Raw genomic sequence first — 115,343 nt, forward strand, 5'->3', positions numbered from 1 at the left:
GGACCGATGGACACGACGACAACTTCGGAAGCCTTGCCAGCCTCTTTCAGGCGCAGCGCTTCCTCCACAGAGATTTCGTCGAACGGGTTCATCGACATCTTCACATTGGCCAGTTCCACGCCTGAACCATCCGGCTTGACGCGTATCTTGACGTTGTAGTCCACAACCCGCTTGACCGTGACCAGTACCTTCATCAGCAACACTCCTATGCGCGTGTGTAAGATGTTTTGACAGACGTATAAAATTCTGCCGCATAACGACCCTGTTCGCGGGGACCGAAAGACGATGCTTTCCGTCCACCAAATGGAACATGAAAATCGACCCCTGCTGTCGGCAGGTTGACCATGACCATGCCAGCCTCCGAACGCCGTTTGAAATCCGTCGCATATTTTAGGCTTGTGGTTGCAATGCCGGAAGACAAACCAAAACTGGTATCGTTCGCCACCGCCAGCGCTTCCTCATAATCCCTGACACGAATAACCGCTGCCACAGGGCCGAATATTTCTTCACGGGCTATGCGCATCTGGTTCGTCGCTTCGGTAAACAGTGCGGGCTGGAGGTAAAAGCCCGGCGTGTCCCGCTCGATACGGCCCCCACCGAAGGCCAGCCTCGCCCCGTCCGCTCTGCCAATGTCGATATAGTCAAGATCCTGCTGTAACTGTCCGGCATCTACCACTGGGCCGATCTGTGTACCGGCTTTCAACGCGTCGTCTACGACAAGGCTGTCCATGCGCTCAATCAAGGCCTGCACAAAGCGGTCATGTATGCCCTCGGTTACGATCAAACGGGAGGACGCTGTGCAACGCTGCCCGGTAGAAAAGAAAGAGGAGTTGACTGCGGCATCGACCGCGATGGCCAGATCGGCATCATCCAGTACAACGAAGGGATTTTTACCACCCATTTCAAGCTGAAATTTCCGATTGTGTTCTATCGATGAAAGAGCAACCCGCCTGCCTGTCGAGGTGGAGCCGGTGAAGGTCAGCGCGTTGATATCCACGCTGTCCAGCATGGTTTGCCCTACCACGCTGCCTTGTCCCATAACGAGATTGATGACGCCCGCTGGTGCTCCGGCGCGGTGAAGAATGTCGATCAGCGCCCAGGCGCATCCGGGCACAAGATCCGCTGGTTTGAACACCACCGTATTGCCATAGGCAAGTGCCGGAGCGATCTTCCAGGCAGGTATCGCCATCGGAAAATTCCACGGGGTGATGATACCGACAACACCGACCGAATCCCGCGTGATCTCAACCCCGACGCCGGGACGAACGGACGGAAGGGTTTCCCCCGAAAGTCGCAGGACCTCTCCGGCAAAAAAATCAAATATCTGGCCTGCGCGCATCACCTCGCCAATCGCTTCCGGCAGGGTTTTACCCTCTTCGAGTGCCAGAAGACGGCCAAGCTCGTCACGCCGGGCCATGAGTTCATCGCCTGTGGTCTTTAAAATGGCGTGACGCTCCAGCACGGGCGAGTGGGACCATTGAACAAACGCGGATTTCGCAGCGGCTACCGCGTCCCGCGTATCCTGAGCGGTCGCACGGGCATAGTCGCCAACCACATGGTTGGTATTGGAGGGATTGATGTTGGACGATGCTTCGCCTGCTGTCCATTCTCCGGAGATGAGGTTTTTGTGCAGCATGGAGGCTCCGTTCAATGCAATCCCAGATAGGCTTTGCGGACCTCTTAATTATCCAGAAGAGAGGCGCTTTCGCCGGACAAATGAATTCTGCCATTGACCATGACATAGGCGCGCTGCGACAGTTTCAGCGCGTGGTTGGCATTTTGCTCCACCAGAAAGATTGTTTTGCCAAGCGCGGCAATCTCGCCCAGCACCTCAAACACCCGTTTGACAACGAGAGGTGCAAGACCGAGCGAGGGTTCGTCGAACAGAATGAGTTCCGGGCGGGCCATCATTGCGCGGGCAATGGCCAGCATCTGCTGCTCTCCGCCCGACATGGTACCAGCCAGCTGGTTGCGTCGCTCTTTCAGACGTGGAAACAGGCCGAACATGGCAGTGCGGTCCTCATCGAAATGATCCATGCCGATGGGCGTCGTTCCCATGATCATGTTTTCCTCCACCGACATGTCCTGATAAATCTGCCGCCCTTCCGGCACCAGCGCGATGGAGCGTCGGGAGATGAGGTTGGTTGGTGTTGCCGAGATATCGTCGCCCCGGTGAAGGATTTTGCCGGACGACACACGCGGCGCGCCGAAAACGGATGAGAGCAGCGTCGTCTTGCCAGCACCATTGGCACCGATCAGGCTGACAATTTCACCCGGGTGGATGTGAAGACTGACATTTTTCAGCGCCTCCACTGGACCATAATAGGCGTGAACGCCATCGAATTGCAGAAGCGGAACGGTTTGGTCGGGCGGCTGGTTCATACGGTGACCTCTTCTTCGCTGACACCCAGATAGGCCGCGACGACAGCAGGGTCGTTGCCCACATGCTCCGGCGTGCCATCACTGATGACTTCGCCGTGATCCAGCACGACGATATGGTTGGAGATACGCATCACCAGCCCCATATCGTGCTCGATCACCAGCACACTTTGATCGTGGTCGGCGCACAACCTTTGAATGACATCCGACAGATCGTGTGTTTCAGACGGATTGAGCCCGGCGGCAGGTTCATCGAGGCAGATGAGGCGCGGGCCGGTGCACATGGCCCGTGCGATTTCCAGCCGACGCTGCCGGCCGTAGGGAAGTTCACCTGCAAGCCGGTTGGCATCACTCACCAGATTGACCTGCTCCAGCCAGTAGTAGGCCCTGTCCACTGCGTCTCGCTCGGTCTTGCGAAAGGCAGGCGTCCGAAAGACACCGCTGAGAAGCGAGTTCGTGGTCGCCAGATGCTGCGCCACCAGCAAATTTTCCACAACCGACATGTCCTTGAACAGCCGGATATTCTGGAACGTTCTGGCGATGCCCGCGCGCGTTACCAGATGGGAGCCGCCGGTGATCCGCCGTGTGACGAGGTTACCGATATCCTGCGGACCGCTCTCGGCATTCAGGACGATACGGCCTTCGCTTGCGCGGTAGAACCCGGTTATGCAGTTGAACATCGTGGTTTTTCCGGCACCGTTGGGGCCAATGAGGGCGGTAACGGCGCCATGCTCCACGTTGAAGGACACATTGCGATTGGCAACAACCCCACCAAACCGCATGGTGACGTTTTGAACTTCGAGAATGGGGACTCTCATTGGCGCACCTCCGCGCCAGCCGGAAGACCTCTGCCCGCCTCACCGGGAAAAAATGCAGGCCGCTTGATGCGCACCAGTCCGCGTGGCTTCCACATCATCATGACAACCATGAGGATCCCGAACACCAAAACCCGATACTCGGCGAAATCGCGCAACAGTTCCGGCAGAATTGTCAGCACCAAAGCCGCAAGGATGACGCCGACCGTAGAGCCAAGCCCGCCGAGCACCACGATGGCCAGAATGAGAGCGGATTCGAAAAACGTGAAGGAGGTTGGATTGACGAAGCCCTGATGCACGGCGAAAAACACGCCCGCAAGACCGCCCGTGGACGCGCCCAGCATGAACGCCGTCAGTTTCGTGAACACGTGATTGACACCGAGAGAGCGGCAGGCAACCTCGTCCTCGCGAAGCGCTTCCCACATCCGGCCAAGCGGCATGACCCGCAACCGTTCGACGGCATAGATGACGATGCAGACGACCAGGAACAGCACGATGTAAATGAACCAGAATTTGTAATCGGCCGAGTAGGATACGCCGAAATAGTCATGGATAGGCACGCCACCCTGTTTGGCTGTGCGGGTAAATTCCAGCCCGAACACCGTAGGAGGCGGTACGGACGCGCCATTGGGGCCTCCGGTAAATTCAAGCCAGTTATTAAGAACGAGCCGGATGATTTCTCCGAAACCGAGTGTGACGATGGCCAGATAATCGCCGTGCATTTTCAACACGGGAAAAGCCAGTATCATACCGCAAAGGCCTGCAAGGAAGGGCGCGATGACAAGCGCGCCCCAGAAACCAAGACCGATATACTGCGACCCCAAAGCCAGCAGATAGGCGCCGACCGCATAGAAAGCCACGAAACCCAGATCCAGCAAACCTGCAAGACCGACAACGATATTCAACCCCAAACCCAGCAGACAGTAGATCAGCGCTAGAATAGCGATGCCGAGAAAGTATTTATCGGCAAAAAACGGCAGGCTGAGCCCCGCAATGAACAAAAGCACCAGAATGAACAGTGGAGATTTTTCCTGCCCGGTCTTGACCGTGATTCCATTATGACCGGACGCAAGGCCTGCAGCCAGTTTTCGTCCGATGGCGCTGATCTGAAACAGCGATATCACCACACGTCCTGCGGTTACGACCGCCGCCAGCGACACAGCCTTGAGAAGTTCGTTTTTGAACGAGAAGCCGTCAAGGATCAGCCCGGAAATCGGACCGAACAGCACGAGGGAGACGGTAAAGGTGAGCAGCGCCTGTTTGGAAAGCATGGATAGGATATTTGATTTCATCGGCGTGAGCTCCATCAGACTTTCTGGATTTCCGGGCGGCCAAGAAGACCGTAAGGGCGAAAAAACAATAGGATGATGAGCAAAGCGAACGCGAAGACGTCCTTGTAGTCCGTGCTGACATATCCGGCAAACAACGCTTCGCTGAGACCGAGCAGAAGTCCGCCAAGTACCGCACCGGGCAGAGAGCCGATGCCACCCAGCACAGCGGCAGTGAAGGCCTTGATTCCCATGACAAAGCCTATGAAGAAATTGAACGACCCGTAATTGAACGTGACCAGCGTACCGCCCACCGCAGCCGTTGCTGCCCCGATAACGAAGACGGTAGAAATGATCCGGTCCGTATTGACCCCGAGAATTGCGGATATGCGAATATTTTGCTGGGTTGCCCGGCATTGCCGCCCGATGCGGGTATAGGTGATCACGTAGGTCAGGATGCCCATAGCAACCAGCGACGCACAGAGAATAACGGCCTGCATGTAGGTGATTTGAGCGAAGTGCACATCGTTGCCAAAGCGGAACGCACCGGAAATCAGCGTTGGCACGCCCTGATCGCGCGCGCCTTGCGCGATTTGCACATAACTCTGCAACATAAGGGAGATACCGATGGCTGAAATCAGCGGTGCAAGTTTGGTTGAGCCGCGAAGGGGGCGATAGGCCACCCGCTCAATCGCCCAACCGTACACCGCAGTCACGGCACAGGTGATGACGAGAACCGATACCAGCGCAAACGGCACCGACTGAATGCCGAAAAATCCCAGCACCGCCAATGTGATGGCAGCGATGTAAGCCGAGACCATATAAACGTCGCCATGGGCAAAGTTGATCATGCGGATCACGCCGTAAACCATGGTATAACCCACGGCGATCAAACCATAGATCGTCCCAAGCGTAATACCGTTGAACAGTTGTTGAATGAGAATGTAAACGTCCATCGCGAACCCCTAAAGATTGAACAGGCACGGGTTGCCCAACTGGACGCACGGGTCCGGCTGGGCAACGTGACGGGACGTTACTTGACGAGTACCGCTGTGCCTTTCTCATCAAAGGTGTAAAAAACGAACTGGAAGTCCTTAATGTCGCCCTTGGCATCCCACGTAAGCTTGCCAATGGCCGAGTCGACGACGTTGTTGCGCAGGAAATCCGCTTGCGACTTCAATTCACCGCTGGCTTTCAAAGCTGCAACGACAGCCTGCGCATTGGCGTAACCGTAGAGAACGTAATTGGCGGGGGTGACGTTGGCAGCCTTCAGTTTCTCCTGAACCGACTTGGTTGCCGGATCTTCGAGTGGATCGGGGGTTGCGGAATAGTACACATTCTTGAGGTTTGCAGGCCCGCCGGTGGCAGTGACCAGTTCTGCCTGGGCAAAGGAGTCACCACTGACAAACACCACATCAACGCCCTGCTCCTTAAGCTGGCGGATCAACGGCCCGCCTTCGGGAATAAGGCCCCCGAAGTAGACGGCGTTGGCGCCGGAACTTTTGATCTTCGTGACGAGTGCGTTGAAATCCCGTTCTCCGCGCGTCAGGCCTTCATACAGCACGGGCTTGATGCCGCGCTCGTCAAGCGTTCTCTTGACCGCATCGACAAGTCCCTGGCCATATGTGTCCTTGTCATGAACAAGCGCTATCTTGTCGCGCTTCAGCGTATCGAGGATGAACCCCCCGGCCACCACAGCCTGCTGGTCATCCCGCCCGCATCCGCGGAAAAGATTATCGAACCCACGCTCGGTCACCGTCGGATTGGTAGACGACGGCGTGATTTGAAGGATGCCAGCATCATTATAGATTTCCGAGGCCGGAATCGTGCTGGACGAGCAGAAATGGCCGATAACAGCGTTGACATTATCCTGATCCACAAACCGGTTGGCAACAGCAACGGCCTGCTTGGGCTCACAGGCATCATCACCCTTGACGAGTTCGATCTGCTTGCCGTTGACGCCGCCGGACGCGTTGACGTCGCTGACATAGGTCGAGACGCCGGCATAGACCTGCTCGCCGAATGTTGCGTTGGCGCCCGTATAAGGACCGGCGACGCCGATCTTGATGGTGTCAGCAGCAAAGACCTGCGTCAAAAACGCGGTGGACGCCAGCAGGCCGAGTGCGAAAACTTTAGAAAAAGACATCATGCTATGGATTCCCTCTGGTTGAAGTTTTGCTTTTTTGGACTTCGCCCGATGCAGGTTGGCCCTGCATTCGTTGTTTTGTGATTATCTATCTATCTGAAATAGCTGTATAAATAAGACTACTGAAAACCGGATTGTACGATTTCACAGTAAAATTCGATGCCATTTCAAGTTGACACTTATATGATAAGTGACATATACATTTCTCGTCAAGCAGAAATGTTGCGCTGCCGCAGGTCTTGGAGAAGAATGGCAGGATACAAGCCGTCACGGCTGCATCGGCGCTGAGGCTTTGCCTTGGGCAAAAAGAAACTGGGGAACACAATGGTGAACAGCACACCAAGAAACTGCCGCGTCGGCGTCGACATCGGCGGCACCTTTACCGATATCGCGCTCGATCTTGACGGCGAGCTTCATTCAACCAAGGTTTTGACCGACTATACGGCGCCCGAACGTGCGATCCTCAAGGGCGTTCAGGCGGTTGCCGACGCAGCGAAGATTGCGCTCTGCGACATCAATATCCTGATTCATGGAACGACGCTTGCCACGAACGCCCTGATTGAACGACGCGGCGCAAAAACAGCATTTGTGACCACACATGGTTTTCGCGATGTGCTGGAGATGCGGACGGAAAACCGCTTCGAGCAGTATGACCTCAACATTACCCTGCCGCCTGCGTTGATTGCCCGCGCGGACCGTTTTGTCGTGCGTGAGCGCATGAACGCACAAGGCAAGGTCTTGTTGGATCTCGACGCAGAGTCTGTTCGCGTGGTCGTCGATGCCATCGCCACCGGCGGATATGAAAGCGTTGCCATCGGTTTCATTCATGCTTACGCCAACGGCTCACATGAAGTTGCTGTGCGCGATGCTATTTTGCAGCATCTGCCCAATGTTTCCGTGTCCATTTCATCTGAAGTCTCGCCGCAAATGCGTGAATTTGAGCGCTTCAATACGGTGTGCGCCAATGCCTATGTAAAGCCCGCTATCAAATCCTACCTTGATCGGCTGGTCGTTTCGCTAAGGGATATCGGCGTCGGCTGCCCTGTTTATATGATCCATTCCGGCGGCGGAATCGTGTCGGTGGAAAGCGCGGCCGAGTTTCCGGTGCGCCTCGTGGAATCCGGTCCGGCAGGCGGAGCAATTTTCGCAGCCGATATCGCCCGACACCACAATCTGGATCGGGTTCTGTCCTTCGATATGGGCGGCACCACCGCCAAAATCTGCCTGATCGAAAATCAAGTGCCCAAAACGGCCAAAACATTTGAAGTCGCGCGGACCTACCGGTTTCGCAAGGGCTCCGGCATGCCGATCTCTATTCCGGTTGTGGAAATGGTGGAAATCGGCGCGGGTGGTGGCTCCATTGCCGGTGTCGATGGCATGCGCCAGATTCGCGTCGGTCCGCACTCGGCTGCGTCCGAACCGGGCCCCGCCTGTTATCAACGCGGCGGAACCGGCCCGACGGTTACCGATGCAGACCTGATACTCGGCAAACTCGATCCGGATCATTTTGCCGGAGGTGCCATTCCACTGTCAGTCGACGCCAGCCGGCAGGCGATGACCGATGTCATCGGCTCGGTCATCGCGCTTGATCCGCAGGCCAGCGCATTTGGCGTGTGCGAAATGGTGGACGAGAACATGGCCAATGCCGGTCGCGTCCACACGGTGGAGAACGGTAAGAATATTTCCGATTTCACCATGATTACATTTGGCGGGGCGGGTCCGCTTCATGCCGCTCGTTTGTGTGAAAAAATGGGTATTTTAACCTTTCTGGTGCCCGCTGGTGCCGGAGTGGGCTCGGCCATCGGCTTTTTAAGAGCGCCATTCGGTTATGAATCCGTGCGCAGTGCTGTGTTTAATCTAACAGCTTTCAACCATGGCGAGGCCAACCGTCTGCTGAACGCCATGAAGGCTGAAGCCCTTGGTTTCGTCGAGGGCGGCATGGACGCCGGTGCCCCGATTGTCGAGCGCACACTGTTCATGCGGTATGCCGGTCAGGGCTGGGATATCCCCGTTCCACTGCTGGAAGAGACATTTGACGCTGCCAGCACCGGGTCCATCCACGCCCGATTCACGCAGGCGTACGAACAGTTCTTCGGACGCGCCATCGATGGCCTTGATGTCGAAATCGTCAGCCTGTCGGTAAAGGTCAGCTCTCCCCTGCCAGCCGTTACCCCTGTTGCGGCGGTGGACGAAGCAGGTCAGGCGCAGCCGCAAACCACCCGTCCGCTGTTTGAGGCACGTCAGGGTGTCTATGTCGATGCGGGTATTTTTGAACGAGCGACGCTTAAACCGGGCGAAGTGGTTCCAGGTCCGGCCATCATCGTGGAACGCGAGACGTCCACCGTGGTGACTACCTCTTTCAAGGCCACCGTCCAGCGCGACGGCTGCCTTCTCGTCACCCGCCATTAAGGATAGACCCATGCATCAATCCATGATCGATATCCACATGCAGGTGATGTGGAACCGCTTGATTTCCGTGGTTGAGGAACAGGCGCAGACACTGATCCGCACTGCTTTCTCCACCTCCGTGCGTGAAGCGGGGGACCTGTCTGCGGGCGTGTTCGACCTGAAAGGCCGGATGCTGGCGCAGGCCGTGACCGGCACCCCCGGTCACGTCAACGCCATGGCTGAATCGGTAGCCCATTTCATTGCCGATATCGGACCCGACAATGTATTCGAAGGCGATGTCTACGTTACCAACGACCCTTGGAAGGGCACGGGCCACCTCCACGATATCACGGTTGTCACCCCGTCGTTTCATCAGGGTCAGCTTGTCGGCTATTTTGCATCCACCGCCCATGTCGTGGATATTGGCGGACGTGGTTTCGGACCGGATGCACGCGAGGTGTATGAAGAGGGGCTCTTCATCCCCATCATGAAATTTGCCGAGCGCGGCACCTTGAACTCGACACTCCTTCATATCCTGCGCAACAATGTGCGCGAAAGTGACAAGGTTGTCGGTGACTTTCATGCGCTGGCCGCCTGTAACGAGACCGGGCATCGTCGCCTGCTCGATATGCTCACGGAATTCAAGCTCGATGATCTTTCGACCATCGGTGAATTCATTCTGAAAAACAGCCGTGAGGCGACGCTGGAACGCTTGAGAGATCTGCCGCACGGATCGTGGCACTACAGCCTCGACCTTGATGGTTACGATGAGCCGGTCCATCTGGCTGCCGCACTGACAATAGGGCCCGAGGGTGTGCTCGTCGACTTCGATGGCACATCGGGCATGAGCAAGTTTGGCATCAATGTGCCGCTAGTCTATGCCAAAGCCTATGCATGCTATGGCATCAAATGCGTCGTTGCGCCGGATATTCCCAATAATTCTGCCTCTCTTGCTCCCTTCGATGTCGTTGCGCCAGAGGGTTGTATTCTTAATGCCCGGCGTCCTGCGCCAGTGGCAGTGCGCCATGTGTTGGGCCATTTCGTACCTGATCTGGTGCTCGGTGCGTTGCATCAGGCGTTGCCCGGACAGGTTCCCGCCGAGGGTGCAAGTGCGCTTTGGAACCTGCATATGAGCGTTCGCCCGGTGTCGGAGCAGACCGGAAACAAGGGTGCGGAAATCCTCATGTTCAATTCTGGTGGCTCCGGCGCGCGCGCCGCGCTGGACGGGTTGAATGCCACGGCGTTTCCCAGTGGTGTCCACACCATGCCGATCGAGGCCACTGAGAACGTTGGCCCCGTCATCATCTGGCGCAAGGAGTTGCGCGAGGGCTCCGGTGGGGCGGGAGCGCAACGCGGTGGCCTCGGCCAGATGATCGAGATTGAAGCAGCAGACGGATACAGCTTCCGCTTTTCAGCAATGTTCGATCGGCTGAGCCACCCCGCACGCGGGCGTAATGGCGGACTGGACGGCGCATCCGGCAAGGTTGAACTGGATGACGGCACTGTGCTGAAAGGCAAGGGCTTGCAATTCGTGCCGGTGGGACGCCGTCTCGTGCTGTCGCTTCCCGGTGGTGGAGGCTATGGTGATCCATCATCGCGCCCGGCCGAGGCGGTCAGTCATGACATCACGCACGGCTATATCACCGAGGAGCAGGCCGTCGTTTACGATGGTAACAGCGGAGCACGGGAATGAGCACGATAGCATTCGAGAACATCCGCACATCGGCCATCAAATCATCGCCGTCCATGGCGGTTTCCATGGCGGCAAAGGCGATGCGGGCTAAAGGCGAGCATGTCATAGACCTTTCACTCGGCGAGCCGGATTTCGACACACCCGACAATGTGGTGAGCGCGGCGGTGGAGGCCATGCGCAAAGGTGTAACCCGCTACACCGCACCCGATGGCCTGCCGGAGCTGCGTCAGGCGATCATCGCCAAGTTCCAGCGCGAAAATGGTCTGACCTACGCCCTGGACGAAATTTCCATTGGCAACGGCGCCAAGCAGATTTTGTTCAACGCGTTTCTCGGAACGCTGGAGGCGGGCGACGAGGTTATCGTGCCTGCGCCTTACTGGGTGTCCTACACCGATATAGTGCTCCTGCATGGCGGCAAGCCCCGCATCATTGCCTGTGGCGTTGAAGATGCGTTCAAAATGACGCCGGAGCGTCTGGAAGCCGCCATCACTGACCGAACGCGCTGGTTTCTGTTCAATTCCCCGTCCAACCCGACCGGTGCCATCTATTCGCGCGAAGAACTCAAGGCGCTGGGCGATGTGCTTCTGCGCCATCCGCATGTGGCGATCATGTCGGATGAAATTTACGAACACATCGTTTGTGGTGATGTGCCGTTTACATCCTTCGCCGCAGCCTGCCCGGATTTGAAGGACCGCACGTTGATCATCAACGGCGTATCGAAAGCCTATGCCATGACCGGCTGGCGGCTGGGTTATGCCGCAGGCCCACGGGATTTAACCAGGGTGCTGAACAAGCTCCAATCACAGAGCACCACGTGCCCCTCGTCCATCACGCAATACGCGGCGGTCGAGGCACTGAACGGACCGCAGGATTTCGTGCGCACCGTGGTTGAAGAATATCGGGCGCGTGGAACTCTGGTGGCGGACGGCTTCGGTGCTATCCCGGGACTGAATGTGCGCGCACCCGAAGGTGCATTCTATCTGTTTCCGAAATGCGAAGCCTATATTGGCAAAACGGCTCCCGATGGCACGACCATTTGCCGTGATACCGACCTTGCCTCCTATCTCTTGAAAGAAGGCAAGGTGGCGACGGTTCCCGGTGCGGCTTTCGGCGTTGAAGCCTACATTCGGCTGTCCTTTGCCACATCTCGTGAAAACCTCGCCATTGCCATAGACCGCACCGCTGCTGCGCTGGCCAAACTTCGCTGATTGAGAGGCACCGATCATGACCGATTACAACCGTACTTTACTGACCGGCGCTGCCGGTGCGCTCGGACATCAGTTACGCCAGTCGGGCACCGGACTGGGCAAAATTGTGCGTCTATCTGCACGCAGCGCCTGTACCAATCTGCAGGCCCACGAAGAGGACTTTCCAGCCGAACTCGCCGATTTCGACGCAGTATCGAAAGCTGTGGAAGGCTGTGATGCCATTGTCCACATGGGTGGGCAGGCCATTGAAGGCCCGTGGCAGACCATTCTGGACGCCAATATTGTCGGCAGTTACAATATTTACGAGGCAGCCCGCCAGCACGGCGTCAAGCGCATCGTCTATGCAAGCTCCGTGCATGCCATCGGCTTCTACGAGCGGACGGAAACCATTGACGGCAATGTTTCGACCCGTCCTGACAGTCTGTACGGCGTGTCCAAGACATTCGTGGAAAATCTGGCACGCTATTACTTCGACAAATTCGGCATCGAAACCGTCTGCCTGCGCATTGGCTCGTGCTTTCCCGAGCCAACCGACCGTCGCCATCTGATTACGTGGCTCTCCTACCGTGATTGCCGCCAATTGGTGGAAAAATGCCTGTCTGCCGAGCGCGTCGGCTTTATGGTCGCCTATGGCATGTCCAACAATAGCCGCGCCTTCTGGGACAACCGCACGGCTGCTTCCCTTGGATACAAGCCGCAGGACAGCGCCGATGACTACGCGCAGGCCGTCTTTGCAAAGACACGCCAAGGCGATCCGGAGGATTTTGCCGTGCGGTTCCAGGGCGGCAGTTTCACCGCCGCTGGTCATTTCGAAGATGAAAGCAAGTGAGGCGTCGTCATGCAGGCATCCAGACAGTCTTATGATGTCGTGATTGTGGGTGGCGCCGTTGTCGGCAGTTCCACCGCGTATTTCCTCGCGACAAACCCTGATTTTACAGGGTCTGTTCTCGTCATTGAGAAGGATTGGACCTATCAGCGTTCGGCAACGGCGTTGTCATCCAGCTCCATCCGCCACCAGTTTTCGAATGCCATCAATGTCAAGGTCTCGCAGTTCGGAACCGAGTTCATTCGCAACTTCCGGCAGAATGTCGCGGTGGATGATGATACGCCGGAGATCGGGTTCCACGAGGCTGGCTATCTGTTTCTGGCGGACGATGAGCGTGGTGAACAGGTCCTGCGGCGTAACCACGATACGCAGGTTGCGTGCGGCGCGGAGGTCTCCCTTCTTGAGCCCGATGATCTCGGCTCGCGGTTTCCCTGGCTCAATCTCGACGGGTTGACGCTTGCCAGCACCGGCGAGCGGGGCGAAGGCTGGTTCGACAGCGTTGGTTTGTTGCAGGGTTTTCGCAAAAAGGCTCGTTTTAGCGGTGTCGAGTACATCGAAGACGAAGTTGTAGCCATCAATCGGGAAGCTGACCGGATTGTGTCAGTCACCACGGCAAGCGGTCAGACGATAGCCTGTGGCGTCATGGTCAACGCGTCGGGCACCAATGGCAAGGTTATGGCGCATATGGCAGGCCTCGATATTCCCATGGAGCCGCGCCGACGCTCACTTTTCGTTGTCGATTGCCGCACGCCACTGGACGGCAAGGTTGGGCTGACTATTGATCCAACGGGCGTTTTCTTCCGCCCGGAGGGCAAGTTCTATTTGATGGGCACCTATCCCAAGCACGACCCAGAGGTCGATCCGAACGATTTTGACGTTATGCATGATGAGTTCGACGAGGAGATCTGGCCCGTTCTGGCCAATCGCGTTCCGGCGTTTGAAGCGATCAAGGTCGTCAACTCATGGGCCGGACATTACGACTATTGCACACTCGATCATAATGTTGTGCTGGGACCGCATACCGAGGTAACCAATTTCCTCTTCGCCAACGGCTTTTCCGGCCACGGCTTGCAGCAGTCTCCCGCCATGGGACGGGGCTTGTCAGAGCTGATCACCTATGGCGGGTTCAAAACGCTTGATCTGTCGCCATTCGGCTATGAACGCGTGGCGGCAAACCGACCATTCCTTGAAGAGGCCGTGATCTAGAGCACGTCCGGTGAGCGCGTGTTCACCGGGCGTGCTCCAACTCCTTGTTTTGTCGCATGGTCCGGACGTGAAAACCTCTTCGTTTTCCCCGAGGCATGCTCTAACCGAAAGGTCAAACCCATGAAGCATGAAACTGCCAAGCGCAGCGGCGGCCAGGTTCTGGTGGATGCCTTGCGCATACACGGTGTGGACCGTGCCTTTGGCGTGCCCGGTGAAAGCTATCTTGCTGTCTTGGACGCGCTGCATGACGCCAGCGACGATATTGAATTTGTTATCTGCCGTCAGGAAGGCGGCGCGGCTTACATGGCGGAAGCCTATGGAAAGCTGACGGGAAAGCCCGGGATTTGCTTTGTAACACGCGGCCCCGGCGCAACGAATGCGTCCGTGGGCGTGCACACCGCCTTTCAGGATTCAACGCCGATGATCCTGTTCATCGGCCAGGTGGCGCGCGATCAGATGGAGAGAGAAGCCTTTCAAGAGATCGACTACCGCCGCATGTTCGGCCAGATGGCGAAATGGGTGGTGGAAATCCAGGATGCTGCGCGTATTCCCGAGCTGATTAGTCAAGCCTTCCATCGTGCAGTGAACGGCCGTCCGGGCCCGGTCGTCGTGGCGCTACCCGAGGACATGCTGACGGATATGGTCAGTGTTGCCGATACCCCGGCCTACAAGCGCGTGGAAGCCTACGCCGGCACAGCCCAGCTGGAGGCGCTGCAACGCCTCCTGGGCAGCGCACGCAGACCGTTGATCGTCGCCGGCGGCGGCGGCTGGACGCAACAGGCGGTTACCGATCTAAGACGGTTTTCGGAAGCATACGACCTGCCGGTTGCGGCATCTTTCCGTTGCCAGGATATGTTCGACAACCATCATCCCAATTATGCCGGTGATCTGGGGTTGGCGACAGGGCCGAAACTCATTGAACACGTCAAGACGTGCGATCTGTTGATCTGCATCGGCGCGCGCCTGGGCGAGATGACCACCGGCGCTTACGCGCTGGTTGACATACCGGTTCCCCAGCAAACATTGGTACATATCCACCCCGGCGCGGACGAGTTGGGACGCGTCTACCACGCCACCTTGCCGATCAACGCCAGTGTCGTCGGTTTTCTGTCGCAAGCGGCAGAGCTGGCACCCACAACAACGCCGTTATGGCGGGACTGGACGCAAACCGCTCATGCCGATTATCTGGACAATCTGCGACACCCGCACATTCCCGGTCCCGTGCAGATGGGCGAGATCATGGAATGGCTGCGAAGCCACCTGAAACCGGACGCCATCCTGACCACCGGTGCAGGCAATTACTCCGCCTGGGCTCATCGTTTTTACCGCTATCGCACGTATCGAACGCAGCTTGGGCCGACCAATGGTTCCATGGGCTATGGTGTTCCAGCGGCGATTGCGGCAAAGATTACCGAGCCGACGCGTACGGTGGTGGCGTTTGCGGGAGACGGTTGTTTTCTGATGAACGGTCAGGAACTGGCAACAGCCATGCAATATCACGCTCATGTCATTTTTCTGGTGATCAACAATGGCATGTACGGAACCATTCGCATGCATCAGGAGCGCAACTATCCCGGTCGCGTATCAGGGACACGCCTGACGAATCCCGACTTTGCGGACCTGGCCCGCTCCTTCGGACTGCACGGCGAAACGGTGCAAAAGACGGAGGAGTTCTACAGCGCCTTTGAGCGCTGCGAGGCCGCAGGCAAGCCGTCGCTGATCGAAATTCGCATCGACCCCGAAGCGCTCACACCAAAAATGAGCCTGTCGCAAATCCGTCAGCATGCTGTAGCAGTGGGAAAATAAGGCGACAGTTCCGGCCAGAGCGCAGGAACGTTCAAGCTTCGACCGGATCAAGACCGGTCGACGTTTTCGGCTCCTATGATCCGCTTCAGAGCATAGTCCGACCGGAGTGAAACGAAGAGCGATAAGATTATGCTTTCGGAATAAAGTTTAGAGCGCTTGTATCTTACGAGAGAATTTCGCTGCTCATCGGTTCGTCCAGTAAAGCGCGATAGCGGTTGAGACTTTCTTCCAGATGAGCAGCCATGGCATTGCGCGCGCTTTTTGCGTCGCTCTGGGTTATCGCAGTCAGGATTGTTGCATGTTCCTTACTGATTTTCTTCAGGTAACTGCTGTAGGCTCGCGCTGACTGGCGATGCTTGAGAACCAGCTCAAAATTGATGCTGTCCATCACCGCTTCCAGAAAGTTTGGGAAATGCGGGTTGCGTGTAGCCCGTGCAATGGCCAGATGAAACTCGAAATCAGCGCGGGCCTCAACTTCGGCATCATCAGTGTCAAGCGCTTCCAGCGCATCATAGGCACGCGCAATGTCGGCCAATGCTTCCGGCGTTCGCCGTGTTGCCGCAAGGGCAACCGATTGCATCTCGACTCCCAGACGTAGCTCCAGAATTTGGAGAGCCGAGCGGATATCGTCGATGCGGCTGATTTCAAAGTTCAGCGCTTTCGTATCTTTCTCTGTCACGTAGACGCCGGCACCCTGTCGGGTCGTGACCCGACCGGCAACCTTGAGAGATGTCAAAGCTTCACGAATGACGGTGCGAGACACTCCGAATTCCTCGCATAGAACCGCACTGGATGGAATTTTTTCTCCGGGCGAATACAATCCGGTATCCATGCGTTCGCAAAGCTTGCCAACGACGATTTCAGCAAGATTGCCGCGTTGTGTAATGATCGACACGAAATCGGCTCCAGTTATCCTGATCAACCCGGTAATTAGCACATATCACATATCATTCCACACCCTGTGCTGCCGATTGACTGTTTTTGCCGCGATTTTGTTCAAAATCTGGACAGGATGATCAATGCGTTGGCGATCCATCTCCTTGACTTGCGCCCGGCACGAGTATCCGGTTGCCAGCAACACCAGTTCATCGTTGCCCTCGGCAATTTCACGGCGCCAACTCATATCGTACAGCTTTTCGGATATGGGCCGGTTGCGAACCTCGTGCCCAAAAGTTCCCGCCATGCCGCAGCAACCCACATCAATGGCTTGCAGCGTAACACCAAGGTGCTGAAAAACCGATTTCCATTGCGCCATGGCGGCCGGCGCGTTGGTGCGCTCGGTGCAGTGAGGCATCAGCCGATAACGGGTTGCAGTCGGATGTTGATCTACGGGCTGCAACCGGTTCAGGTTCGCTGCCAGCCATTCCTGCGGCAACAGCACCTTCGCCTGTATGGCGCGCCCGTTTAGCGTCTTGTATTCGCTGCGAAAGGTCAACGTCATGGACGGATCGATCCCCACCAACGGCACCCCCGTTTCAAACAGACGGTCGAAATAATCCGCAGTACGTTTGGCGATCCTGTTGAACCGGCCCAGATAGCCGTGGACGTGCAACGCTTTTCCATTGGTAACGGGTGCTGCAAGATAGGGCGAGAACCCCATCTTGCGGGCAAGCTCGATCGTCGCAATTGCTACCTGCGGAGTGAAATGCGCTGTGAATGTGTCTGCTACTATGATGACTGCATTTTGCCGCTCATGGGCGGACAGGCTTTCCATACGCTCTATGGTCGCGACCGTCACACCCAGTCTTGCAGCCTCCCTTTTCAAGGACACAGGCGGGATCTGCGGCAGAGCTGTAAGGCCGGCCAAGTGCAGCGCGGCTTTTCCGAAACCGGAGGTCGCCATGAGGTTGTAGAGCGGTCGCACTTTTGCCATCCATGGCAGGGTCGACTCGATAGCCGCGACGAGCGGATCTTTGAGCGGTCGCAGATACCGCCCGTGATAGACTTCAAGAAATTTGGAGCGAAACGCCGGAACGCTGACTTTCACCGGACACTGCCCTGCGCAGGCCTTGCAGGCCAGACATGTATCCATCGCCGCCCGCACCTCATGCGAAAAGTCCTTGCGGTTTCTGGGGTCCAAACTCTGGAAAGCCCGCATCGGCCATTGCAGAATGCGCGGGGCGCGGCGCAACCGTTCGGCCTCGCGTTGCGGATCGATGCCTTTCTCTGCCAGAAGTTTCAGCCATTCCCGCATCAAGGACGCACGCCCCTTAGGCGAGTATCGTCGATCCCCGGTGGCCTTGAACGAGGGGCACATCGGGCTGGTGAGATCAAAATCGAAGCAGGCACCATTGCCGTTGCAATAAGCTGCATTGTCGAACGCCGCTCGAATATCGTTGCCGATCACCCTGTCGGTCAAGCCACGTAACGGCACCTCATCTATTTTCAGCAAAGCCTGCGTCTTCGGCGTCGCGATCTTTCCCGGATTCAGCCGGTTTTCCGGATCGAATGCGGCTTTGATATCCTGTAGGCACGGATACAACTCACCAAAAAATTTCGGAACGTATTCAGACCGCACACCTTTTCCATGCTCGCCCCACAACACCCCGCCATAGCGACGGGTCAGGCCGACAACCGCATCGGTTATACTGCGAACGGCGGCCTTATGGTCGTCGCGGGTAAGATCCAGTGCCGGTCGCACATGCAGAACGCCCGCGTCCACATGTCCGAACATACCATAAGCGATGCCGGCGCCATCCAGCAAAGCACGAAACTCGCGGATATAAGCCGCCAGATTTTCGGGCGGAACTGCCGTATCCTCGACAAATGCAACGGGCCGGACCGGTCCATCGACGCTGCCAAGCAGTCCCACCGCCCGCTTACGCATGGCCCAGATTGCCTCGGCATCCGCGTGACCACGGGCGATCGTATATCCGGAATGGCGACCCTGCGTGCCTGTATCAAGGGCTTTGGCAACGCGGGCCAACTGTGCCTCCACCTCATCCTGCGTATCACCGATGACCTCAGCAATATTGATAGCATTCACAGTCTTTCCGGCGTCATCGGGAAAGTATTTCGCAATACCGGTCCAGATGATGTCGTTCTTGGCAAGGCTTAACACCCGTTCGTCAACTGTCTCCACGGATGCGACGTTCAGTGCTGCCAAGGAACGCGCATCTTCCAGCGCCGTGTTGAAATCAGCATAGCGAATGTTGATCAGAGCCGCATGCGCCGGGATCGGCACCAGATTCAGCTCTGCTTCGGCAATCATGGCAAGCGTACCTTCAGACCCGCACAGAATTGAATTGAGATCGAACTGTCCATCGGGCCGCCGGATATGCGCTAGATCGTACCCGGTCATGTAGCGGTTGAGGTTGGGGAAGACGGCTTTGATCCGGTCCTGCTCGGTGCGCGCAATCGTGTCCACCACGCGGTGAATGGCGCCGATGCGGTCCGTGCGGGCCATAAGATCGCCAAGGGTCGCATCGTCGACAGGACGCGACCACCAGTCCGTCCCATCGATCAGAACGATGCGCAGCCCAAGCACATGATTGCTGGTTTTTCCGTAGAGGCACGACCCTTGCCCGCAGGCATCCGTCGATATCATGCCGCCCAGCGTGGCACGGTTCGATGTGGAAAGTTCCGGCGCAAAGAACAGGCCGTAGGGCTTCAGTGCCTGGTTCAGCTGATCCTTGACGACACCTGCTTCGACCCGTGCGACGCGGCGCACCGGGTCTATGTGCAGAATGCGCGTCATATGGCGGGAACAGTCCGCCACGACACCGCAGGTCAGTGATTGCCCGTTGGTTCCCGTTCCCCCGCCTCTGGGTGTCAATGCCATGGAAGCATGGTGCGGTTCGGACATGACCCGCGTCAAGGCTTTCAGATCGTCAACTCCTTTGGGAAAAACGACGGCCACGGGCTCTACCTGATAGATGGAGTTATCGGTCGCATAGACCGTGCGTGTCGACGCGTTTATCTCCACCTCCCCGGCGAAGCCTTCATCAACCAGCGTTCGGGCAAAACCCTCCAAAAGCGGAAGGGGACGGGTCGCTGCACGCAGTCGTGGGATCATGTGAAAACCGTCAGAAAATGCTTGAGCCAAAGAAAAGTTTACATATAAGTGATAACATACAGATTTTCGTGACAACAGAAAAAACGTTGAGGGTGAACCATGAAGAATTAAACTGTCATCATTGTGGGGGGCGCCTCTGGCTTGGGGTTAACCACTGCCAAGCTGATGATGTCGCATGGCGCAAGCAGGATCGGGTTGATCGATCGCAATGAGGAGTTGCTCGCCGCAGCGTCGCGCACTCTCGCGGACCTTGGGGCCGAGGTTGCGGTAGCCGTGGCGGATATTTCCCGAGCGGAAACCGCCCATGGCGGCTTTCAACAGATTGCCGAAAAACTGGGCCGGATCCACGTTCTGGTCAACAGCGCAGCCATCTATCCGCGCCGTCCCATTCTGGAGATCACGGACGAGGACTGGGATCTGGAAAATGCTATCAACGTTAAAGGCACCTACCATATGATGGTAGCTGCCGTGAACCATATGCGGCACTATGTCGATCTTGCACGTAATGACAGGCCGAATGTGACGGGGCGTATTGTCAATGTGACGTCCGTCGACGCTTTCAAGGCACACCCGCAAAACGCGCATTACGCGGCGACGAAAGCAGCTGTCGTTAGCCTTACCAAATCCTTTGCTCAGGAAGTGGCCAAGGATCAGATTTTGGTCAATTCCGTTGCGCCCGCCGGTTTTGCAACCGATCGCGCCAAGGAACTGGGCTTTCTGCCGGAACTGGCGAAAGCCAGCGCGCTTGGTCGAGCTGCAGAACCAGTGGAAATGGCAGAATGGATCGTGATGATGGCATCGAGCCGCAACACCTATGCAACAGGTGAAAACGTCGTCGTCAGTGGAGGTTATATCTATGTTTGATACCTACCGCGTTGCTGTGGTTACCGGCGCGACGAGCGGCATCGGAAGGGCAACGGTTGAGGCATTGCGTGAGCGTGGGTTGACTGTATATGCCGTCGGCCGCAACGAAACTGTCCTGCACGAATTGCAGCAGGCAAGTGGCGCGATTTCCATTCGTGCCGATGTGCGTGATGTAGCCGCTATTGCCGGTGCACTTGAGGGTGTGGAGGTGGATGTCCTTGTCAACAACGCCGGAATCTTGTCGACGCGGGCGCCGTTTCAGGACATGGACCCCTCGGAAATCGATAGTATGATCGACATCAATCTGAAGGCGCCCATGCATTTGACCCGCGTGGTGGTGCCCGGCATGGTCGCGCGAAAGCGCGGCCATCTAATTTACATTGGCTCCAGCGGCGGGCAATCTGCCTACCCTAATATGGGTGCCTATGGCGCGTCTAAAGCAGGGCTCAGCTTGTTTTGCGATAACTTGAGATGCGACCTTTTGGGAACCTCAGTTCGGGTCAGCGAGATCGTTCCCGGCCGGGTCGAAACATCGCTTTACCGAACCTCTATACCGGGTGGGCAAGCCAAAGCTTTGTTATACGACGGCTACAGATCGATCCAACCGGAAAACATTGCGAAAATCATTACGGATGTCATCAGCTTACCGGGCTTTGTCGACGTCTCACGACTGGAAGTGTTCCCGACCGACCAGGCAGCCGGTGGTGGTACGATGGTAAAAGCTGACCAGAACTGACGTTCGGTCAAGTCAATCGGTCTTTGAGACGCGGGCATGTCTTGCAGTAGCCCAGGGATGGGATGAGATAACGGATGCAACAGACCCGTCGTTTCCTGACCCGCGCCCCATTCATTTCAGGGTAACGAACTGGCTCAAATAAACGGTTCGTCTCACCATTGGAAAGCTGGCGAGTTCCCAGGAACTTCCGTGCTTGCTCCACGCTGTTTTTTGCAGGGGCAGACGTCTCGCAAAAGCTGACAACGTTCTCGACGATATTGCCTGCATTGCTCCAGAGAACTTTGCGTGAAAGCCCTGAAACACGGGCGATAGCGTCAGTAACCGGGGCGATGTGGGCGTCGATCACACAGGAAAAGCGCTCTTCTGTGGTTTGAGAAGGGCTCGCATACCCGGAATGCGCCAGGCGAAAGGCTTCTGGACGACCAAGCTCGTCGAGTATGATACCGGTGTCATGGAGATCAAGCGGCAGCCGCCAGTCGAGCATCAGCGAGGCTGCGACCGAGGGAATGATCAGTTTTGAAAAATAGATTTTAGACCATTGCGAAGCAACCGCCCGTGGTTCCGGCTGTTGATAACAGGTGGAAAAGCGGTTGAGGATTGTAGACAGACGATCAGGTTGCGTTAAGTCGGAAACTGGCTCGAAACTGCGTGTATAGTCGTTGACGACGAGCGCGGCACCCATAGGGGCAAGATCCCCGTAGAATAATCCTGCCAGTTCCGGGATCATCGCCGCACCATGAGCAATCCGTAGAAGCCTGCACCAATGATCATCGATACAAGCCCGGCCGGCACCTCCCAGGGAAATGCAATGTTGCGTCCGATCCAGTCGGAAAGAATAAGGAGCGTTGCGCCTATCAACGCCGCTCCGGCCAACTGCGTAACCGGTTTTCGCAAGCCGAGCAGGCGGGCAAGGTGCGGTGCAATCAGCCCTGCAAAGCTTAAAGGCCCGACGATCATTGTTGCTGTCCCCGTCAGCCCGGCGGTCATAATCAGCATTGTCAAACGCGCCTTTGCGGGCGGCACCCCGACCGAAATGGCAGCCGAAGCGCCGAGCGGAACGATCGCCAGCCATCGACGCGTCGAAGGCAGGAGTGTCAGAAACACAAGAAGCGCCCCAATGGCGACGACAGCGTCTTTGTCTCGCACCGAATAGGTCGATCCAGACATCCAGCCCAGCACTCGCGTAACGCGGATGTCGCCGAACAGTACCGAGATCGAGATGACCGAGCCGGCCAATGCCGTAACGGCCACGCCATTCAGCAGCAGTTTTTCCGTCATGAAGGCCGAGCGCCTTGCCATTCGTATGGTGAAGGCAAGGAACAATAGACAGCCCAGCGTCGCGAGAAGCATGGTCTGGGTACGCCCGAGGGGCGGCAGCAGAAAGACGACGGGGATCATCAGCAACGCAGCGCCGGATGAAACGCCCAAAAGCTCTGGACTGGCAAGCGGGTTTCCGGTCATCCGCTGCATGAGGCAACCTGCCATCGCCAACATCGCGCCAGCGCTGGCGGCCGCAGCCGTGCGTGCGAGTCGCCATTGCAAAAGCTCTACCCAATTTGTGCCGGTTGCAATGTGCCAGCCGTCAGGAAGCCTGCCGATGCTGATGGCGGCCAGCGAAACGATGGCGAGTGCACATGTTACAGCCAGCAAACCGGTTCGAGGACTGCGCAACGGCACCAGAAGGTGCGGCTGCCGGTGTCCGGCTGGCGTGCTTCTCATCCGATTGAGCAGCCATATCAACATAGGTGCGCCGAGGATCGCGGTTACCGCGCCAGCCGGGATTTCTATGACCCGGCCGAATGCCTGCAGGGCCTGATCGGTGACCAGCAGCAGACCTGCCGAAATCAAGGGTGCCGACAGGAGGCGATCCTTGAACCGTCGCGCGCCACATGCCTGCGACAGTCCGGCGCCTGCCAGACCAACAAAGCCGACCACACCGAGCTCAGCTACGACGAACACGGCTGGAACCACCGCAACAAGCAGAGCGAACGCTCGCAGACGGGCAGGCGAAATCCCCAGCCCACGGGCAGAACCTTCCTCGAGCCCAAGCAGCGTCAAACCCCGGCACAGCCAGAAAGCCGATACCCAGGCAGCGATCAGACATGGCAGCAGCATAAGAGCGATGTGCCAATTGTCCTGCGCCAAAGATCCGGCCTGCCAGGCGAGAAGTTCGCCAAGCTCCTCGAAATGGGCCAGAATCAACATGGTCGTCAGCGCATCCAGGCACAGCGACAGCACCAGTCCGTTGAGGACGAGATACAACGGCGAGAAACTGCGGCGCGCCGACAGGGCAAGGACAAGCGCAATGGCCAATGCGCCACCGAGAAGGGCGGGCAATGTAAAGCCAAATACCAGCGATGCAGGTAGCCAAAGCATGGCAACTGCGACGCCCGCGCGTGCTCCAGAAAAAATGCCAAGCGTGCCGGGTTCGGCCAATGGGTTGCGCATCACCTGCTGCAGGATCGTGCTGCTGAGGCCCAGTATCGATCCGCTGAGGACTGCGACGACAAACCGCGGCATCAGGCTGAAATGAACGGCAACCTCATCGATATTCATCGCATCCGGATCTAACAAAACCTTCCAGTCCGTTGGGGACACGTTCGCAAATCGCAGATTGAGTACAAACAGCGCGCATCCCGCGGCGATGAGCAAAACTGCAAGCAGCAGAGCCCGGTTTCCGGCCGGGCCGCCAGGTCCTGCATCAGACATTCTTCACCCGCGCAAGACCGCTTGCCAGCTGCGTTGCCAATCGTTCGACCGAGCGCACTCCGCCATTGGGGTAGATGACCGGCATCCTGACGACCCGACCCTCACGCACGGCTGGGAAGGCATTCCAGAGCGGGCTGTCCGCCAGACGTTCCAGGGCGCGGTCGGTCTCTGTTCCACGATCGAAATGAATGATGATGGCATCGGGCACGTCCGCCAGACGTCTCAGCGATACCGAGGCCACACCCGATCCGTTAACACGACCGGTAAACGCGTTGCGCAGACCGAGACGCGCGAGGGTATTGCCGATCATGCCGTTGCCGCCAAACACTGCGGCGTTGCGGCCGTCGCGCGTGAACCGACATACATAGACAGGACGGCGCAGGCCGCTCAAAGTTTCACGGGCATTTGCAATTGCCTGCTCGCAGGCCGCTATCGCGGTTTCTGCATTTTTTTGCCTGCCTAGCAGATCTGCAAGCTGCCGCAGCAAGGACTGGACGAAGGCGACTGCGGGCATGTTTTTCGGAAAGACGGCGAGCGGCAGCACGTCGGTAATCCCATTCAAATTGTCGAGACCGCTGGTTTGCCAGTCGGCCATCAATAACAGGTCCGGCTTCAGGATTTGAAGATATTCGAGGCTGGGCTCATTCAATGGCCCGATATCGGCGACCTTGTCTGACAGCACCGGTTCGGCCACCAGCCGCCGGTACAGGGGTATGTTGGCAATGGCGACGGGTTGAATACCGAGAGTCAGGAGCAGTTCGGTCAATAGCAGATCCATGCTCACGATACGCTGCGGTGTCGCCGCCTGGGCAATACCGGGCCACGCAAGCAGAACGGGGGCGGCCAAAGCCGCCCCGATGAACTTTCGCCTGTCGAGAAGTTGCGTTCCTACCATGTGTAGGAGAGCGTCGCAGCCACGGTCAGCGGCTCGCCGTAACGGCATCCATCCGACGATACGCAGGTATAGAACTGCTTGTCGAACAGGTTGCGCGCATTCAGTTTGAGCGTTGCGCCATCAAGTTCGTTTTTGAACTTGCCCAGGTCGAAACTCGCCATCGCGTCGACGAGCACGTAGCCCGGAACGTTGCTGCTGTTGTCGGTCAGATTGGTTTCGCCGACATAGCGGACACCACCGCCGATCTTCACGCCTTCCAGGCCGACATCATCCAGAGCATAATCGGCCCACAGAGAAACATTGTGCCGAGGCACCAGAGAAACCTGCTCACCGATTTCCGCTGCCTTTGCGCTTTCGGTAATTTTTGCATCCGTGTAGGCATAAGCTGCGACCAGACCGAGATTGCCGAATTCGCCGCGTGCTTCAAGCTCGAGGCCGCGCGATTTCACTTTTCCCTGCTGATAGGAAAGTCCGGCAGAATCATACGTGACGACATTGGTCTGGGTCAGATCATAGACGGCAGCGCTGAACAGCATGTTGCTGCCGAGTGGCTGGTAGCGCAGACCCGCTTCGTACTGCACGCCCTCATTGGGTTTCAACGCGGCCTTCGTAACATAATCAACACCTGCCTGCGGCAGGAAAGACTGGCTGGCGCTGAGATATGGCGCAAATCCATTGTCGAACAGATAGACAAGGCCAACGCGTCCGGTCAACGCAGTATCCCTCTGTTGCGTCACGACACCGGTTTGATAACTTTTCGACGAGCTATCGGCCCAGTCGTGCCGACCGCCCAGAAGCATGACCCAGTGATCGTCGAACTTGATCTGATCCTGCAAGTAGATGCCATACTGATCTCCAAGTGCGTCAGCACCGCGATCCACATTGTAGTTTATGGCCGGCGACCCGGTATAAGTGCCGGTACCGAGGTTCAGCAGGCTCGGCGCCGTCCCGCGGAAACGATGGGAATCGTAAGAGCGGCGGTAGTAATCAAATCCGCCAAGGACGGTGTGTTCGGCACCCAGTGCATCAAAGGAATATTTGAGGGAACTGTCCGATGTGACACCATAAGAGGACTCGTTACGCGCGCTACCCAGACGAGCAAGCCTGCCGCCTGTGCTCGACAAAGGCGCGATGTTTCCCATCATGTAGTTCCATTCGAGGTCAGATCGGAAATACCGGTTGCTGTTTGAAAACTTCACGCCGTTGTCGAACTCGTGTTCGAAGATCGTCCCGATCGAGTACATATCGATATTGTATTTATCGAAACTGTCGATGCCGAGAAACGCATCCCTTGGGATATGTCCTGAAATCACATCCGGGTACAGGAGCGGCGTGGCAAACCGGGTATGGATATGCTGATAGCTGGACAATACGGTCAATGAGGTCGCTTCATCCGGCTTCCAGGTCAGGGCCGGTGCGATATATGTCTTGTTGTCAGGTGTGTTGTCGACCCAGTTGTCGGCATTGCGCAAAAGGCCAGTCAGGCGGTATGTCAGCACGCCGTCATCGGTCAAAGGTCCGCCGAAGTCACCGGAAATCTGCTTGCGGTTGTTGCTGCCATAGTCAACATTAAGTTCACGAAGCTCGGTATCGGTCGGGCGTTTCGAGACGCCGTTGACGACGCCACCCGGCGCCAGTTGCCCATAGAGCACGGAGGATGCGCCCCTGAGTACCTCTACCCGCTCCAGGCCATAGGGCTCCTGTCCACCATCATAGACATTGGACTGAAATTTCATGCCGTCGCGCAGCGTACCGGTATTGCCGTTAGCGACATTGAAGCCACGGATGGTGAAATCATCGACGATACGGCTGAAGGTGCCAGACTGCGTCGTCACTCCGGGTGTATAGCTGAGTGTGTCGGCGACCGAGGTCGCTTTTTGATTGCTGATCTGGTCTGCCGTAACAACTGTCACAGATTGCGGTGTTTCGATGAGTGGCGTGTCAGTTTTGGTGGCTGACGAGTTGCTGGAGGCGAGATAGCCCTCGACCGGGCCAAATGCGTTTTGTCCCTGAACGACAATGGGCGCCAGCACACTGGAACCGCCGGAAGATGCAGCCCCGGTTTCACCTGCTGTAGCGCTTGCTATGGTAACGGAGGTCGGACTGGTGAAATAATAAGAAAGGCCGGTGCCTTCAAGAATCTGTCTGATGGCGGCTTCCGTCGAGCGCGCCCCATTCGCGCCAGGTGACGTGCGTCCCCGCGTCACCCCGGCATCATAAAGAACCTGAACACCGCTCGTGATACCGAACCTGGACAGAGCAGTGTCAAGTGCACCGGCAGGCACGGAGAACTGTTGCACCTGCTGCTGAGACCGGCTTGGCCCTGCGGCCATCAACGATGTTGTGATGGTTAAGGCAACCGCCGTACTGACGCTTGAAAGGTGGAACCGCTGCTTATTCGCCGCACCGCTTGTCTGCTTGTTCATCATAGTCCCCAAATATGCTCCCCATGGCACGGTTTTGCCGATACCACTAAAGACAAGAACGAATTGCCGTGCCGAAGCCGAAATCGCTTTTGTGATTTTTTCGAGAAATTTTGCTGACCGGTGGAAATGGTCGTTGGCGCCAAAGCGTTTCCAGTGAAACAAGGGGCGACACGGTATACTTTAGATATATGAGGTAGAGCGCCGTTCTGATTTCAATGGAAACGCAAAATGACAATGCCTGCGGGCAAGCGCGTTGCCGACACGTTGAGTGTCGCCTCCAACTGATCTATGATCTCGTTGGGCCTGGACAGGTGAAAGACCCCGGAAACGCGTCGTTGTCCGAGCGTACTGCTGGCGATAACGACATTGCCACGACGATGGCGATTGATGTCCATCACGACACTGGCAAGGGGCTTGTTCCGAAACACCAGCAGCCCGCGTCTCCACGGGGCCATGTTCTGCGGCTCGTCCTGATCCATATCACCAAGGCCCGTTTCCAGATAGCGCACTGACTGACCAGCCTCCAGCAGCATCTTTCCACGGCATTCGACTTCGATCTGCCCCGACAGGCATTCGACAGACACCTCCTCGGAGCCATGTTCTACAGCAAAACTCGCAGCCTGTGCGGTCGTGATGCCGCTCCGGGCCGTGAGCCGAAACGGGCGCTGGGTATCGGCTTTCACATGAAAGACTGCGGCTCCATCACTGAGGGTCAATGCTCGCATATGCGAGGTGAAGTCCCATGACAGGATTGATCCGCCGTCCATGTCAACGGTCGACCCATCGGCGAGAACGACAGTCTTCTGTTCGCCGCGTGCGGTTGCAAAATCGGCTGCAAGTGCCGAGTAGGATGGCGTTATCCCAAGGAATGATCCCACGAACGCTGTTCCCACGGCGGACGCAGCGATGGCGCCTCCACCGATAAACACACGGCGGGACAGGCCGGTACGTTCTGGATTTTTTTGCGTAAGCGCCGGTCCCATCGTTTTCCAGAGCCGCGCTGCCTCGGCGAAGGCCTGCTCGTGGCCGGGGCTCATGCTACGCCATGCCCGCAGACGCTCCGCGTCATCCGTCGTGGCGTCGCCGGACGTCAGGATCGCAATCCATTCGGCCGCCTCCTGCGTGAGGTTTGAACCGCGTTTCACTTCGTCGTCCATTGGCATAGGTTAAAATCGATCAGGATATCAGTCTGCGACGTTGTTATGTCCTAGTGATAGAACGATTGGCAGTCGGCGTGCCGAAACCTACCGCAAGATTATTTTTCGGGAGTGTCATGTTCGTCGAGGCGTGCGAAGCAATACTCGATCGCTGCTCGAATTTCCAGTTCGATGGTTCGTGTCGACACGCCATGGACCGCTGCAATTTGCCGATGTGGCTTACCCTCGACGCGCACCGCAAAAAGGATTGCTCGCCGCCTTGCAGGCAGCTCGTCCATGATTTTGTACAATCTCGACAGTGTGTCGCGAGATATCAGGACCGCTTCGGGACCGGGCCGGTTATCCTCGACATTCATGATATCGTCGACCTCATGGGAATGAAGGCGGCGGCGCTGAGCTGATCGGCCATGGTCGATTGCAAGATTTCTGACCAGACGACGGAGGTAGGGGATGGGAGCCACAAGCGTCATCGCTTTGCTCTGGGAAAAGCGGATCCACGCTTCCTGCGCCAGATCCTCACCATCTTCAGCGGATCCGGCGCATCTGGACAAATAGCGGGATATTCCTGCGCGTTCACGCATGAAAATTGCTGCCATTTTGTTATCGTGGCTTGGCATTGGTCGCGGCCCCGGCCGATATGATCGCTATCCGGTGACTGGATCAGCATCCTGAGTTCGTTGAGACCTGCATAGCGACGAGCCGGGGAAGAATCAATAGTGGAGAGTTCCAATCATCTTATGGCGTCGCGGAATTCCCTTCCAGCTTGTGAAAGCAGACTGGGTACGAGCCACTACGTCAGCCGTTTTCAGCACGGCGTCTGCCGGGGCAACGTTGAAATTAAGGGGCTAAGATTGCTTCGCAAGCGCCGCTTCCTTTCCGAATTCACGTCAATCGCTTTCCCGTAGCTTTATCGAAGAGATGCAATTTGGACACATCAGGCGCTATCGCAATAGGATCACCGCTATGGATATCCACACGATCCCTGACGGTGACGATCAGTTGCTGTGGGCCGACCTTGGTTGTCACTTGAGTTTCAGCACCGGTCGGCTCAATCAGCACAACTTGCGTTGAGACGCTTCCCTGCCCGATTGTAATGTGTTCAGGTCGAATTCCATACACCACCTTCGCGCCATGGGTAACTGTTGCCTCAGGCGGCAACGGTAATTCGAAACCACCTTCGGCAATAAACGTCAGTGGTCCCGTTGTGCAAATTTCTCCCCGGATAAGATTCATACCCGGCGACCCAATGAAGCTCGCGACAAACAGGTTCGCAGGGCGGTCATAAAGATCGAGTGGAGCACCGATCTGTTCGACAAACCCATCCCGCATCACAACGATCTTATCGGCCATGGTCATGGCCTCGACCTGATCATGGGTTACGTAGATGGTCGTCGTTTTCAAACGCTGATGAAGCTGTTTGATTTCGGAGCGCATCTGCACGCGCAACTGTGCATCCAGATTGGACAGGGGCTCATCGAACAGAAAGACCTGCGGGTTTCTGACGATTGCACGTCCCATCGCGACACGCTGGCGCTGCCCGCCAGACAGGTTGCGGGGATAGCGTTGCAGCAGATGCTCCAGCCCCAGAATTTGGGCGGCTTCGCGTACACGGCGGGTGATCTCCTCCTTTGACGCTTTAGCCAGCTTGAGTGAAAACCCCATATTCGCTTCAACGGTCAGGTGCGGATAGAGCGCGTAGGACTGGAACACCATCGCAATGTCGCGCTCTTTTGGCGGAACGTTGTTCACGAGCCTGCTACCAATCGAAATTCCGCCTGCGGAAATATCTTCCAGACCAGCGATCATGCGCAAGAGCGTTGATTTACCACAGCCGGAGGGACCGACAAGGATGACAAATTCGCCGTCCTGTATGTCGATGTCAACGCCATGCAAAACTTCGAAGTTGCCATAGCTCTTGCGGGCATTGGTTACGCTGACTGATGCCATAATTGTCTCCGGCTGTAAAATAACGTTTGTTCTACGGGCTTGCCGTAGTGGTGCGATGACGGCGGACTTCGCTCCACCGTTACGAAGCACTGGCATCAGGCCAGCTTCACAACCTTCGTCAGATGGCGGGGCGTAACCGTATCGATGCCGCGCAACTGGGCGGCGCGCTCTCCCAGAAGCTGCAAAGCCGGCAGAACCACAAGACCCGCAAGCGAAAGATCAAATTCGGCGGAAACCTCCGCATCCCCCGGCCCACCGATCCCGATGACGACCGCGCCTTTTGCTTTCAACTCATCAACCAGCGTCGTTTCAGCGGGTTTTTGATCCGATGAATACAGCATGATCACAGCTGTCTGCTCATCCACGAGGCTGATTGGCCCGTGCCGATACTCCAGCGGATGGAACGCCTGAGTGATGATCTGACTCATTTCCATCAGTTTCAGCGCACCCTCCAATGCAATTCCGAACAACGGTCCACCGCCCAGAAAAACGAAGTGGGAGCGCTCGGCGATGATTTCGGGAAGCGCTGCATCAAGGGTTTCCATCATATGGCGCGCGGTGGCAATAGCCGACGCCGGAATGTCCCGGCCAATGGCCTGAAGGCCCAACAGCACAATCAGACTGGCCGAAACCGTCATGACAATGCCTTCATCCCTATGGGTTTCAGCGGTAATCAGCCGATCGCAATTCTTGGCAAGTGCACTCTCCGGCTCCACGGTTATGGCGGTCACGTGCGCCCCGGCGGCGCGGCTTGCCTTGGCGGCTGCAACGGTTTCGGAGGTTTCACCACTGCGTGACAGGGCAAACACATGGGCGGTTTTCCAATCCGGTGAGAAAGCCTGCGGCCGGTTCTGCCATTCGGCACCGGGCACAGCGATGGCCTTGCGTCCGGCCATGTTGGCATAGGCTGCAAGCGACAGGGCCAGATTGTAGGACGTACCGCACCCGACAAACACCAGCAGGGCTGCATCGTCTACAGCCGGATTGCTGCCGATGGCTTTTTCCCAATAGGGAAATTGCTCGAAAATAACCTTTTCGGTCGTATTCATGAAGTCTCCAATTATTTGACCGAACCAGCCAGCAGGCCGCTGACGAGATACCGGTTGAGGAAAATGACGACGAGTGCGGGGATAATGATCGCGATGGAACCGCTGGCGGTGATCAAGCCGTAATCGACGAAGTTTTTGGTTACGAATTCCGGGATAAGGACCGTCAGGGGCTTGGTTGCCTGCGGTGAAAAGATCAGCGGAACGAGATATTGGCCCCAGGCACCCAGAAAGGTCAGAATAGCTGCCGCCGTCAATCCGGGTCCGGCCAGTTGAAGCACGATGTTGAAGAAAATGTAAAGCCGACCTGCGCCGTCAAGTTGGGCGGCTTCTTCAAGTGCTATCGGCAAGGCTTCAAACACACTGCGCAGCAACCAAAGCGACAGCGGCAAAAACGCCGAAACGTAGATAAGCGCCACCCCGACATAGGTATCGACGAGGTGAAGGTTGATCATGATCTGATAGAGTGGGATCAGCACGGCATAAGCCGGAATAGCCAGTGTGGCGACAACCAGGACAAACAGCACTTTGCGACCGGGAAACTCAAGCCGGGTGAACGCGTAGGCTCCGAGCGCCGAAATGGCAACACACAGGAACGTGGCGGCGACCGACGTGACCACGCTGTTGACCAGCGCCGCGCGGAATTGTTTGAAAACCTCAACCCCGCCGATCCTTGCAATGTTGATGCCAAGCAGCCGTGCGTAGTGATCGAACGTCAGATGCTGGGGAAAGAAATGAATAGGGCGAACCGAGAAATCGTCGGTCGGTGTGAAGGAACTGGCAATCGTCCAGTAGATCGGCCCCAGAGACCATATCAACAGCACGGCAATGCCGACCCAAATCATAAGACGGTAAAGGTATGTGGGTTTCATCAGTCAAACCGTGTGTTGCGATAAACGCGCAGGACGTAAACCAGCGAGATCAACAGGGACACCAGCGTGATAACCACCGACAGTGCCATGCCATAGGAGAAGCGAAGGTTCTGGAAGGTTTCGAGGTAGATTTGCACCAGCACCGGACGTGTCTCCAGACTGGAGCCTGCCAAGACCCATGCTTCGTCAAACAGATTGAACGCGTTGACCGTCGCATTGGTCATGGCAACGGCGATGGCACTGCGCACCAGCGGAAGGGTGACAAGGCCGAACATTTGAATGCGGGTTGCACCGTCAATGCGGGCCGCTTCATAGAGATGCGCCGGTATGCTTTGCATGGCCGCCAGAACAATGACGATGGTCAAGGGCATCATGCGCCAGACATGCACAACCGTGACCGCGATAATGGCGCTCGTGCGATCATTGAACCAGACGTGGTTTTCAAACGGCAGGCCGAATGCAGACAGGATACCATTGAGAAGACCCGCGCCCGGCTGGTAGATCCACAACCAGATCACGGAGTTGACGACGCCGGGCAGCGCCCAGGGAAGGATGACCGCCGCCAGCACCCATTGCCGCCCCACCTTGATCTGGTTGATCAAGGCAGCAGCAAGAACGCCAAATACGGTTCCAAAGACAACAGCCAGAACCACATAGATCAGCGTGTTGATCCATGTTGTACCCAGTTGCGCATCGGACAGCATCCGGCTGTAGTTTTCCAGACCGACAAACGGCCTGCCCGCCTGCATGGGGTTAACCCTGTGCAAACTGTCCCACACGGTTCTACTCATCGGGTAGAAAACCAGTGCCGCCATCGTCAGGACAATCGGCGACACCAGAAGCGCACCAAGCACGGCATCGGGGCCGAAGCCCCTGCTCCCTCTGATTGCGGCAGCGTCGGGCGCTGACACCGTCATTGCGACTTGGCCTGTTCAGCGGCTGCGGCAATGGCTGCCATGGCCTCGTCCACAGTCAACTGGCCCTTGGCCGCGCTGTTGATCGCTGTGTTGACGCCACTGGAAAACTGCGGATACCAGGGCGGCGTACCCTGTGGAAAGAGCGCTTCAACCGTCTTGGATTGCGCAACCAGCGCATCGCCGCTGTTGAGCTTTCCGGTCTCGTTCAGCTCTGACAGTGCAGAGGTACGGGTCGGCAGAAAGCCGTTTACCGCGTTTTTCTTTTGATGGTCCTTGCTCGTAAACCATTTGACGAAGGCAATCGCCGCCTCCTGATTTTGCGAAACCTTGGGAATGGCCAGGGCTTCCGGCAGACCGAAGCTACGTGTTTCGCCACTGAGCGTCGGCACAAGAATCGCTTCCGCCTGCCCTGCGACCTTCGATTGTTTCGGGTCGTTCATCTGACCAAGACGGCCCGGCTCGCCGGAAATCATGATGCTGGTAATGCCTTGGGCAAACATGCTTTCGTTGATCTGGGTATCTTTCAGCCCGGTGGAGGCCGGATCGACCAAACCTTCCTTTAGCAGCATTAGTTCGAAAGCGAGCGCCTTGTAGCCAGCAGAATCCGGCGACGTGAACAGCGGGTTGAAATCCTTGTCGAACAGCTCTCCGCCAAAAGCCTTTGTCAGCAGGTACCAGCTTGTGGACGCGCCTTCCGTTGCCGACAGCGGCAGGCCAATCGGGTACTCGACGATTCCCTTTTGCTTGATTGTCTTGGCCGCCGTCACCAGCGCATCCAGTGTTTTTGGCGCTTCGGTAATGCCCGCATCAGCAAAATGCTTTTTGTTGATCAACATCACCCGGAAGTCGTTGGTGTAGGGAATTCCGAGCAGAGTTCCATCAACGGTAAAGATCTTGGCAACGGCAATGTCGCTGATCGTATCGGCGTCGATCACATCATTCAGCGGCAAAAACCAGCCGGCAGCGTTGAACTGGCCAGTCCATGACCAATCCAGTTCCGTCACATCGGCTGGCGCGGTGCCAGCCACGAGAGCGGTGACAAGCTTGGGGCGGATATCGTCCCAGGACAGCGTTTGCAAATCGACGTGAATGCCCGTTTCCGCCTCAAAATCTGCGGCAATATCAGACCCCTGTGGCGATGGCATCAGCACGGTAATCGACTGGCCAGCCAGCGGCTTGGATTCGTCGGCAAAAGCAGGCATGGCAATGGCCAAAGCTGCGGAAGCAAGTAGTGGCAAAATAAACTTATGCATGTTCCCGTCCTTGTTTGTTCTTGATGCGCAGTTTACTCGGTAACGCCAACCCCCTCGGCGGTGGACGCGATTTGCTCGAACCAGCTTTCATCCAGCAGCCAGCCGAGACGTTGGGCAGCCGCCATAAGCGCGCCGCCAATGGGTGGAAGTTTCGGTGCGACCGCAGCCGCGCCGATCTTGTGTTCCAGCGTTTTCAGCAGAATTTGGCTGGTAAATGTGCCGCCCGCATAGGTCCAGTCCACGGTCTGACCCAGCGCTCCCTTGACGGCCTGATAATGCTTGGCAAGCTCATTGGCCGCCTGCTCAATCAATTCGATTGCGCCCGCGTCACCTTGTGCAGCAACCCTGTCCACAAGAATGGACAGCGCTGCGATCTGCGCGCGCGGGTTCTTCAGGGTCGAGGCCCAGTTGCCAAGTCCGTCCATGGGATTTGCGCGCTCGATGCCAAGGTGATCGAACACAGCATCGGCCAGTGCCGTTGCAGGTGCGCGTCCATCAAGGCTCTGACTGATCAGGTTCAACGCCTTTTGGCCCAGCCAATGACTGCTGCCTTCGTCGCCGATGCGTTCCCCCCATCCGCCAGAGCGGGCCGTGCGGCCATCACTGCCGGTTGCCCACGCCATCGACCCGGTTCCGGATAAGATCAGGATGCCCGGCTTGCCGCCAAACGCTCCGATGTGTGCGCCCTCCACATCGTTCAGCACCCGTTGCGGCACGCTCGGAAAGGCGCTCTCAATGGCCTCTGTTTGCAACGCGGAAAGATGTGTGACCTCGCCAAACGCCGGGAGAGCTGCCCCGACAGCCACCAGCCCGCCCAACTGCTGGAACGGGAGAATATGGCGCTCCAACTCCTGCCGCCAGTTTGGGTTGTCCATAGGGTTGACCCCGCCCCCGCGCGACGTGCGCAGAATGCGACCGCTTCTGTCTGCCAGCGCAACCAGCACCTTGCTTCCGCCGCCATCAATACCCAGGATCAGATCATTACCCATGGCTTGACCCCAGCTCGGCGATGGTCATTTCCACGTTGAAGCCGGCAAGTTCATCGCGCCAGTGGCGCGACAATGCCGAATCCGTAATGACCTTAGCCGTATTGAGTGGCGCGACCTTATAGGTTGCCATTGTTCCGAATTTGGATGAGTCAGCCAGCACAAAGCGATTGGCCGAGCGCGTCAACATGCGCCGGTTAAGGCTGGCTTCGGCGCTATCCACGCTGTAGATTTCACCGGCGGGGCTTATGGCGCTGGCACCCAGAAACAACTGATCGAACCACATGGAATCCAGCATGGCTTCGGCTTGCGGGCCTACGAGAGACGCGTTTTCACTGCGCAACTGGCCGCCAATGAGCGTGACATCCAGGTTTGCTATATTCAGAAACTCTTGCGCTACCGTCAGGCCGTTGGTAAATATTCTGAGCGGCATGGGGCTGATGCGGATAAGCCGGGCCAGTTGCAGGACCGTTGTTCCCGCATCCAGAAACACAGCGCTGCGTGGATGCAAAAGCTCATAAGCGGCCGTGGCGATTGCGCGCTTAGCGGAAAGATGGCGTTTCTCACGCTCCTGAAACGCAAGCTCGACCGAGGATCCCTCGGCAATGCGCGCTCCTCCGTGCACACGATCAATCGCGCCCTCCTGCTCCAGAATTTGCAGGTCTCTGCGAACGGTGGCAAGCGACGCACCCACCGCATCGGCCAGCGCTTGAATGGTTGAAAAGCCATTGGCGTACAAATGACTGCGAATGGCATCCAGACGATCCACCTTCACGCCAACACCCTGATTCACAAGAAGGCTCCCCAGCTCATTCTGCAATATCGATCATATTTCCATCCAGTAAAATCATTGTCAATCAGTTTTGTGACGCTTTGTGATTTATTAGACGAAAAAACGCCGCCTCTCGGCGGCGCTCCTCAGTCCCTTTTGGCACACGGATTAATGGTAGGCGGGCAGAAGATCACCATGGGCTTCGATGAGGTCATCCACCAGATGCCAGATCTGGTCTGGCGAGAGTTCGGCTGCTGTGTGCGGGTCCAGCAGTGCCGCCTGGTAGATGCGTTCGCGCTTCTTCGTCAACGCGGCCTCGACGGTCAGGTGCTGGACGGAAATGCTGAGGTTCATGACGGCAGCCAGTTGGGTCGGCACCCGTCCGATGCGCATCGGTTGCACGCCGTTTCGGTCGACATGACAGGGCACTTCGACGATACATTCATCCGGTAAGTTTTCGATCAAACCATTGTTTGGCACATTGCCGTAGACAAGAGCAGGCGTGCCGCTCACCGCTGCGTGGATGATGCCTGCGGCATATTCCTGACTGCGGCAAACCTCTATCGGCTTGTCCCCTTCAAGGTCTTTGCGCAGCACATTCCACTCACCGATCTGGGTCTCGCACCGGCTGATGTATTCGTCCAACGGAATATTGAACTGCTCGACCAGATCAGGCCGGTCTCGTTTGATGTACCATGAGGTATATTCGGAAAAATGCTCGCTGGATTCAGTCACGAAATGGCCAAGCCGCTTCAGCACATCGAACCGCACACGGTCATCGGCGGGTATTTTGCCAGCCGCCAGAGCTTTCAGCTTCGGGTAAAGGTCCTCCCGCCGCCCGTCGGCATGTATCTTTTCGTATTTAAGAAAAAACGCGACGTGATTGATACCGGCTGAGACGTAGTTCACGTTCGCTACGTTCTCACCCAAACATTCCGCCAGATGCGCCGCCGTATGCTGCACGCTGTGGCACAGTCCAACCGTCTGTATCTCAGGCGCAAGGTCCTTGATCGCCCAACAATTGATCGCCATGGGATTGACGTATTGCATCAGGAGGGCTTTGGGACACACATCCTGCATATCGCGGCAGATTGCCTCCAGAACCGGTATAGTCCGAAGCCCCCGGAATATTCCGCCAATGCCGAGAGTATCGGCGATTGTCTGGCGTAGACCATATTTTTTGGGAATGGCAAAATCCGTGACGGTTGCCGGTTTATAACCGCCCACCTGCATCATCAGAATGACGAAATCGGCACCTTGCAGTGCCTTGCGTCGCTCCAGCGTCGCTTCCACCGTCACGTTGGACAGGTGGAGCGATGCGCAAATCCGGCGGGTTACAATTTCAGATGTCTTCAGCCGTTCCGGGTCAATATCGAACAAGCTGATGACATAACCATCGCCATTTTGTGAATACAACACGTCTCCGAGAATGTTTTGAGCAAAAACGGTGCTGCCGGCACCGATCAGACAAATCTTTGGCATTGCAATCTCCCTATCGTTCGTGCTTCATCGTGCTCGTCACAAACAAGACTTTCCTCCGAAAATCGCTTTAATTATTCCGGGATTCGACCCTCGCATGAAAAATCACGAGGAATCTAACAAATGGGCAGCGTCCAACGGACGCTTCCTGATTGAGCGACACATCGCCGATACGATGACGACGGCACACTGGCACGATCATATCGAAATCAATCTTCTGCTGTCGGGACAGATGACCTATCTGTTCAACGGAAAGCAGGAAAAAGTCGCTTCGGGGCGGCTCGTCCTGTTCTGGGCGGCCATTCCCCATCAAACCATTGCGGTGAGCGCCGATGCGCCGCTCGTGTGCATCTATATACCTCTAGCTGATTTTCTGGCCATGACCACGGACAAGGATGAGAGACAGGCCATTCTTCAGGGACGATTTATCACGCAACACACCGAGGAACCCACCGACGCTATTCTCATGAGCCGGTGGGAACAGGAATGGCGTTCGGGTACACCCGCACGGCGCATACTGGTTGAAGACGAAACCAAACTCCGGGTTCGCCGATTGATACTGGACAGCGCTGAGATGACAAATCCTGCGATAGACACATCACCCACGCCATTTGCCGCCCCATCGGTTCGGCACGTGGAACTGCTCACGGATCTCATCAACAGACATTATGCTGACGCCGTTAGCGTACCGGAGCTTGCGCGGCTGGCAGGCATGCACGCCAGTACGGCCAACAAGGCCTTCCGCGATGTGCTCGGGATATCCGTCAACGAGTATGTTCTAAGATACAGGCTCGCCCGTGCCATGCAGCGACTGACCGATACGAACGACTCTGTGTTGCAAATTGCTTTCGACTGCGGCTTTGGTTCCAGCAGCCGGTTCTACGATATCTTCAGGGAAAGGACCGGAGTAACGCCAAGGCGGTTCCGGGAGTCTATCAAAGGCTAAACAGCGCGAAGCCTCGCCATCCCCATGAAGGGTCACCGTCAACTCAAGTGGCATTTTCTACAAATTCAGTAGAATTTAGGAGGTGAATTCTGTCGTGCGGATGATCGCTCGTCTAATTTCCTGCCGAACAGCACAATGAGCAGGACCAATGGCAGTCGCATCCGCTTTACACCTCAATGTCTTTCTACAGACGACCGGGCACCATGAGGCATCTTGGTTGCATGCAGGTGCGCAGCCGGAGCGTACGACCGAGATTGGTTACTACAGGGACATTGCGACACTTGCGGAGCGGGGCTGCTTCGATAGTCTCTTTCTGGCGGACCAATTGGCAATCGGGCGCAGCGTCCGCCATGTCGCACAGGGCAAACTGGAGCCTCTGACGTTATTGGCGGCATTGTCCGGGGCCACCGAGCGCATCGGGCTGATTGCGACCGCCTCCACCACCTACAATGAGCCCTACAACCTTGCACGACAGTTTGCCTCGCTCGACCATATCAGCGGCGGGCGCGTCGGGTGGAATATCGTCACGTCATGGTCGGCGGAGGCTGCAGGTAATTTCGGTTTCAACGAACTGGCTTCGCATGAAAATCGCTATCAGCGTGCTACCGAGTTTGTGGAGGTTGTCGCCAAACTCTGGGACAGTTGGGAGGACGATGCCCGCGTTTACGACCGCGAAACCGGAACCTATGCCGATACGGCACGGATTCATCCGATTGACCATGACGGCAATCATTTTCAAGTGCGTGGGCCGCTCGATCAACCGCGCTCGCCGCAGGGGCATCCGCTGCTTGTTCAGGCGGGTTCATCCGAAAGCGGGCGCAGTTTTGCTGCCCGTTATGCAGAAGCCATTTTCACCGCTCAGCAGGATCTGGCCGATGCAAAAGTGTTTTATGATGATGTGAAGAGCCGCGCGCGCGCCTTTGGCCGAGATTCTTCGGCCATTAAAGTGTTGCCGGGATTATCGCCAATTCTCGGGTCAACAAAAGCGGAAGCGCAGGCTCATGAGCAGGCGTTGAATGATCTGACGCTGCCTGCGACGGGTCTCAAACATCTGTCCCAGCGTTTCGATGGATTTGACTTCTCGGTATTCGATCTGGACAAACCCATTCCGATTGACGCGTTTCCAGTTCCCGATACCGTTCAAGGCGCACAGAGCCGCGCTGGCGTCATTCTGGACATCGTCAAACGAGAGAAGCCCACGTTGCGGCAGTTGCTGCACCGTCTTGCCGGTGCGCGAGGCCACAAGGTGCTGGCTGGCACACCAAAATCCATTGCGGACCATATCCAGCACTGGTTTGAGCAGGGAGCCGCAGATGGCTTCAACATCATGCCCGCGATCTTCCCGTCCGGGCTTGCTGACTTCGTTGATGAGGTCGTGCCGATCCTGCAGCAGCGCGGACTGTTTCGATCTACCTATGCGGGCCGTACCCTTCGCGATCACTTTGGCTTGCCGCGACCGGCCAGCCGCTACGCACGGTCTGCATGATGCAGCACGTGCGCACCCTCTGTCCTGTGGAGATGCCCTTGCTCGCCCGTTCCAAAACCCTCCCGGCTACGGGTGAAGTACCTGGCGGACAGACTGGCGTTTCCTCGCGTCTCACACTTCGCGGCCTCAAAAAGGCGCTTGGTAGCACCGCCGCTGTCAATGGCATCGATCTAAATATTGCGGCTGGTGAGAGTGTGGTGCTGCTGGGGCCAAGCGGCTGCGGCAAAACCACGACGCTGCGCATGGTTGCCGGGTTCCTTCAACCCGATAGCGGAGAGATCTATCTGGATGGCGTTCTCGCATCCAGTGCCAGCTTTGCCTTGCCGCCTGAGAAACGGCGTCTGGGCATGGTCTTTCAAACCTACGCAATCTGGCCGCACAAAACGGTAGCTGAAAACGTGGCCTATGGGTTGAAGATGGCTGGCAACCGTCGGGCCGATGTGAAGGCCGGGGTCGCCTCTGTCCTTGATCTCGTTCAATTGAGCGCGCTTGCGGATCGGTATCCGGCGGAACTTTCGGGCGGGCAGCAACAGAGGGTTGCGTTGGCGCGTGCGCTGGCGACACGGCCATCCCTTCTATTGCTGGACGAACCGCTATCCAACCTTGATGCATCCTTGCGCGATGAAATGCGGTTTGAGCTGCGCACGCTGCAACGTGAACTCGGCATAACATCCCTTTACGTCACGCATGATCAGGAAGAAGCCCTCGTTCTGGCAGACCGTATTGTGGTCATGAACAAAGGAGAAATCGAGCAGATCGGAACGCCTGAGGAGATCTACCGCACCCCCGCCAGCCGCTTTGTCGGCAATTTCGTGGGAACCGCAAACCTCCTGGAGGGGACTGTCGTCGCAGTGGACCGAAACGCCGGACGGGTGCTGCTGGCGCCCGATATCGGCGGCACGTTCTGGAGCGCCGCGCCCGGTCGCTGGGTGGAAACGGCTGCGGTGGGAGTGCGCGCCACGGCCTTGCTGCGCCCGCAAGACCTAAGGTTTGTGGAGGAAGCGCGGTCGCCCGAGGAACGCCCCATACAAGCGGATTTTGTGTCTGATGCTTTTCTCGGAGGCCATTACGAGATTAAGCTGCGCGCATGCGAAACGCTGCTGCGGGTGCAAGCGCGCCAGCGCATTCCAGTCACGGATGGCAAGGCGCAGCTCTGGGCACGGCCCGGGGCTGCGTGGATCGTGACATGAGCGAGATCACAGCTCCTGGCCCCCGTTCAACCGCCGCCCGTGGGCGTTTTGCCACCGCCGCTTCGCGTCGCCTTTCCGCCGTCCAGCCTGTACGCGTTCTGGTGATCGGCACGGCTTTAGCGGTGCTGTTCGCTCTGATTGCCTACCCGCTGACGCTGTTGATCGGCTACAGCCTGATCGATGCGGATGGCAATCTGACTTTAAGCACCTTCGGCGAGGCGTTTTCCCGTCGCGGCATGTGGGCGGCCACGCTCAACTCGGTCTGGCTGGTCTTCTGGGTAACCTTGGGTTCCTGCGCGCTGGGCATCCCCCTCGCCTGGCTGGTGGCACGCACAGATGCACCCGGAAAATCGCTCGTATTTCTGTCCGCCGGAGTGTCATTTGTTATTCCGACATTCATTTCCGTTATTTCCTGGATATTTCTGGCCGCTCCAAACTCCGGCTATCTCAACGCACTGGCCATCAACTATCTCGGCTTCACCCATGCACCGCTGAATATTATGAGCTTCGGCGGACTGGTCTTCATCGAAACCATTGGCGTGTTTCCCCTTGTCTTCTTTGCGGTCAATGTTGCGCTGAACAATATTGATGCCAGCCACGAGCAGGCGGCGCGGGTGCTGGGTGCGAACCAGCTGAAAACAACGCTGACCGTTACGCTGCCACTGGTGCGTCCGGCTGTTTTGTCTGCCGTCATTCTGGTCATGCTGGATGCGCTGTCATCGTTCGGCGCACCTGCGGCTATCGGCACAATGGCCAACTTCTCGGTCATCACCACCAAGATTTACGATCTGCTGACCTTTCCGCCCCAGTTCAATTATGCGGCTGCCATTGCCATGCCCATCATGGTGTTCACGGCGATCAGTCTGTTGATTCAGAAGTACCTGATCCGCGCTGAAAACTTCCGCACCCTGTCCGGCAAGGCCACGCCGGAGCAGATCGTCTCGCTTGGCCGCTGGCGCTGGCTGGCAGGCGCATTCTGTATCGTGGTTGCGTCCGTCACGGCTATTCTCCCCCTCGGTTCGCTCGTTTTGCTGTCGCTGTTAACCAGCTTCGGCGCCGATATCAGCCTCGCCAATCTGGTGGGCAAGCACTACGCGCTGATCGTCGATCCCTATTATCCGGCGCGAAGCTCCATCATTCACTCCATTTTGCTGGCGCTCGCCACCGCAACTGTTTGCGCAACGCTGGGACTGGTTCTGGCGTGGATTGTCGAGCGGTTCCGGTTTTTTGGCCGGGAGTTGATCAGCTTTCTGGTGATGATCGCCTATGGCTTTCCGTCCATCGCTTATGCGGTCGGCGTTCTCATGGGATATGTTGATCTTTTCTATGGCACACTGACCCTCATTCTGATCTCCTACGCGGGCAAATTGCTGCCAATTGCGTTTGTGATGGTGCGCAACGGCATTCAGCAACTTTCGACCGATCTGGAAGAAGCAGCCCGTATTTCCGGTGCCGGGTGGCTACGCAGCATACGGGACGTAACCTTTCCGCTGGTGCGCGGCGCGGTTGGCATTGCGTGGGTTCTGGTCTTTTCGCTCAGCCTGCGCGAGCTGTCGATGTCAGCCATTCTGGCCCAATCCGATACGCAGGTCATGCCCACCGTCGTTCTTCAGTTCATCGAGGACGGTGCCGTGGAACTGGCTGCCGCCCTTGCGGTCATCATCGTTGCCGTCAGCCTTGTCATGCTGATGCTTGCCAAGCTCTTCAACCGCAAGAAGACGGCCAACATTCAATAACAGGACCCGGAATGCCTCAACACAAACCTCTGCCTGAACATTTTGATGAAACCTGCGATGTGCTGGTCATCGGCTTCGGCTTTGCCGGTGCTGCGTCCGCAATCGCCGCCCATGACGCGGGCGCGCATGTCGTGCTGATCGAGAAAATGCCGGACCCCGGCGGAATTTCCATTTGCGCCGGTGGCGGTGTGCGCACCGTGACAGATATTCCCCGAGGACGGGAATATCTGCGCCACAGCGCCGGGCCGGATGTTCCCGATGCCGTGCTGGATGCCATGGCGTCTGGCATGGCGGACCTTGAACGATATTTTCGTAAGCTGGCAGAGGTCAACGGTGCGCAGATTGTGGTCCGCGACCGGGGAGGCAACTACCCTTTTCCGGGCCACGATGCGCTTGGCATCGTCGAGGTCGCGTCCATCCCGGACTTTGATGCGCGTGCAGAATACCCCCATGCACGGGGGCGTCTGCTCGGTCCCAATGTGTTCAAGCTTCTGCATGACAATGTCCGCGCACGCGCCATCGACGTACGGCTGGAAACGTCGGCGCAACGGTTGATTACGGCACCGGACGGTGCGGTCATTGGCGTGATCGTGCGCGAGCGCGATGTGGAAAGACGCATAGCAACGCGGCGCGGCGTTGTGCTTGCCTCCGGCGGGTTTGAGGCTGCTCCACAGATTCAGCGCAAATACTGGCAGATCAGGCCTGTTCTGCCGGTTGCAACCCGCGGCAACACCGGCGATGGCATCCGCATGGCACAGGCTGCCGGAGCGGACCTGTGGCATATGTGGAATTTTCACGGTTCCTACGGCTTCCGCCATCCCGATCCCGACTATCCCTATGCGCTGCGGGTCAAGCGCTTGCCGGACTGGACGCCGCAGGTGAAAGAGCCGGATGTGTCGATGTCGTGGATCGTGCTTGATGGCACAGGGCGGCGGTTCATGAACGAATACCAGCCCTATGTGCAGGATACGGGCCACCGGCCTCTGGACGAATTTGACCCGGTGACACAGCGCTTTCCCAAAATTCCGGCCTATCTGGTTCTCGATGAAGAGGGTCGCAAATTGTACCCGCTGGGTCAGGCGGTGGTCAACGACCGGTCGGTCGTGCCTTACGAATGGAGCAACGACAACCTCAAGGAAGTCGAAAACGGCATTCTGAAACAAGCCGACTCCGTCGAGGAGCTGGCCGATCTGATCGGCGCGGACAGCCAAACCCTTCAGCAGCAACTGGACCTCTGGAACCAGTCCGTCGAAGCCGGTCACGACTGCGCTTTTGGCCGCCCGGGCGGCTCCCTGTTCAAGGTGCAGACGGCCCCTTTCTACGTCGGCACGCTCTGGCCCGTGGTCAATAACACGCAGGGTGGACCGGTGCATGACGAGAAGCAACGCGTCATCAATGCCCACGGCGACCCCATTCCGCGCCTTTACGAGGCAGGTGAAATTGGCTCGATCTGGGGTTTTTTGTATCTCGGCGGCGGCAATCTGGGCGAATGCTTCGTCACCGGACAGATCGCTGGCGCACAGGCAGCAGCGCAAGCTCCTTGGGTTGAAACCGCTGAGAATTCAGCATCTGCCGATGCAGGGAGGTAATGCACATGTCATCCAGAACCGGACATATGGCTCTCGGAGCCTTTCTCTATCCAACCGGCCACCACGCGGCCGCATGGCGGCACCCGGATGCACAAGCGGATGCAGGCATCAACTTTCGCCACTATGCCGAACTGGCAAAGGCTGCGGAGGCAGCCAAGTTCGATATGCTGTTTCTGGCCGACAGCGCCGGTGCCCGGGGTGAAGACTGGAGCGCCCTGGCTAAGTTTTCCACCCACTACATCGCCCAGTTTGAACCGCTCACTCTGCTGAGCGCGCTTGCAGCGGTAACCGAACGGATCGGTCTGGTGGCAACCGCCTCGACCACCTACAATGAGCCCTATGTGCTGGCGCGCAAATTCGCGTCCATTGACCATATCAGCGGCGGGCGGGCCGGATGGAATTTGGTGACCTCCGGCAACGAGGCGGAGGCTTTCAATTTCGGCAGAGCGCAGCACCTGGCCCATGGTGATCGCTATCGGCGCGCCACCGAATTCCTGTCCGTAGTTCAGGGTTTGTGGGACAGTTGGGAAGATGACGCCTTTACCCGCGATAAGGACAGCGGTGCGTTTTTCGATCCGGACAAAGTGTACCGGCTGGATCACCGGGGCGAATTTTTTGGTGTCAGGGGTCCACTCAATATTCCCCGGTCCCCGCAGGGGTGGCCCGTACTCGTTCAGGCAGGCTCATCGGGGCCGGGAAAGGCGCTGGCCGGCGCATCGGCAGATGTCGTCTTTACAGCGCAACAGACCTTGGCGGACGCGCAGGCTTTCTATCGCGATGTGAAGCGCGAAGCCGTAAACCACGGTCGGGCGCCGGACGATGTGAAAATCATGCCGGGCATCTTTCCCGTTGTCGGGCGCACGCAAGCCGAAGCCCGCGCCAAGTTCGATCAATTACAGAACCTGATCCACCCGGATGTCGCCCTTTCCATTCTGGAACATCGACTTGGCGTGCCCTTGCGCCATCTGCCACATGATGCGCCGGTGCCGACCGATATACCGGTTACCAACGCCGCCCAGAGCCGACAGACGCTGCTGCTGGACCTCGCACGCCGTGAAAATCTCTCGATCCTCGACCTTGCTCTGCGCGTCGCGGGTGCGCGCGGCCACTGGCAGGTGATCGGCACCCCGGAGCAGATCGTGGACGAAATGGAGGATCGGTTCAAAAATGATGGTGCCGATGGCTTCAATGTCATGCCGCCATACCTGCCGGGCGGGCTGACCGATTTCATCGAACTGGTTCTGCCGGAACTTCGACGCCGCAACCTCTTCCGCACCGAATATGAGGGCACAACGCTGCGCGAACATCTGGGGCTGCACCGGCCACAACGCCACCACAGGCACAACAAGGCAAACGAACAACCCGCCACCGAGCGCGATCAACCCATTTTGGAGACCAAATCATCATGATAACCAAGCGATCTCTCGTCAAAGCCATGGGGACACTGACATTGGCCGTAGCGCTGATGACCCCTGCATTCGCGCGCGCAGATACCCTGCCGGAACGGTTTGCCGACCTCTACGAGCACGCGAAAAAGGAAGGTCAGGTCGTTTTCTATACGTCGTACCGGCAGGAAACCAGCACCGCAGTGCTTGAGTTCTGGCGCAACACCTTTCCCGATGTGCGCCTGAACATCGTGCAAAAACAAACGCTGGATCTGATCCCTACGATTGAGGCCGAAAAGGCGGCCGGGCGGACCAATCCCGATGTTACCTTCATCAGTCAGCGCTTTATTCTCAACACCTGGCGCGACAAGGGGTGGCTGACCGCTTACAAGGTGCGTGATTTTGAAAAGATCAGCGGAAACTTTCGCGAGGATAGCGGGTATTTCACCGCCGTTGCCGCTTCGCTTTTGTCTGCGGCCTACAATCCCAAGGTCTTTCCGGACCCATCCGTCCTGCCCAAAAAGATCACGGATTTTCTCGATCCAAAGTGGAAAGGCCGTATCGTCTTTTCCGATCCGCGCACGGCTGCTTCACAGCTGACGTGGTTCCAGACATTGCTGGCGCACAAGATTATCGACTGGGACACGATCAAGGGTCTTGGCCAACAGGATTTTCTGTTCACACGCGGCAATGCTGAGTCCGTACGTCTGCTTGTTGCGGGCGAGCGTGATCTTTCGCCGCTCATCTCCTCACAAAACGTGATCACTGCGCGCGAGCGTGGCCAGAGCATCCAGTCCTATATTCTGGATGAAGGCGTGGTGGCCAATGAGAACTATCTGGCCATTTTCGAAAACGGCCCCAACCCTGCTGCGGCAAAGCTTCTGCTTGAAGTGCTGTCGAGCGCCGAGGGACAGGCCGTTGTCGCCAATGCCGGATCGTACATTCCGACGCATCCCGATACACCCATCCCCGGCGGTCTGCCGCGCCTGAGCGACCTGAAAATCATCGTTGCCGATCAGGATATTGGTGGTGAGGCCTCACAAAAGTTTCTCGAACAGTTCGATGATGCCTTCAACCGTCAGTAACATACAGCGGCCCCGTTTTCTATAACGGGGCTTTTCTGCCTTTGCTCGAGAGTTGACCATGACCCTGCCCCGCATCAATGCCGAAACGCTCTACAACCGCATAACGCAACAAACGGAACTTGCTGTCCTCGATGTGCGCGAGGAAGGCGTGTTTGCGCAGGCCCATGTTCTGGCCGCAAGCAATGTCCCTTTCAGCCGGCTGGAGCGCTTGCTGCCGCCACTGGTTCCGCGTCTTGCAACACCCATCGTCCTGATCGACGACAATGAACACCTTGCGCAACGTGCGGCTTCGGTCCTGCACGATTCCGGATACAGCGATGTTTCGGTGCTGGCGGGCGGCATTGCATCATGGAAGGCGCGTGGGTTGGAGGTATTCGAAGGAGTTTACGTTCCAAGCAAGGCGTTTGGAGAGTTTGTCGAGATCCATTATGCAACACCGCACATATCCGCCCACGAATTTCAGGAAAGGCGTGACCGGGGCGAAGACATCGTTCTGATCGATAGCCGCCCGTTCGATGAGTATAACTGGATTACCATTCCCGGTGCCATCAATTGTCCCGGTGGCGAGCTGGTGTTGCGGGTTCGGGAAATCGTTAAAACTGAGACCACGCTGGTCGTGGTCAATTGCGGTGGTCGCACGCGCTCCATCATCGGTGCCCAAAGCCTGATTGATGCAGGCTTGCCGAACCCGGTCTTGTCGCTGAAAGACGGTACACAAGGGTGGCATCTTTCCGGTTTGGCGGTTGAGCGGGGCGCTCGCCGTGTGGCACCCCTGCCCGCCGATGCAGCATTATGCTGGGCCCGCACTGCTGCGGACAGGCTTGCGGAGCGTCACCGCGTCCCCGTGATCACGCGGGACACATTGGCACGGTTCGAGCGCGAACAGGACTCCACAACGCTCTACCGTTTTGACGTGCGAGATGTGGCTGAATATAGCGCCGGGCACCGTCGCGGGTTTCGCTCGGCGCCGGGCGGGCAGCTGGTTCAGGCAACCGATACCTTCATCGCGGTGCGCAAAGCCCGCATCGTCCTGGCCGATAGCGATGGTGTGCGCGCACGCGCCACCGCTGCATGGCTGGTACGGATGGGGTTTGCCCATGTTTATGTCGTCGGCGACGAGACAGTTGGCGAAACTCTGGAGACCGGCATGCCTGCCGATCCAATCCTTGATGTTCGCCAGCCGGTCTTTGACGAGGTTTCCGTTGAACAACTCTCCGGCTTGCTCGATGGTGGCAAGGCCGTCGTTGTGGATGTTGCAACAAGCCGCATGTATCGTGCCGGACATATTCCCGGTGCATGGTTTGCCATCCGTGGCCGCTTTACACAGGATGCCCATGCGCTGCCGAAGGCCCCGGTCTATGTGGTGACATCCCCGGACAGCGTATTCGCCCGGCTTGCAGCTGGAGAACTGCGCGCTGCCACGAACGCCGACATCAAAGTTTTGGCGGGCGGAACGGCGGCATGGTCTGACGCCGGACTGGCGCTGGAAACCGATCAGCATCGGTTTATCTCCGAACCCAATGACGTATTTCTGAAAGCGTTCGAGCGAACCGATAGGCAAGAAGAAGCCATGCGCCAATATCTGCAATGGGAGCTGGATCTGGTGCAACAGGTGAACCGCGACGGCACCGTATCCTTCTCCTTTGAACCGCAGGAGTCGTAATCCCATGACAGACCTGTCCAGACAGCCCTTTGCGGGCAAAGTGGCATTGGTGACCGGATCGGCGCGGCGGATTGGCCGCCAGACAGCCTTGGCGCTCGCGCGTGAAGGCGCGCACGTTATCACCCATGCCCGCAGTTCCCGGCATGATATTGAAGCGGTGGCCGACGAAATTCGCAGCACTGGCGGAAAAGCAACGGCTTTGCTGGCCGACCTCACGGACGAGGATGCGGTGCAACAGCTGGTACATGATATTCACACGGCTGCCGGACCTGTCAGTATTCTGATCAACAATGCTGCGATCCGCGGTGAAAGCCCGTTTCTGGACCTTGATTTGGAGACCTTCCGATCGGTGTATTCGGTTGCGGTCGAGGGTGCTTTTCTCGTTACGCAAGCTGTAGTCCCCGATATGATTGCCGCGCACTTTGGCCGCGTTATTACGCTTGGCGGGGTCAGCGCTCATGTCGGGGTTTGCGAACGGTTGCATGTGGCCACCGCCAAGGCCGCGCTGGTAGGGTTTACCAAGGCACTGGCGGTGGAATTTGCCACCGAGGGTGTGACGGCCAACCTTGTGGTTCCCGGCGCCATTGGCGGTCAGCGTTCGGCTAACTCCGGCACCGGCGGCAAGCTGGCCGGTGGCAGGCACCCTCTGGTGGGCCACGAGGGAGAGCCACAGGATGTTGCAGAGCTGGTGCGGTTTCTGGCACTACCAAGCGGGGGCTACATCACCGGGCAAACGCTTCATGTCAGCGGTGGACTTTACCTGCCTTAAAGCGTCCACCTGCGCTAATTCGTTGTTTCATCCCAATCAAGCTGACGGAAACAATTCCGGTTTACCCCCTACATGCTATAGCCATCCTCGTAACAGTCGCAGATCCGCCGTTCCGTCCTTTCTATTGAGCCCTTCCAATTTTTCGCAGACTTATATGAGCGTCCTTTTCTTTTCCAGCATGGCTGCGACTGTCTTCTTGACCTCCCTTCTATCGGGTGTGTTTGGCATGGCAGGCGGATTGATTTTGTTGTGGGTGCTGATGTTCGTCGCGCCGGTATCCACCGCCATTGCCGTTCACGGCATCGTCCAGATGGTATCCAACAGTTCACGCGCGTGGTTCTCACGGGCATTTCTGGCGCATTCAATTCTTTTTATCTTGATTGCAGGCCTTGCGGTAGCCGCCAGCCTGTTGCTGTTTGTGGACTATCGTCCCAGCCTCGTTGTTGTATCTCTGGCTATCGGATGCCTGTCGGTCATCGTCTGGCTGCCGCTCGGCCGCCTGAATCTGGATGCGCAGCGCCCATCCCATGCGTTTGCCTGCGGTTTGATTTCTGGTGTGCTGGCGCTGGGTTTGGGTGTTTCAGGACCGACAATCGACATTTTCTTCATCCGCACGACCATGGACCGGCGCGCGGTGATTGCCACGAAAGCCGCATTCCAGTTTATAACCCACGCTACCAAAGTGGTGTTTTACTGGGATGCCGCCACGGAACTATCCAGCGAAGGGTGGACGGCGGTAGCAGTCGCCGTACCAATTGCCATATTGGGCACACGGGCTGGGAACGTTATCCTTCACCGCATGACCGATGTGAACTTCCGCATCTGGACACGCTGGATCGTAACAGCCATTGGCGCAGTTTATTTCATGCGCGGAATTGTCGGAATCAGCTGATCTGACAGCCGGCAAACAGTGGGTTATGACCGTCACGACAACGAACATCAAACTGGCAGGGTTTCATCCGAAACCCCTCGACACCTATAAAAAATTATCTATTATAACTACTATTTCTAATATTGCGGGTTCAGAGGGAGTAGCGGAATGGATCGAAGCTTTATGCGGCTGGTTATCGCCAGACTGCGCACGGAACACCGCAACGGCACTTCGGTCAGGGAAGCCAGATCGTTGGTCCGCGATGTCCTTCGACATCAGGCGCGGGTCGACGAGCCGGATATCCATGTCAGCGAGACGACGGAACAGTCTATGCCCGGCATTCATAAGCTATGACCCGTACCAATGCGGATGGCGGACCTGTTTGGTTCAATCGGGGTTGCTCAGATGACGCGTAGTCGTTGCTGTAGCCCGGTGAGCATTGCGTGCAATGCTGTCTGGATCTTGAGGACGACGTCGAGCGCTTGACCTGCGATAGATTTACGAGCTCGCGGTTTCGAGAAAATCGGCCATTTCAGCATTGAAAAACACTTTCGTGCGTGGCCCCGCAAGAATAGGGTCGATCCGCCGGACGCATTCCTGATAGTGCGGTGTGCGACGGTGATCGTCCAGCGCGTCGGCTGAGGCGAAAACCTCGTAGATCAGAAAACTGTTTTGATCCTGCGGATCGCGCAGCACGTCGAAGCGCAGATTACCGGGTTCCTTTCGTGTGCCTTCATAGTTGATACGGAACGCCTCGATAAATTCGGCAGTTTGACCGTCTTTGACTTTGATGCTGACCATTTGAATGAGCATATCGATTTTCCTGGTAAGTATTGGATGTAACGCTGTAGCGCGATGAGTGGCGGGATCAGAGACCGGGCGCTTTCCACATGGCCGTGGTAATGCCTTCGTCAACAAGTTGCCGTTGCAAGGCATAAGCTCGTGCCCAGCGATTGCCGGCTTCGTCGTATATTTCTTTGTTTTGTAAATTTGGCTCAAAATGCCGATCCCAGCGCACCCAGTGGTCAGCGGTATCGACAAAATCGCGGTGGAGACCGGCACCGATCCCGGCGGCTGCGGCGCATCCGAGCGCTGTCGCCTCCTTGACGACAGGTGTGACGACCGCAAGACCGGTGGCGTCCGACAGCATCTGTGACCAGTGCGCGGACTTCGAAGCGCCTGCCGCGAAGACAATCTTTTCCGGTGTCTTGCCTGAGAGTTTGAAGATGGCAGTGAGATTGCGTGCGGCGACGATTGCCGCGTTTTCCTGCAATGCACGGAAAATTGCCGCCTTGCCGGATTTTTCCGGATCGATCGACAGGTTAAGCAGCGAAGGCGCCGCGTGGTACCAGTTTCCATAGTGCATGACGTCCGAAAAGATGGGGATAATGCCATAGGCACCCGGCGGTATGTTCGCCGCCTTTTCTTCGAGCAGGCTATAGGCGTCTCCGCCGGTTGCGGCTGCCTTCGCAATTTCCTCGCCGCCAAAGCTGTCGCGAAACCATCGCATGACGATGCCGACGAAAAAGCTGATGGCTTCGGCCTGATTGAGGCCTGTGACGACATGCGGATTGATGCGCAGGTTCATCGACGGATCGGTCACCGTAGGTGAGACATTGACCACCTGTTGCCAGAAAGTGCCGCCCAGCACCGCGCAGTCCCCCTCATTGACAACGCCAAGCCCGGCGGTGCCGATCTGGCAGTCCCCGCCACCCATGACCACCGGTGTACCCACGGCAAGACCGGTTTCTTCCGACGCGCGTGATGTGACTCGGCCAATGACGGTTCCCGGCTCAACAGTCTGCGCGAAAACGTCGTCGCGCATCCCGGCCTTGCTCATGGCATCCGGCAACCACGCGCGTTCGGTCAGGCTAAAAATCCCGGTCGTCCCGGCATTGGATGGGTCGCTTGCCAGTACGCCGGAAAGGCGGGCAAGCACCCAATCCGATAGCATCGCGACGCGGTGCATGCGGGCGTAGACCTCTGGCAGATTACGTTGAAGCCAAAGCAGACGCGGCAATGCACCAAGGGCGAAGGTCTGACCGGATAGCGCATACAGCTCCGGCTCAAGCTGCGGAAAACTGGTCTTCAAGTCGCGCACTTCAGTGTTGGCGCGGCTATCCACGTTGGCGCAGGCCCAGATTTCCCGGCCTTCTCGATCATAAATGACGATCGCCTCGCGCATGCTCGTGGCGCTTACTGCGGCGATATCTGCGGCGGTGATGCCTGCTTCGGCAATTGCCTTGCGGATGGCTCGAGACAGAAGCGCCCAATTGCCTTCGACATCGAAGTCCATCGATCCCGGAAAGCGCGGATCGGCCTTGTGCCACCATTCGTGCTGGGCGCTGGCAATCTGGTTGCCATCGACGTCAAAAAGCACAGCGCGGCCGCTGCCAGTACCTGCATCCACGGCCAGAAGATAACGTTGGTTCATCGCCTCAGTCCTTTATTTGCAACAGGCCAGCAGCCGTCGTTTCGTCAGTGATCAGGATACCGACGAACTTGCCGCGCAGTGCGGAGTGAATGGCCTGAACTTTGTACAAGCCGCCTGCTGCAGCGACGACCTTTTCGGCCTGGGACAGCGTGGCAATTTTTACACCGATAACTCTGTCATGCAGCGGCAATTCAAGCACATGTCCCCTGTCGTCAAAGAACTGGCAAAGAATGTCGCCGACAGCGCCCTTCCGCCGCAGCGGCTCGACTTCGTCGGGGTTGACATAACCGGACCGAACAACAGTCGAGTTGGCGGACAGTTCGCCGATTCCAACGAGCTGGTACGAGGCATTGAGCGCCATATCCAGCAGGTTGGCGACAGCGGGCTCGAGTGACAGGTTTTTCGCAACTTCCGGATCCCGCACCACGAGCGGAGCCGGAACCAAATGAACGCTGCTACCCCAATTGGCCGTGCGCATACCATCGACATAGGTTCCGACGCCGCCCGTTAGGCTGACGAGGCCGATATCGCGCTCATTGGCAAGATGACCAAGACGCTGGATGGTGTTGCTGACCGTAGCACCCCACCCCACCGCAAGCAGGTCGCCGTGTTGAAGGCGTTGCATCAGGAACTGTGCTGCCGCCTGTCCGAGGCGGTCGCTGGGATCCTGGTTGGGCAGTTGCGGCACGACATAAGCTTCTTGCAAGCCGTAGCGGTCCTTGATTTCGTGCTCCAGAGAAAGACAGCCTTGATAGCGAGAATTAATGCGCACCTGGATGATGCCGGAACGCCGACCGCTTTCCAGCAGCCGTGAAACCTTGATGCGAGACATGTTCAGTCGCTCGCCGATCTCGTTCTGGGTCAGTCCATCGTTGTAGTAGTACCATGCAATGCGCGTCAGGGTTTCCTCGTCCGCGTCTGCGTAACTCCACTCGCTATTGTCCGAAGCCATACAGCCCAGTCCCATCAATGTTGTCTGTGATCATTTGAATATCAAATGATCATTTGTTCCGTCAACTCTCTTAGGTACAAAAATATTTTCTGATACAAACCGCCAAATTGGTAAGGGAAATGAGTTCAAAAGAAGAACATAGATGTTGTTAAGCGTGAAGATTACATTGACCATATTGACGAGCACCGTTAGCTGTGATCACATAGTTGTCAGTGGATACATTTGAACGGGTGAGGAATGACGAAGGATCTAGCGGCCGGGAGGGTCGCTGTTCTCGAGGACATCTGGAAGTCCTATGGTGCCGTGCCGGTGCTGCGTGGCGTGTCGCTGGCGCTTGGTGCTGGCGAGGTTCATGCGCTTCTCGGAGGCAACGGCGCGGGCAAATCCAGCCTGATGAAAATCATTGCCGGTATCATACCGGCCAATTCCGGACGGATTGAAATCAACGGTCAATTTTTGACCCACGCATCTCCTGCACTGGCACAAGAGCTGGGCCTCTATCTGGTGCCCCAGGAAGCACATATCCTTCCCAATCAGTCCGTTCTGGAAAACATTTGCCTTGGCCTGCGGGCTTCGCCACGCGCGTTACGTCCCCGTGTTCGCACGTTGGTGCAGGAACTCTCGGTCGCTATTGATCTTGATGCGCAGGCAGCAACGCTCGAAATTGCCGAACGGCAGATCGTGGAGATTCTACGCGGTCTCGTGCGTGATGCACGGGTTCTTATTCTCGACGAACCGACCTCAGCGTTAACGCCCTTTGAAACCAGAGCGTTGTTCGACCGCGTCCGAAAGCTTCAAATGCAAGGTGTCGGCATCTTTTTCATTTCCCACAAGCTGCGCGAAATCCGGGAAATCTGCTCAACGATCAGCGTTCTGCGCGACGGGATCATTGTGCTCTCCGGGTCGCTGGATGATTACAACGATGGCGAAATTGTTAAAGCGATGAGCCACGTGCAAACCTCGGCGGAGGGAGAAAAGACCAGCATACTGGCGAAGGTTGCCCAAATAGGCCAGCCACGTCTTTCTGTGCGCGGTTTATCAGGCGAGGGTTTTCGCGACATAAGCCTTGAAGTTCGCGCCGGTGAAATCCTCGGACTTGCGGGTGTAGTTGGCGCCGGTCGTACTGAATTTGCTGAAACATTGTTTGGCCTGCGCAAACAATTCGCTGGAAGCGTTCATCTGGATGGCGTGGAGCTTTCTCAACGTTCTCCGCGCCTTTGCATCGACAAGGGCCTCGTTTACCTACCGGAGGACCGCCAGCAGAACGGGCTGTTTCTTGAGGCCCCTCTATTCTGGAATGTATCTTCCTACCTGATTCACCGCCTGCCTTTCTTCCTCCGTTCCAGTCAGGAACGCCTTTCCTTCGATGGTTTCCGCAACAGCATGGGTATCAAATGCACCAGCGCGGGACAGGCAGCGCGGGGGCTTTCTGGCGGCAATCAGCAAAAAGTGCTGATGGCGAAGTGCCTTTCCGCCCGGCCCAAAGTCTTGATCCTCGATGAGCCAACCCGTGGCGTCGATGTAGCGGCTCGCAACGATATCTATGCGCTGATCCGCACGCTTGCAGCCGATGGTGTAGCGATTGTGCTCATCTCATCGGACTTCGATGAAATCGAACAACTGGCCGACCGCGTGCAGGTCATGGCTTTTGGGCAGCACGGTGGTGCGCTTGTCGACGACATCAGTGTCGATGCCATCGCCAAACTCGCCTTCGGCGCTTCGGAGGCCAATCATGCTTGACCTTTTCGCGCGCAACCGCGTCGCTACGCTGCTTGTTATCCTTGTTGTTGCCTATGCTGCGATCGGTGCGGCTGCCCCCGGTTATCTCTCCGGTGCCACGGCATCGACAGTGCTTGCAAGCAGCCTCGTTTTGATGCTCATCTCGCTCGGAACGATGGTCGTCATCGTGACGCGCAATATCGATGTTTCCAGCGGCTCGGTGCTGGGACTGAGCGCCGCAGTTCTCGGCCTTTCGCTGAATGCTGGCGTTGGTCTTCCGTTGGCAGTTGCGCTTTGCATGTTGACGGGCGTTGCTGCCGGTGCGTTCAACGGCCTGATGGTCGCGTATCTTGGTATTCCTTCGATTGTTGCAACGCTTGGAACACTTGGCCTCTATCGCGGTATCATGCTGGTGATGACCGGCGGGCGCTGGATCGAGGACCTGCCGCAGGACTTGAAGGCGCTCGCGGGCAATCTTGGCCTCGGCTTTTCCGTGCTGACCGTTGTCGTGGTTGCCATCATCGGCGGTCTCTGGCTCTTCCTGCGCCGTACCCGCTTCGGGCGGTTCTTCTATGCAGTTGGCGACAATCGAGCAGCGGCTCATCATCTGGGTGTGCCTGTTCGCCGTGTGCAGTTTTCCGCTTTTGTGGCAACGGGCGCGTGTGCTGCTCTTGCTAGTATCGTCTATTCAGCTCAGATCGGCTTCATCCCAAATCAGGCTGGTAACGGCGTCGAACTCAAGGCCATCGCGGTCAACGTTCTGGGCGGTGTCAGCCTTCTGGGTGGCACGGGCTCCGTGGCCGGTGTGGTCGCGGCCGTAATTTTTATCACCTCCATCGATAGTGCGCTCGTGTTCCTGAAGATCCCCGCCTACTGGAACGACTTTATCGCCGGTGCTTTGCTTCTGTCGGTGCTCCTGCTCGATGGACGTATCCGTCAGGTTATAGATCACCGCATCCGCGCGCGCCGCTATGCTGTGCATGACCGGACGCCAGTTGTCGAAGGCCGGGATCAAACATCCAAAGCCTTGGAGGCAGGCCTATGAAAAAACTGATCTTCCGTTGGGAAACTGCGCTGCTTGCTATGCTGGTCGTTGAGCTTGCCATCTTCGGCATCGTCAATCCACGTTTTCTCAATCTTGGAAACCTGATTTACGGAACCTCGGATTTCGTGCAGATCGGTATCGTCGCCCTACCGTTGACGCTCGTGATCATTGCCGGAGGGATCGATGTTTCCTTTGCCTCGACAATCGGACTGGCGGCGATCGTTTTCGGGGTGGCAACCTTCTACGCAGTGCCACTGCCAATTTCGATCGCGGTGGCTTTGGTGACGGGCGCGTCCTGTGGCCTTTTTAATGCGACCATAATCCATCTTTCGAAAATCCAGCCGCTCGTCGTCACACTTGGCAGTCTCTATCTGTTTCAAGGTACCGCGACCGTGGCCTCCGGCCTTGTTGGCGCAGGCGGCTATGAGGGAATCGGCAATTTCCCGCAGGCGTTCAATGCTTTCGGCTACGCACAGATCTTTGGCCTGCCGGCGACGCTCGTCTTGTTTCTGGCATTGGCTGCCGTGCTCGTTACACTGCTTCATTTCACCCGTTTTGGCCGCGCCGTCTTTCTGGTCGGTCAATCGGAGTCTGCCGCGCGCTTTGCCGGCATTCCAGTGGCAAAAGTGCAAACGATCACCTATGTCGTCACCGGTCTCTGTGCGGCGATAGCCGGGCTTGCATTGTCTGCATATTTCGGATCGGCCCGCGTTGATCTTGGGTCAGCAACGTTGCTGCCCGCTGTTACGGCAGCGGTTCTCGGTGGCGCATCCATCTACGGCGGTCAGGGGTCTATCCTTGGCACGCTGATTGCCACGTTCGTCATCGGCTACTTGCAGCAGGGACTGCAGGCGAGCGGTGTCTCAAGCCAGATCTCCAGCGCACTTTCGGGAGGGTTGCTGGTTATAGCGGTCGCAATGCGCCAAGGAAGCGCTTTGCTTGCCGATTTCATCGCCGTGATCAGGCTCAAAAAAAGCCAGACGGCACTTACTTCAGGAGGAAAGTAAAATGATCAAGACAATCTTGAAATCCACGGCGCTTGTCGGTGGCCTTCTTGCCGGGACAATGCTCACGGCTGGAACCGCGCAGGCGGAATCCCAGATCGCCTTCATTCCCAAGCTCGTGGGTGTCGGCTTTTTCACCAGCGGAGGCGCGGGTGCTGTCAAGGCGGGCGAGGAAGTGGGTGCCAAGGTCACCTATGACGGCCCGACCGAGCCGAGCGTCTCCGGTCAGGTGCAGTTTATTAACAACTACGTCAACCAGGGCTATAACGCGATCATTGTGTCGTCCGTTTCACCGGACGGTCTATGCCCGGCTTTAAAGCGCGCCATGGAGCGCGGCGTGTTGGTTATGACGTGGGATAGCGACGTGAACCCGGACTGCCGCAGCTATTATATCAACCAGGGAACGCCGGACCAACTTGGCAGCCTGCTCGTTGAAATGGCTGCAAAAGGTGTAACCAAGGAAAAGGCCAAGGTTGCGTTCTTTTATTCCAGCCCGACCGTAACGGACCAAAACGCGTGGGCAGAAGCTGCAAAGGCGAAAATTGCCAAGGAACATCCGGGCTGGGAAATCGTCACCACTCAATATGGCTACAACGATGCCCAGAAGTCATTGCAGACAGCTGAAAGCATTTTGCAGACCTACCCGGATCTCGACGCCATCATCGCGCCGGATGCCAATGCGCTTCCCGCCGCTGCCCAGGCGGCTGAAAACCTGAAGCGGGCCGATGGCGTTACCATTGTCGGTTTCTCGACCCCCAACGTTATGCGTCCTTACATCGAGCGCGGCACCATTCAGCGTTTCGGTCTCTGGGACGTAACGCAGCAGGGCAAGATCTCGGTCTTCGTGGCCGATCATGTCATTAAGAACGGTCCGATGAAGGTGGGCGACAAGCTCGATATTCCGGGTGTCGGCACGGTCGAAGTCTCGGCCAATAAGGTGCAGGGTTACGACTACGAAGCCGATGGCAACGGCATCGTCCTGCTGCCCGAGCGCACCGTCTTTACGAAAGAAAATATCGGCAATTTCGACTTCTGATCTTGCAAGCTGATTGCCGGGCGGCTGCGATCTGCGACCGCCCGTTTCTATTTGAACCGACAATGGATTTGCACCATGAAAAGCCGCTGGAACGACACCGATGCTCAACACTATGTGGATGCAGCGCTTGCTGCCGGCCACAGCGAGGCGCTTGGTCTTCGCATTTATACCTCGCGTATTATCGGCGGCGACCCCGATCTTGTCCTTCATGGCGGCGGCAACACCTCCGTCAAGGTAAAAGCGGATGACGGCTCTGAGTTGATGCACATCAAAGGCAGCGGATGGGATCTCGACACCATTGAGGCGCCGGGTCTTCCAGCTGTTCGCATGCCGGCCCTGCTTGCCACCCGTGACGGTGTGAGGCTCTCGGATCCGGAGATGGTCGCACTGCTCCGTTCAAGCCTCGTTGATCCGACGTCGCCCAACCCCTCCGTCGAGGCGCTGCTGCATGCTTTCCTGCCCTTCGCCTTTGTGGATCACACGCACGCGACCGCTATTCTGGCGCTCGCCGATCAGCCGGATATGCGCGATACGGTGAAACGTATTTACGGAAGCAGGGTCGCGTTTGTGCCTTACGTCATGCCAGGTTTCGATCTCTCGATCGAAGGCGACAAGATTTATCGGACCCACAGTGGCTGCGAAGGCCTCTGGCTGGAAAACCATGGCCTGTTTACCTTTGCCTCTACTGCGCGTGCATCCTACGAACTGATGATTGAGTTTGTGACGATGGCCGAAGAGGAATTATCGCGAAAGGGTATCCTTCTGTCCGGGCCGCAACGAAGTGATGAGCATCTCGAGCCCGGTTTGAAAGCGCGCCTGACAGAGGTTCTGTCCCAGAAACAATCGCCCTTTGCCACCGGGCTATTCATGGATTACCGCTCGACCGAAGCGATCCGGCACTATGTCCAGCGAGACGATGTCGAGGACGTCAGTCTTCGTGGGACTGTAACACCCGATCACGTTATCCGCATCAAACCCTGGCCGATGATCATCGAAGCTGACGCAGATGTTCCCGCGATCAAAGACGCACTGGCCGCGTACAGTGAGCGTTACAAAGCGTATTTTCAGCGCAACGCCGTCCGGGCACATGAGTCCAAGACCATGCTCGACGCCTATCCGCGCGTAATCATCGTGCGCAATAAGGGTATGTTGTCGCTTGGTATCAATGAAAAGGCGGCCAGGATCGGCGGGGACCTGTGCGAACAGGCAACCCGCGCTATCAATGCTGCAGAAGACTACGGACGCTTCACCCCAATCGGCGAGGCCGATTTGTTCGACATGGAGTATTGGTCGTTGGAGCAAGCAAAACTGAAATCAACCTGAACGCCCGTGCGTGTGGACTTACACTTGGCGGGGGAAGGCCTCGGCGTCGGGGGCGTTGGCCCAGCTCTGCAGGGTTTGCCCTCCGTCGATCAGCCAGTCGACCCCGGTGACGTGACGGGCGTCGTCTGAGGCGAGAAACGCAACCGTAGCAGCCACATCTTCCGGTTGGCCGATACGACGCAAGGGAATGCGATCGGAAAACCGGCGGATTCCGGCCTCATACGCGGCATCATCCCCGGCGGGGACGCCAAGCCGCGTCTCGATGACGCCGGGGCAAACGGCGTTGACACGAATTTGATAAGGTGCGGCATCCAGCGCGGCAATGCGGGTAAGACCAACGATTGCATGCTTGGTCGATGCGTAGCCCGCACCGCCGGCCAGCACGTCCCAGCCCGCCATGGAGGACCCCATGTTCACCACCGCACCCTGTATCTTGGCCTCGATCATCACGGCAAGTGTCGCGCGCAGAACGTAGAAAATACCGTTGAGATTGATAGCGACGATGTGGTGCCAGTCCTCGATGGCAAGCTCATGAACCGGTGCAACCTTGCCCGAGATCCCGGCATTGTTGAACAGCGCATCGATGCGGCCAAAATGTGCCGCCACGTCGCCGACCATGGATGACGCTGATTCAGGATCCGCCACGTTTACAGCAAATGCTTTCGCTCGGTTGCCGAATTCCGCAGCCAGCGCCTGGGCCCTGTCGACATCAATATCGGCAACAGCAACGCGGGCGCCCTCGGCGATGAAACGGCGCACGGCCGCACTCCCGATAGCTCCGGCAGCACCTGTAACCAGCACGACTTTGTCCACGAACCGCATCATTGCCACTCCTCTTGCATGCTCAAATCTTCAAACCGGATAATCCCGCCATGAATAGCGCGGCGCAAACTTGAGCAACGCTTGCGCAGCAGAGGTGTCGATCAGTGCTGCATAGTCGTCCATAGGCTTGCGAATGGGGGTGTCTGCATAGGCCTGCGCGACAAGGTCCGCACTGGCACGGTCCATATAGCTGTCAGCCGCGCTGATGAACAACCGAGCGTGGCCGGTTACAGGTCTTTCCACGGCCGCCACAAAGGCCGCGGCAGCATCCCGCACATCGATATAGGCCCACAGGTCGCGCGCGGCATCGGCGTGCAAACGTCGCGGGCCGATGGCCGCATGAAACGTGTCCGGTGTCTGAATCCACGGCATACGCAGGCTGACGGCGGAGAATGCGTTCCGTCGAACCATTGTCTCTACCAGTTCTTCGCCCAGCCATTTTGTTGTTGCGTAGACGTCCTGCGCGCCGATTGGATGCGCTTCGTCGACCGGCAAGTAAGCCGGCACAACTGGCGTCTCGTAAAAAGGGAAACCGAGCACACTGAAGGACGAGGCATAAACGAACCGCTCAACGTCACAAAGACGCGCGGCTTCGACGGCGGCGTACATGGCGGCCATGTTGATACGAAACACGTCGGTCGCTGCCCGGCCTGTCGGTCGTGGAACGGCGGCGATATGAACGAGCGCATCCATGCCTTTGGCCAGTTGTGCGACCACCGCAAGTTCACCGGCTTCACCAGCGACATGAGACCAGCATGCACCTTCTGGTGGTGCACTCACGTCGAGGCCGGTAACGTCATGGCCTTGTTCCATCAGACTCGCAGCGACATGACGACCGAGCAAACCACTCGAACCGGTCACAAGTATCCGACTCATTTCGCAATCCTTCGTCGATCAACGATGTTGCAGAGGTCAAATCCGAAGATAAGGATGAGCTTTGCAACTCGCTGGGGGGTGAAACATGACATCACTGGCACCAAATTAAAAAACGACCGGCCTCGGCTACAGTAGTCCCTGTTCACATCATTGATGGTCATACGATTACGTCTTATCCGATACTTGATGTCAAGGCCGCTCATCGCTCTTTGGTTTGATACCCGATAAGGGTCATGTCCGCCCTGTAAGCTTGGAAGTATCGCGAAATTCCCACAAGGGACGCAATAAACCACTTGACTTCATCGGGCTTCGCTTGCTTGTTTGATCATCAATGAGTTTTGCGAATGCCGTTCTTTCTCGCAACCCCGGAGATGCCTATGTCGCTCGACGTCTTTTCTGCTCATCTGGAACAACAGGACATCCGCCTGGATGGAAAGCGCAGTGCGGTTATCGTCATCGATATGATCAACGAATTTTGCAAGCCGGGGGGCAAGATGGTGCTGCCGGGCTATGAAGCTCTGGTAGGCCCGCAACTGGCACTGGTGGAGGCTGCGCGAGCAGCTGGTGCGCCTGTTTTATGGGTTCATGATGCGCACCGTCCGGGAATGCGGCATGAACGTGAATGGGCAAAGCGCACGCCGCACGGGCTTGAAAACACTTGGGCAACCGAAATCATTGAGGACCTGGGGGCAAGGGAGACTGACATTCACGTCACAAAGCGCCGATATTCCGCATTCTTCCAGACAGATCTCGATCTTACCCTGAAGGATATGCAGGTTGATCAGCTTGTCATCTGCGGTGTCGTTACCAACATCTGCGTTCGCTCCACTGTGCATGACGCATTCTTCAATGGATACGAAGTGGTCGTACCGGCGGACGCCTGTGCTGCCACAGGGCCGCGAGAACAGGAGAGCTCGCTCTATGACATCGCCACGCATTTCGGCATCGTTTCCGATACGAAATCTGTCGTTGCCGCATACAGCCGGGGCACCGCGCTGACCAACATGATTGCGGCCTGAACGCATTGCAAGCAGTAGCAACAGCTTAATTTTCAGTTTGATTGCTGCAAAATATATCCGTTGAATGGAAGACCCTTTGAATAAAATCAGTCCGAGCTCCCCCGACGCTTTACCGCTGGACGAGAGCGACCAGAACGCTGCTGTCGAGCTTCCCGCATTGGGGCGTGATGAAGTCCAGGCTTATTATGCGCGTACCGGTTATTCGCTGGAGCATCACGCGGCGCATTTGCTGCGGCGCGCGCACCAGCGGGCGACGGCCTGCTTTCAGACTGTCATGCCCGGCGACGACCTGACGCCAACGCAACTTGCCGCGCTCGCAACCCTGCTGAAACACGGCGAGCTGTCCCAGAACCATCTTGGCCGCATGACGCAGATGGATCCCTCTACGATCAGCCTCGTCGTCAAGGCGCTGATGAAGCGCGGACTTATTGCGCGTAAGCGCTCGGATACCGACCAGCGCATGACGATGATTACGTTGACCAATGCGGGGGTACACTACACCTTACCCCTGCTCGACCGCTCCATGCAGGTGGCACGCCTGCTTTTGTCACCTCTCTCGCCCGGTGAGCAGGCAACACTGCTTGACCTTTTAATCAGGGTTGGTGGACCGGAAACGGACTAAGACCAGCCAATCTGCAGGCGCGGTCGGCACCGACATGCGTCTTTCGACGCAATACTGCCAAGCTCTTATCTGCAAGCCTTGAGGACATCCGACGATGCAGCCATCCTTCGACCGCCTTCTCATCCGAAACCTTGGCCTGGTGATCACTGGCGACATTGCGGCTCCAATCGAGAAAGCTGACGCCATTCTTGTTGAAGGCGGGCGGATATCTCAAATCGGCTGCGAAGCGGCCATGGCGCTCCCGGACGACATCACGGTGATCAATGCCAAGGGATCTGCCATCATGCCAGGCATGATTGACAATCACTCTCATCCCGCCATGGGTGACTGGACACCGCGACAAAACCAGCTTGGCTGGATTGACTCCACCTTGCATGGCGGTGTGACGACACTGGTCTCCGCCGGAGAAGTGCATGTGCCCGGACGTCCGAAGGACGTGATCGGCGTCAAAGCCTTGGCCATCACGGCCCAGCGCGCGTTCAGCGCGTTTTCGCCGACCGGCATGAAGGTGCTGGCCGGCGCATTGATACTGGAACACGGACTAACGGAATCCGACTTCGTGGAACTTGCAGCTGCGGGCATCACGCTTGTTGGTGAGGTCGGCTTGGGGTCCGTCAAGGACGGAGCAACCGGTCGGCAGATGGTAAGCTGGGCGCGGCAGAACGGCATGACGTCCATGACGCATGTCGGCGGCCATTCCATACCCGGCTCGGCGCGCATCGGCGCGGAAACCGTGCTGGAGGTCGATGCCGATGTCGCCGCTCATTTGAATGGCGGCCCGACGTCCCTGCCTGAAGCCGAGCTCCGTCTCATCTGCGAGAAAAGTTCTCGCGGGCTTGAGATTGTCCACAACGGAAATATGCGTGCCGGCCTTTTTGTGCTCGATACCGTGCGCGAGGTCGGAGCTCTCGACCGTCTGGTGCTCGGTACGGACGGGCCCGCAGGCTCAGGCGTCCAGCCGCTTGGCATGCTCCGGCTCGTCACCATGCTGGCGTCTCTCGGCAATCTCGCGCCGGAAGTTGCGATCTGCCTTGCCACAGGTAACGTTGCACGTCTGCGCGGTTTAAAGGACCGGGGACGGATTGCCGTGGGCCTTGCCGCCGATCTTGTCTTCATCGATCAGGCGATGGGCGGCGCCGGCGACGGTGTTCTTGACAGCATGACGCTTGGGAATATGCCGGGCATCGGCATGATTCTGGTGGATGGGGTGCCCCGTATTACCCGCAGCCGCAACACGCCGCCCTCAATCCTCGTACCGGAACTTCTGGCCGGGTAGGAAGGCACATCAACCGCTTCGATCAGCGCCGACGGCGCTGGACGATTTCCAGTGGAAATTACGTCGTTTTGACGTCTGGACAATCCGACACAACAGGCAGTTGGCAGGTCCAGTGAAACACAGGATCTGCCGTCGGATCAGACCATACCATCCTTGCCGATGACCTTGTCCACTGTCAGGCCGCCGACGCGTGGATGCGGTCGGCCACTGTCGGTAACTGCGATCGCCACCGCTATTTCGTCGGCGCGGGGAGCATCGGGCACGCGAACCTCCATGCCATCGAAATGGCTGCGCACGCGCGCGGCATCCTTGTGTCCAAGCGGGATATCGAAGGTCGCCCCCGGCGCACCGCGCTTCTTGGAGGAGGGAATCAGCGCTGCGCCACCGCCCAGAATTGACCGAAACGGTGCACCAAGCTCGGGATGCATCAACGCGGCTGCGTGTTCCAACTCACCATCTTCCCCGACAAGCACAGCCTTGCCGAAACTTTCGACCCGTGACCCCTCAATGCCTAAGGCCGCCACCGCCCTCTCCGGCAAAATATGCCCGAGTACCCGGCCAACAGCTTCGAGCGGTGAAAGATCCTCGACATAGCGACCGGCGAAGGGGTTGTGGATAACAGCGACGGATGCCGCACGCCTCGTCGGTTTGTTGAGCGTTCGTCCCCCTTCAACCAGCGTTTCTTCAACCACGGTTATGATACGGCGCAATCCTATTGTCGTGTTCTCGGTCATCTCAGGCCATCCTGACCCTTGATTTCGCTGGCCTTCAATCCGCCAACACGCGCATGCACACGTGGACCTGTGGTCATCGCCAGAGCGAGTACCATCTCATTTGCTCGCGGCGCGTCGCCGATACCCACCTCAACCGCATCGAAATGGCTACGGACGTATGATGCGTTGATATGGGTAATCGGGACATCGAGGCGCGTGCCCGGTCCGCCGACCTTCTTGGTCGAGGGAACGATAGCACGGGCATCACCCAGCAATTCACGCATGGAATAACCGCCCGGATTATGCCAGAGGGCTGCGTGTTCCAGCTCTCCAGCCGACCCGACGATCGCGCCCTTGCCGTAGCCTTCAACCACAGCTGGATCGCCACCCAGAGCAGCGATCAGGCGGCGCGCCATCTCCAGCCCAAGCGGCTTCAGGTCGTCCATAAAAGAGGCGATGTCCTCGACATAGGCACCGGCAAACGGGTTCTCAATCACCGCAAGCACGCAGGCGCGCCGCAGAGGCGTCTCAGTGACCGGACCTCCCTCATGGAAAATCTCATCCACTGAAACGACGAATTTGCGTACGGTCACGTCTGCCATGCATCCCTCCAACTTGTTAGAGTAGTAACAATCCATCGTGGTCGGGCATTGTCAAGTCAGGTCGTTAAAAAACCGGCACAATACACTTTGCTGTCGAACGAAGTGTCGCCAAGACGCAATTGTTGGCAGCTTTATCGACAAATGAAAAAAACCCGAAAAAGCGATTGACAAGAACTGATAGTCGACACAATATTCGTATGACCATCAACTAATTCGGCTTTAAGACCGTGGATGGATTTGCCGTTAAGGCTACCAGAGGGAAGAACCACAATGAAGATTTTTGCCCGCTTCTTAGCGGCCGGCGTCGTGCTGGCAGCATCCGCCCTTCCGTCCGCTGCTGCCGAGAAGGTCCATATCGCGGCCATTTCAGGCTATTTCGCACAAGGGTTCGGCATTTCCATTGTTAATGGGCTGAACAAGGCCAAGGACGATTTCGGCATCGATCTCAAGCTTGTCGACACCGGCAATCGGGCGCTCGATTATGAGGAACAATTCGCCAATCTCGCCAAAAGCGGCCAATATGATTTGATTTTTGTCATGGGCTGGGAACTGGTGGATGCGTTGCAGAAGGTGGGTGCCCAGTATCCCAACCAGCGGTTTGTCTTTATCGACGGCGTTCTCGACGCGAAGACCATGGTCTACGCCAATTTCGCCGAAGAGCAGGGCTCGTTTATCGCCGGTGCGCTCGCAGGCCTTGTGCAAGACTTGGGGCCAGATTTCGACAAGATCGGCGATGGCAAGGCAATCGGTTTTGTTGGCGGCCGCGACATTCCAGTCATCCGCAACTTCCTCGGCGGTTACGAGCAGGGCGCGAAATATGCAGCGCCCGACGTGAAGGTGAATTCGGTCTTCGCAGGCACGTTCGACGACCCGGCAAAGGGTAGCGAACTTGCTATGGCGCTATACGGGCAGGGTGCCGACATCGTCTACAACGTTGCCGGTCCAACGGGCGAGGGCGTCATGCAGGCCAGTGCCGCCGCTGACAAATATTCGCTTGGGGTCGATATCGACATGTGCTCCACTGCGCCCGGTAATGTGCTGGCCAGTATGCTGAAGCGCGGGGACGTCGCTGTCTACGCCATTATCAAGGACGAAATTGAAGGGCGCAAGGTCATGCCGGGAACGCGTACCTTCGATCTCGCCTCGGGCGGCGTCGAGGTGAAGGTGTGCGACGATGTCGCAGCAAAGCTCCCGACTTCGGTCAAGGAGAAGCTGGAGGCCATCCGCGCGGATGTGGTCGCTGGCAAGATCCAGATCGCCCGCGCGAAATAAGACGGTCCGGCCTGACGGCGGGCAATGTCCGCCGTTCACGGCTCGCAGCTCTACTTCAACCGGCGACACGAGCGCGCGCCGCGCATTCAACCAGAGGTACGTCGACGACTGTCGACGTACGTTTCCAGTCTTTCGTGCGTGAACCACCGCCTTTCCTCTCCTGCCTCGGTATGCTTTATGGACTTTGCCGTCGATCTTACTGGTATCACCAAGCGCTTCGGCGCGTTCACCGCCAATGACAGTATCAATCTTACGGTTCGTCGCGGTGAAATTCACGCGATTATAGGCGAGAACGGCGCCGGTAAAACGACGCTGATGAACATCCTGTTCGGCCTGCTGCAACCGGATGCCGGCAGCATCGCGATTGGCGGCAAAACAATGCTGATCGATAGTCCTGCGGTCGCTATCGCTGAGGGACTGGGCATGGTGCACCAGCACTTCAAGCTGGTGCCCTCGCTGACAGTGGCCGACAATATTTTTCTTGGCATGGAGATACGAAAGAACGGACTGATCGACCGGGCAGCGCAAGTGGAGCGCACTCGCTTTCTTTCGGAAAAGTTCGGCTTGCGGGTCGATCCGCAAGAGCGGGTGGCGGGGCTTTCGGTTGGCATCGAGCAGCGCATCGAAATTCTTAAGGTTCTGGCGCGCAACGCACGAACCATTATTCTTGACGAACCCACTGCCGTTCTGACCCCGCAGGAAAGCCATGATCTGTTCCAGACGTTGCGGGGCTTCGTGGACGATGGCATGACCGTCATCTTCATTTCGCACCACCTTGAAGAGGTGATGGCGGTTTCCGACACTGTCACCGTGCTTCGCGACGGCCGTGTCGTTGCCACGAAGGCAAAGAGCGCGTTGACCAAGCGTGAACTTGTGCGGCTCATGGTAGGCCGCGACATCAGCTTCGACCGTCGTCCCCGAACTCGAAACGATGGCGCTGTGGCGCTCAACGTTACTGATCTTTGGGCAAGGGACGACCGGTGGCTACCGGCTTTGAAGTCGGTGAGTTTGACGGTCAGCTCCGGGGAGATCGTCGGCATAGCCGGGGTCGCCGGCAATGGGCAGACAGAACTTGCAGAGGTTCTCGCGGGGCTGCGGCCTGCAAGTAACGGCAGCGTACAACTTCACGGACACGACATCCTCGACCGGACACCGGCCGAAATCCGCAACCGCGGGCTTGCCCACGTTCCGGGGGACCGTATGGTGCGCGGTGTCGACCGCGATGCAACTCTGTCCGCAAACATGCTGATGGGTCGTCAAAAGAAAAAGCCATTTGCACGCCACGGCGTTATTGACTGGGCGGCGGTGCATGAGGCCATGCGCGCTCTGATTCAGCGATACGACATCCGCGCGCGCGGCCCAAAGGATCCGGCGCGCAGCTTGTCGGGCGGCAATATCCAGAAGGTCGTGCTGGCGCGAGAGTTCACGGCCGGTGGGGACGTGCTTCTCATCGACCAGCCCACCCGTGGTGTGGATATCGGGGCGCAGGAGGCGATTCATGACGAAATCATGCGTCAACGCGCCGATGGCCGCGCCATCCTTCTCATATCCACCCAGCTCGATGAACTGAAGGCGCTGGCCGATCGGATCCTTGTGATGTTCGATGGCCGGATTATGGGCAGCGTCGATGGAGCAGAAATGGACGAGGACGCAATCGGACTGATGATGGCCGGGATCAATCCGGCAGACATGACGGAGGCCACATGACGAACCGCCTGCTCTTCCGAGGGCTCTTTTCCAAAGGGCTGGCGCGAACGCTGATGGGCCAGGCACTCGCCTTCGCCATCGCGCTGGCGCTGGGCGCAATCATCATTCTCCTGATCGACGAAAGTCCGGTCGCTGTCTTCCTTACACTGATGCGAGGCGCATTCGGCGACACGGAAAAGATTGCGGGAACTCTGCTGCAGACGACGCCTATCCTCATTTGCGGTATTGCCGCCTGCATTGCCCTTCGCGGTGGAATGTTCAACGTCGGTATCGAGGGACAGCTTTTTCTCGGCGGGTTCGCCGCCGCCTGGGTGGGCTTCGCCTTTTCACTGCCGCCCGTTCTGCACGTGCTTGCCGCTATGACACTGGCTGTGGTTGCCGGTGCGCTCTGGGTAGCAATTCCTGCGTTTTTCCGAGTTCGTTTCGGCACCGACGAGGTGGTGTCGACCATCCTTGCCAATTACATCGCGACGCTACTCACGTCCTATCTGACCATCTTTCTCTTTAAACGCCCGGGCGGATGGTCGGAAACGCCACCAATCCTGCCGAGCGCATATTTGCCGGAACTGTTTTCTTTCTCGCGGCTCAACATTGGCTTGCTGATCGGACTGGCTCTGGCGGTCGGCGTTGCCGCCTTCTTCCGCTGGACGTCTGCGGGCTATGCCGTGACGATGGTCGGCTCTGCGCCCAAGTTCGCGGAATATGGCGGCGTCAATGTGCGTCGCGTCGGCTTTGGCGTCCTGCTCGTGTCGGGTGCCGTTGGCGGCCTAGCAGGCGGGGTCGAAACGCTCGGCGTTCACCACAGGTTTATGGAGGGCTTTGCGCCCGGCTTCGGTTTCGATGGACTCATCGCGGCTCTGCTGGCCAACGGCTCGCCCATCGGCACCATTTTTACGGCACTGTTTTTTGGTGCGCTTAGGGCAGGCTCCCTGCTGCTCGAGGTTGATACCACTGCTTCGCGCGAGATCATAACGGTCATTCAGGCGCTGATCATCCTGGCCGTATCTGCCGATCTCATGATGCGCCGACGAGGCGACCGCACTGGAGAGCGCCGATGGAAATTCTGAGCAACCTGTTCAACGTTGCGCTGTTGGTGGCAACCATCCGCACCACGACGCCGATCCTGCTGGTAGCCCTTGGCGGCTCCTTCACCACCAAGGCCGGAATCTTCAACATCGGCCTGGAAGGCCAGATGCTGATCGCCGCCTTCTTTGCCGTCGTCGGCTCGATTTATACAGGCTCGTCTTTGGGCGGAATGGTCATCGGTGTTTTCGCCGCCCTCGTCTTCGCCCTCATCTATGCCGTGCTGGTGGTCAGTTTCCGGGCAAACGAGGTTGTCGTGGGATTGGCGCTCAATATTCTGGCTGGCGGCATCACCGTTTCGCTCCTGAAGGCGATTTTCGGAACACGCGGCTCCGTGGTCGGGCGTGGCATTGTCGGCCTGCCGAAGGTGCAGATCCCCGGTGCGCGCGATCTGCTCGGACCCTCAACCGCACAGCTGATCTCGGGCTATACGCCGCTCGTCTACGTCGCCTTCCTCGCCGTGCCGCTTCTCATCATTTTCTACAATCGCACGCGGCTCGGCCTCTACATACGCGTGGTCGGCGAAAAGCCGGAAGCGGCCGAGGCGCTGGGTATCTCCATCGTATGGATCCGCTATGCGGCATCGCTGCTCTGCGGCCTGTTCGCCGGACTGGCGGGTGCGCACATGTCGCTCGGCTACATCACGATGTTTACCGAAAACATGTCCTCCGGACGAGGGTTCATGGCGGTCGCAATTCTCATCTTTTCTGGCGGCGACCCGCTGAAGGTGCTGGCTGGCTGTCTGCTGTTCGGCTTTGCCGATGCCTTCTCGCTCCGGCTGCAAACCTTCGGCTTTCCGTCTTACCTGGTTCTGGCGGTGCCATACGCTGTGGCGCTCGTTGCCCTGTTCGCGCTGTCCTGGCGCGCGCGGCCGAAGCGGATCCGCGAGACGGTCGAAACCATCCGCCGTGCCCTGTCCGTCCATCGCTCCGGGGAAGCTGATCGCGACGCGCCGCTTCCCCGTTCCTGAAATCTTGAGACCTCGAAGGCTTCCCATGCAGCGCATCATTCTCGACGTGGACTCCGCCGGCGACGACATTCTCGCCGTGCTGTTTGCCGCCGCCCATCCCGACATCACGCTGGAAGGCATAACGACCGTCACCGGTGCAGCGGGCCCGATCAAGCAGGTAACGGATGTCGTCCTCAACACGCTTTCACTCGCCGGACGGGACGACATTCCAGTCCATGCCGGTGCGTGGCGACCGATCGTCGGCCATGCGAAAGCGGCAATGGAAGCTCCAGTCCACTTTGAAAAGCGGCTGACGGCGCGCTTCGGCGACCGTTTGAAGGCGTTTAATCCGAAGGCACCGGAGCCGAAACGGCAGGCCAATCCCAAACACGCGGTCGATTTCATCATCGAGACGGTTAAGGCCAGTCCCGGCGAGATCACGTTGATCACCACCGGGCCGACAACCAACGCGGCGCTTGCGTTCCTTCAAGAACCCGAATTACCAAGACTTTTGAAAAACATGTTGGTGCTTGGCGGCAATTTCACCACGCCCGGCAACATGACGCCGTTGTCTGAATATAATATTTGGGCCGATCCGGAGGCGTCCCGCATTGTGCTGAACGCTGACGTCGAAAAGATTTTGGTGCCGCTGGACATCTGTGAGGACAACCGCGTCGCCGATAGCATGTTGACCCGTGACGATCTCGCCGACATGGCATCCAGCACCACCGACAATCCTGTCATCTCGATGATCGGCGATGTTTTTCCAATCTACATTGACATCTGGCGGGAATTTTTCGGCCTGGTCGGCTTCCCGATGGACGATGTCATTACCGTTGCGCTGGCGTTCGCGCCGGATCTGGTGACCACAACCGCACCGCTCTTTGCCGATGTGGTCATCGAAAAGGGCGTCGCGCGGGGACAGGTGGTCGCCTATCGCGGCCACCAGATCCTGCCCGGGGGTGATGGCCCTAAAACCACCCGTATCGCCATCGGCCTCGATGGTCGCCGCTTCCTTTCTATCTTCAAGGCCACCATGGCGCGCTTTGCACGCACTGCCGGTCTTGGTACCGCAGCCTGAAGGACCGTTTCCGATGCCGACACCCATCCTCTACGACTGCGATCCGGGCCATGACGACGCCATAGCCCTTGTTATGGCGCACCGCTCGCCAGATATCGAGCTTGTTGGCGTAACCACCACGTGCGGCAATGCCGAACTTGAAAAAACAACCTCCAACGCCATCCGCATTCTGGACTATATTGGTGCCACCGACGTGCCGGTTGCAGCGGGCTGCAAAAATCCGCTCGCCCGTCCGCTGGTGCTGGGAACAGCAGATGGCCCGAGCGGTCTTGAAGGTTCTCCATACCTGCCGATGCCGCAACGTGAGCCGGTCAGCCAGCATGCGGTGGATTTCCTCGCAATGAAGCTGCTCGAAGCGCCCGAGCCGATCATCGTCGTGGCGACGGGGCCGCTGAGCAATATCGGCCTGCTTGTCCTCAAGTACCCAGAGGTGCTGGCGAAGATCAAGGAACTGATCTGGATGGGCGGCGTGTTCTACCGCAAAAGCGAAATCATAACGCCGACAGAGTTCAACGCCTTCTGCGATCCGGAGGCCGTGAAACTGGTCCTGGACAGCGGCGTGCCCGTAACCATGGTCGGGCTCGATGTTACCATGCAGGTTCTGGTCGAGGAGGCCGAATACGAGGAACTTGCGACGATCGACACCGAGCTTGGCAGGCTCGTCATGGACTGGCTGCGCTTCTATGAGAAGCTGCATCGCAATTCCATGGGCGTTGGCGGTGCAATGCACGATCCTCTGGCGCTGGCGCTCGTGATAGACCCGACGCTGGTGCGCACGAGACCGGCGCACATCGCGGTTGACCTTGACGGGACTTTCGCCTTTGGCGCCACGGTTGCTGATTTCTGGAAGGAACGCGGTGAGCCAGACAATGCCCGCATTGCCTACGAGGTTGACAGTGACCGCTTCTTCAAACTGATGTTCGACTTGCTGCGCGATGCGCCCGGGACACCGTAATTGCTCGTGATGTGTATAGTACCTGCATCTGGGTGAGGACCGACAGAACGGGAGGAGTAATAGCGGTGGCTTATGATCTCGCCATCATCGGAGGCGGAATTGTCGGGCTTGCGTCCGCGCTGGAAATATCAACCCGTCTTCCAGGACTGTCCATCGTGGTGCTGGAAAAGGAGGCCGAGGTTGCAACACACCAGACCGGGCGAAACAGCGGCGTGATCCATGCCGGGGTCTATTATCAACCGGGCAGCCTCAAGGCGCAGTTTTGCAGGGAAGGCGTGCGGACGACGATCAATTTCTGCCGCGAGTACGGCATTCCGTTCGAGCAGTGTGGAAAGATGCTCGTGGCAACCGCCCCTGACCAGATGTCGCGTCTTGCAGCTCTGCAGGACCGATGCCAACAAAACGGCTTGCCTGTGGAACGGCTGGATGCAATGGAGCTTGTCCGTCGAGAACCGCATATTCGCGGCGTCGGAGCCCTGTTCGTGCCGACCAGCGGCATTGTTGATTACGGGATGATTGCCCGCAAGATGGCAGAAATCCTGACCGAAAGGGGCGTCGAGATCCGTACAGGGGCCGCGGTCGTTACCCTTCGCGAAGACGTCGACGCCGTTCGTATTAAGCTTCTGAATGGAGAGATCCATGCTCGGCACGTTATCGCCTGCGCGGGTATCATGGCCGACAGGCTGGCGCGGCTTTGTGGCCTCGAACTCGACTTCCGCATCGTGCCTTTCCGCGGCGAATATTATCGGCTGGGGTCCGATCAGGACCGGATCGTCAACCATCTGATCTACCCTGTTCCCGATCCCGCGCTGCCATTTCTGGGCGTACACCTTACAAAGATGATTGGCGGCTATGTCACAGTGGGGCCGAATGCGGTCCTCGCCTTTGCGCGGGAGGGATACCGATTTTTCGATGTCAATATCCGCGACCTCAAGGACATGATTGCCTATCCCGGTTTTCGCCGTCTCGTGCGCAGCAATGTCCGGTCGGGCCTGTCGGAAATGGCCAATTCGCTCAGCAAACGGCGTTATCTCGCGCTCTGCCGTCGCTACTGCCCGGAGCTGAACCTGAGCGACCTTCTGCCTTACCGGTCCGGCATACGCGCGCAGGCGGTTCTTGCGGACGGGAGCCTTGCCCATGATTTCTTGATACGCGAAACCCGCCGAACGATTCATGTCTGCAACGCTCCGTCTCCCGCCGCAACATCCGCGATGCCGATTGCCTGCAATCTCGCCGACCGTGCCGCCGCGTTGTTCGGGTGGCACGCAGGCGGTAACAGGGGCTGAAGCATTTCCAGTGAAAACGAAGTCGTTTTCACGTCCGGACAATGCGACAAAACAAGGAGTCAGAGCACTTCCGGTGAACACGTGTTCACCGGAAGTGCTCTGGATGTGATAAGAAGCATCACGGTAAGATGACGTAGTGTCAGAACGCGATGTGACGCAAGACGAAACAGAATGTGCGTGCGCCAAATGTTCGGGCGCGTGGATCAGACAACACGGAGAGCGACATGAGCGACACGGCACCCTTTTCCTGGAACGATCCCTTTTTGCTCGATGATCAATTGAGCGACGAGGAACGTATGATCGGCGACGCCGCACGGGCCTTCGCGCAGAATGAACTCTCTCCAAGGATCAAGGACGCCTATCTTGATGAGACGACCGACCCGGGCCTCTTCCGCGCCATGGGCCGCGCGGGACTGTTGGGATTGACCCTGCCGGAGACGTATGGTGCAGCCGGGGCGAGCTATGTCGCCTATGGGCTGGTGGCCCGTGAGATAGAGCGCGTGGACTCCGGCTATCGCTCCATGATGAGTGTGCAGAGTTCGCTGGTAATCTACCCTATCTATGCCTATGGCAGCGAGGCGCAAAAGGATCGTTATCTTCCCGGTCTTGTCTCAGGCGACCTGATCGGATGTTTTGGCTTGACCGAGCCCGATGCCGGCTCCGACCCGGGCGGTATGAAGACCAGAGCCGAGAAGACAGACACGGGCTATCGGCTGCATGGCACGAAAATGTGGATTTCCAACTCCCCCATCGCCGACGTCTTCGTGGTCTGGGCCAAATCGGCTGCGCATGACAATGCCATTCGCGGGTTCATTCTGGAAAAGGGCATGGAAGGGCTGTCAGCCCCGAAGATTGGCGGCAAGCTCAGCCTGCGTGCCTCGATCACCGGCGAGATCGTCATGGAGGGCGTTGAGGTGGATGAGGATGCTTTGCTACCGGGCGTCTCCGGCCTGAAGGGTCCTTTCGGATGCCTGAACCGGGCGCGTTACGGCATTTCATGGGGCGTGATGGGGGCTGCCGAAGACTGCTGGGAACGGACCCGTGCCTATGGTCTCGATCGCATACAATTCGGGCGGCCACTTGCGGCGACCCAGCTGTTCCAGAAAAAGCTTGCGGATATGCAGACGGAAATCGCGCTCGGTCTTCAGGCTTCGCTGCGGGTCGGGCGTCTGATGGACGAACATCGCTTCGCGCCCGAGATGATTTCTCTGATCAAGCGCAACAATTGCGGCAAGGCACTGGATATTGCTCGTCAAGCCCGCGACATGCATGGCGGAAACGGAATCCAGATTGAATACCACGTGATGCGGCACGCCCAAAACCTCGAGACCGTCAATACTTACGAGGGCACGCATGATGTACACGCGCTGATCCTCGGACGCGCCCAGACAGGCTTGCAGGCGTTCTTTTGACGTCGTCCAATTCACGCTCAGCAGGAGTTTCCATCATGTCCGCACCGCTAGAAGGTCTTCGCGTGATCGAACTTGCTCGCATTCTGGCAGGGCCATGGATCGGACAAACCCTTGCCGATCTTGGAGCGGATGTCATCAAGGTCGAAAGCGCGGAGGGCGACGATACGAGGCGCTGGGGGCCGCCTTATCTCAATGACGGTCAGGAGGAGTCGGCGGCCTATTTCCATGCCTGCAATCGCGGAAAGCGCGGTGTCGTGCTGGATTTTGCAACGCAAGAGGGGCAAGCGACCGTGAAGGCGCTGATTCAGACGGCGGATGTCGTGATAGAGAACTTCAAGGTGGGAGGTCTGGCGAAATACGGGCTGGACTATGCCAGTCTTGCCAAAGTTAATCCTCGCTTGATCTACTGTTCAATCACCGGCTTCGGGCAGACCGGCCCGCAGGCGCACAAAGCTGGCTATGATTTCATGATCCAAGGTATGTCTGGAATCATGGACCTGACGGGTGAGCCCGATGGCCCACCGCAAAAAGTTGGTGTTGCCTTCGCCGATATCTTCAGCGGCCTCTATGGTGTCGTCGGCATTCAGGCTGCCTTGTTGCAACGGGCGCAAACGGGACGAGGACAACAGGTCGACATTTCACTGCTCGACTGCATGGGTGGCGTTCTCGCCAATCAGGCAATGAATTATCTTGCAACCGGCACCGCGCCCAAGCGGCTCGGCAACGCCCATCCCAACATCGCTCCCTACCAGACCGTCACCGTTTTGGATGGGCACATCATCATCGCTTGCGGCAACGACGCCCAGTTTGCACGTCTTGCCATCCTGCTTGACCTTGCCGACATGGCCCTCGATCCACGATTTGCAACGAACGGGGCGCGCGTCGAAAATCGTACTCAATTGACTGATGCGATCGAGGGCAAGACACGGCTATGGACGAAGGCGGATATTCTTGCCAGACTTGACGCGATCGGCGTTCCCGCAGGGCCCATCAACACGGTGGCTGAGCTGTTTGCCGATGCGCAGTTCACCGCGCGCAGGATGAAGATCGATGTCGATGGCGTACCGGGGGTTCGCACACCGATCGTGTTTTCAGATGCAGAGCTGGCTCTCTCTCGTCGTTCGCCACGGCTTGGCGAGCATACGGACGAAATTTTGAAGGGACTTTAGTGGCGATATGGATCAGATGTACCGTTCATGACGATCGTAACGGCTGACTCCAGTTTTACATCGCGCTAATCGAAGCCAGCTAATGCTACAATTGGATTCCATAATGGAAACAGACCCTGTAGGCTCGGTGAAAAAGGAGATTTGAGGTTTGACCGTTACAGCCGTATCCCGATGCCTGACCCTGTTGGAAATGTTGGCCAGTGAAGCTCAGTCTGTTGAGTTGTCCGATATTGCCGGGCGCCTCGATATGCCGGCCAGCGCAGTGCATCGGCTGCTGACGACGCTTGTCAACCACGGGTGGGTCACTCAGGATGCTACAAGCCAAAACTATGCCCTGTCTCTTCGACTGAGCACCTTGGCGTTCCGCAATCTTGATGCGCGAAATGTCCCGGACGTCGTTCAGTCCGTTTTGAATCGGTTGGCCACACAAACTCAAGAATATTGTCGCCTCGCAATCCTGGAAGGCCCGGATTTGGTGTGGGTGGCGCGTGCACAAGGTGCAACAACTGGGCTTCGATACGATCCGGACATGGGACAGGAGATCGTTCTTCACGCAACGGCAAATGGAAAGGCCTGGCTTGCCACATTGCCCGAGGAACAAGCGCTTGAAATTGTATATTCTCGCGGCTTCACGGCGAAACGCAAGCTTGGTCCCAATTCGGCTCAAACCATCGATGAATTGAGAATTCGGTTGAATGAAACCAGAGAACAAGGCTTCGCGACCTCTGTCGAAGAAGGAGAGGCTGGCACAGCCGCCGTGGCCGTTCCATTTCGGGCTAATTCGGACGTAGACGCGCCGGTGGCTGGGACGATTTCCGTAGCGGGGCCGCTCATGCGTATAACGGAAGATCGTTGGCCTGACCTTGCGCGCGCTCTTCATACGGCGGCGGCGGAACTGAGCTATATCTGGCCTGTCCGAACGCGTCAGCGGACCGTGACCCCGTTGATCGTGGCCGCAGGCGTAGTGCGGTAGCTACAACCCGCCGCTACCGAACTACACAACGCCGGAAGCGGCACACTCCCGTTGATATATACTTTTCTGACCGGTTGCTTTCAGGCGCGTAGATCGCTTTCTACACGCTATTCCGTCGCGCGTGATCGACGCGAAGTCCCCTGATTATCCTCCATGTGCGCTAACGATCTCGTCGCCCGCTACCTCCCCCGTCGTCCAGCAAATTACCGCGTGCAATCTCTATAAAAGTTCATTCAAGTTTGGACTAGATTTAAAATCTATTTTCATATTAGAATTAGTTTCCAATTACATTTTTGAAAAGGGAGGGCTGGAGATGAGCGTAACTCGATGGGAGGATGACGCCACTGTTTGGCATGGGCCAAACTACGGTGCGGAAGCATTGCAATACCATCCAGACGTTAAGTCGGCAGCGGTCGCAGGACGAATCATCACCTGCGTCGAAATTGTGGACTGGAGCGGCACCGGCACCAGGGACATGCTGATTTCAGCATGGGACGCCTGCTATGACGGGCGGGTCTTTCTGCGCCGTCAGATCGGAACAAACACCGACGGCACGCCTGTCTTGGGTGAAGAGGAACTGGTGGAAGGTGTGCGCGGCTACGTGACGGCGGTCACTGACGGGGATACTTTCCATCTTGTTTCTGCGTCTCGGCTGCGCAAGCAGATTTATGTCTTTCCCAATATTGGCAAGAAGGGTGCGCCGAAATTTGGCGATCCCGTCAGGCTCGATCTGGAGGTAGACTGGGTCAAGGGCAATGAATATTTTCATATGGCCCGCTTCCACGACATAGATGGCGACGGCGTGGCCGAATTGATTGTCGGCAGTGACTACTGGAACGACTACTGGCCGAACGGTCTGGAATGGAATGACGAGGGGTATCGCGGATATGACGATGCCGGTCGATGGCTAGGCGGTCCGCTGCGCGGCTTCCTATATGCCTTCAAGAACAGTGGCACGCTTTCGGCTCCGAAACTGGAAAAGGGCCACGCACTCATTGCTGGCGAAACGCCAATCGAGGTCTATGGCCAGCTTGCTCCGGCCTTCGGTCACTTCGGCGCGGAACGCCAGAGCATCATTGCCGGTGAGTTCTGGAACATTCTGCACATTGCCCGACAACGCGATGACGGCACTTTCGAACCGACCAGCCTAGTACGCACTATCGACGACGCGGTGCTGGAACTTGAACAGTGCATACATATACCCTGCGTCGTGGACTGGGATGGCGACGGCCGCGAGGATATTCTTTACGGCGCAGAGGACGGCTATATCAGCTTCCTCAAGAATATCGGCGATGGCGAGGATGGTCTTCCTCGCTTCGAACAGCGTGGCAGAATCGAGACCACGAAACCTCTGATCCATGCCGGCATTTTGCCAAGCCCGGCAGCTTACGACTTCAGCGGAGACGGGCATTACGATCTGGTCGTGGGTAACAGTACCGGCGAACTTCTCTTTTACCAGAGCCGGGAAAAGGACGGCACCATCTATCTTGACAGGGAGGTCATGCTAAAGGGCGGCGATAGGCCGATCCGACTTGCTGCCGGTCTTACCGGTTCGATCCAGGGACCGTCGGAGAAGATGTTTGGCTATTCTTGCCCGACACTGGCCGACTGGACCGGCAATGGCAGCATGGACATTCTCGTCAGCGACGTGACCGGCCGGCACCGACTGTTTCGCAATACCGGCGAAAAGACGATCCCGCCGCGCTTTGGCGAGGAGGAATTCCTCACATACAAGGGCAAGCCGCTGAAAACTGTCTGGCGGGTTAGACCGGCAGTCGTCGACTGGCTCTCAGCCAACGACCTTCACTATGTCGCGCTGGATGAGGACGGCGTTCTCAGCGACTGGAGGAAGGCCTCGGATACGGAACTCGTCGACAAGCGTTTCCTCCATTGGGAAAACGGTGATGCCATGCGTTTCACCGTGGATGTCGGCGGTGGGCGCGGTCGTGTGAAGCTTTGCTTTTGCGACTGGGAAGGCACCGGCCGCACCGATCTGATTTTCGGAACACATGCCCGCGCCTGCGTGCCGCCGGATCCGAAGACAGGCGCGCGGCGCAACACGACGAAACAGGCCGGTCTTTTCTACTCGCGCAATGTCGGGACACCGCAGGAACCGCGTTTTGCGTTTCCGGTTCCTATCAGGCACCGCGATGAGACCATTCAGATGGCAATGCATGTCGCTTCTCCGGAAGTCGTTGACTGGGCTGGTCGCGGCGTGCTCGACATCATCGTCGGCATCGAAGACGGCAGCATCGTCTGGCTCAAGCGCGAGGAACTGTCGTGGTAACGGGCGTCAACATTCGAGGAACAACCAAGCTGATCGGCATCATCGGCGACCCGATCGTCCAGGCGAAGTCGCCAGCGGCGGTCAACCCGCTCTTTGCGGCACGTGGAGCGGATATCGTCTCTGTGCCCCTCCATGTTCCTGCAAAGGATTTGTCTACAATTTGGGCCGGTCTGAAGGCCATGCCGAACCTTGTGGGGTTCGGCATTACCCTGCCTCACAAACAGACAGCCATCAGTCTGTGCGATAGCCTTGATCCGGTTGCGGCCCGGGTCGGCGCTGTCAACTTTGTTCGGCGTGAACGTGACGGGACATTTCGGGGCTATCAGTTCGACGGAAAAGGCTTTGTGCGCGGCCTGCAATCGAGAGGAATCGTGATCGAGGGGCGTCCTGCTCTGATCATTGGAGCGGGTGGCGCTTCGGTTGCTATAGCCTTTGCACTCGTCGAGGCAGGTGCCAAGAGCATTACGGTGTCCAACCGGACTTTCGATAAAGCCGACGCTCTGGCGGAGACGGTGAACGCCGACTTTGGAAGGAAGGTTGCTAAGGCGGGCAAAGCCAAGCCGGAAGCGGGTCAGCTGGTCGTCAATGCCACGTCGCTCGGCCTTCAGGATACGGACGCCCTGCCGCTCGATCCCGATTTGCTACAACCTGGAATGACATTTGCTGAAGTCATTGCCCAGCCGGAGACGACCAGGCTTCTCGCGCTTGCTGCCAAAAAGGGTGTCGCGACACATTCCGGGATGCACATGATTACTGGACAGGCTGACCTGACCGTCGATCATATCTGCGAGCTTTGGGCTTAGGTATCTGGGAACTGTCTGATCGGCATGCCTGACCCGTCAGTATGCCGATCGCATTCGCTCAAGCATATTTAAAAGAAGATGCCTGAACCTTTGGAACGCTCGAACCAGTTTTGGGACGGTACCCGCATCCAAAAAAACGACCGGTCCCTGCGGCTGGTTTGCATCAAACCACTGCGCAACAGATCAAGTTGGTCAACTAGAGAATGGTGTCGACGACCTCGGGCGCTCCCCTGTTGGCGGCCGAACGATAACCTGCCTCGATTACGGCCAGCGCCCGCTCCGCTTCGCGCAAACCTGCAATGGGCGGACGACCGTTCGCAAGGTCGGCCCAACTGCGCCGGAGGAACACGGGATAATACGCGTCCGTGTTATACTCGATGGTCGTCGCAGACGCTCTCTCGTCGTCCCGCGATTTCGCATAAAACTGGTCGGCATACCCGCGAATGTAGGATTGACGATGCGAGAGCGAGAAGCCGAAATCCCGCTGATCGTCAGCGGTGGACGGATACAAATAGCCTGTCTCGATCACACCGATCTGCCCTGCGGCCGTTCGGCAGGTGAAGACAGCCTGCTCGTCGACGGTCACGTCAGGTCGGTATATCTGGACCTGGCCCGAGACTTCGGTGATGGGAGATTGTGTGAGGTCCGAGATCAAGTCGATGAAGTGAATACCGACATTCAGCATCGACCCACCTCCCGCGAATGCCTTGTCAAGCATCCAGCCGCAGCCGTTTCGTTCATAACGGGCTACCGAGCCCACGATGAACCTGAAGGACAGGTGTTGAAACCCGTCCGGGGCAAGGCCTTCAGCTGGCGAAAGACGATCAGCCAAATCGCTCACGCGCTGGATGAAAGGCACGCTGACGAACACACCATGTTCCTCGGAACGTTGGCGGAGACGGCGAACGTCCTCGACGTTAAGACCGCAGGGCTTCTCGATCAAGAAGGGCTTGCCTTTGTCGATCAGCCGCTCAGCAAGGATGGCCATGTCGGAATGACGGCTGAACACAAGCGCAAAATCGAAATCCTGCTCCATCAGGTCTTCGTTGGAGCCATAAAGCTTACAATTGAGCAGTGCGGCGAAACGTGGCCCGGCAAATGCCGCGCTATCAGACAGGCCGATGACCTCGATACCAGGATCCTTCAGCGCGGCGATGTAAAGCGGAAAATGCCAATGGCTGACATCAAATATTGCGATCTTCATCACGACTCCAGTATTCCTGCTTTATTCAGACTTCAGGCATGGGTAGACGCATCACATTCGCCCTAGGAACCCTGACGTAGGTTCGCCTGAACGCCGCTCCCAACGCTCCTTGTGAAACGTCTCTCATGATGCTATTGGAATAACGTTCCGATAAACCGAATATCGTGGTATCATGCGACTTGTCAAATCCCTTCTCGATCGTTGTTTCGACCTCATTACGCTGTTGAGTGAGAACGCAACTGGACTGTCATTAGGCGAGATCAGTCGCAGGCTGGACGTGCCGAAGAGCGCAGCGCATCGCTTGCTCAACAGTCTGTGTGACCTTGGTTGGGCCGAACAGGATCCCGAGAACGGGTTCTATCGCCTTTCGCTGCGTCTCGCTGTTATGGGCCAGCGTCTGCTGGCAGGGACCAGAATCCCCGACATCTGTCAACCGATCCTGGACCGCTTGGCCAGCGATACCAAAGGTCTGGGCAGGATTGCGATCCTTGATTCTGACGGCCTGACGTGGATATCCCACTCGCAAGGCATGCGGTCTGGCCTGATTTACCAGCCAGAACTTGTAGCGAAGGTGCCATTGCACACGACGGCTAACGGCAAAGCCTGGCTGGCCACACTGAACCGCGACGAAGCGTTGACAAGGGCCGTAGCAAGCGGGCTTGGCCGAACAGACCTCGGCGGTCCGCGGGCCATTACCTCAAAACAGACGTTTTCGGCGGCTTTGGACGAGACCGAGGAACGCGGATGGGCCACCGCGATCGAGGAAGCTGAACCGGGCGTTGCCGCTGTTGCCGCGGTGATCCGCGTCGGAAGTCAGGTTGTTGGAACGGTGAGCATCGCAGGACCTATACACCGCTTTTCTTCCCTCGTATTGCCGCAATTGGCGGAACAGGTGAAGGCCACCGCGCAGGAACTTTCCGAACTCTGGCCTTATCGGATTGCCTCACCCAGCCCGCAAAAAAATCTTTCTAATAAGCCACAAGGCATTGGTAACATTATCTAAATATCTTCTTTAGCCATCACTGTGCTCACCGACGCGCTGAACCTTCTTGACACCTGCATTCCTTAATGGAATAACGTTCCAATAGCGAATCCGGGAGATCGCGCTGAGCCAGGGAGCCGCTTCGGTGGCTGGTAGGAGGAAACAGTTGGCTAATGTTGAGCTAAAGGCCGTTCGCAAGGCTTACGGCGCCGTAAACGTGCTTCACGGCGTATCTGTCGATATTCACGAAGGAGAATTCGTAACTCTCGTCGGACCCTCGGGTTGCGGTAAATCAACACTGTTGCGGATGATCGCGGGACTTGAGAACATTACCGGCGGTGAAATCCAGATCGGCGGACGCACAGTTAACGACATCCCGCCGAAGGCCAGGGATATCGCCATGGTCTTCCAGAATTACGCGCTTTATCCACATATGACCGTTGCGGAAAACATGGGTTTCTCGCTGAAGCTCAAAAAGGCTCCACGGGAAGAACGAGACACGCGCGTTCAACGCGCAGCAGAAATTCTCAGTCTCACGAAACTTCTTGATCGCTACCCTCGCGAACTTTCCGGCGGCCAGCGTCAGCGCGTGGCGATGGGTCGCGCGATTGTTCGTAATCCGCAAGTATTCCTGTTCGACGAACCGCTTTCGAATCTGGACGCGAAATTGCGTGTGCAAATGCGCGCCGAGATAAAGGAACTGCATCAGCGGCTTAAAACCACCACCGTCTATGTCACCCACGATCAGGTCGAGGCAATGACAATGGCCGATAAGATTGTTGTCATGCACGACGGTTACGTCGAGCAAGTCGGCGCGCCGCTCGAACTGTATGATTACCCAGCCAACCTGTTCGTTGCCGGGTTCATCGGATCGCCATCGATGAACTTCCTCAACGGACGGGTGGAGGAAGGCCGGTTCGTTCTGGAGGACGGACACAAGCTGCCTCTGCCTGCGGGCGTGGCCAATATCTCCGAAAAAGTGATCTACGGCGTGCGTCCTGAGCATCTAACGATCAGCGACGAGGGACTCCCTCTCACCGTGACCGTTGTCGAACCGACCGGTTCCGAGACCCAGATCATTGCTCGGCATGGCGCTCAAACCATCGTCTGCATATTCCGGGATCGGGTTCTCCCGAAAGTTGGCGAGACCATCATAGTCGCTCCGGATATTTCACGCGTCCACCTCTTCAGCGAGAGCACTGGCAGACGCTTGTCTTAACGACGCGCCACCGCCGCCCACTTTGCCTGATACGGCCACAGGGGACTTATCGAATGTCGATACCACCGCTGCAAGTCAGCACCAATCAAAGCGCGCACCTGGCGAGCGACGTCGTGGGCGCCACTGAAAACCCTAATCGCTTTATTTGGGCTCCCTTTCTATGGTTTACGCCCGCGATCCTGATCCTTTTTCTTGTCACGCTCTATCCGACTATCTTCGTGGTCTGGTTAAGCTTTCAGAAAACAAAATATTATGAACTCGTTGGCTTTACCGGTCTCGCCAATTACGTCGAAGTGCTAAGCTCATCCGAGTTCTGGGACACAACGATCATTTCCCTGACCTATGTCGGGGGATCTCTTGCCGGCGCCATGATCCTTGGCATGGCTTCGGCGCTGGTTTTGAACCGGGCGGGCGTTACCGGCTCTGCGTTGCGGGTATTCATCCTTTTCCCCTGGACTTTATCCATGTCGGTCGTCGGCAGTATCTGGCTCTGGCTCCTCAACCCCTCGTTCGGGCCGGTGCCCTATATGATCCAGGAGCTCGGTATTGATCCGGGGCTGATGCTGGGGGACCCAGGTATGGCATTGCCCCTCATCACTATCGTCACGGCTTGGTGGTCTTTTCCATACGTCATGGTGATGACGACCGCAGCCATGCAGTCCATTCCGAAAGAACTGTATGAGGCGGTCGAGATCGACGGGGGCGGCGCGTTCGTGAAGTTCCGATACGTTACGCTTACCGAAATCCTTCCCACGTTGGGAAGCACCGCGCTGACGCTTTCGATCATGTACCTGACCCTGATGACGCTGATCATTGTCATGACCGGCGGTGGGCCACTAGGGTCAACGACCACGCTCAGTTTTGAAGCTTTTCGTGGAACCGTTCAGGCGGTCAATATTGGGCCGACTGCCGTTGTCTCGATTGTTGTCCTTGTCATCAATGTCGCCCTTGGTGCTCTTTACAGCCGGCTGACGGGCCGCGCCACCGGATAGGATCAGATATGAGTAACGCTCTCTCGAACCGATCAAACGGACAGATACCTGCCATCCTGGGATCACTGCTTGTTGCGATTATTGTTCTCGGACCTGTTCTTTGGGCCTTTGCGACATCGTTCAAGACGGAAGTGGAAGCGGTTGTTGTTCCGCCCACTTTCTGGCCGACGTCACCGACGCTGGATAACTATATCAAGGTCTTTCAGGACGCGCCTTTTCTTAGCGACCTCTGGAACTCTGTCGCCTACTCCGTCGGCGCCGTGATCATAGCCCTTCTCGTTGGAATTCCCGGAGGATACGCGGCAGCCCGCTTTTCTTTCAGGGGCAAACGGACGTTGATGCTGGTCATTCTCGGAACCTCGATGGTGCCTGGAGTGGCGCTGCTGGTTCCCACCTATTATCTGCTGGAAATGGTCGGTTTGCTGAACAGCGGCATCGTGGTGACAATCATCCTTGCAGCGAGAATTATCCCGCAAACGGTCTGGTTCATCGCTAACTTCGTTGAAGCCGTTCCAGTAGAGATCGAGGACTCCGCTATGATGGACGGCGCGTCCCGTTTCCAAATCATTTGGAGCCTGATTTTGCCGCTCATCCGTCCTGGCCTGGCAGCGGTTGCGACAATAGGCATCGTGACCACCTGGAACGACTATATCACCGTGGCGGTCTTTGCGCCCGAGGTCGCAAAACGAACTTTGCAGGTCGCCCTCGTCAATCAGGTCTTCGACGCCGTCGGCATTTCCTGGTCTTACATGTTGGCCTTCGTGATGGTCGCGTCATCGCCGGTGATCTTCATGTTTGGCTTCGTTCAGAAGTGGTTCATTTCCGGCCTGACGGCCGGCGCCGTAAAAGGCTGATGAACGACATAAATCCACACACAAACGTTCAATCTGGGAGGAAGACGCATGCATACCATCTCAAAACGGAAATTGATTAAAACCTCGGCGGCGCTCGCAATCGGTACGGCCCTATCTGTTTTCGCTGCTCCGCACGCCTTTGCCCAGAGCACGAAGATCGTCTACCAGACCTACCTGGATCCGAACAATTCGAAGGACCCCCGGTCGGCTGCCCAGACCAAAATGATTGACGCGTTTCAGGCGAAGAACCCGGACGTCAAGATCGAGGTGCTTGTCGATTCGACGGGGGCGACGGCATCGCGTGCGATCAAGTCCGGCAGTCAGACCCCCGACGTGATCCGGGTGACCGGACAGGGTGTTGCAGAATTCGTGGCCACCGGAAATCTTCTTCAGCTCGATGATCTGGTGAAGAAGGAAGGCATTCCGGATGACGACTGGCTTTTGCCGCTTTCGAACGCGAGAATGGACGGAAAGCTGTTCGTCATCCCCCAGGATTTTCGTATTCCAATCCTCTTCTATCGCAAGAGCATGTTGGAGAAAGCTGGCGTAACGCCGCCGAAGACCTGGGATGAAGTGTGTGCGATGGGCGCCAAGTTTGGCCAATCGGATATTATTCCATTCGCAGTTCCACTAGGAGCCACAGGCGGCCTTGGTGGCGCTCAGGCTCTTGGAGAATTTCTCTTGAGCACGATGCTGCCTGAACAGGCTGGTCAATACTTCACGTCTGATGGCAAGATTGCATTCTCAAAAGAATCGTTCATCAAAGCAGCAGAGACGATCAAAGGCTTCTACACGAAGTGCAACGTAACCCCGCTGCGAAGCGCACAGATGGGTTTCAATGAACTGCATGACGCGCTTCGGTCCGGTGGTGCGGCATCAGCCGTGTTCGGGCTCTATCGCTACAAGACGGTTCAGAGCCAACTCGGCGGCGATGATCTAGCCTGGGCTCCGGCGCCTGCATATTCGGCAAACGACAAGCAGACGGTCTACAGTTATAATATCGGGATCAACAAGAAATCCGTCAATCAAGACGCTGCCTGGAACTTTGTAAAATTCATGGTGTCACCGGAAGCGCAGGCTCTCGCAGCCGAGGGCGGCGAAGTCGTATCGCGTAAATCAGCATACAATGCGCCATACTTCCAGAGCGACGCTGGTAAAGACCAGAAGCAGTGGTCTGAACTGGTCATCCAGCGGGGTCAAACTATGACCTACACTCCCATCATCACAAATTATCACACGATCCTCGGCAAAGCTTTCCAAAGAATGGTCCTGAAGGACGGATCGCCGGCAGATGCTTATGACGAACTGATCAAACGATATGACGCAGCACTCGCCAAGGCGCAGTAGTTAGTCTCCCTGAAACGAGACTGGATGGCAGATCATCGCCATCCAATCTCGACCGACAAGGCCATCGACGGTCATTGTCGGAATATCGATGCCAAAGTTGGTGGTTTGGGTGGCTTCAGTCTCGCTCAAGAGCGGCTGAAAAGCCGATGGGTACTGTCGTGCCATACGCTCTGAATGTTGCGTGCAAACCCTGGACCACTGAACATTCAACCTGAAGAAGGGATCCGCCATGAGATATCGATATCTGGGAAGAACTGGGGTTCAGGTCAGCGAGTACATGCTGGGCACGATGAGCTACGGATCGGATGGGAATACCGACGAGAAAGAATGCATTGAAATTTTGCACAATGCGCTTGATCGCGGCATCAACTTTATCGACACAGCTGACACGTACTCCCATGGCGAATCCGAGGAGATCGTCGGCAAAGCGATTGCCGGCCGTCGAGACAAAGTGGTGCTTGCAACAAAGTTTCGGCTAACCGCTGGTGAAGGCCGCAACGAACAAGGCGCGTCACGCTATTGGATTATGAAACAGGTCGAAAACAGCCTGCGGAGGTTAAACACCGATCACATCGATCTCTACCAGTTGCACCGGCTCGATCTTCAGACCGATCTTGATGAAACACTCGGTGCTCTCGACGATCTCGTCGCTCAGGGCAAGGTTCGGTATATCGGCTGTTCAACACTACCGGGCTGGTATCTGGCGGAGACGCAATCGGTAAGCCGCTTGAACAAGACGGTGCGATTCATCAATGAAACCTCGCCCTACTCGATCTTTCAACGAGCGGTGGAGAGAGAAACCCTCCCCGCCGTTCAACACTATCGCATGGGTTTCACCGCCTGGAGTCCACTAAACGGCGGCTGGTTGACCGGAAAGTACAAGGGCGGTGGCGCGTTACCGTCAGGATCCAGAGCGGAGCGCGTCAAAGGACAATGGGGAGAGCATTATCCAATCCTGCAAACCCGCTTCGATATGGAACGCGAGGGTAATCGGCGCAAGCTGGAACTGGTTCAGGAACTCGAGCGCGTTGCAACAGAAGCAGATCTGTCTCTTATGCATATGGCTCTGGCTTTCCCACTTGCGCACGCCGCAGTGACATCTGTGATTCTGGGTCCTCGGACGCTTGAGCAGTTCAAGAGCATGGAGGCGGGTTTTGAGACAGTCCTCCAATCCCCGACACTTGATCGGATTGACGCGCTTGTCCCCCCGGGATCACTCATCGAAGAAGCCGACCGTGGGTATATTTCTCCGTGGCTTGCGCCAGAGCTTCGCCGCTATCCGGGAAAGGTTGCCTGAGTAACGCGCCAGACAGGCAGTCTATTTGCCAATCGGCCGCCATGATCATGACACCGTTCTGGCAACCGGGCGGGGTCTCAGAACCATCCGTATTTAAAACCAAGAGGGGCCGACGATGAACATTGTCTTCAACCACGCCACGGTGCGCGAGAGAGCAGATATGTTGACCTTTCTGCGGCTCTGCTCGGAGCGAGGACTTCATACCGTTTCCATTTGGGGAGATGAGATTGCCAAAGTTGGCGAAAAAGACGCTCTGTCTGTCTTGCAAGACTCTGGAATGACGGTCTCAGGCTACAATCGTGTCGGGCCGTTGAATGCATGTTCATATGACTCAGTTGAAGCGGAACTTGAGCGGGCGGCGAGATTTGAGGCTGACCACGTTTTCCTCTTTACGGGAGGCTTGCGGGACAATGAAAAGAATCTGGGTTCCGCAAGACGGAGAATTGAAGATACAATTGGCAAGGTCCTCGACAGCGCTCGAAAGATCGGAGTGAAACTGGCCATTGAGCCACTCCATCCCATGGTCACGGGCGACCGCAGCGTCATATCAACGCTCTCCCACGCAAATTCTATTTGCGAGGCGCTGGGACCGGGGATCGGAGTGGTCGTCGACGTCTATCATTGCTGGTGGGACGAACGACTGCAAGCCGAAATCGCACGGGCCGGCGATGCCGGCCGGCTGTTCGGGTTTCACGTCAACGACTGGCTCATCCCTACCCGTCATGTCCTGACCGATCGGGGCATGATGGGCGACGGGATCATCGACCTGCGCGGCATCCACTCGATGATGCGACGAGCAGGATACGATGGAGCGGTTGAGGTGGAGATATTCTCAACCGACTGGTGGGCTCGCGACCCGGCGGAGGTGATGGATATCGCCATCGATCGCTGCGTTGACCTGTTCAGTGTGGATTAAATTATGCAAGCCAGCATCCCCAACCTCGACGGCAACTCGCGTGTCTACGCTGTCTTTGGCGATCCGATCCATCAGGTCCAAACGCCGCGCCTTATAAACCCGATTTTCGCGGCCGCCGGAGTCAACATTTACGCGGTCCCCTTCCAGATTTCCGCTGAGCATTTCGCGGCAGCCTGGGATATATTTTCTGCCATACCCAATCTTTGCGGTATAAGCACCACGATCCCACATAAGGTCGCAGCGGCCAAGAAATGTTCAACGCTTACACCAACGGCGAAGGCCGTGGGTGCCGTCAACTGCGTCCAGCGCACCGAGGACGGCCAGATGAACGGCGCGCTGTTCGATGGCATAGGTTTTGTTGACGGCCTCGGTGAGGCAAAGTCGCGACTGCACGGGGCCCGCGTGCTGCTTGTCGGAGCCGGGGGCGCCGGCCGAACCATCGCCTTTGCACTTGCCGAGGAAGGTGTTTCCAAGATCGATCTTATGGATCTATCGGCGGAATCCGTCGCCTTCACAACGGCAATGGTCAATCGTTTCCGCGCTGAGGAATGCGCAGTTGCAATCGATGGATCGGCAGGGTGGGACTACGATATCGTCGTCAATGCGTCACCGATCGGCGTGAAGGGTGACAGCAAATTTCCTATGCCGGCTTCCGCAATCCGCCCGGACATGCTCATCGCCGATATCGCCAGCCTGAGCGAGGAGACCGCGCTATTACGCGCCGCCAAGGCGGCCGGTGCAACGGTGTCTGACGGCAATGACATGCTGCTCGCGCAAATCCGCTTGATGGCGGGTTTTGCCGCAGGTTTGCCGGCAGGAACCGCACTTTGACAATCAGGAAACAGAGAAAGAGTATATCATGAAAATCCAAGCCCAGGGTATTGTCCCGGTTATGCTCACCCCGTTCAAGCCGGATAACCGGATCGATTGGGAGGGTCTGGAGCGGCTCGTGGAGTGGTACATCGCCAACGGCGCCGACACCCTCTTTGCCGTCTGCCAGTCGAGCGAGATGCAGAAGCTGTCGCTGGAAGAGCGTGTCGAACTATCAAAAAAAGTGGTCTCTCTGGCCGCCGGACGTGTACCGGTGATCTCATCGGGACACATCAGCGACAGCCCCGATGATCAGCGCGCAGAACTGGTGGCCATGGCCGGTACAGGGATCGATGCGCTTGTGCTCGTCAGCAACAGGCTCGACACACGCAATAACGGAACAGAAGCATTTCGCTCAAGCCTCGACGCCATCTTGAGCTGGCTCCCGAACGACCTGGCGCTTGGTCTCTACGAGTGCCCGGCTCCCTATCGCCGTCTCTTGAGCGATGACGAGTTCAAGCTCTGCCGAGACTCCGGCCGCTTCGTCACGCTCAAGGATGTTTCCTGCGATCTTGAAACCGTCAAGCGACGCGTCGCGCTCTCTGGCGATTCCGGCTTTGCGATCGTCAACGCCAATGCGGCCATCGCCGCAGCCGCTATGCGGGAAGGTTCGAAGGGCTTTTCTGGCGTCTTCACCAATATTCACCCCGACCTCTATGCCTGGCTTTACAAGCACGCATCGGAAGACAGCGATCTGCGCCGCGAACTTGAAAACTTTCTGGCGCTCGCAGCGATGGCCGAACCTATGGGCTATCCGGGTCTTGCCAAGGTTTGGCACAAGCGCCTTGGCACGTTTGACAGCATCTCTTCTCGTGTCACCGATTATAACATTGCCGAGCGGCATTGGGCGGTCATGGATCTTCTGGATCATATTCAGCAGGGGACGGAGAGGTTTCGCGAGCGGATCAGCCAAGCGTCGTAAAAGGCAGTATCCGGCGCATTTGTCGCCGTGCACGCCTTCCTTCAAGGCACGGGTCGTTCAACGATCGGATACCTTCATCGTCCCGGTGCGCCATCGAATAACCACGAGGCAGACATGACTTCTATGACAGCTACTCCCGACGCAACTGCATTGGCTCGACAGCTATACAGCCTCCGTCAAAACAGAAGTCAGGTTCCGACAGGTCAACTCGTATCCGTGCCCGTAGCGCTTCAAGATGCGATCGACGCACAGAGCCAGTTATCGAAGCTCGAAGGAGCCGGCTTTAACGCTTGGAAAGTAGCAAAGTCGCCCGGCGGCGACCCTGTCGTCGCTCCGCTTTATCCCTATGTGGATAATCTTGCCCCTGCAGCGCTCTCTTGGCGGAGATCGATGAAGATCGAGGTGGAAATTGCCGTTGAACTCCAACGGGATTTTCCTGTTCGGACAGATAGAACCTATGAGCGCACCGAAATCGAGGCCGCGATTTCCAACGCCTACCTTGGCGCTGAAGTGGTTTGGAGCGGCATTTCAGAAGGCGGCACTATTTCCTTTCTGGCCTCCCTGGCAGATCGCCTGGGAAACATGGGGTATGTGCGAGGGCCAGCCCTGCCCTTGGCGGTCCTTCAGCCTGGTCTGAACATTCCTCTCAAGTTGAGGTTCAACGGCCAGGTCGCCTTCGACGCTGCCGGACACCACCCGACCAAAGACCCGCTGACTTGGCTCTGCGATTACGCGAACAATCCATCACGGCTGGCAACGGTGCTCACAGCCGGCTCGATCATTACGACGGGGAGCCTCTGTGGTGCAATCGAGGTTCCCGGTCCGGGCGACATAGCCGTTCAATTCGGCAACAAAGCTTCGATGCACTTCGCATTGTCGTAGGCCCATCCAACACGCCCGAAGGAATCCGATATGATGCAGCCGAACGCTCTCTACACGGTCAATACCTATCCGTACACGAACCGTTACCCCGCTCTGGATTGCTTACAACATCTTTCTGAGCTGGGGTTTTCCAGTTTCGAGATGATGCTTATCCCGGGGCATTTCTGGCCGGGTACCTCTACGATAGCAGAGCGCAAAGTAATCGGACGGCTTCTGGAAGAACGAAAGATACGCGTCGAAACCCTGAACCAGCCAAATCTCGACCTCAATCTTGCGGCTGTTACGCCCGAATGCCGCGACTATTCTTGCGGTGTTATTGCCTCTGCAATGGAACTGGCGGCTGATTGGGGCGCATTCGGCGTCGTCGTCAACCCAGGAAAGTCAAATCCGGTTTTCCCGACGAGTATCGACAAGCTTACCGACGGTTTCCGGTACTCTCTCGATATCTTGGTGCCACGCGCAGCTGAATTGCAGGTCAAGCTGATCGTCAAAAACCATCCACTGTCATGGCTATACAAGGGAGCCGACCTGTTAGCCTTTTTTGATCGTTACGGGTGGGCGAACATCGGGTTGGGCTATGACGTTGCAAATGCGACCTTTGGCCGAGACCCGGTGGTAGAAGCAATTGCTCTGATCAAGGAGCACCTCTTAGCAGTCTACCTCGCGGATACGCCACTCGACGAATTTCGTCACGATCCAGTCGGAGGCGGAGACGTGTCGTTCGAACCCATCGCCGAGGCTTTAAGGCGCATAGGCTATAACGGACCCTCAATTTTTGAGGTCGTTTCAGCCGAACCTGACAGAGCGCTTCTGGAAAGCGCAGCCTATCTCAACAAACTTCGCTGGCCCGGATGATCGGAGCTACCCTACCGGAACCAGCATCGTCTTCCAGTCGCAGGGGACAGCGCGGCATCACTTGGAATTTCAGAAAAAATCAGATGTCGCGTTGAACGCGGCCAGGAGGCACCGATGATCATCAATACTTTTTCATACCTCTGGAAGTCTACTGCAATCGAGGCAATGTCGGAACTTGTCCAGCACGGCTTTACGGTCTTCGAAGTGCCCGTGAGCTCTCCGCACTGCTGGCCGGACGAAATGTCGGGACGTTTGCGCTCGGATGGGAGAAAACAATTGCAGAATTACGGGGCAACTGTCCGGTCGCTGAATGCCGGTGGATACGATATCAACCTCGCAAGCCCCGCAGCCAATATGAGGCGCAAAAGCACAGACCATATCAAGGACGTCCTTCAACTGGCAGTCGATTGGGGGGTTGCAGACGTTGTCATTTCTCCAGGAACGCGGCGTCCAATGATCTCTCCGACGATCCCTCAGGCCCTGGGCTGGTTTTCTGAAAGTCTGGATGTGCTTTTGCCAATGGCCAAGCAAGCAGGCGTGCGGCTACTCATGGAGAATACCCCATATTGCTTCAGGCCGACGATCGGCGAACTGGTCGATCTTGTTGACGATATCGGAGATAGCAATCTCAGCATTGTCTATGACGTCGCGAACGCTGCGTACATAGGCGAGGATCCTGTCGCCAGTCTTCTGTCGCATCACTCACACATTGGTCTCGTGCATATTTCCGACACGGGTACGGACGTTTGGGGACATGATCCTATAGGCACGGGGATTGTCGATTTCGAAGGTTTAGGGCAGGCCGTGGCCTCCGTGTTCAGTGTTGATGACGTTGTTCTTGAAATCATTCGCGAAGAAGAACCCCTTCAGGAAATCAACGATGGAGTGGAGGAACTGAAGAAAAGAGGCTGGAAAATCTCGGTATGACACTTGCGCCATCATGGGTGTGCTCGGCATCCAAGATCACCAACGTAGCTACGCTGCCGCTCACCCGAATTCCGGTGAACGATACAGATAGACACCCGGATCCGCAGCGGCGAGGAACCGGGGTCTCGTCGTCATTGATCCAGCAGGAGTTACGTCTTTGAGAGTCTTGGTCAGCGGAGGACGTCGTGGAATTCCTCTCCTCTGTGAACACATGGTCGCAGTGTTGATGAAAATTGAAGCATCCCCACCAACCGCGCCGCAATATTTGATATTGCGTTGCATTTTGGAATTCAATTCCATATACTCTTTCACTATGAAGTTGGAGGGATCAATGAGAGTTTTAGTGAGTGGAGGAAGTCGCGGGATCGGTGCGGCAGTTTGTATACGAATTGCCGAAGCTGCGGCATCGCGGGGTGAGCGCGCGAAGATTGTCATCTGTGGTCGTGAACCATCAGAGGGACAGGAGGACGTCGCCCACTCGGTGCGTGCTTTGGGTGCCGATGCGATCGCCTTATCCGGCGACCTCAGCAATGTGGACGTCGCCGCCGACCTGGTGAAGTCGGCAGTCTCCGAATTTGGGGGTCTCGACGCTCTGGTTGCCAATGCTGGCGTGGCGAGCCCTGGGAACATCTGCGATCTGTCCGTCGCCGACTGGGACAAAATGTTCGAGGTCAACCTTCGCGGAGCATGGCTTTTGGCCAAATACAGCTACCCGCATCTGAAGGAGAGCCGTGGCGCTGCATGCTTCACATCCTCGATGTCGGGACAGGTTCCACATGCCGGATCCGGTGCGTATAGTCCAACCAAAGCAGCGTTGGCTATGTTGGCCAAGACCCTGGCCTTGGGATGGGCTCCGGACGGCATTCGCTCAAATGTCGTCTCACCGGGGATGACCCATACTCCAATGTCCGCAAAAATGTACGCAGATCCTGAAATCAAGCAGGCAAGGGAGAAACTAATCCCGCTTGGAAGGATCGGCGACCCCGTAGACATCGCCAATGCAATCGAGTTTTTGATAAGCCCGCTTTCTGGCTATATTACCGGTCAAGACCTCTGCGTCGACGGTGGCTTCTCAAAGTCAATCCTCAGCCACATCCCAGGCCGCCCAAGTTCCAAACCGTAGTAGGCGACGCTGCCGCAGGCTGAACGCATCACCGTTCCTCGGCTTCGGCTGGCGTATATTCCCGATGGGCTCCAGAAGCCGTCGGTGGTTAAACCAGTCGACCCATTCCAGCGTGGCGAACTCGACGGCCTCGAAGTTTCGCCACGGTCCTCGCCGATGGATGACCTCGGCCTTATAGAGACCGTCAGCTGACAGAGCTTGAAATTCGACCGTCATACTGAGTTTGCCGGCTTCAGGGCTTAGGGAGATGGGATGGGTGCATCCAGTTGGCCCGCGACCCAAGTGCCCCTTCGCAAAACGCACCGTTGAGAACAGCAATAAGTGCATTCGACCCTTTTGCCGAGCCATACCGAACTGGCGACTGCGTAACAAACTGACCTGCTCATTCTGCTGCGCTCTCTTAACCATCAGCCGCTCAAATACCTTGGATACGAGACGCCCCCGACTTGTTCATGGAGTTTTGAGGCGAGCGCGTAATACTCTACCCTGTATCAAGCGTGATGCACTTCGGTTAGCTTCTCCAGACATGCCACTAGGTTTCTTCTTGGATCTATATTGACAAACCGCGCACCATCCCTATTGTCGCTTCATGACATGGGTGGTAACTACAGGTAACGCTCACTATTTAATTTTCATGAAACATCAGTGGTAAAATTTCTGGGAGGAAAATATGCCTGCATTAAACAAACTCGGTTTGTTGATATCTTTTAGCGTTATGGCTACCGCAGTCACGTCGCTGGATGCCCTCGCCCAACAACCAACGGCAGATGTCGTGCACTGGTTGACCTCGGGTGCTGAATCCGAAGCCATCACCATTCTCGCCAAGGAGTTCGAAAAGCGCGGTGGGAAATGGGTGGACTCTGCGGCTCCAGGAGGGCCTACGGACGCACAGGCGCTGATCATGAACCGCATTGCTGGCGGCAATCCCCCTGGCGTCGCGTTCATATCTGTCGGCCATTCGGCCGTAGAGCTTGGCAAAGAAGGCTTGTTGCAGGACATTAAGGCAGAAGCCGAAAAGAACGGTGCGGACGTCACCTCTGATGTCATGCTTAAGCTGGTGAGTGATACGGACGGGGCCTTGTATGCGCTTCCTATCGCCATTGAAAGCAGCAACCTCGCCTGGCTTTCTAAGACCGTTTACGACGAGGCCGGGCTAACCTTTCCAAAGTCATGGGCCGAGTTTCTGGAGCAAGCCAAGGTTCTGAAGGAAAAAGGCTACATCCCCCTCGCCGTAGGCGCACAAGGCTGGCAGCTAAGCATTCTCTTCAATTCAGTGCTTCTGGCGGAAGCCGGCAACGACACCTTCGACGCCATCGTTAATACCAAAACTGCGGAAGCCGCAGGCAGTGCAAAGGTTGTTCAGGCCTTCACCACCATGCGCGCGCTGTCAACCTATTCCGATGCCGGTGCCAGCAACCGGGCCTGGAACGACACGCTCAATCTGGTTGCCGAAGGTAAGGCGGCTGTTCAGATTATGGGCAGCTGGGCCGGAGCCGAGTTGACAAAAATGGGTTTGGAGCGCGGCGATAAATGGGATTGCATACTTCCGCCAGGCAATACACGCCTGATATTGGACGGAGCCGGGTTCGAGTTTCCGAAGGTTACGAACGCCGATGATGTGGCGGGCCAAGCTCTCTTCGTTCAGGTCATGATGGACCCGGCCGTGCAGGCCAAATTTGCCGCGGTAAAGGGCGCGGTTCCTGCCCGTCTGGACGCGGACACGTCCGGCCTGGCACCGTGCGATCAGATGTCAGCTCAAATCATCCGGGATTCGGGCAGCTTCCCTTCACCAAGTTCGGTTCTTGGGAATGAAAGCGGTGGCCAGATCGAAGATCTGTTGTCGCGATTCTGGGCAGATGCATCCCTCAGCCCTGAGGAAGCGGCAAAACAATATTCCGACATCGTCAGCGGCGGGCAGTAGTCCTCATTGGAGTCCCGCCCTGCACCACGCAGGGCGAACCGATTCTCGCAACACTTGGCAGGACCATGCGACACAAGACCTTTCCAGCCCACATGATGGCGAGATTTGCGCTCGTACCGTCCATCCTGCTGTGCGCCATTGGCTTCTATGGCGCGATGCTGTGGACCGTCGTGATCTCGTTCACCAGTTCCACCATCACGCCGCGCTATGAGTTTGCCGGGCTGGCACAATATGTGCGCCTGTTCACGATGGACCGGTGGCATGTGGCCTATACCAACATGTTCGTTTTCGGTGCCTTATATATTGCCTGTTCGCTGATATTTGGCGTGCTTCTGGCCATTGCGTTGGACCAAAGTATTCGTGGACGCAACCTCCTTCAGACCATCTTTCTGTATCCAATTGCGCTGTCGTTCATCGTAACGGGTCTTGCGTGGCAGTGGCTTTTAAATCCGACGACCGGGTTGCAAAACTATGTCCGGGGTCTTGGCTTTGAAAGCTTTGCCTTCGACTGGCTCTCCAGCCCCGACCGTGCTGTGTATACACTCGTTATTGCCGGTGTCTGGCATGCGGCCGGGCTGGTCATGGCTATCATGTATGCCGGGCTCGGCTCAGTCGATGGCGAGATCTGGCGGGCCGGGCGTGTGGACGGTATTCCCCGCACCACGATGTACCGGCGCATCATCCTGCCCATGCTGAAACCGGTCATTATCGTTTGCGTGGTTCTGTTGTCTATGGACGTGATTAAGAGCTACGAACTTGTGGTGGCCATGACCGGCGGGGGTCCGGGCTATTCCACAGATCTGCCGGCGAAATTCGTTGTCGACAACCTGTTTACACGCACCAATATCGGGCTGGCGTCTGCGGCTGCGACGCTGATGCTGGCCTCCATCATTGTCTTGCTTCTTCTGTTCGGTTGGCTGCAAAAGGAAAGGGTCGCGCGATGACCATGCTACAAACGGCGATACCGTCGGCTGTTCCGCGCCGTGCGCGTAAACACCGCCCTGCTGCAGCCATTGGCCGGTTGGGCCTCTACGGTTTTCTGGTTCTGGCAGCGCTGTTTTTTGCTATTCCGCTGATCATCATGGTGTCCACATCGTTGAAAACGGTTGAGGAGATCCGCACCGGGTCTATCTTTATGTTGCCGCAGGCACTTGATTTCTCGGCCTGGGCAAAGGCGTGGTCGTCCGCCTGTATTGGGCGGCAGTGCGAGGGTATTCGCGGTGGGTTGTGGAACTCAATTCTGATCATGGTGCCTAGTACAGCACTGTCCGTGTTGATTTCAGCGTTGAACGGTTACGCGCTGTCGCTCTGGCGCATCCGCCATGCGGGCTTGCTGCTCAGCGCACTGATGGTCGGGGCTTTTATTCCTTATCAGGTGATGATTTACCCGCTCGTGCGTATGTCATCGACGATTGGTATTTACGGCAGCATTCCCGCTGTGGTTCTGGTGCATGTGCTGTTCGGCCTGCCGATCCTAACGCTGATCTTTCGAAATTTCTATTCGGCCTTGCCAGAAGAGCTGATCAAGGCTGCCCGTGTCGACGGCGCTGGATTTTTCAGGATCTTTTTCAGAATTGTTTTGCCGATGTCGACCAACGTCATCATCGTTGCCCTGATCCTGTCAGTCACTGGCGTCTGGAATGACTATTTGCTGAGCCTCATTTTCGCTGGACGCGAAAACCTGCCCATGACTGTGGAACTGGCCAGCCTCGTGAGTACGCGCATCGGTGTACCAGAATACAACGTCAACATGGCGGCAACCATCATAACAGCGCTGCCGCCGCTGCTTCTCTATTTGTTTTCAGGCCGGTATTTCGTGCGGGGCATCACCGCCGGTGCGGTGAAAGGGTAAGACATGATTGGTGTACAGATCGAAAGCCTGAGCAGGCACTTTGGAGCACTGCCCGTTTTGCGTGATATCTCAATGGAGGTACAGCCCGGCGAATTCACGGTGCTGCTCGGCCCTTCCGGTTGTGGCAAATCGACTTTACTGGCATCCATTGCCGGTCTGGACGATCTTCAAGGCGGGCGCATCTTGTTCGATAGTGCCGATGTATCCGACCTAGAACCAGCCGAACGCAATATCGGCATGGTCTTTCAGTCATACGCGCTTTATCCGACGATGACGGTGCGGCAAAACCTGTCCTTCGGTCTGGAAGTCGCCAAAACATCGAAGGCGGATATTCAGGAGCGCGTGACGTGGGCGGCGCAGTTGCTGCAGATCGAACCGCTTCTGGATCGTAAGCCTTCTCAGCTTTCAGGCGGCCAGCGCCAGCGTGTGGCCATTGGACGGGCACTGGTGCGCAAGACCAATCTGTTCCTCTTCGATGAGCCGCTCTCCAATCTCGATGCGAAGCTGCGGACTGAAATGCGGGTAGAAATCAAGGAATTGCACCGCCGCTTGGGGGCAACTTTTATTTACGTGACGCATGATCAGGTGGAGGCGATGACGCTGGCAACGCGGATTGCCATTATGCAGGGCGGTAGAATTGAACAATATGCCACCCCGGAGGACGTTTATGAACGCCCGGCCTCGCTGTTCGTGGCAAGTTTTATCGGCGCACCACCCATGAATTTGCTGCCTGCTACCTTGAAACAAACATCACACGGCGTCGTGGCCTTCACCGGAGACCATACGGTGAGCTTGAAGGGCTATCCCTTTAAAATAGCGCCGGCAGACGGGCAACCAATCGTCATCGGTATTCGACCGGAAAACATATTGATCGACGGCAACGTTGCGCCGACGTTGCGCGCCGAAGTCGTTGTTGTGGAACCGCTCGGTGCCGATACGCTCGTCTGGGTGGATTGTGCCGCCAACCGGATGGCTGTGCGTACGCACCCAAAGGAAGCCAAGGGGCTTTCCGGCAGCATCGGCCTGTCCTTCAAAGTTGAAAACCTGTCAATCTTTTCCAAAGATTCCGGGCTGCGTCTATGACAGTTCCCCGCCCCGGCATCCGGCTCCCTAGGAAGACGATGATATGACCACAAACGGTGAGATGGCACACAATGGCGCAGAGCCCCTGCACCAGCAATTGAAGGCGATCATTCTCAAGAGCATCGCCAGTGGGGAGTGGCCACCCCATAGCCAGATTGCATCCGAGCGCGAGCTGTGCGAGCGCTACTCAGTCAGCCGAACGACCACGCGCAAAGTCCTGTCCGATCTCATCCACGACGGTCTCGTCTATACCGTTAGCGGCAAGGGCACGTTTGTGGCCGAGCATCGCCTCCGGCAGGAGTTGAAGCCGCTTGTGGGGTTTACGCAGGACTTGCGCGATCAGGGCGTGGACGTGGTGTCCGAGGTCATGTCGTTTGAGCGCATCGAGGCGGACGAAAGTCTGGCAGCCCATTTGAAAATCCGGCCCTTTGCCGCTGTCGTCAAGTTGCAGCGCTGCCGCTGTGCAGGAGACCAGCCACTGGCTATCCAGACCACCTATCTGCCAGAGCATCTGTGCCCAGGAGTCTTGCGCTATGATTTTGCCAGCCATTCTTTGTTCGAAACTCTGCGTCAGGAGTTCGGCCTGGAAATGATCGAGGGCAAGACCGTGATTAAACCTGGACTGGCTGAGCATTGGGAGGCGAAGACGCTGAATGTGCAGCAGCCGGCTGCCGTCCTTCGGACATTCCAAACCACCTTTCTGGAAGACGGTCAGGTGATTGAATACTGCGTTTCCGCATTCCACGGCGAACTGTTTGAACTCACAGTCGGCGGCAATGCCGATCGTACCATCAATATCAACACTGCCTATTCTACCGGCAACCTGAAAATGGTTACGCCGTGACCATAACCTGCCGAAAGCCGCAGGTTGTGCCGTTTGAGCACATGGCGCGCGTAAACCTTATCTGAAAGAGGACGTCACAATGGCACGCATTAAAATCGCTTATATCGGGGGCGGCAGCACCCGCGCGCCGGGATGCATCGCCTGCTGGATTGCACAAGGCGACAATTTCCGTGGTTCAGAAATCGTTCTGATCGATATCGACAAGGATCGTCTCGAAACCGTGCGGGTTCTGGCACAGAAAATGTCCGATAACGCGGGTGTGGATATCACCTTTACAGCCACGACAGACCGGGCTGCGGGACTGACAGACTGCGACGCTGTGCTGACGAGCTTCCGTCCCGGCGGTTTCGAAGCGCGTTATCTTGATGAATGCATTCCGTTGAAGCACGGTGTTATCGGGCAGGAAACGCAAGGTCCGGGCGGCTTCTTCATGGCGCTTCGCTCCATCCATGCCATGAAGGATATCGTCAAGGACATGGAGCGCGTTTGTCCGCGTGCAAGGCTGTTCAATTACACCAACCCGGTCAACATCGTGGCCGAGGCCATGACACATTACACCGATATTCCCATCGTCTCGCTCTGTGAAGGCCCCATCGTGTTTCCCGCCGAGGTCGCGGTGGCTGCTGGCCTCGATCCGTCCCTTTTGAAGAGCCAGATGATCGGGCTCAACCATGCCTCATGGTCTGTCGAACATCTCTACGACGGGCAAGATTTCATCCCCCTTGTGGAAGCTGCATGGAACAAGAAACGTCACGATCAAAGTCTGGATTTGCAACAGCGTCGCCTGCTGCACATGACAGTGGCATTGCAGGCAATCCCGTCGCAATACTTCAAATACTACTATTTCCGCGACGAAATTCTACTTGAGTTGCAGCAGTCAGCTACAACGCGGGCTCAGGACATTATGGCCAAGGTGCCTGGCTACTGGCAGCATTATGAGGAGCAGGCGAGAGCAGACGTTCCCAAGCTCGATTCCAACCGCATTCGCGGCAGTCTGGAAGAGCTGGAAATTGCCATTGATGTTCTGGACGCTGTTTACAACGATCGCGGCGAAATCTGGCCGGTCAATGTTCCCAACCGTGGGGCAATTCCGGATCTGGCGGATGATCTGGTTGTCGAACTGTCGGGTTATGTGGACAAGGCGGGAATTAAGCCGGTTGTGGCTGGCCCGTTGCCACCGCAATCTTCCGGTCTGGTGCATATGCTGGCCGAGTATCAGGCCGCAACGGCGCGTGTTGCGCTGAATGGCAATCGTCGCCAGGCGATACAAGCGCTGGCCAGCAATCCACTGGTCATGTCTTTAACAAAAGCAGAGGCGATCTTCGACGAGATGGCCGCGGCGCACCGCCAGTATATCCCTGGCCATCTTTCCTCCTAATCAGGACACTGGGGTACGACCATGGACGTGATTGTCGAAACAAATCCACAAACGGCCAGTCAGGCCGGAACGGATCTGCTGGCTACGCTTATCCGGCGCAAGCCGACCCTCAAGGCTGTACTAGCAACCGGCAATACGCCGATGGACATGTATTCCCGTTTGGCAGCATTGAAAAATGCTGGAAAGATTGATGCCGGGCAGATGACTGTGTTTCAATTGGACGCCTATCTGGATGTGCCCGACACCGACCCACGCTCACTGTACGGTTGGATGGACAGGTCTTTTATTCAGCCGATGGACATTCCCGCAACACAGGTGCACCGCTTCCGCGAAACATCCGACGACCCGCATGGCGATTGCGTGCGCTACGCCGACACCATAAGGGCGTCCGGCGGGTTCGACCTGGCTGTGCTGGGGCTGGGTCCGAATGGCCATCTCGGCTTCAACGAACCGCCAAGCGCCGCAGACGCCACAACACGTGTGGTTACCCTGACGCCGGAAAGCATCATCAGCAATGCTGTCTACTGGGGCGGTATCGCGCGCGTTCCGAAAGTTTCGGTGACAGTCGGCATGGATGCATTGCTGGCCTCTTCGCAAATCATCCTCATTGCCACCGGGGCGCACAAGCATGACATCCTACGCCGCACAGTCGAGGGACCGGTAACGCCGGACGTCCCCTCCTCGTTTTTGCAAACGGCGGCAAAGGTAACCATCATCACGGATCGTGCAGCATGGGAGGGAGATCGCTGATGCCCGTTCCGAATTTCCCGCTTGTTCTCGGTGTCGATGGCGGCGCCACGAAGACTATCGCGGTTTTGGCAGATCTCGATGGCCGTGTGCTGGGCTATGGTCGGGCAGGCAGTTGTGACATCTACACCCATCCCGGTGCCGTCGATGAAGTCGAGGCAGCTGTGGCACAGGCGTGCACCTATGCCGGTGTCGAACGTAGTGCCATTGATACCGCTGTCTTCAGTCTGGCCAGTGCCGACTGGCCGGAGGATTTCACCTATTGGACAAACTCACTGAAAGAGCGGCATCTGGGGCGCACGATCACTGTCATGAACGATGCCATCGGCGCCCTGAATTGCGATTTGCCGGAGGGCGATGCTGTCGTCGTTGTCTGCGGGACAGGTGCCGCGATTGGAAGCCGGAACAGTCAAGGCGATATTTGGCATTCCAGTTTCTGGCAGTTGACTCAAGGAGGCGCAGAACTCAGCGACATGGTTCGGTATGCCGTCTATCGCTCTGAGCTTGGGATTATCGCACCAACATGTCTGACCCAACCTGTGCTCGCCTATTATGACGCCGCATCGGTGGAGGATTTGCTGCACAGACTGACCTGCCGTGAGCGCGAAAAAGCTTCCAACAGAGCCGGTCTGGTGCCCTTGCTCTATGCAGCGGCGGAACAAGGGGACCTTATCGCCATAGATATTCTGCAGAACCACGGCCTAGCTCTGGCAGACTTCGCACTGGCTGCCGCCCGGAAGGTGGCGATTGCTGACAAGTCGTTCCATTTGCTGTTAACCGGCGGTGTCTTTCGAAATCCCTCGCAGATCATGCGCACGAGCTTGATCGGGCATATGCGGGCACGTGGCGCCCGATTTCACGTCGTCGAAGGCAACAGCGAACCGGTTAAAGGCGCGGTTATAACCGCGCTAACCACCTACAAACCCGTATCCAACGCAGTTGTTACTACCCTGGACCATACCTTTCCTGCACCATCTTTCTTCGACACGACGCAAAGGACATTTCAACAAGCAGGGTAGCGCGGCCCCACGAGTGGATCGTTGCCGCGGGTCTAGGCGGTGGCGAGGATATCGCGATCATCAGCCAGCGGGACGTGACGCGAAGAAATGGCTCGCGCTTCCGCCTGCAGTCGTATCTATCAGCTCATCACCATTGACCGAAGCTGGATGTGGGGGCTGCGACAGCGGAAGGAATATGGCTCGCGACGTTCTCGCCAACAATGCCAGCATTTACGTTCCGGCTTGCTTGCAGGACGAAACGGCTGACGGATTTGGTCGCATGCTCGAAATCAACTCGTTTTCGATCTTCTGAGGCATGCATCAAGATGCTGATCGACAATCACGCGGCGGCGACCGGAGATAGGCTCGAACCACACGTATCGCCGAGCGTCAGCGACGATTGCTGGTTCGGCAATGCTGGCATTCACGCCTTCATATACGGACCCGGAGAGCTTCGCCAATGTCATGCTGCGCCTCATCCATTAATGGTCGAATACCGCTGCGTCTTCTATTTTCATTCAAACAAGAGCGAGCTTGCGACCCTCGACCGGATGATGGGGGTCGCTCGGCGCGAGCGTCGATGTCTTGCCGGGCGACACGAGCTGATCGATGAAGGCCTCATCGGCTTCCGTGTAGCGGTAGTCCAACGCGTCCAGATAATCCTGCCACTGTTCCATCGTGCGCGGACCCACAATGGTCGAGGAGACGAGGCTGTTGCGCATTACCCATTGCTGGGCGATATGCGCCGATCTGGCACCCTCGGCCTCCGCATGGCGGACGAGCGTTTCGGCGACGGCAAGTGATTCCGGCCGCCATTCAGCTTCCATCATGCGTACGTCGCAGCGCGCCGCACGGCTTCCCTGTTCCGGGACTGCGTCCGGTTTGTATTTGCCAGTTAGAATACCGCGCGCAAGCGGGCTGTAGGTGACGACGCCGAGCCCATAGAATTGCGCCGCTGGCAAGTGTTCGACTTCCGCCTCGCGGTTGACGAGATTATAGAGCGGCTGGGTGGCGACGGGCCCCTGTATACCTGCCTCCTTCGCCAGCGCCACAGTTTCCGCCATGCGCCAAGCCTTGAAGTTGGAAACTCCGAAATAGTGGATCTTGCCCATCCGCACGAGATCGGCAAAGGCATGCACCATTTCCAACATGGGCGCTTCGAAATCTGCCTTATGGATGTAGAGGAGGTCGATATACTCGGTACCCAAGCGCTTCAGGCTGGCATCGACCGCCTGTATGATCCACTTGCGCGACATGCCCTTTTCGTTCGGGCCAGCGCCCATCGGATTGCCGACCTTGGTAGCGAGCACCCAATGATCGCGATCGGCGGCTATCGCGCGACCAACGACACGCTCAGATTCTCCACCATTATACATGTCGGCTGTATCGATGAAGTTGACGCCGGCATCCCTTGCCGAAGCAATGATATCCGTCGACACCCGCTCGTCGGCCGCACCACCAAACATCATCGCGCCGAGACAGAGCTCGGAAACTTTTACGCCGCTTCGGCCGAGATAGTTGTATTTCATCGATCGCTCCTTTGCCCGGACCGGCCTTTCAAAGGCCGGCCGCATCTCATCTGCATCGGCTCTAACAACCCTGCTCGGGATCGCAAACCGCCGAATGCCGCTCGTCCGGATATTGTGCGCGTTTGTCCAAACGCATGCCGTTGGCAGTCACTACTATGCTGATATCAGCGACATACATCGCCGCGGTCATTAAGGCAGAACAAGGATTTTTCGATGAACACTCCCATCCACCCGAAGGACTGGATCGTCGGCAGGACGGCAAATGGCACCAACCATCTCAACTGGGGCGTCAAGGCCGGCAATCACATCTATGTCGCCGGCATGCTGTCTACCGATCCTTATGATGGCAGCACGGTTGGCGAAGGCGATATTATAACCCAGACCCGCCGCGTCCTCGATAGCGTCAAGGAAGTCATCGAGACCGCAGGCGGCAAGATGACCGATGTCACGTTCAACCAGATTTTCCTCAAGGACCTCGCCGATTATCATGCGATGAATTCGGTCTATGTCGAATATTTCAAGGAAAACCTGCCGGCCCGTGCCTGCCTGAAGGCAGACATGGTGAAGCCGGAATATCTGGTCGAGATCATCACGATCGCAGTCGTTTCCGGCTGATCCCTAGTCCCGCCATTAGAGTTGGCCTCCGTTGGCCATCTCTTCTTCGCCTACCGCCGACTCGAAGCCATGATCAACCCGCCCGAAACGAAGATCACGATCGCACCGACAATCGTATGCAGAGCCGGAATTTCTCCGAATACCATCAGGCCAACCACAAGTGCCCAGCACAGCTGCGTATAGGTAAGTGGCGCAAGCGTGCTTGCCGGTGCATACCGATGGGCTATGACGAGGAAGAAGTGGCCAATCCCGCCGATCACGCCGACCAATACCATAGCGATCCAGCCACCCGCCGCATTCGGCCACTGCCAGACGGGAACGACCGCGACTGTCAGCGCAACGGCCGGCAACGCGACGGCGACGATATTGAGGCTAAGCATCGTCTCGCTCGACAACAGACGCTTCGACAGAAGCACATAAAGGGCATAGCTCAGCACATTTCCGACCGCAAAGAGCGCCGAAATTTTGAAGACATTGCCACCTGGTTGAATGACGATCATCGCGCCTGTCAGGCCAAGGATGAGCCCGAGACCGACAAGTAGCCTCAGGCGCTCGCGAAAAATGACGATAGACAGACCGGAGATGACGATGGGCCCGAGCATGACGATCGCCTGGCTCTCGACAAGACCTAAAGTCCTGAGTGCGAGAAAATTGAAGGCGGTCGAACCGAACAAGCACGCTGCACGCAACGCCTGCAGCCAGGGGTGGCGAATGCCCCATCGGCGCGGATCGAGCGCCGGTCGAAACAGGATGAAAGCAGTCAGGCTGCCGAAGGCATAACGCGCCCAGATGACCTGCAGCACCGGCAGATGACGCCCCGCATATTTCGCCGCCGGATCGATCAACGCAATGCACATGGCTGCAAACAGCATCAGCAGGATGCCGGTTCTAACCTTGACAGGGGCAGCCGTCGGATGGGCAGGACGATTGACGGAAATATTCGACATGAAAGTCCGGGGGATGGGCCGCGCCTGCGACCGGAAAAAAGGAGGGGCGATCTCTTGTGGCCTCTCAGCGGACACCCAGCAGGTGCGAATTGCGTGTGATCCGCAATCCGCCGTGCGATTGTGAACACGCCTTTTCGCGCCAGCGTCCATATCCGCGATGCTGCGACGGCGACACGCCGTAACGCTCCTTGAAGGCACGGCTGAAATAGGCAGAATCGTTGAACCCCCAGCGATAGCTGATCTCGGCGATCGACAGGCTATGATAGAGCGGATCGGCAAGATCGTGATAGGACCGCTCCAGCCTGCGTCGGCGGATATAGGTATTGGCATTCTCGCCAGCATCCTCGAACAGTTTCTGTAGATAGCGCAGCGAGATGCCGAGATAGTCTGCAAGGCCGCTTGGCGACAGCTTGGGATCTGAGAGTTTCAGCTCGATTGCCTGGGTTGCGCGCAACGCAATTGCATTTTTTGACCGCGATCCATCTATGAGATTTGCGGCCGCTCCGGTCGAGGCGATCGCTGCCATCAGGAACTCGACCAGCGTGATTTCTAGCGGACGGAGCTCCTCGCTGGAAATGCTGCCGATCCGTGCCGTCGCGAGCGCCAGAAGATCAGCAAGGAAGGTCGTCGCGCCATGATCGGCACCGAGCGAGAGACCGACAGCCGGCGTCGCCAACGATGTGAGGCGCGAACCACTGTGGAATTCGGTGAACTGTACGATGTCAATCGCGGTCTCAGCACTCGCCGTCAGCCGCATTGCGCGCGGGATCTTGCCGACAATGACGTCGCCGGCGGAAAAGACCAGACTACCGCGTTCGGTCCGCAGCGCTCCTGCACCCTTGAGGATACGCGCCAGCCAGATACCGCCCGCGCGAGATCGTGTATCGAGCGAGATATGTTGCGGGGAGATTTCAAGCCGCAGCATCGCGAAGCCCCAGGGGGCTTTGAGGCCGTTGACGGACGCCTTGAAATTGCGCGGCGATGCATCGCAGACCGACTTGGCACCCAAACCGCCCAAGGTCTCTGTCCAGGCGGACATGCGCTGGTGTTCATCAATCGGCCCGCTGTCGAAACGAAATAGCTTCAGCATCACCTATACACTCCCCATTTCCGGTCACTTCTGACCGCGAAGGAAGGGAATGCCAATCTCGCTCGGGCCAGTCTTGCTCTTGCCGACCAGCACCCAGGCAATGAGCGCCAGCAGAAAAGGCGACATAAGAAGCAGCGGCGGCGAGATGGACAGCCCGATCGCCTGCCCTTGATACTGGAGGGCATCGGCGGCACCGAACAGGATCGAGGCGAGCATCACCCAGATCGGGTGCCAGCGCCCGAATATGACGACCGCGACCGCGAGATAACCGCGCCCGCCAGTAATGTTGTCGACAAATACGCCGCCGGAGGCGACCAGCGTCAGATAGGCGCCGGCAATGCCCGTCATGATGCCGGTGACGAGCATGGCCGAAAAGCGGATATTCGTCACCGAAATGCCAGCGGCGTCGGCTGCGGACGCGCCTTCGCCTACGGCGCGAAAGATCAGGCCGAGGCGGGTATGGCGGAAGAAGATCCAGAACAGGATGGCGACGATGACGGCACCGTAGAGGATCGGGCTCTGCGAGAAGACGGCGCGGCCGACGATCGGCAATTCGGAGAAATAAGGAATGCGATAGCTGGAAACGTTGCGCAGCGACGGCGACTGAAAGGCCGGCGACAAGACCATGTCACGTAGCAATGAGGTGGCGCCGAGCGCCAGAATGTTGAAGCCGATGCCGACGACAATCTGGTCAGCCCGAAGCGACGCGACGGCTATGGCCACCACACCGACTGCCAGCATGCCCCAAAGAGCGCCAAAGGCGACTGCGGCATAGGGCATGCCCGTCAATTGCAGTCCGAATACGGCACCGAAGGCGCCGAACAGCATGATGCCTTCGAGCCCGATATTCAGCACGCCCGTCCGTTCGGAGACGAGTTCGCCAAGCGAGGCGAGCAGCATCGGTGCGCCGAGACGGATCGCGGCAGCCAGTAGCAGGCTGATCGTTATAGGGTCGAAGACCATAGCGGCCGTCCTTTCAGGAACCTATATCCATGGATGCATGCCAGGAAGATGATCGGCAGGCCGGTCATGATCAGCGCAAGGGCTGCGGGAATGCTGAGCGTGCTCTGCAGCGCAACGGTGCCGCTGCTGATCGCACCGAAATAAATAGCGACGATCACCGCGCCGAGCGGTTCCAGGCTGCCGAGCAAAGCGATCGCCAATCCGTCGAAGCCGAGCGAGGACGAAAAGCCGTCGATGAGGCGGTATTGGACGCCCAGCACTTCGACGGCACCGGCCATGCCCGCAACGCCACCGGAGATTAGCATCGAGCTGACGATCAGCCGCGACAGCGGCATGCCCTGCAGGCGCGCAGTCTTCGGGCTGAGGCCGGCAACGCGCAACCTGATGCCGAACGTACTGTGATAGAGCAGCGCCCAAAGGGCGACGGCTACAACCAGCGCCAGTAGCACACCGGCATGCAGCCGTGTTCCATTGACAAGCACCGGCAGGATCGCGCCATCGGCGATCTTCGCCGACATGTTGAAATCCGACCCATGCGGCTGCAGCGGCCCCTGGACCAGGTATTTGACCAGATAGATGCCAATGAAATTCATCATCAGCGTGACGATGATCTCGTTGGCGCCACGCCACAGTTTCAGTAGGACCGGGATCAGCCCCCAGAATGCACCGAACAGTGCACCGCTGACGATTGAGATTGGCATGAGCAAAACGCCAAGCTCGGGGGGCAGCAGGGTCGCCGGAAGGACCGCACCGATCGCGCCGAGCTGCAATTGCCCCTCGGCACCGAGATTGTAAAAGCCGCAGCGGATGGCGATTAGGGCAGCCAGTGCCGCAAGCAGCCGCGGTGTCATGAAGGCGAGGGTATCGCCAATCGCCATCCTGGAGCCGAAGGCACCCTTGATCATGACGCGCAGTGCCTCGACCGGTTCGACGCCTAGGCTTGCGAGGATGAAGAGACCGATGATCATGCTGACGGCAAACGACATCAGCACCAGAAAGGCATTGGAGCCGGTGATCCGCTTCATCAGGTCGGCCATGCTTCCGCCGGCTGATGCGGCATTATCGGATTGTCCCGGGCTGATCGGCGTCACGCGTTGACACTCCCCTGTTTGCCACCACCGGTCATCAGGTCACCGATGATCTCGCGTGGCGTATCGCTTGTCACCTTGCCAACCGTCTGCCCCGCATAGAGGACAACGATTCGGTCGCTGACGCGCAGGATTTCATCGAGATTGCTGGAAATAATCAGTACCGCCTTACCGCCATTGGCCGCCTGGCGCAGTCGCTTCAGCACCTCTTCGCTGGCCGCGACATCCAGCCCGCGGGTCGGCTGATAGACGATCACGGTCGGCGCATCCTCATTTAACGCGCGGGCCAACACGATCTTCTGCTGGTTGCCGCCCGACAATGTGCGCGGCGTAACAGAGACGGAGCGTGCCCGGACATCGCAGGCGACGCGCATCTCTTCCGCCTTTCTGGCGATCTCGCCATGCACCAGCCGGCCGTGGCGGGAATAAGGCTCCTGTCCGATTCTGTTAAGCAGAAGATTGACCGAAACCGGCAGATCCAGAACAAGCCCTTCATGGTGCCGGTCCTCCGGCACGAGTCCGGCAATGGCGCGCCCATTCGGGTGACGGCTTTGAGCCTCGACAGTGCCACTTTCGGGCTGGCGCAGACCGGCCAGAAGCTCGAACAGTTCGCGCTGGCCATTGCCCTCGACACCGGCAACGCCAACTACCTCGCCGGCATGCAGCGTCAGAGAGGCGTTGTTCAGACCCGATGAGGACTGGGTCGGCGCCACGCTCACCCCTTTCAGGGCGATCACGGTCGCGCCGTTTGCAACGTAATCGGATTTGAGCGGCATATCGAGATCGACGGACTTACCGACCATTTCGCGGACAAAATCGCCACGGTTGCGGTCTGCAACGGGTGCCGAACTGATCAACTTGCCGCGGCGGATGACGGAGGCATGCTCGGCATGGGCAAGCACTTCTCCAAGGTGATGGGTGACGACGACGACGGCCCGGCCGTCGTCTGCGATTTGCCGAAGGACACGGTAGAAGGCCTCGATTTCAGACGGATTGAGAATGGTCGTCGGTTCGTCGAACAGAATGAGTTCCGCCCGGTTGATCAGTGCTTTCAGGATTTCGACGCGCTGCTGCAACGACAGCGGCAGGTTACCGACAATCGCCTTGGGATCGACCGGCAGGCCGTAATCCTTTGCGATCTTTTCAATATCGGCATTGCGCACAAGACGCTTGCGGGCCGAAGGCGAAGCCGCGAGCCTTAGGTTTTCGGCAACTGTGAAACTCGGCACCAGTTTGAAATGCTGATGGACCATGCCGATGCGATTTGCGATCGCATCGGCCGGCGAGGTGTGGATGACCTGGCGGCCTTCCAGAAGAATACCGCCCGTATCCGGCTGATGCATGCCGAAGAGGATGTTGAGCAACGTGCTCTTTCCGGCTCCATTCTCGCCAAGGATGGCATGGATCTCGCCGCGCCGGAAGGTGAGCGAAACCTCTTCGAGGACCGGGTGGCCGGCAACGAAACTCTTCGAAACACCGGTCAATTCGACATACGGACGGTTCAGCATTGGGTCTCTTATTTCTCGACGTCGATTTCGCCCTTGGCGATCTTCGCCATCGTGGCAAACACATCCATCTCGACCTTGGCGTCAACATGTTTAAACGGCTTCTGCAGCGTCCAGCCCTCGTTCGACAGATCCATCGTGTGGACCTTGCCGTCCAGCTTGCCTGCAGTCATCAGCTGGCCCATCTCATCATAGGCCTTGTCAAAATTGAGCACAGTGCTGGTGATCACCGCATTCGGATAGGCCGGACTTTGGTCCATATAGGCGCCGATCGTATGGGCCTCCTCTTCGTCAGCCGCCTGCTGTGTGCCGACATCGGCAAGGTCGGCGGAAGGCAGAAGCACGTCGGCACCGCGAGCGATCACGCCAGTGGCGATTTCCTTTGCCTTGGCGACATCCGAAAACGAGCCGGTATAGACCGTATCGACCTGAATATCGGGAACGAGCGATTTCGCGCCCTTGATGGTGAATTCCTGCGCCCGCTTGGCCGATGGAATTTCCTCGCCCGAAATGATTGCAATATGTTTGTTCTTGCTCGATGCCGCAGCGACGGCGCCGGTCACGAAACCATACTGATCCCAGTCCAGCGACCATGCCGTGTAGTTTTTCAGGTCGCCGGTGGAGGACGCATAGCTGTAAAGAACGAACTGTGTATCAGGAAACTCCTTGGCAATTTCCTGGATGGCTGCCGAATAGCCCGAGCTGTGGCAGATGATCATCTTGACACCGCGTGAGGCAAGCTGGCGCAGGATGGCCGGCGCCTTCTCATAGGTAGCGTTCTCGATATAGGACGGCTTGAAACTGTATTTCTTGACCATTTTGTCGAAAGCAGCATAGCCTGGCACATCCCAGTTTCCTTGGGTGACAGAACCGGTGAACAGGGCTGCAACCTCCACCGGATCGGCAGCGTAGGCGGCACGCGGCGAGACGAGCGGACCGGTGGAGAGAACGGCTGCACCAAGCGCGAGCGCCAAGATATGCCGTCTGGTCAAAGAGAGTAGGATCATGCGCAGGGTTCCCTTGATTGGTGTCAACGAAGAATAACGGATATGAACTGCTCAGATGTCTGCCAGGGCGGCTGAAACCATGACGACGACATCGATCTCAAGCATCAGGCGCGGATCAGCGAGACCCGCGACATGGATGAAGGTGCTGGCGGGAAGCTCCACGCCGTCGAAGAATTTCAACCGTCCCCGATGGATGGCGGGCGCGAAGCCCGGGTCGGTCACATAGGTCACCGTCTTGACGATATCGTCCGGCGTCGCCTTCAAGGCCGCGAGAAGATGACCGATATTGGCATAGGTTTGGGCAATCTGAGCATCGATGTCACCGGCACCGACCACCTCGCCGCCCTCGTCCCAAGATACCTGGCCGGTCGCATGGACCGGCACGCCCGAACGGAGCTTGACGTGGTTATAGTAGCTCTGCTGTTTGAGCCCCTTCGGATTGATTACGGTCATCTCGCTCACTCGTGCTGGTGGGTGTAGGCGGTGGTCGATACGCCGCGTTCCTTCAGGCCCGAGACTACGTCGACACCTATGGTCTTGAGGTCGTCTATGAAGTCGGGCACGATTACGGTGATGCCGCTGAGCCGGGCGCTTATGACGATATCGGCGAGACGGTCGGCGATCGTATCGACCGATCCGACAATGGCTGCGGGTGACATCGAGTTGCGCGACTGACCCTGGGCGATGAACCGATTGGCCATCGTGTTCTGCTTCAGGCTGGGGTCTGAGGAATATTCCCGCGTCTGATTGTCAAGCGCTTCGACATCGACACCGGAATTGTAATAATCGACCCGTTCCTGAGCTTCCTTGTCGGTCCCACCCGGAACGATGGTAAACAGGCCGTAGGTCTTGAAATCGGTCCGCCCGACCTCGGCGGCCAGTTCCTTGGCGCGCAGCCCCGTCTTGACGAAATCATTTCGGTTCGAGCCAAGCAGGAAGCTGCCGCTACAATTTTTGATGGTGAAGCGGAAGCCGCTGTCGGACGCACCAGCACAGATGATCGGCGGCTGTTTTTTAGGCTTCGGGTTCGACATGCAGTCGGTCAGCTTATAAAACTTGCCCTCGTGATCGACACGGTCTTCGCTCCAAAGGCGCTTGGCAACGGTGATCCATTCCTCAGCCAGCTCATAGCGGCCGCCGTGATCGAGTTCGCGCCACAGGCCCATCTGTCCCTGGTCGGCAGGATTGGAGCCGGCAACAAGATTGAGGCCAAAGCGTCCGTTGGAAATCTGGTCGAGGACCGACACCATTTTGGCGACCACGGCCGGATGAAAGATCATGGTGTGGATAGTACCCCAGACGCCGATGCGGCTCGTCGCCTCGGCGAGACCGGACATGGTCGTCAGCGATTCCAGCGTCACGTCCCAATGCTGGCTCGGGCCCCCGTAACCGCGCCACTTGGCCATGCTGAGAGCAAAATCGAAGCCGAGATCCTCGGCCAGAAGCGTCACCTGCTTGTTATATTCATAGGTAGCCGGCAGCTGAGGGCTCGTCGTAGACGTGATCCAGCCGCCGTTTCCGACCGGCAGGAAAACGCCAAGTTCTACGGAAGTCTGTTCGGAAGTCATGAGGTCTGCCTTTCAATGATGCGGGCCAAGCCCATCTTCATGGTGGGTACGCTAACAGCAATTTTTTGGGAGACGTAATCGAATGTGATCCATGTCACGTTGCCGCTTTGGCAACGCGGGTTGTTTTTCACCGGAGGTGGTTGGACGATTCCGTAGCAGTCTTGAACGCCTTGACGAGGCGCTTTAGGAATTCGTTCGCCGCATAGGACAATTGCCGGTCGCGATGGATGCAGACCGCCGAGGTCGCCTCGGCAAAATCGGGGTAATCGATGGGTATGGCGCGCAATCGCCCGTCGCTCAACTCCTTGCGCGCCGCCATGACTGGCGCGATCGCCAGCGTTCGACCGGTGATTGCCAGATTCTTCGTGAGTTCCAGATTGTTGGTGGAAACGACGATGTCCGGTGCGAAGCGATTGCGGGCAATCGCCTGGTCGAACAATTGCCTGAGACCGAAGCTCGTCACTGGAAGAGCGATCTGCTGGCTGCAGATTTCGGCGAGCGACAGTTTCTCGCGATTGGCGAAGTCATGATGGGGCGAAACGAGACACATGACCGGCTCGCTATATTGCGCCATGATCTCTATCCCCGACCGGCCTTTGGGATTGTAGACAATGCCGATATCGGCCTCGTCTCGGGTCAGCGCCTCGGCGATGCGGTCGGACGATTCCGAATAGACGGAGAACTTGATCGCCGGGAACTGCTCATTGAAATCGGCAATCGTGCGGGGCAAGAAGTCCATGATCAGGCCCTCTATCACCCAGATTTTCACCTCTCCCAGCCGAAGCCCCTTCAGGCTGCGGATGCTTTCCTGCACCCGCTCCATGTCCCGGAACATGTGTCGTGTGAAACGTTCGAGCACCACGCCCGCC

Annotated in this window: 103 protein-coding genes and 1 pseudogene (1 of these 104 running past the window's edge); 61 read left to right on the top strand and 43 right to left on the bottom strand. The window is 57.4% G+C overall.

From position 1 onward, the window contains the following. The 7 genes from IFT84_RS10615 to IFT84_RS10645 all read right to left on the bottom strand — a co-directional run. A partial coding sequence (locus tag IFT84_RS10615; RefSeq protein WP_446737588.1) for an electron transfer flavoprotein subunit beta/FixA family protein occupies positions 1-194 on the bottom strand: 194 nt, incomplete at its 3' end. 11 nt (positions 195-205) lie between these two features. Continuing rightward, a complete protein-coding gene (locus IFT84_RS10620) occupies positions 206-1,636 on the bottom strand; it encodes an aldehyde dehydrogenase family protein (RefSeq protein ID WP_192119167.1) in 1,431 nt (476 codons plus the stop codon). Positions 1,637-1,680: 44 nt separating this feature from the next. After that, positions 1,681-2,382 carry an ABC transporter ATP-binding protein gene (locus IFT84_RS10625; protein WP_192119169.1) on the bottom strand — a complete coding sequence of 234 codons (702 nt, stop codon included), beginning with the start codon at positions 2,380-2,382 and terminating at the stop codon, positions 1,681-1,683. Then, complete coding sequence (locus IFT84_RS10630; RefSeq protein WP_192119171.1) at positions 2,379-3,197, bottom strand: ABC transporter ATP-binding protein; 819 nt, start codon at positions 3,195-3,197, stop codon at positions 2,379-2,381. The genes IFT84_RS10625 and IFT84_RS10630 overlap by 4 nt, the downstream gene beginning before the upstream one ends. Beyond that, positions 3,194-4,486 (bottom strand): high-affinity branched-chain amino acid ABC transporter permease LivM, encoded by a 1,293-nt coding sequence (gene livM / locus IFT84_RS10635; protein WP_192119173.1) that lies wholly within the window; start codon positions 4,484-4,486, stop codon positions 3,194-3,196. The genes IFT84_RS10630 and livM overlap by 4 nt, the downstream gene beginning before the upstream one ends. Before the next feature lie 14 nt (positions 4,487-4,500). Next, positions 4,501-5,418 (bottom strand): ABC transporter permease subunit, encoded by a 918-nt coding sequence (locus IFT84_RS10640; protein WP_192119175.1) that lies wholly within the window; start codon positions 5,416-5,418, stop codon positions 4,501-4,503. A 77-nt stretch (positions 5,419-5,495) separates the two neighbouring features. Next, positions 5,496-6,611 carry a branched-chain amino acid ABC transporter substrate-binding protein gene (locus IFT84_RS10645; protein WP_197975528.1) on the bottom strand — a complete coding sequence of 372 codons (1,116 nt, stop codon included), beginning with the start codon at positions 6,609-6,611 and terminating at the stop codon, positions 5,496-5,498. Between the two features lie 321 nt (positions 6,612-6,932). On the opposite strand from IFT84_RS10645, the gene IFT84_RS10650 reads away from it, so the two are divergent. From IFT84_RS10650 to IFT84_RS10675, 6 genes are all read left to right on the top strand, one after another. After that, positions 6,933-9,017 (top strand): hydantoinase/oxoprolinase family protein, encoded by a 2,085-nt coding sequence (locus IFT84_RS10650; RefSeq protein ID WP_192119177.1) that lies wholly within the window; start codon positions 6,933-6,935, stop codon positions 9,015-9,017. A gap of 10 nt (positions 9,018-9,027) precedes the next feature. Beyond that, positions 9,028-10,689, top strand: a complete 1,662-nt coding sequence (locus tag IFT84_RS10655) for a hydantoinase B/oxoprolinase family protein (RefSeq protein WP_192119179.1) — start codon at positions 9,028-9,030, stop codon at positions 10,687-10,689. Beyond that, a complete protein-coding gene (locus IFT84_RS10660) occupies positions 10,686-11,897 on the top strand; it encodes a pyridoxal phosphate-dependent aminotransferase (RefSeq protein ID WP_192119181.1) in 1,212 nt (403 codons plus the stop codon). The genes IFT84_RS10655 and IFT84_RS10660 overlap by 4 nt, the downstream gene beginning before the upstream one ends. A gap of 16 nt (positions 11,898-11,913) precedes the next feature. Next, the gene (locus tag IFT84_RS10665; protein ID WP_192119183.1) at positions 11,914-12,726 is read left to right on the top strand and encodes an NAD-dependent epimerase/dehydratase family protein; all 813 of its coding nucleotides are present in this window, start codon (positions 11,914-11,916) and stop codon (positions 12,724-12,726) included. Positions 12,727-12,735: 9 nt separating this feature from the next. Beyond that, complete coding sequence (locus IFT84_RS10670; protein ID WP_192119185.1) at positions 12,736-13,929, top strand: NAD(P)/FAD-dependent oxidoreductase; 1,194 nt, start codon at positions 12,736-12,738, stop codon at positions 13,927-13,929. 120 nt (positions 13,930-14,049) lie between these two features. Next, positions 14,050-15,735 (top strand): thiamine pyrophosphate-binding protein, encoded by a 1,686-nt coding sequence (locus tag IFT84_RS10675; RefSeq protein WP_192119187.1) that lies wholly within the window; start codon positions 14,050-14,052, stop codon positions 15,733-15,735. A gap of 163 nt (positions 15,736-15,898) precedes the next feature. On the opposite strand, the gene IFT84_RS10680 is transcribed toward IFT84_RS10675, so the two are convergent. Beyond that, on the bottom strand, positions 15,899-16,630 hold the full coding sequence (locus IFT84_RS10680) for an FCD domain-containing protein (protein WP_192119189.1): 732 nt from the start codon (positions 16,628-16,630) through the stop codon (positions 15,899-15,901). Positions 16,631-16,675: 45 nt separating this feature from the next. Further along, positions 16,676-19,750, bottom strand: a complete 3,075-nt coding sequence (ydiJ, locus tag IFT84_RS10685; RefSeq protein ID WP_192119191.1) for a D-2-hydroxyglutarate dehydrogenase YdiJ — start codon at positions 19,748-19,750, stop codon at positions 16,676-16,678. Between the two features lie 117 nt (positions 19,751-19,867). Between ydiJ and IFT84_RS10690 the strand changes: the two genes are divergently transcribed. Further along, the gene (locus tag IFT84_RS10690) at positions 19,868-20,614 is read left to right on the top strand and encodes an SDR family NAD(P)-dependent oxidoreductase (RefSeq protein ID WP_342212867.1); all 747 of its coding nucleotides are present in this window, start codon (positions 19,868-19,870) and stop codon (positions 20,612-20,614) included. Next, entirely contained in the window at positions 20,607-21,350 is a 744-nt protein-coding gene (locus IFT84_RS10695; RefSeq protein ID WP_192119193.1) for an SDR family oxidoreductase, read from the top strand. The genes IFT84_RS10690 and IFT84_RS10695 overlap by 8 nt, the downstream gene beginning before the upstream one ends. Positions 21,351-21,357: 7 nt before the next feature. On the opposite strand, the gene fhuF is transcribed toward IFT84_RS10695, so the two are convergent. The 14 genes from fhuF to melA form a co-directional block, all read right to left on the bottom strand. Continuing rightward, positions 21,358-22,077 carry a siderophore-iron reductase FhuF gene (gene fhuF / locus IFT84_RS10700; RefSeq protein ID WP_192119196.1) on the bottom strand — a complete coding sequence of 240 codons (720 nt, stop codon included), beginning with the start codon at positions 22,075-22,077 and terminating at the stop codon, positions 21,358-21,360. Continuing rightward, on the bottom strand, positions 22,074-24,059 hold the full coding sequence (gene fhuB / locus IFT84_RS10705; RefSeq protein ID WP_192119197.1) for a Fe(3+)-hydroxamate ABC transporter permease FhuB: 1,986 nt from the start codon (positions 24,057-24,059) through the stop codon (positions 22,074-22,076). Before fhuB ends, fhuF begins: the two co-directional genes overlap by 4 nt. Further along, positions 24,052-24,954, bottom strand: coding sequence for an ABC transporter substrate-binding protein (locus IFT84_RS10710; protein WP_192119199.1), 903 nt, complete (start codon positions 24,952-24,954; stop codon positions 24,052-24,054). The genes fhuB and IFT84_RS10710 overlap by 8 nt, the downstream gene beginning before the upstream one ends. Further along, on the bottom strand, positions 24,948-27,380 hold the full coding sequence (locus IFT84_RS10715; protein ID WP_192119201.1) for a TonB-dependent siderophore receptor: 2,433 nt from the start codon (positions 27,378-27,380) through the stop codon (positions 24,948-24,950). The genes IFT84_RS10710 and IFT84_RS10715 overlap by 7 nt, the downstream gene beginning before the upstream one ends. A gap of 212 nt (positions 27,381-27,592) precedes the next feature. Further along, the gene (locus IFT84_RS10720; RefSeq protein ID WP_342212862.1) at positions 27,593-28,525 is read right to left on the bottom strand and encodes a FecR family protein; all 933 of its coding nucleotides are present in this window, start codon (positions 28,523-28,525) and stop codon (positions 27,593-27,595) included. A gap of 110 nt (positions 28,526-28,635) precedes the next feature. Further along, positions 28,636-29,133, bottom strand: a complete 498-nt coding sequence (locus IFT84_RS10725; RefSeq protein ID WP_192119203.1) for a sigma-70 family RNA polymerase sigma factor — start codon at positions 29,131-29,133, stop codon at positions 28,636-28,638. 286 nt (positions 29,134-29,419) lie between these two features. Beyond that, positions 29,420-30,484, bottom strand: coding sequence for an ABC transporter ATP-binding protein (locus IFT84_RS10730; protein WP_192119205.1), 1,065 nt, complete (start codon positions 30,482-30,484; stop codon positions 29,420-29,422). A gap of 95 nt (positions 30,485-30,579) precedes the next feature. Next, positions 30,580-31,533, bottom strand: a complete 954-nt coding sequence (locus IFT84_RS10735) for an SIS domain-containing protein (protein ID WP_192119207.1) — start codon at positions 31,531-31,533, stop codon at positions 30,580-30,582. A gap of 11 nt (positions 31,534-31,544) precedes the next feature. Then, positions 31,545-32,402, bottom strand: a complete 858-nt coding sequence (locus tag IFT84_RS10740; RefSeq protein ID WP_192119209.1) for a carbohydrate ABC transporter permease — start codon at positions 32,400-32,402, stop codon at positions 31,545-31,547. Next, a complete protein-coding gene (locus tag IFT84_RS10745) occupies positions 32,402-33,319 on the bottom strand; it encodes a carbohydrate ABC transporter permease (protein ID WP_192119211.1) in 918 nt (305 codons plus the stop codon). Before IFT84_RS10745 ends, IFT84_RS10740 begins: the two co-directional genes overlap by 1 nt. Then, entirely contained in the window at positions 33,316-34,572 is a 1,257-nt protein-coding gene (locus tag IFT84_RS10750) for an ABC transporter substrate-binding protein (protein ID WP_192119213.1), read from the bottom strand. The genes IFT84_RS10745 and IFT84_RS10750 overlap by 4 nt, the downstream gene beginning before the upstream one ends. A gap of 32 nt (positions 34,573-34,604) precedes the next feature. Next, positions 34,605-35,561, bottom strand: a complete 957-nt coding sequence (locus IFT84_RS10755; protein WP_192119215.1) for an N-acetylglucosamine kinase — start codon at positions 35,559-35,561, stop codon at positions 34,605-34,607. Then, on the bottom strand, positions 35,554-36,351 hold the full coding sequence (locus tag IFT84_RS10760) for a DeoR family transcriptional regulator (protein WP_192119217.1): 798 nt from the start codon (positions 36,349-36,351) through the stop codon (positions 35,554-35,556). Before IFT84_RS10760 ends, IFT84_RS10755 begins: the two co-directional genes overlap by 8 nt. 147 nt (positions 36,352-36,498) lie before the next feature. Continuing rightward, entirely contained in the window at positions 36,499-37,812 is a 1,314-nt protein-coding gene (melA, locus tag IFT84_RS10765; protein ID WP_192119219.1) for an alpha-glucosidase/alpha-galactosidase, read from the bottom strand. A 94-nt stretch (positions 37,813-37,906) separates the two neighbouring features. Here melA and IFT84_RS10770 point away from each other — a divergent pair, with 94 nt between their 5' ends. From IFT84_RS10770 to IFT84_RS10820, 11 genes are all read left to right on the top strand, one after another. Continuing rightward, the gene (locus tag IFT84_RS10770; RefSeq protein WP_192119222.1) at positions 37,907-38,755 is read left to right on the top strand and encodes a helix-turn-helix domain-containing protein; all 849 of its coding nucleotides are present in this window, start codon (positions 37,907-37,909) and stop codon (positions 38,753-38,755) included. Between the two features lie 148 nt (positions 38,756-38,903). Then, positions 38,904-40,241 (top strand): LLM class flavin-dependent oxidoreductase, encoded by a 1,338-nt coding sequence (locus IFT84_RS10775; RefSeq protein ID WP_192119224.1) that lies wholly within the window; start codon positions 38,904-38,906, stop codon positions 40,239-40,241. A gap of 38 nt (positions 40,242-40,279) precedes the next feature. After that, positions 40,280-41,431 (top strand): ABC transporter ATP-binding protein, encoded by a 1,152-nt coding sequence (locus IFT84_RS10780; protein WP_244651184.1) that lies wholly within the window; start codon positions 40,280-40,282, stop codon positions 41,429-41,431. After that, positions 41,428-43,167 carry an ABC transporter permease gene (locus IFT84_RS10785; protein ID WP_192119225.1) on the top strand — a complete coding sequence of 580 codons (1,740 nt, stop codon included), beginning with the start codon at positions 41,428-41,430 and terminating at the stop codon, positions 43,165-43,167. The genes IFT84_RS10780 and IFT84_RS10785 overlap by 4 nt, the downstream gene beginning before the upstream one ends. An 11-nt stretch (positions 43,168-43,178) precedes the next feature. Continuing rightward, the gene (locus IFT84_RS10790; protein WP_192119227.1) at positions 43,179-44,756 is read left to right on the top strand and encodes an FAD-dependent oxidoreductase; all 1,578 of its coding nucleotides are present in this window, start codon (positions 43,179-43,181) and stop codon (positions 44,754-44,756) included. A 5-nt stretch (positions 44,757-44,761) separates the two neighbouring features. Continuing rightward, positions 44,762-46,165, top strand: a complete 1,404-nt coding sequence (locus tag IFT84_RS10795) for an LLM class flavin-dependent oxidoreductase (RefSeq protein ID WP_192119229.1) — start codon at positions 44,762-44,764, stop codon at positions 46,163-46,165. Next, positions 46,162-47,226 carry an ABC transporter substrate-binding protein gene (locus IFT84_RS10800; protein ID WP_192119231.1) on the top strand — a complete coding sequence of 355 codons (1,065 nt, stop codon included), beginning with the start codon at positions 46,162-46,164 and terminating at the stop codon, positions 47,224-47,226. Before IFT84_RS10795 ends, IFT84_RS10800 begins: the two co-directional genes overlap by 4 nt. Positions 47,227-47,284: 58 nt before the next feature. Continuing rightward, the gene (locus IFT84_RS10805) at positions 47,285-48,889 is read left to right on the top strand and encodes a rhodanese-like domain-containing protein (RefSeq protein ID WP_244651185.1); all 1,605 of its coding nucleotides are present in this window, start codon (positions 47,285-47,287) and stop codon (positions 48,887-48,889) included. 4 nt (positions 48,890-48,893) lie between these two features. Further along, entirely contained in the window at positions 48,894-49,658 is a 765-nt protein-coding gene (locus IFT84_RS10810; protein WP_192119235.1) for an SDR family NAD(P)-dependent oxidoreductase, read from the top strand. 154 nt (positions 49,659-49,812) lie between these two features. Then, on the top strand, positions 49,813-50,550 hold the full coding sequence (locus tag IFT84_RS10815) for a sulfite exporter TauE/SafE family protein (protein WP_192119236.1): 738 nt from the start codon (positions 49,813-49,815) through the stop codon (positions 50,548-50,550). Positions 50,551-50,697: 147 nt separating this feature from the next. Then, positions 50,698-50,883, top strand: coding sequence for a hypothetical protein (locus tag IFT84_RS10820; protein WP_192119238.1), 186 nt, complete (start codon positions 50,698-50,700; stop codon positions 50,881-50,883). A 144-nt stretch (positions 50,884-51,027) separates the two neighbouring features. Here IFT84_RS10820 and IFT84_RS10825 read toward each other — a convergent pair whose 3' ends face one another. Genes IFT84_RS10825 through IFT84_RS10835 form a run of 3 tightly spaced genes read right to left on the bottom strand, consistent with a single transcriptional unit; the run spans position 51,028 to position 53,915 of the window. Beyond that, a complete protein-coding gene (locus tag IFT84_RS10825) occupies positions 51,028-51,342 on the bottom strand; it encodes an antibiotic biosynthesis monooxygenase (protein ID WP_192119240.1) in 315 nt (104 codons plus the stop codon). Positions 51,343-51,397: 55 nt separating this feature from the next. Beyond that, positions 51,398-52,963, bottom strand: a complete 1,566-nt coding sequence (lsrK, locus tag IFT84_RS10830; protein WP_192119242.1) for an autoinducer-2 kinase — start codon at positions 52,961-52,963, stop codon at positions 51,398-51,400. A gap of 4 nt (positions 52,964-52,967) precedes the next feature. After that, entirely contained in the window at positions 52,968-53,915 is a 948-nt protein-coding gene (locus IFT84_RS10835; RefSeq protein ID WP_192119244.1) for a sugar-binding transcriptional regulator, read from the bottom strand. 237 nt (positions 53,916-54,152) lie between these two features. Here IFT84_RS10835 and lsrA point away from each other — a divergent pair, with 237 nt between their 5' ends. From lsrA to IFT84_RS10860, 5 genes are all read left to right on the top strand, one after another. Beyond that, positions 54,153-55,655, top strand: a complete 1,503-nt coding sequence (gene lsrA / locus IFT84_RS10840; protein ID WP_192119247.1) for an autoinducer 2 ABC transporter ATP-binding protein LsrA — start codon at positions 54,153-54,155, stop codon at positions 55,653-55,655. Further along, positions 55,648-56,679 (top strand): ABC transporter permease subunit, encoded by a 1,032-nt coding sequence (locus IFT84_RS10845; RefSeq protein WP_192119248.1) that lies wholly within the window; start codon positions 55,648-55,650, stop codon positions 56,677-56,679. The genes lsrA and IFT84_RS10845 overlap by 8 nt, the downstream gene beginning before the upstream one ends. Further along, a complete protein-coding gene (locus IFT84_RS10850; protein WP_192119250.1) occupies positions 56,676-57,686 on the top strand; it encodes an ABC transporter permease subunit in 1,011 nt (336 codons plus the stop codon). Before IFT84_RS10845 ends, IFT84_RS10850 begins: the two co-directional genes overlap by 4 nt. A 1-nt stretch (position 57,687) precedes the next feature. Further along, complete coding sequence (gene lsrB / locus IFT84_RS10855) at positions 57,688-58,719, top strand: autoinducer 2 ABC transporter substrate-binding protein LsrB (protein ID WP_192119252.1); 1,032 nt, start codon at positions 57,688-57,690, stop codon at positions 58,717-58,719. 75 nt (positions 58,720-58,794) lie between these two features. Then, the gene (locus IFT84_RS10860) at positions 58,795-60,042 is read left to right on the top strand and encodes a class II aldolase (protein ID WP_192119254.1); all 1,248 of its coding nucleotides are present in this window, start codon (positions 58,795-58,797) and stop codon (positions 60,040-60,042) included. Positions 60,043-60,060: 18 nt separating this feature from the next. Here the strand turns inward: IFT84_RS10860 and IFT84_RS10865 are convergent, their stop codons facing one another. Together IFT84_RS10865 and IFT84_RS10870 are read right to left on the bottom strand one after the other, a co-directional pair. Further along, positions 60,061-60,867 (bottom strand): SDR family NAD(P)-dependent oxidoreductase, encoded by an 807-nt coding sequence (locus tag IFT84_RS10865; protein ID WP_192119256.1) that lies wholly within the window; start codon positions 60,865-60,867, stop codon positions 60,061-60,063. 27 nt (positions 60,868-60,894) lie between these two features. Continuing rightward, entirely contained in the window at positions 60,895-61,740 is an 846-nt protein-coding gene (locus tag IFT84_RS10870) for an NAD-dependent epimerase/dehydratase family protein (protein ID WP_192119258.1), read from the bottom strand. A 377-nt stretch (positions 61,741-62,117) separates the two neighbouring features. Here IFT84_RS10870 and IFT84_RS10875 point away from each other — a divergent pair, with 377 nt between their 5' ends. The 3 genes from IFT84_RS10875 (at position 62,118) to IFT84_RS10885 (ending at position 64,657) form a co-directional block, all read left to right on the top strand. Next, the gene (locus IFT84_RS10875) at positions 62,118-62,759 is read left to right on the top strand and encodes a cysteine hydrolase family protein (RefSeq protein ID WP_192119260.1); all 642 of its coding nucleotides are present in this window, start codon (positions 62,118-62,120) and stop codon (positions 62,757-62,759) included. A gap of 76 nt (positions 62,760-62,835) precedes the next feature. After that, entirely contained in the window at positions 62,836-63,381 is a 546-nt protein-coding gene (locus IFT84_RS10880; RefSeq protein ID WP_244651186.1) for a MarR family winged helix-turn-helix transcriptional regulator, read from the top strand. Between the two features lie 94 nt (positions 63,382-63,475). After that, entirely contained in the window at positions 63,476-64,657 is a 1,182-nt protein-coding gene (locus tag IFT84_RS10885; RefSeq protein ID WP_192119264.1) for an amidohydrolase family protein, read from the top strand. 137 nt (positions 64,658-64,794) lie between these two features. On the opposite strand, the gene IFT84_RS10890 is transcribed toward IFT84_RS10885, so the two are convergent. Continuing rightward, complete coding sequence (locus tag IFT84_RS10890) at positions 64,795-65,391, bottom strand: amino acid synthesis family protein (RefSeq protein ID WP_192119266.1); 597 nt, start codon at positions 65,389-65,391, stop codon at positions 64,795-64,797. Next, positions 65,388-65,972 (bottom strand): amino acid synthesis family protein, encoded by a 585-nt coding sequence (locus IFT84_RS10895; RefSeq protein WP_192119268.1) that lies wholly within the window; start codon positions 65,970-65,972, stop codon positions 65,388-65,390. Before IFT84_RS10895 ends, IFT84_RS10890 begins: the two co-directional genes overlap by 4 nt. 270 nt (positions 65,973-66,242) lie before the next feature. On the opposite strand from IFT84_RS10895, the gene IFT84_RS10900 reads away from it, so the two are divergent. From IFT84_RS10900 to IFT84_RS10955, 12 genes are all read left to right on the top strand, one after another. After that, positions 66,243-67,244 carry a BMP family lipoprotein gene (locus IFT84_RS10900; RefSeq protein WP_192119271.1) on the top strand — a complete coding sequence of 334 codons (1,002 nt, stop codon included), beginning with the start codon at positions 66,243-66,245 and terminating at the stop codon, positions 67,242-67,244. 177 nt (positions 67,245-67,421) lie between these two features. Further along, complete coding sequence (locus IFT84_RS10905) at positions 67,422-68,951, top strand: ABC transporter ATP-binding protein (RefSeq protein ID WP_192119273.1); 1,530 nt, start codon at positions 67,422-67,424, stop codon at positions 68,949-68,951. Continuing rightward, entirely contained in the window at positions 68,948-70,018 is a 1,071-nt protein-coding gene (locus IFT84_RS10910; RefSeq protein WP_192119275.1) for an ABC transporter permease, read from the top strand. Before IFT84_RS10905 ends, IFT84_RS10910 begins: the two co-directional genes overlap by 4 nt. Further along, positions 70,006-71,004, top strand: a complete 999-nt coding sequence (locus tag IFT84_RS10915) for an ABC transporter permease (RefSeq protein ID WP_192119277.1) — start codon at positions 70,006-70,008, stop codon at positions 71,002-71,004. Before IFT84_RS10910 ends, IFT84_RS10915 begins: the two co-directional genes overlap by 13 nt. Before the next feature lie 25 nt (positions 71,005-71,029). Beyond that, positions 71,030-72,064, top strand: coding sequence for a nucleoside hydrolase (locus IFT84_RS10920; RefSeq protein ID WP_192119279.1), 1,035 nt, complete (start codon positions 71,030-71,032; stop codon positions 72,062-72,064). Positions 72,065-72,077: 13 nt separating this feature from the next. Continuing rightward, positions 72,078-73,019 (top strand): nucleoside hydrolase, encoded by a 942-nt coding sequence (locus IFT84_RS10925; RefSeq protein WP_192119281.1) that lies wholly within the window; start codon positions 72,078-72,080, stop codon positions 73,017-73,019. A gap of 65 nt (positions 73,020-73,084) precedes the next feature. Next, the gene (lhgO, locus tag IFT84_RS10930; protein WP_192119283.1) at positions 73,085-74,305 is read left to right on the top strand and encodes an L-2-hydroxyglutarate oxidase; all 1,221 of its coding nucleotides are present in this window, start codon (positions 73,085-73,087) and stop codon (positions 74,303-74,305) included. Positions 74,306-74,529: 224 nt separating this feature from the next. Then, complete coding sequence (locus IFT84_RS10935; RefSeq protein WP_192119285.1) at positions 74,530-75,717, top strand: acyl-CoA dehydrogenase; 1,188 nt, start codon at positions 74,530-74,532, stop codon at positions 75,715-75,717. A 32-nt stretch (positions 75,718-75,749) separates the two neighbouring features. Then, entirely contained in the window at positions 75,750-76,886 is a 1,137-nt protein-coding gene (locus IFT84_RS10940; protein WP_192119733.1) for a CoA transferase, read from the top strand. A gap of 148 nt (positions 76,887-77,034) precedes the next feature. Further along, complete coding sequence (locus IFT84_RS10945) at positions 77,035-77,859, top strand: IclR family transcriptional regulator (RefSeq protein ID WP_192119287.1); 825 nt, start codon at positions 77,035-77,037, stop codon at positions 77,857-77,859. 313 nt (positions 77,860-78,172) lie between these two features. After that, complete coding sequence (locus IFT84_RS10950; protein ID WP_192119289.1) at positions 78,173-80,146, top strand: FG-GAP repeat domain-containing protein; 1,974 nt, start codon at positions 78,173-78,175, stop codon at positions 80,144-80,146. Then, positions 80,140-80,949: a shikimate dehydrogenase family protein gene (locus tag IFT84_RS10955; protein ID WP_342212863.1), complete on the top strand. Its 810-nt coding sequence runs from the start codon at positions 80,140-80,142 to the stop codon at positions 80,947-80,949. The genes IFT84_RS10950 and IFT84_RS10955 overlap by 7 nt, the downstream gene beginning before the upstream one ends. Before the next feature lie 196 nt (positions 80,950-81,145). On the opposite strand, the gene IFT84_RS10960 is transcribed toward IFT84_RS10955, so the two are convergent. Further along, complete coding sequence (locus tag IFT84_RS10960; protein ID WP_192119290.1) at positions 81,146-82,153, bottom strand: Gfo/Idh/MocA family protein; 1,008 nt, start codon at positions 82,151-82,153, stop codon at positions 81,146-81,148. Positions 82,154-82,325: 172 nt separating this feature from the next. On the opposite strand from IFT84_RS10960, the gene IFT84_RS10965 reads away from it, so the two are divergent. From IFT84_RS10965 to IFT84_RS10985, 5 genes are all read left to right on the top strand, one after another. Next, positions 82,326-83,156, top strand: coding sequence for an IclR family transcriptional regulator (locus IFT84_RS10965; RefSeq protein WP_192119292.1), 831 nt, complete (start codon positions 82,326-82,328; stop codon positions 83,154-83,156). A gap of 145 nt (positions 83,157-83,301) precedes the next feature. Continuing rightward, positions 83,302-84,354: an ABC transporter ATP-binding protein gene (locus IFT84_RS10970; protein WP_192119293.1), complete on the top strand. Its 1,053-nt coding sequence runs from the start codon at positions 83,302-83,304 to the stop codon at positions 84,352-84,354. 53 nt (positions 84,355-84,407) lie between these two features. Then, complete coding sequence (locus tag IFT84_RS10975) at positions 84,408-85,346, top strand: carbohydrate ABC transporter permease (RefSeq protein WP_192119294.1); 939 nt, start codon at positions 84,408-84,410, stop codon at positions 85,344-85,346. 131 nt (positions 85,347-85,477) lie between these two features. Next, the gene (locus IFT84_RS21615) at positions 85,478-86,200 is read left to right on the top strand and encodes an ABC transporter permease subunit (protein WP_192119295.1); all 723 of its coding nucleotides are present in this window, start codon (positions 85,478-85,480) and stop codon (positions 86,198-86,200) included. Between the two features lie 48 nt (positions 86,201-86,248). Beyond that, the gene (locus tag IFT84_RS10985; RefSeq protein ID WP_192119296.1) at positions 86,249-87,547 is read left to right on the top strand and encodes an ABC transporter substrate-binding protein; all 1,299 of its coding nucleotides are present in this window, start codon (positions 86,249-86,251) and stop codon (positions 87,545-87,547) included. On the opposite strand, the gene IFT84_RS10990 is transcribed toward IFT84_RS10985, so the two are convergent. Then, positions 87,548-87,712, bottom strand: coding sequence for a hypothetical protein (locus IFT84_RS10990; protein WP_192119297.1), 165 nt, complete (start codon positions 87,710-87,712; stop codon positions 87,548-87,550). A 112-nt stretch (positions 87,713-87,824) separates the two neighbouring features. Here IFT84_RS10990 and IFT84_RS10995 point away from each other — a divergent pair, with 112 nt between their 5' ends. From IFT84_RS10995 to IFT84_RS11030, 8 genes are all read left to right on the top strand, one after another. Then, entirely contained in the window at positions 87,825-88,844 is a 1,020-nt protein-coding gene (locus tag IFT84_RS10995) for an aldo/keto reductase (protein ID WP_197975530.1), read from the top strand. A gap of 115 nt (positions 88,845-88,959) precedes the next feature. Beyond that, a complete protein-coding gene (locus tag IFT84_RS11000; protein WP_192119300.1) occupies positions 88,960-89,760 on the top strand; it encodes a sugar phosphate isomerase/epimerase family protein in 801 nt (266 codons plus the stop codon). 3 nt (positions 89,761-89,763) lie between these two features. Continuing rightward, positions 89,764-90,591, top strand: coding sequence for a shikimate dehydrogenase family protein (locus IFT84_RS11005; RefSeq protein WP_192119302.1), 828 nt, complete (start codon positions 89,764-89,766; stop codon positions 90,589-90,591). A 28-nt stretch (positions 90,592-90,619) separates the two neighbouring features. Further along, on the top strand, positions 90,620-91,552 hold the full coding sequence (locus IFT84_RS11010; RefSeq protein WP_192119304.1) for a dihydrodipicolinate synthase family protein: 933 nt from the start codon (positions 90,620-90,622) through the stop codon (positions 91,550-91,552). A 114-nt stretch (positions 91,553-91,666) separates the two neighbouring features. Then, complete coding sequence (locus IFT84_RS11015) at positions 91,667-92,434, top strand: 2-keto-4-pentenoate hydratase (RefSeq protein ID WP_192119306.1); 768 nt, start codon at positions 91,667-91,669, stop codon at positions 92,432-92,434. A gap of 30 nt (positions 92,435-92,464) precedes the next feature. Continuing rightward, positions 92,465-93,289 carry a sugar phosphate isomerase/epimerase family protein gene (locus IFT84_RS11020; RefSeq protein ID WP_192119308.1) on the top strand — a complete coding sequence of 275 codons (825 nt, stop codon included), beginning with the start codon at positions 92,465-92,467 and terminating at the stop codon, positions 93,287-93,289. A 114-nt stretch (positions 93,290-93,403) separates the two neighbouring features. Beyond that, positions 93,404-94,216, top strand: coding sequence for a sugar phosphate isomerase/epimerase family protein (locus IFT84_RS11025; protein WP_192119310.1), 813 nt, complete (start codon positions 93,404-93,406; stop codon positions 94,214-94,216). A 226-nt stretch (positions 94,217-94,442) separates the two neighbouring features. After that, positions 94,443-95,339: an SDR family NAD(P)-dependent oxidoreductase gene (locus IFT84_RS11030; RefSeq protein ID WP_197975531.1), complete on the top strand. Its 897-nt coding sequence runs from the start codon at positions 94,443-94,445 to the stop codon at positions 95,337-95,339. 28 nt (positions 95,340-95,367) lie between these two features. Here IFT84_RS11030 and IFT84_RS11035 read toward each other — a convergent pair. Continuing rightward, positions 95,368-95,537 (bottom strand): annotated as a pseudogene (locus IFT84_RS11035) (IS3 family transposase); the annotation flags it as partial. Between the two features lie 472 nt (positions 95,538-96,009). On the opposite strand from IFT84_RS11035, the gene IFT84_RS11040 reads away from it, so the two are divergent. From IFT84_RS11040 to IFT84_RS11075, 8 genes are all read left to right on the top strand, one after another. After that, positions 96,010-97,260 (top strand): ABC transporter substrate-binding protein, encoded by a 1,251-nt coding sequence (locus IFT84_RS11040; protein WP_192119312.1) that lies wholly within the window; start codon positions 96,010-96,012, stop codon positions 97,258-97,260. Positions 97,261-97,325: 65 nt separating this feature from the next. After that, a complete protein-coding gene (locus IFT84_RS11045) occupies positions 97,326-98,204 on the top strand; it encodes a carbohydrate ABC transporter permease (protein ID WP_192119314.1) in 879 nt (292 codons plus the stop codon). Further along, positions 98,201-99,112: a carbohydrate ABC transporter permease gene (locus IFT84_RS11050; protein WP_244651187.1), complete on the top strand. Its 912-nt coding sequence runs from the start codon at positions 98,201-98,203 to the stop codon at positions 99,110-99,112. Before IFT84_RS11045 ends, IFT84_RS11050 begins: the two co-directional genes overlap by 4 nt. 3 nt (positions 99,113-99,115) lie before the next feature. After that, positions 99,116-100,195, top strand: coding sequence for an ABC transporter ATP-binding protein (locus IFT84_RS11055; protein ID WP_192119316.1), 1,080 nt, complete (start codon positions 99,116-99,118; stop codon positions 100,193-100,195). 43 nt (positions 100,196-100,238) lie between these two features. Next, the gene (locus IFT84_RS11060; RefSeq protein WP_192119318.1) at positions 100,239-101,039 is read left to right on the top strand and encodes a GntR family transcriptional regulator; all 801 of its coding nucleotides are present in this window, start codon (positions 100,239-100,241) and stop codon (positions 101,037-101,039) included. A 79-nt stretch (positions 101,040-101,118) separates the two neighbouring features. Then, complete coding sequence (locus tag IFT84_RS11065; protein ID WP_192119320.1) at positions 101,119-102,417, top strand: family 4 glycosyl hydrolase; 1,299 nt, start codon at positions 101,119-101,121, stop codon at positions 102,415-102,417. A gap of 21 nt (positions 102,418-102,438) precedes the next feature. Beyond that, complete coding sequence (locus tag IFT84_RS11070; RefSeq protein WP_192119322.1) at positions 102,439-103,167, top strand: 6-phosphogluconolactonase; 729 nt, start codon at positions 102,439-102,441, stop codon at positions 103,165-103,167. Beyond that, positions 103,167-104,183 (top strand): N-acetylglucosamine kinase, encoded by a 1,017-nt coding sequence (locus tag IFT84_RS11075; RefSeq protein WP_192119324.1) that lies wholly within the window; start codon positions 103,167-103,169, stop codon positions 104,181-104,183. Before IFT84_RS11070 ends, IFT84_RS11075 begins: the two co-directional genes overlap by 1 nt. A 497-nt stretch (positions 104,184-104,680) precedes the next feature. Here IFT84_RS11075 and IFT84_RS11080 read toward each other — a convergent pair whose 3' ends face one another. Beyond that, complete coding sequence (locus tag IFT84_RS11080) at positions 104,681-105,691, bottom strand: aldo/keto reductase (protein ID WP_192119326.1); 1,011 nt, start codon at positions 105,689-105,691, stop codon at positions 104,681-104,683. A gap of 213 nt (positions 105,692-105,904) precedes the next feature. Here IFT84_RS11080 and IFT84_RS11085 point away from each other — a divergent pair, with 213 nt between their 5' ends. Then, entirely contained in the window at positions 105,905-106,306 is a 402-nt protein-coding gene (locus IFT84_RS11085) for a Rid family hydrolase (RefSeq protein ID WP_192119328.1), read from the top strand. 50 nt (positions 106,307-106,356) lie between these two features. Here the strand turns inward: IFT84_RS11085 and IFT84_RS11090 are convergent, their stop codons facing one another. From IFT84_RS11090 to IFT84_RS11130, 9 genes are all read right to left on the bottom strand, one after another. Beyond that, positions 106,357-107,253 (bottom strand): DMT family transporter, encoded by an 897-nt coding sequence (locus IFT84_RS11090; RefSeq protein WP_192119330.1) that lies wholly within the window; start codon positions 107,251-107,253, stop codon positions 106,357-106,359. 64 nt (positions 107,254-107,317) lie between these two features. Beyond that, the gene (locus tag IFT84_RS11095) at positions 107,318-108,343 is read right to left on the bottom strand and encodes a helix-turn-helix domain-containing protein (protein WP_192119333.1); all 1,026 of its coding nucleotides are present in this window, start codon (positions 108,341-108,343) and stop codon (positions 107,318-107,320) included. Positions 108,344-108,367: 24 nt separating this feature from the next. Next, the gene (locus IFT84_RS11100; protein WP_192119335.1) at positions 108,368-109,306 is read right to left on the bottom strand and encodes an ABC transporter permease; all 939 of its coding nucleotides are present in this window, start codon (positions 109,304-109,306) and stop codon (positions 108,368-108,370) included. Next, entirely contained in the window at positions 109,288-110,343 is a 1,056-nt protein-coding gene (locus tag IFT84_RS11105) for an ABC transporter permease (protein ID WP_192119337.1), read from the bottom strand. The genes IFT84_RS11100 and IFT84_RS11105 overlap by 19 nt, the downstream gene beginning before the upstream one ends. A gap of 50 nt (positions 110,344-110,393) precedes the next feature. Beyond that, on the bottom strand, positions 110,394-111,902 hold the full coding sequence (locus tag IFT84_RS11110) for an ABC transporter ATP-binding protein (RefSeq protein ID WP_197975532.1): 1,509 nt from the start codon (positions 111,900-111,902) through the stop codon (positions 110,394-110,396). An 8-nt stretch (positions 111,903-111,910) separates the two neighbouring features. Beyond that, positions 111,911-112,906: a BMP family protein gene (locus tag IFT84_RS11115; RefSeq protein ID WP_192119338.1), complete on the bottom strand. Its 996-nt coding sequence runs from the start codon at positions 112,904-112,906 to the stop codon at positions 111,911-111,913. A gap of 51 nt (positions 112,907-112,957) precedes the next feature. After that, positions 112,958-113,359, bottom strand: a complete 402-nt coding sequence (locus IFT84_RS11120; RefSeq protein WP_192119341.1) for a RidA family protein — start codon at positions 113,357-113,359, stop codon at positions 112,958-112,960. 5 nt (positions 113,360-113,364) lie between these two features. After that, on the bottom strand, positions 113,365-114,474 hold the full coding sequence (locus IFT84_RS11125) for an LLM class flavin-dependent oxidoreductase (RefSeq protein ID WP_192119343.1): 1,110 nt from the start codon (positions 114,472-114,474) through the stop codon (positions 113,365-113,367). A gap of 127 nt (positions 114,475-114,601) precedes the next feature. Next, a protein-coding gene (locus tag IFT84_RS11130) for a LysR substrate-binding domain-containing protein (protein WP_192119345.1) crosses the window boundary here: on the bottom strand, positions 114,602-115,343 show its 3' portion. The gene runs 176 nt beyond the window's last position; 742 of the gene's 918 nt are visible here — the last part of the coding sequence; the start codon falls outside the window, past its right edge — the gene reads right to left on this strand; it ends in the stop codon at positions 114,602-114,604.

Source organism: Rhizobium sp. CFBP 8762, assembly GCF_014841565.1.
Lineage (GTDB): Bacteria > Pseudomonadota > Alphaproteobacteria > Rhizobiales > Rhizobiaceae > CFBP-8762.

What these genes read in the sequence shown, in the direction of transcription:
- IFT84_RS10770 (WP_192119222.1), top strand. Translation starts at nt 37,907, where the DNA reads ATGAAAAATCACGAGGAATCTAACAAATGGGCAGCGTCCAACGGACGC.
- IFT84_RS10820 (WP_192119238.1), top strand. Translation starts at nt 50,698, where the DNA reads ATGGATCGAAGCTTTATGCGGCTGGTTATCGCCAGACTGCGCACGGAA.
- IFT84_RS10655 (WP_192119179.1), top strand. Translation starts at nt 9,028, where the DNA reads ATGCATCAATCCATGATCGATATCCACATGCAGGTGATGTGGAACCGC.
- IFT84_RS11080 (WP_192119326.1), bottom strand. Translation starts at nt 105,691, where the DNA reads ATGAAATACAACTATCTCGGCCGAAGCGGCGTAAAAGTTTCCGAGCTC.
- IFT84_RS11060 (WP_192119318.1), top strand. Translation starts at nt 100,239, where the DNA reads ATGACCACAAACGGTGAGATGGCACACAATGGCGCAGAGCCCCTGCAC.
- IFT84_RS10725 (WP_192119203.1), bottom strand. Translation starts at nt 29,133, where the DNA reads ATGGCAGCAATTTTCATGCGTGAACGCGCAGGAATATCCCGCTATTTG.
- IFT84_RS10920 (WP_192119279.1), top strand. Translation starts at nt 71,030, where the DNA reads ATGCAGCGCATCATTCTCGACGTGGACTCCGCCGGCGACGACATTCTC.
- IFT84_RS10915 (WP_192119277.1), top strand. Translation starts at nt 70,006, where the DNA reads ATGGAAATTCTGAGCAACCTGTTCAACGTTGCGCTGTTGGTGGCAACC.
- IFT84_RS10750 (WP_192119213.1), bottom strand. Translation starts at nt 34,572, where the DNA reads ATGCATAAGTTTATTTTGCCACTACTTGCTTCCGCAGCTTTGGCCATT.
- lsrK (WP_192119242.1), bottom strand. Translation starts at nt 52,963, where the DNA reads ATGAACCAACGTTATCTTCTGGCCGTGGATGCAGGTACTGGCAGCGGC.
- IFT84_RS10660 (WP_192119181.1), top strand. Translation starts at nt 10,686, where the DNA reads ATGAGCACGATAGCATTCGAGAACATCCGCACATCGGCCATCAAATCA.
- IFT84_RS11125 (WP_192119343.1), bottom strand. Translation starts at nt 114,474, where the DNA reads ATGACTTCCGAACAGACTTCCGTAGAACTTGGCGTTTTCCTGCCGGTC.
- IFT84_RS11075 (WP_192119324.1), top strand. Translation starts at nt 103,167, where the DNA reads ATGCCCGTTCCGAATTTCCCGCTTGTTCTCGGTGTCGATGGCGGCGCC.
- IFT84_RS10900 (WP_192119271.1), top strand. Translation starts at nt 66,243, where the DNA reads ATGAAGATTTTTGCCCGCTTCTTAGCGGCCGGCGTCGTGCTGGCAGCA.
- IFT84_RS11110 (WP_197975532.1), bottom strand. Translation starts at nt 111,902, where the DNA reads ATGCTGAACCGTCCGTATGTCGAATTGACCGGTGTTTCGAAGAGTTTC.
- IFT84_RS10925 (WP_192119281.1), top strand. Translation starts at nt 72,078, where the DNA reads ATGCCGACACCCATCCTCTACGACTGCGATCCGGGCCATGACGACGCC.
- IFT84_RS10710 (WP_192119199.1), bottom strand. Translation starts at nt 24,954, where the DNA reads ATGGTAGGAACGCAACTTCTCGACAGGCGAAAGTTCATCGGGGCGGCT.
- IFT84_RS10870 (WP_192119258.1), bottom strand. Translation starts at nt 61,740, where the DNA reads ATGAGTCGGATACTTGTGACCGGTTCGAGTGGTTTGCTCGGTCGTCAT.
- IFT84_RS10670 (WP_192119185.1), top strand. Translation starts at nt 12,736, where the DNA reads ATGCAGGCATCCAGACAGTCTTATGATGTCGTGATTGTGGGTGGCGCC.
- IFT84_RS11105 (WP_192119337.1), bottom strand. Translation starts at nt 110,343, where the DNA reads ATGGCCGACCTGATGAAGCGGATCACCGGCTCCAATGCCTTTCTGGTG.
- IFT84_RS11030 (WP_197975531.1), top strand. Translation starts at nt 94,443, where the DNA reads ATGAAAATTGAAGCATCCCCACCAACCGCGCCGCAATATTTGATATTG.
- IFT84_RS10785 (WP_192119225.1), top strand. Translation starts at nt 41,428, where the DNA reads ATGAGCGAGATCACAGCTCCTGGCCCCCGTTCAACCGCCGCCCGTGGG.
- IFT84_RS10715 (WP_192119201.1), bottom strand. Translation starts at nt 27,380, where the DNA reads ATGAACAAGCAGACAAGCGGTGCGGCGAATAAGCAGCGGTTCCACCTT.
- IFT84_RS11070 (WP_192119322.1), top strand. Translation starts at nt 102,439, where the DNA reads ATGGACGTGATTGTCGAAACAAATCCACAAACGGCCAGTCAGGCCGGA.
- IFT84_RS10745 (WP_192119211.1), bottom strand. Translation starts at nt 33,319, where the DNA reads ATGACGGTGTCAGCGCCCGACGCTGCCGCAATCAGAGGGAGCAGGGGC.
- IFT84_RS11085 (WP_192119328.1), top strand. Translation starts at nt 105,905, where the DNA reads ATGAACACTCCCATCCACCCGAAGGACTGGATCGTCGGCAGGACGGCA.
- IFT84_RS10790 (WP_192119227.1), top strand. Translation starts at nt 43,179, where the DNA reads ATGCCTCAACACAAACCTCTGCCTGAACATTTTGATGAAACCTGCGAT.
- IFT84_RS10885 (WP_192119264.1), top strand. Translation starts at nt 63,476, where the DNA reads ATGCAGCCATCCTTCGACCGCCTTCTCATCCGAAACCTTGGCCTGGTG.
- IFT84_RS11055 (WP_192119316.1), top strand. Translation starts at nt 99,116, where the DNA reads ATGATTGGTGTACAGATCGAAAGCCTGAGCAGGCACTTTGGAGCACTG.
- IFT84_RS11065 (WP_192119320.1), top strand. Translation starts at nt 101,119, where the DNA reads ATGGCACGCATTAAAATCGCTTATATCGGGGGCGGCAGCACCCGCGCG.
- IFT84_RS10645 (WP_197975528.1), bottom strand. Translation starts at nt 6,611, where the DNA reads ATGATGTCTTTTTCTAAAGTTTTCGCACTCGGCCTGCTGGCGTCCACC.
- IFT84_RS10860 (WP_192119254.1), top strand. Translation starts at nt 58,795, where the DNA reads ATGAAAAGCCGCTGGAACGACACCGATGCTCAACACTATGTGGATGCA.
- IFT84_RS11005 (WP_192119302.1), top strand. Translation starts at nt 89,764, where the DNA reads ATGCAAGCCAGCATCCCCAACCTCGACGGCAACTCGCGTGTCTACGCT.
- IFT84_RS10755 (WP_192119215.1), bottom strand. Translation starts at nt 35,561, where the DNA reads ATGGGTAATGATCTGATCCTGGGTATTGATGGCGGCGGAAGCAAGGTG.
- IFT84_RS10890 (WP_192119266.1), bottom strand. Translation starts at nt 65,391, where the DNA reads ATGACCGAGAACACGACAATAGGATTGCGCCGTATCATAACCGTGGTT.
- IFT84_RS11015 (WP_192119306.1), top strand. Translation starts at nt 91,667, where the DNA reads ATGACTTCTATGACAGCTACTCCCGACGCAACTGCATTGGCTCGACAG.
- IFT84_RS11050 (WP_244651187.1), top strand. Translation starts at nt 98,201, where the DNA reads ATGACCATGCTACAAACGGCGATACCGTCGGCTGTTCCGCGCCGTGCG.
- IFT84_RS10845 (WP_192119248.1), top strand. Translation starts at nt 55,648, where the DNA reads ATGCTTGACCTTTTCGCGCGCAACCGCGTCGCTACGCTGCTTGTTATC.
- IFT84_RS11020 (WP_192119308.1), top strand. Translation starts at nt 92,465, where the DNA reads ATGATGCAGCCGAACGCTCTCTACACGGTCAATACCTATCCGTACACG.
- IFT84_RS10835 (WP_192119244.1), bottom strand. Translation starts at nt 53,915, where the DNA reads ATGGCTTCGGACAATAGCGAGTGGAGTTACGCAGACGCGGACGAGGAA.
- IFT84_RS10795 (WP_192119229.1), top strand. Translation starts at nt 44,762, where the DNA reads ATGTCATCCAGAACCGGACATATGGCTCTCGGAGCCTTTCTCTATCCA.
- IFT84_RS10805 (WP_244651185.1), top strand. Translation starts at nt 47,285, where the DNA reads ATGACCCTGCCCCGCATCAATGCCGAAACGCTCTACAACCGCATAACG.
- IFT84_RS10650 (WP_192119177.1), top strand. Translation starts at nt 6,933, where the DNA reads ATGGTGAACAGCACACCAAGAAACTGCCGCGTCGGCGTCGACATCGGC.
- IFT84_RS10995 (WP_197975530.1), top strand. Translation starts at nt 87,825, where the DNA reads ATGCTGGGCACGATGAGCTACGGATCGGATGGGAATACCGACGAGAAA.
- IFT84_RS10640 (WP_192119175.1), bottom strand. Translation starts at nt 5,418, where the DNA reads ATGGACGTTTACATTCTCATTCAACAACTGTTCAACGGTATTACGCTT.
- IFT84_RS11100 (WP_192119335.1), bottom strand. Translation starts at nt 109,306, where the DNA reads ATGGTCTTCGACCCTATAACGATCAGCCTGCTACTGGCTGCCGCGATC.
- IFT84_RS10975 (WP_192119294.1), top strand. Translation starts at nt 84,408, where the DNA reads ATGTCGATACCACCGCTGCAAGTCAGCACCAATCAAAGCGCGCACCTG.
- IFT84_RS10735 (WP_192119207.1), bottom strand. Translation starts at nt 31,533, where the DNA reads ATGAATACGACCGAAAAGGTTATTTTCGAGCAATTTCCCTATTGGGAA.
- IFT84_RS10935 (WP_192119285.1), top strand. Translation starts at nt 74,530, where the DNA reads ATGAGCGACACGGCACCCTTTTCCTGGAACGATCCCTTTTTGCTCGAT.
- IFT84_RS11115 (WP_192119338.1), bottom strand. Translation starts at nt 112,906, where the DNA reads ATGATCCTACTCTCTTTGACCAGACGGCATATCTTGGCGCTCGCGCTT.
- melA (WP_192119219.1), bottom strand. Translation starts at nt 37,812, where the DNA reads ATGCCAAAGATTTGTCTGATCGGTGCCGGCAGCACCGTTTTTGCTCAA.
- fhuF (WP_192119196.1), bottom strand. Translation starts at nt 22,077, where the DNA reads ATGATCCCGGAACTGGCAGGATTATTCTACGGGGATCTTGCCCCTATG.
- IFT84_RS10675 (WP_192119187.1), top strand. Translation starts at nt 14,050, where the DNA reads ATGAAGCATGAAACTGCCAAGCGCAGCGGCGGCCAGGTTCTGGTGGAT.
- IFT84_RS10960 (WP_192119290.1), bottom strand. Translation starts at nt 82,153, where the DNA reads ATGAAGATCGCAATATTTGATGTCAGCCATTGGCATTTTCCGCTTTAC.
- IFT84_RS11045 (WP_192119314.1), top strand. Translation starts at nt 97,326, where the DNA reads ATGCGACACAAGACCTTTCCAGCCCACATGATGGCGAGATTTGCGCTC.
- IFT84_RS10895 (WP_192119268.1), bottom strand. Translation starts at nt 65,972, where the DNA reads ATGGCAGACGTGACCGTACGCAAATTCGTCGTTTCAGTGGATGAGATT.
- IFT84_RS10800 (WP_192119231.1), top strand. Translation starts at nt 46,162, where the DNA reads ATGATAACCAAGCGATCTCTCGTCAAAGCCATGGGGACACTGACATTG.
- IFT84_RS10630 (WP_192119171.1), bottom strand. Translation starts at nt 3,197, where the DNA reads ATGAGAGTCCCCATTCTCGAAGTTCAAAACGTCACCATGCGGTTTGGT.
- IFT84_RS10625 (WP_192119169.1), bottom strand. Translation starts at nt 2,382, where the DNA reads ATGAACCAGCCGCCCGACCAAACCGTTCCGCTTCTGCAATTCGATGGC.
- IFT84_RS11025 (WP_192119310.1), top strand. Translation starts at nt 93,404, where the DNA reads ATGATCATCAATACTTTTTCATACCTCTGGAAGTCTACTGCAATCGAG.
- IFT84_RS10985 (WP_192119296.1), top strand. Translation starts at nt 86,249, where the DNA reads ATGCATACCATCTCAAAACGGAAATTGATTAAAACCTCGGCGGCGCTC.
- IFT84_RS10775 (WP_192119224.1), top strand. Translation starts at nt 38,904, where the DNA reads ATGGCAGTCGCATCCGCTTTACACCTCAATGTCTTTCTACAGACGACC.
- IFT84_RS11000 (WP_192119300.1), top strand. Translation starts at nt 88,960, where the DNA reads ATGAACATTGTCTTCAACCACGCCACGGTGCGCGAGAGAGCAGATATG.
- livM (WP_192119173.1), bottom strand. Translation starts at nt 4,486, where the DNA reads ATGAAATCAAATATCCTATCCATGCTTTCCAAACAGGCGCTGCTCACC.
- IFT84_RS10620 (WP_192119167.1), bottom strand. Translation starts at nt 1,636, where the DNA reads ATGCTGCACAAAAACCTCATCTCCGGAGAATGGACAGCAGGCGAAGCA.
- IFT84_RS10810 (WP_192119235.1), top strand. Translation starts at nt 48,894, where the DNA reads ATGACAGACCTGTCCAGACAGCCCTTTGCGGGCAAAGTGGCATTGGTG.
- ydiJ (WP_192119191.1), bottom strand. Translation starts at nt 19,750, where the DNA reads ATGATCCCACGACTGCGTGCAGCGACCCGTCCCCTTCCGCTTTTGGAG.
- IFT84_RS10865 (WP_192119256.1), bottom strand. Translation starts at nt 60,867, where the DNA reads ATGATGCGGTTCGTGGACAAAGTCGTGCTGGTTACAGGTGCTGCCGGA.
- IFT84_RS10905 (WP_192119273.1), top strand. Translation starts at nt 67,422, where the DNA reads ATGGACTTTGCCGTCGATCTTACTGGTATCACCAAGCGCTTCGGCGCG.
- IFT84_RS10850 (WP_192119250.1), top strand. Translation starts at nt 56,676, where the DNA reads ATGAAAAAACTGATCTTCCGTTGGGAAACTGCGCTGCTTGCTATGCTG.
- IFT84_RS10875 (WP_192119260.1), top strand. Translation starts at nt 62,118, where the DNA reads ATGTCGCTCGACGTCTTTTCTGCTCATCTGGAACAACAGGACATCCGC.
- IFT84_RS11095 (WP_192119333.1), bottom strand. Translation starts at nt 108,343, where the DNA reads ATGCTGAAGCTATTTCGTTTCGACAGCGGGCCGATTGATGAACACCAG.
- IFT84_RS10730 (WP_192119205.1), bottom strand. Translation starts at nt 30,484, where the DNA reads ATGGCATCAGTCAGCGTAACCAATGCCCGCAAGAGCTATGGCAACTTC.
- IFT84_RS10965 (WP_192119292.1), top strand. Translation starts at nt 82,326, where the DNA reads ATGCGACTTGTCAAATCCCTTCTCGATCGTTGTTTCGACCTCATTACG.
- IFT84_RS10990 (WP_192119297.1), bottom strand. Translation starts at nt 87,712, where the DNA reads ATGGCACGACAGTACCCATCGGCTTTTCAGCCGCTCTTGAGCGAGACT.
- IFT84_RS10665 (WP_192119183.1), top strand. Translation starts at nt 11,914, where the DNA reads ATGACCGATTACAACCGTACTTTACTGACCGGCGCTGCCGGTGCGCTC.
- IFT84_RS10815 (WP_192119236.1), top strand. Translation starts at nt 49,813, where the DNA reads ATGAGCGTCCTTTTCTTTTCCAGCATGGCTGCGACTGTCTTCTTGACC.
- IFT84_RS10695 (WP_192119193.1), top strand. Translation starts at nt 20,607, where the DNA reads ATGTTTGATACCTACCGCGTTGCTGTGGTTACCGGCGCGACGAGCGGC.
- IFT84_RS11010 (WP_192119304.1), top strand. Translation starts at nt 90,620, where the DNA reads ATGAAAATCCAAGCCCAGGGTATTGTCCCGGTTATGCTCACCCCGTTC.
- fhuB (WP_192119197.1), bottom strand. Translation starts at nt 24,059, where the DNA reads ATGTCTGATGCAGGACCTGGCGGCCCGGCCGGAAACCGGGCTCTGCTG.
- IFT84_RS10950 (WP_192119289.1), top strand. Translation starts at nt 78,173, where the DNA reads ATGAGCGTAACTCGATGGGAGGATGACGCCACTGTTTGGCATGGGCCA.
- IFT84_RS11090 (WP_192119330.1), bottom strand. Translation starts at nt 107,253, where the DNA reads ATGTCGAATATTTCCGTCAATCGTCCTGCCCATCCGACGGCTGCCCCT.
- IFT84_RS10825 (WP_192119240.1), bottom strand. Translation starts at nt 51,342, where the DNA reads ATGCTCATTCAAATGGTCAGCATCAAAGTCAAAGACGGTCAAACTGCC.
- IFT84_RS11120 (WP_192119341.1), bottom strand. Translation starts at nt 113,359, where the DNA reads ATGACCGTAATCAATCCGAAGGGGCTCAAACAGCAGAGCTACTATAAC.
- IFT84_RS11040 (WP_192119312.1), top strand. Translation starts at nt 96,010, where the DNA reads ATGCCTGCATTAAACAAACTCGGTTTGTTGATATCTTTTAGCGTTATG.
- IFT84_RS10740 (WP_192119209.1), bottom strand. Translation starts at nt 32,402, where the DNA reads ATGAAACCCACATACCTTTACCGTCTTATGATTTGGGTCGGCATTGCC.
- IFT84_RS10910 (WP_192119275.1), top strand. Translation starts at nt 68,948, where the DNA reads ATGACGAACCGCCTGCTCTTCCGAGGGCTCTTTTCCAAAGGGCTGGCG.
- lsrB (WP_192119252.1), top strand. Translation starts at nt 57,688, where the DNA reads ATGATCAAGACAATCTTGAAATCCACGGCGCTTGTCGGTGGCCTTCTT.
- lsrA (WP_192119247.1), top strand. Translation starts at nt 54,153, where the DNA reads ATGACGAAGGATCTAGCGGCCGGGAGGGTCGCTGTTCTCGAGGACATC.